Source organism: Mycolicibacterium elephantis DSM 44368 (genome assembly GCF_004014805.1).
Lineage (GTDB): Bacteria > Actinomycetota > Actinomycetes > Mycobacteriales > Mycobacteriaceae > Mycobacterium > Mycobacterium elephantis.
In genome coordinates this window covers 1-112,627 of the sequence record NZ_ATDN01000009.1, presented here as the reverse complement: position 1 = coordinate 112,627, position 112,627 = coordinate 1, and the positions used below count along the sequence as shown (strand labels likewise).

Below are 112,627 nucleotides of genomic sequence, written 5' to 3'. Positions count from 1 at the left end.
CAGATCCGGATGCGGGCCGAACGGACCGGCTGCACACACGACGAGGTCTATCTCGCCGCCGAATCGGATCTGTCCACGGCGCTGGGGCACATCGAGGAGGTGCAGCCCAGCCTCGTGGTGGTCGACTCCGTGCAGACCATGTCGACCTCCGAGGCCGACGGCGTGACCGGCGGCGTGACCCAGGTGCGCGCGGTCACCACCGCTTTGACGATGGCGGCGAAGACATCGGGCGTCGCGCTGATACTCGTCGGCCACGTCACCAAGGACGGGGCCATCGCCGGTCCGCGCTCGCTGGAGCATCTGGTCGATGTCGTCTTGCACTTCGAAGGTGACCGCGCGTCATTGCTGCGCATGGTCCGCGGCGTCAAGAACCGGTTCGGCGCGGCCGACGAGGTCGGTTGTTTCCTGTTGCACGACAACGGAATCGAAGGGGTCGCCGACCCGTCGGGATTGTTCCGCGACCTGCGGCCCAAACCGGTGGCGGGCACCGCGATCACGGTGACGCTCGACGGCAAGCGACCGCTGATCGGCGAAGTGCAGGCGCTCATCGGCCCGCCAGCAAACGGGCCGGCGCGGCGTGCGGTCAGCGGCATCGACTCCGCACGCGCGGCGATGATCACCGCCGTGCTCGACAGGCACGCGGCGCTGGGGATCAGCGGTCACGACATCTACCTGTCGACGGTCGGCGGCATGCGGCTGACCGACCCGTCCGCAGATCTGGCGGTCGCGGTCGCGATCGCGTCGTCCAAGATGAACCTGCCGGTACCCGCCGCCGTCATCGCCATCGGTGAGGTCGGGCTGGCCGGTGACCTCAGGCGCGTCGCCGGGATGGATCGGCGGCTCGCCGAGGCCGCGCGGCTGGGTTTCACCCGCGCCGTGGTGCCGCCGGGCGTCACGTCGGTGCCGAACGGATTGCGCGCGATCGGGGCCGACAACATCGGCGCGGCATTGCGGGTATTGCGGGATATCAGCAAAGATGACCGATAACGGCGACCGATCCTAGGAGGGGGCCGATGGCCGTGAAGGCGGGCGGCCGGTCTGGGCGCAAAGTGGTGCAGTTGGCGCGCCCCACGATGCGCGAGACGCTCGCACGGCTCGCCCCGGGCACCGCCCTGCGTGACGGCCTGGAGCGGGTCCTGCGCGGGCGCACCGGGGCCCTGATCGTGATCGGATACGACGACAGCGTCGAAGCCATCTGCGACGGCGGTTTCGAGCTCGACATCCGCTTCGCGCCGACCCGACTGCGCGAACTTTCGAAGATGGACGGCGCGGTGGTGCTCTCCAGCGACGGCAGCCGCATTCTGCGGGCCAACGTGCAGTTGGTGCCCGACCCGTCGATCCCGACCGAGGAATCCGGCACCCGGCACCGGTCGGCCGAACGCACAGCGATCCAGACCGGCTACCCGGTGATCTCGGTGAGCCATTCGATGAGCATCGTGACCGTCTATGTGGCCGGCGAGCGCCACGTGGTTCCCGATTCGGCGACGATCCTGTCGCGGGCCAACCAGACCATCGACACCCTCGAGCGCTACAAGACCCGCCTCGACGAGGTCAGCAGGCAGCTGTCGACGGCCGAGATCGAGGACTTCGTGACGTTGCGCGACGTGATGACGGTGGTGCAGCGACTCGAGATGGTGCGCCGGATCAGCTTGGAGATCGACGCCGACGTGGTCGAACTCGGCACCGACGGGCGTCAGCTCAAGCTTCAGGTCGAAGAGCTGGTCGGCGACAACGACACGGCCCGCGAGCTGATCGTGCGCGACTATCACGCCAACCCGGATCCGCCGACCACCGAGCAGGTGCGAACCACGCTGGAAGAGCTCGACGCGTTGTCTGACAACGAACTGCTCGACTTCACCGCGCTGGCAAGGGTTTTCGGGTATCCGTCCACGATGGAGGCGCAGGATTCGGCGATGAGTTCACGGGGCTATCGCGCGATGGCCGGCATTCCGCGGCTGCAGTTCGCCCACGTGGACCTGTTGGTGCGGTCGTTCGGCTCGCTTCAGGGCTTGCTGGCGGCCAGTGCGGGCGATCTGCAGTCGGTGGAGGGCATCGGTTCGATGTGGGCCCGCCACATTCGCGAGGGCCTTTCCCAGCTGGCCGAATCCACGATCGCCGACCGACTGGCCTGATCGCTTCTCGTCTCGGCCGCCGCCGAGATCGGCGTTTCGGCGCGATCTAGAGGCGGAAGTCAGCCCGCCGCGGGGGCCGGGCCGGGCAGCGGCGCGCCCTCGGCGTGCGGCACCTGCGCCTGCTCGGCCAGGACGAACGGCACCGTCGCCGAACGTAAATTGCCCAGCTGCACAACGAGGTTGTAGGTGCCCGGACCGATCGGCTCACGCGGCAGCGGACAGCCCGGCGCCGAACCCATCCCCGTCCAGGTCACCTCGGTGGTCACCTGCTCACCGGGCTGGAACGTCTTGACCAGCGTCTCGTTCGACGGTGCGCAGTCGAGGTTCGACCACAGCCGGTTGTTGTCCAACCCGTAGACGTACGCGGCCAGCACGGCCGCCCCGACGTCACGCTTGCACGAGACCAGACCGATGTTGGTGACCACCATGGTGAACTTCGGCTGATCGCCCACCACGTACTGCGGCTGGTTGGTGATGCCCTTGACCGCGAGCGTGGAGTCCGGGCAGTCGTCGCCCTCCTTGAGCACCGGCGGCGGGGTCACCGCCGCGGTCGGTGTGGGCGTCGCCGGCGGGGCCGCCTCGGGCGGCGGCATGACGGGCGACTTGACTTCGGGGTTTTCGCCGGGCAGCGGGGTCGGTGCGGCTTCGGGGCTCTCGGCCGCCTGCTCGGCGTTCGTGGTTTCGGCCGACCCGGTGTTGGCCACGATTGCCACCACGATCGCCGAAATCACGCCGATGACCAGGACCGCCAAGCCCAACGCCAGCGCCCTGCGCCGCCAGTAAATTTGCGGAGGTAGCGGGCCTTGCGGTTCCAGATCCAGCACACGGCCACGATAAGCCCAGGTCACGCCCAGTTGTCCGAGGCGCCTCGGCGTGTCGCGCGTCAGGCTTCGCCGATGTCACCCAGGTGGGCCCGCAACCCCACGCGGCCGTCGGCCAGGTGGTAGGTGGCGCCGACGATCGCCAGCGTGCCCGCGGCCACCCCCTCGGAGATGGTCGTTGACCGCGCCATCAACTGCGCGCCGGTCTCGATGACGTGGCGGGCTTCGAACTCGTCGACCCTGGTCAGGCCGTCGCGGCGGCCCAGCAGGATCGACGGCATGACGCGTTCGACGATGTCGCGGACGTAGCCGCCCGGTACCACGCCCTCATCGAGGGCCGAGAGCGTCGCCTTGACCGCCCCGCAGCTGTCGTGACCGAGTACCACGATCAGCGGCACGTCGAGCACCGCGACGGCATACTCGACCGAGCCGAGCACCGCGGCGTCAATGACGTGCCCGGCGGTGCGCACCACGAACATGTCGCCGAGTCCCTGATCGAAGATCAGCTCGGCGGCCACCCGGCTGTCGCCGCAGCCGAACACCACCGCGGTCGGTGTCTGCGTCTCGGCCAGGCCGGCCCGGTGCTCGACTCCCTGGCTCGGATGCACGGGTTTGCCCGCGACGAACCGCTCGTTACCTTCTTTGAGTGCTTTCCACGCGGTTACCGGGCTGGTGTGCGGCATGACTGACATTGTGCCCCAGCTGCTCGATTGGTACGACGGCGCACGCCGCGATCTGCCGTGGCGGCGGCCCGGAGTGACGCCGTGGCAGGTGCTGGTCAGCGAGTTCATGCTCCAGCAGACGCCGGTCGCGCGGGTGCAGCCGGTGTGGGAAGCCTGGGTGGCGCGGTGGCCGACGCCCTCGGCGACCGCCGCGGCCAGTGCCGCCGACGTGTTGCGCGCCTGGGGCAAGCTCGGCTACCCGCGCCGCGCCAAACGGCTGCACGAGTGCGCGACTGTGATCGCCGGCCAGTACCGCGACGTGGTGCCCTCGGATGTCGACACGCTGTTGACCCTGCCGGGAATCGGCGCCTACACCGCGCGTGCCGTCGCCTGCTTCGCCTTCCAGCAGCGGGTTCCGGTCGTCGACACCAACGTCCGCCGGGTGGTGACGCGGGTGGTGCACGGTCGCGCGGACGCCGCCCCCTCGGCACGCGACCTCACCGATGTGGCGGCGTTGCTGCCGGAAAGCGATGACGCGCCGCGGTTTTCGGTTGCGCTGATGGAGTTCGGCGCGACGGTGTGTACCGCCCGGGCGCCGCGCTGCGCCGGGTGCCCGCTCAGCGTCTGCGCATGGCGTTCGCGCGGATATCCGGCCTCTGCGACCCCTGCGCGACGGCCGCAGCGGTACGCGGGCACCGACCGCCAGGCCCGCGGCCGGTTACTGGATGTGTTGCGCGCCAAAGACTCTCCCGTCACCCGGGCAGAGCTGGACGTCGCGTGGCTGGCCGACACCGCGCAACGCGACCGCGCCCTGGACTCACTGCTGGTCGACGGGTTGGTGGAGCAGACCGACGACGGCCGCTACGCGCTCGCCGGAGAGGGCAACCCGTGACCGCCGAGTGTGGGGTGGTGTCACGCGAATCCGCGTAAAGGTGTGCGGGTAACCCACGTTCGCGGTCGGAGAGCTCAGGCGGTGGCTGGCTGCCCGTCTGATGCGCAGGCGAACCGGCGCCGGTAGTCCGACGGCGTCACGCCGATGATCCTGCGGAAGTGATGCCGCAGCAGCGTCGCGGTGCCGAAACCCGAACGCTCGGCGATCCGGTCGACGTCGAGGTCGGTCTCCTCGAGCAGCCTGCGCGCATACAGCACCCGTTGGTCGGTGACCCACTGCATGGGGGTGCGCCCGGTCTCCTCGACGAATCGGCGGGCGAACGTGCGGGCGGACATGTGCGCACGGGCGGCCAGCGTCGCAACAGTGTGCGGCTGGTCGAGGTTCGCCAAAATCCAATCAAGGTGCGGCGCAAAGCGTTCCGAACACCGCACCGGGATCGGCTGGTCGATGTACTGCCGTTGGCCGCCGTCGCGCTGAGGCGCCACCACCATGCGGCGGGCGATCTTGTTGGTCACCTCGCTGCCGAGCTCGCGACGCACCAGATGCAGGCAGGCGTCGATACCGGCCGCGGTGCCCGCGCTGGTGATCAGGTTGCCGTCGTCGACGTACAACACGTTGCGGTCGACCTTGGCCGTCGGATACCGGCGGGCGAGTTCGTCGGCGTGCATCCAGTGCGTGGTGCACGGCCTGCCGTCGAGCAGGCCGGCGGCGCCCGCGACGAACGCCCCTGAGCAGACCGTGAGGACGATCGAACCGGAGTCGGCGGCCGCCCTGACCGCTTCCAGTGCCTCGGGCGGATACTCCGAGTTGCCGATCGCCGGAATCGCCACCAGGTCCGCACCGACCAGGTCGCCGAGACCGTGATCGGGCGTCAGCGTCGCACCTACCGAGGTGGACAGCGGCCGACCAGGCTGCGGTCCGCACACTTTGAAGTCGATGTTGGGCACGCCGTCGGCGGAGCGGTCGATGCCGAACACCTCGCAGACCACGCCGAACTCGAAAATCGCTAGACCGTCCAGCACCAGCGCAGATGCGCTTTTCAAAGCCATGGCAGCATTTTATCTCGGCGTGTCATTTCTGCCACTGTTGGCGGAATTTTTACTAGCGAATGATTACTGCCATGACGACTGCCCTGACCTTTCTGATCCTGATCGCGCCTTTCGCGGTGGCCTTCGCCGTCAGCTGGGCCGCCGGTCGCTCACGGCCGGGTGTCGACCAGTTCTGGCTGGCCACGCTGATCGCCGGCCGTGCCTACGGGTCCGACCCGGTCGACGACCGCGACACGCCCCGCCTGGAGCACGACCTGTACGCGGTGCGCACCCGCTTCGAACAGCAGCCGGCCTGGCCGGCCTCAGGCGCGCTCGGCGAGCGTCGCTAGAAACGACTCCACCGCCTGCCGGTAGGCCCGCGGCGAGTCGTCGTGCACCAGGTGGCCCGCCTCCGGTACAGCCAGATATGTTGCCCGCCAACCGGTCTCGGCCATTCGGCGCATCTGGCCCGGGGGCGTGACGGAGTTTTCCGCCTCGATGAGCAACGCGGGCGCACGGACCGCGGCCCACTCTCGCCAGTAGTCCCTGGTGCCCCATTCGGCGGCGATCTCGATCCACACCTTCGGGTGCCCGTGCAGTCGCCAGCCGGTCGCCGTGCGGTCGAACGCCTCGAGGAAGTACTGGCCGGCGACGGGCCCGAATTCGTCGTAGACCTGTTGCGCGGAGTCGAATTCCACCGGCAGGGCGTGCAGCCATGGCTCCCACGGGCCGGTGGTGCGGCCGCGGAAGTCGGGTGCCATGTCCTCGATGACCAGCGCCTCGACCAGATCCGGGTGGGTGGCGGCCAGACACCACGAGTGCAGCCCGCCCATCGAGTGCCCGATCATGACCGCCGGCCTGCCGATGTCCGCCACCGCGTCGCCGAGATCGGCCACGAACCGCTCGGTGCTGATCGGGTGCGCGTCGTCGACGTCGCGTCCCCGATGCCACGGCGCGTCGTACGTGTACACCTCGCCGAGCCGGGTCAGCCAGGGCAGCTGGCGAGACCAGGTGCTACCCCGCCCCATCAGGCCGTGTACCAGCACCAGCGGGCGGCCCTTGCCGCCGCGGTGGGTCAGGGCGCCGTGGCCCCCCGAGGCGTGTTGCATGCCGACATCATCACGCCTCGGAGCGCCGCGCACCCATTCGGTAGCCTGATGCGCATGTCGAGCCAGAACCCCGTGGTGAAAATCAATGCAATCGAGGTGCCTCCGAATGCGGGCCCCGAACTGGAGAAACGGTTCGCTCACCGCGCCCACGCCGTCGACAACCAGCCCGGTTTCCTTGGCTTTCAGCTGCTGCGGCCGGTCAAGGGCGAGGATCGGTACTTCGTGGTGACCCAGTGGGAGTCCGAGGAGGCGTTCCAGGCGTGGGCGACCGGCCCGGCCATCGAGGCGCACAAGGGCCAGCAGGCCAATCCGGTGGCCACCGGCGCATCCCTACTGGAGTTCGAGGTCGTCCTTGACGTTGCGGGTGGCAGTAAATAGCGGCAGGGCTGTCCCGCGCCGGGCGACCGGCCTAGCGGTCGCGGTCGCGCTGGTGGTCGCGTCGGCCGGATGCGCGACGCGCGCCCCCGAACCGGCTGTGTCCGAACGGGCCGATGCGGCGTACGGCGTGCCGATCGAGATCAACACCCCGCCTGGTCTGCGGGCAAAGCAGACCATGGACATGCTGAACTCGGATTGGCCGATCGGTGAGGTCGGCGTGCGCACCCTCGCCGCGCCCGACGAGGTCGACGACATCGTGGCGCAACTCGACAAGATTTGGTGGGACCGGCCGTTCACCGTGACGGGCGTCAACCTCGGCGCCGGGCAGGCGACGCTGAATGTGGTGACGTCCTACGGGGTCGAGCAGGAGATCACCCTGCGCACCGACGACGCGGGCATGGTGGACCGGCTCGACGTGTCGCTGCAGCCACCGACCGTCGACAGCTGGTCGGACATCGACGCCGAGTTGACGAAATCCGGTGCGCGTTACAGCTATCAGGTGTCCAAAGTCGATCTCGACACCCGGGAGTGCAGCGTGGTCGCCGGAACCAACACCGACCTGTCACTGCCGCTGGCCTCGATCTTCAAACTGTATGTGCTGCTGGCCGTCGCGGAGGCGGTGAAGGACGGCACGCTGGACTGGAACGACTCGTTGACCGTCACCAAACGGGCCAAGGATGTCGGCTCGTCCGGTTCGGAGCAGCCGCCGGCCGGTGCTCAGATATCGGTGAGAACCGCTGCCCAAAAGATGATTTCAGCGAGTGACAACATGGCGACCGACCTGCTCATCGAACGGGTGGGCACAGGCGCCGTGGAACGGGCGCTTGTCACCGCCGGCCATCACGATCCGGCGAGCATGACCCCGTTCCCGACGATGCACGAACTGTTCTCGGTCGGCTGGGGCGAACCCGATCTGCGCGACCAGTGGAAGAGCGCATCCCCGGAGGGCCGCGCCGCCCTGCTGAAGCAGACGAATTCGCGTCCGTATCAACCGGATCCGGAGCGCACCCACTCGCCGGCGTCGGAGTTCGGCGCGGAGTGGTACGGCAGCGCCGAAGACATCTGCCGGGTGCACGCCGCGCTCCAGGCCGGGGCGGTCGGCGAGGCGGCGCCGGTCAAGGAGATCCTATCGGCCATTCCCGGCATCGAGCTCGACGAGTCGAAGTGGACCTACATCGGCGCGAAGGGCGGAAACCTGCCCGGGGACTTGACGTTCAGCTGGTACGCGGTAGATCACACCGGGCAGCCGTGGGTCGTCAGCTTCCAGCTGAACTGGCCGCGCTTCCGCAGCCCCACCGCGGCGGGCTGGCTCTTGTCGATCGCACACCAGACCTTCGATCTGGTGCCGATCGGCTGAGCCACGACACGGGCCGCAGCGCTCGGTCGGCGTCAGACGACCCGCAGGGCCTGCGCCGGACACACGGCCGCGGCCCGCACGACAGCGTCGCGCAGATTCTCCGGCGGGTCGGGGTCGAGGACGACGACCTGATCGGCGACCGTCGACATGTCGCTGTTCGACCTCACGCTGTACGAAAAGCAGGTCAGGGGATGTCTTTTCGGCTCGTCGAACCCACGGCTGGACATCCGCCGCATGCTGGAGCTGTACCAGGCCGGCCGCCTCAAGCTCGACGAGCTCATCACCCGTGAGTACACGCTCGACGAGGTGAACCAGGGTTACGCGGACATGCACAGCGGCCTGAACCTGCGTGGCCTGATCCGGTTCTGAAGGGCGACGGAGGCTGGTGCACCCGGGCAGTCACGCTCACCGGGAACCCGGAGGCGGTGAGCTACGGCGCTGACCGCAGCGTCCAGGCGTGCCCGCGGTAGTGGATCACCGTGCGGCTCACCGGCGCAACATCGATGCGCCAGAACGACTTCGGCGGTGCATCCAGCGCGACCAGGATCGCGGCGCGCACCACCGCCGGGTGGGTCACCGCGATCAGCCGACCGCGACGCTCGGGCAGCCCGTCCATCCAGTCCCGTACCCGGTCGACCAGCGCGACGACGGTCTCACCGCCGTGCGGCGCGCTCGTCGGGTCGGTCAACCAGATCGCCAGATCATCCGGAGGCAGCCGGCCCAGCACGTCGCCTCGCCAGCGGCCGCAGTCCAGATCGGCCAACCGCGGGTCGATCGTCACCGCCAGGCCGAGCAGATCCGCGGTCTGGCGGGTCCGCTTCTCGGGTGCGCAGTACGCGGCGTCGACCACACCCAGTTCGATCGACGCACCGGCCTGGCGGTGCCCGACGGAGTTGAGCGCCTCGTCGGTGGGAAACCGGCCGGCCGCCATCGCACCGGTCATGGCGTGGGACACCAGCGTCAGCCGGACCACTTCGGTCATGCCGGGATGGAGTTCTCCCGCCGCTTGGACTCCAGCAGCCGGGCCGCCATCGCACCGAACACCAACGCGAGCGTCGCGTACATCACGACCTGGGTGCCCAGCGAGTAGAGCCGGAACTCGTAGAGGTCGTCGGCGGGAAATCCGTCGTACACCATGTTGCCCGCGGCGTCGCGCAGCGGCCCCGGCGTCTCGTCGATGGTCGGCAGGATCAACATCACCACCGCGACGGCCACCACGTAGCCACCGGCGGCCACCAGCCCCGCGTTCCACGCGCCCAACCGCTCCGCGAGCCGGCGCCCGAGATACACCGCGGCCACCAACAATGCGGCGGAGAGCGCGACCATCAGCAGGTACAGCAGCGTGCGCTGGCGGATGGTCTCGTCCAGGCTCAACGCGGGCGGGCTGGGCGGATACTTCAACGCGGGGACGATGAACAGGCTCAACAACATTCCGCCCGCCACATACAACGACAGCAGCCGCGCCGACACGTCACCGACGCGTCCGTACGTCACCGCGAACACCACCGCGAACAGCGCACCGATGGCGACGCTGAAGGCCAGCACCCCGAAGCCCATGCCGATGTTGGCCTGCACGCCGCGGGTGAACCCTTCGAACGCCTCACCGCCATGGTGGTGTCCGCCATGGTGGTGTCCGCCGTGGCCGCCGTGGAGCGCCTCATGCGCGGCGCCGATGCCCTCCTCGTAGCCGATCGCCCGCTCGATCACCGGTTCGACGAAGATCCGGGCGAAGACGAACGCGGCCAGTCCGGCCAGGGCGCCGGCCAGAATGCCGCGCCCGATTATCTGCTTCTCCATGGGTCAGTGGCAGGGGAAGCCGAGCAGGTGGCGGGCGTCGTGCACGAACTCGTGGATGACGGTGTTATTGCCGAACACCGAAGTCGCGCCCTGATCCATCCCGACGAAGTACAGAACCAGGAGCGCCAAGAACGCGGTCAGCGTCAGCCAGGCGACTGCCTTGGCCGCGGAGAAGTCGATGGCAGGAGCGATCGACCTGCGGGCCTCAGAAGAGGTCATTTCGGTGTCCTTTCGGGGAGTTCGCGTCCCGGTCGGAGGTGGACGACAGGCCGTGGGTCTGACTTGACACAGTGGCGCGACCGTTCTGGATTCTCACCAGATTCCACTGCCTGCCGATTACACCGCACATCGTAAGCAATCGCCTGCCGAACGGAGACTCCGGGAACGCAAAAGCCCCCGAACCGGGGTTCGGGGGCTTTGCGTGATGGAGCTATTCGGCCGCGGTGATTACGCCTGCCGCACCGGCTTGGGCCAAGTCGGGCTCCTCCACCTTGGCCGGCTTCTTGGTGCCGGTGAAGGTGAACACGGCGCCTTCGCCGTCGCCCTCGCCGTCCCAGTTCTCGACGTCGACGGTGATGAGCTGGCCGGGTCCGATCTCCTCGAACAGGATCTTCTCCGACAGCTGGTCCTCGATCTCGCGCTGGATGGTGCGGCGCAGCGGCCGCGCGCCCAGCACCGGATCGAACCCGCGCTTGGCAAGCAGCTGCTTGGCCTTGTCCGTCAGCTCCAAGGCCATGTCCTTGCTCTTGAGCTGCTCCGCGACCCGACCGACCATCAGGTCCACCATCTGCACGATCTCGTCCTGAGTGAGCTGACGGAAGACGATGATGTCGTCGATACGGTTGAGGAACTCGGGGCGGAAGTGCTTCTTCAACTCATCGTTGACCTTCTGCTTCATCCGCTCGTAGTCGTTCTCACCGCCGCCCTTGGAGAAACCGAGCCCGACCGCCTTAGAGATGTCGGACGTGCCCAGGTTCGACGTGAAGATCAGCACGGTGTTCTTGAAGTCGACCGTGCGGCCCTGACCGTCGGTCAGACGTCCGTCCTCCAGGACCTGCAACAGGCTGTTGTAGATCTCCTGGTGGGCCTTCTCGATCTCGTCGAACAGCACCACCGAGAACGGCTTGCGACGCACCTTCTCGGTGAGCTGGCCGCCCTCCTCGTAGCCGACGTAGCCCGGAGGGGCACCGAACAGCCGCGAGGCGGTGAACCGGTCGTGGAACTCACCCATGTCGATCTGGATCAGCGCGTCCTGATCGCCGAACAGGAATTCCGCCAGCGCCTTGGACAGCTCGGTCTTGCCGACGCCGGACGGGCCGGCGAAGATGAACGAGCCCGACGGGCGCCGGGGATCCTTCAGCCCGGCGCGGGTGCGCCGGATCGCCTTGGAGACGGCCTTGACGGCGTCATCCTGGCCGATGATGCGCTTGTGCAGCTCTTCCTCCATGCGCAGCAGGCGCGTGGTCTCGGCCTCGGTCAGCTTGAACACGGGGATACCGGTCCAATTGCCGAGCACCTCGGCGATCTGCTCATCGTCGACCTCGGCGACTACGTCGAGATCGCCTGAGCGCCACTGCTTCTCGCGCTCGGCACGCTGAGCCACCAGTTGCTTCTCCTGATCGCGTAGCCGCGCGGCCTTCTCGAAGTCCTGCGCGTCGATCGCGGACTCCTTCTCGCGACGGGCGTCGGCGATCTTCTCGTCGAACTCCCGCAGGTCAGGTGGCGCGGTCATCCGGCGGATCCGCATCCGGGCGCCTGCCTCGTCGATCAGGTCGATCGCCTTGTCCGGCAGGTACCGGTCGTTGATGTAGCGGTCCGCCAGTGTGGCGGCGGCCACGATCGCCGAGTCGGTGATCGAGACGCGGTGGTGGGCCTCGTAGCGGTCGCGCAGTCCCTTGAGGATCTCGATGGTGTGTTCCACCGTGGGCTCACCGACCTGGACCGGCTGGAAGCGGCGCTCCAGGGCGGCGTCCTTCTCGATGTACTTGCGGTACTCGTCGAGCGTGGTGGCGCCGATGGTCTGCAGCTCGCCGCGGGCCAGCTTCGGCTTGAGGATGCTGGCGGCGTCGATGGCACCTTCGGCGGCACCCGCACCGACCAGCGTGTGCAGCTCGTCGATGAACAGGATGATGTCGCCGCGGGTGTTGATCTCCTTGAGCACCTTCTTCAGGCGTTCCTCGAAGTCACCGCGATAGCGGCTACCGGCCACCAGGGAACCGAGGTCCAGCGTGTAGAGCTGCTTGTCCTTCAGGGTCTCGGGCACCTCGCCGTGCACGATCGCCTGCGCGAGCCCCTCGACGACGGCGGTCTTGCCGACGCCGGGCTCACCGATCAGCACCGGGTTGTTCTTGGTGCGCCGGCTCAACACCTGCATCACCCGCTCGATTTCCTTCTCGCGGCCGATGACGGGGTCGAGCTTGCCCTCCATCGCGGCGGCGGTCAGGTTGCGACCGAACTGGTCAAGCACCAACGACGTCGACGGCGAGCCGGACTCACCTCCGCGGCCACCGGTGCCGGCCTCGGCGGCCTCCTTGCCCTGGTATCCGCTCAGCAGCTGGATGACCTGCTGACGCACCCGGGTCAGCTCGGCGCCCAGCTTCACCAACACCTGGGCCGCGACGCCTTCGCCCTCACGGATCAACCCGAGCAGGATGTGCTCGGTGCCGATGTAGTTGTGGCCGAGCTGCAGCGCCTCGCGCAGGCTCAGCTCCAGCACCTTCTTGGCGCGCGGGGTGAACGGAATGTGCCCGGACGGCGCCTGCTGGCCCTGGCCGATGATCTCCTCGACCTGGCTGCGCACGCCTTCGAGCGAGATGCCCAGCGACTCCAGCGACTTGGCCGCCACGCCCTCGCCCTCGTGAATGAGTCCCAAGAGGATGTGCTCGGTGCCGATGTAGTTGTGGTTGAGCATCCGGGCCTCTTCTTGAGCCAGGACGACGACCCTGCGGGCGCGGTCGGTGAATCTCTCAAACATCGGTGGTTACCTGCTCTCCATCAATAGGTACGGTGCCGCCCGCCCCGAAAGGCTCCGGAAACGCACTGCACCTGCCGTCCACTCTAATGGGCGGTGCTCCCCGCCGCCCCGTCCGGCGGTCTGCTGAGAGCGGACAACCACGAGACCCGGACAGCCATCGAGTGGTTACCCGGTGGCTACCGATTAGCAACGCGCCGGAAGGCGGATTCGTTTCCGGATCGAGCAGCGCGACGAGTTCGCCAGCGGCGAACGAGCACACTGACGGCTACCGACAGGGTCGGTCGGCGAACACAGGCGTGTGAGCAACGGCCTTCTACGTTGCCGCGTGGAACGCGTCGATGATGTCGGCGGGGATGCGCCCACGGGTCGACACGTTGTGGCCGTTACGGCGCGCCCATTCCCGGATCGCGGCGCTCTGTTCCCGGTCGATCGCCGCGCGGCCGCGGCCCGATCCAGCAGAGCGGCCCCGCCGGCGGCCGCCCACCCGGCGACCGGCTTCCACCCATTGCTTCAAGTCGTTACGCAGCTTCGCGGCATTCTTGGAAGAAAGATCGATCTCGTAAGTCACACCATCGAGGCCGAATTCGACGGTCTCGTCGGCTGTGCCTTCGCCGTCGAAATCGTCGACCAACGTGACGGTCACTTTCTTCGCCATTTTGCTCATGCCCTTCTACTTGAGAACTAGATCCAGCTTTTAGTTCTCGAACCTGGGGACCAATCTGCCATATGTGTGGACACCATTCAACATATTCGGAAATCGTCCAGGTTAGGAGCCGTGACGTCGAACAATCGGGAACAATACAGTCTCCCGAATCGACAAGCCCGTCAAAGCCATCATCAGCCTATCGATGCCCATTCCGGTGCCGGTCGTGGGCGGCATCGCGTACTCCAACGCGGTGAGAAAATCCTCATCGAGGGCCATTGCCTCGTCGTCACCCGCGGCCGCCGCACGGGCCTGGGCTTCAAACCTCTCCCGCTGGATTATGGGGTCGATGAGTTCAGAGTAGCCGGTGGCGAGTTCTATCCGGCGAACGTAAAGGTCCCACTTTTCGGTGACCCCCTCGATCTCGCGGTGCGGGCGGGTCAGCGGCGTCGTTTCCACTGGAAAGTCCCGGACGAAGGTCGGCGCCCACAGCGTGTTGCCGACGGTGTGCTCCCAAAGCTCCTCGACCAATTTTCCGTGCCCGTAGCCGCGGTCTCGGGGAATCTCCACACCGAGTCGGTCCGCGATCTCCCATAACTTCTCGGCCGGAGTTTCCGGCGTGATCTCTTCGCCGAGAGCTTCCGACAGCGACGGATACATTTGAATGCTCTGCCATTCACCGTCTAGGTCATAGACAGTGCCATCCGGCAATGGCACCTTTCTGGTGCCGATCGCTTCGTCGGCGACCTCCTGAATAAGCTCGCGGGTGACGGTGGCGGAATCTTCGTAGGTGCCATACGCCTGATATGTCTCGAGCATCGCGAATTCGGGAGAATGCGTGGAATCGGCGCCCTCGTTTCGGAACACCCGATTCAACTCGAAAACCTTCTCGAAACCGCCGACCACGGCACGTTTGAGGAACAGTTCCGGGGCGATGCGCAGATACAGGTCGGCATCGAGGGCGTTGGAATGGGTGACGAACGGCCGCGCGGCCGCGCCGCCTGCCAGGGTCTGCAGCATCGGCGTCTCGATTTCCAGGAAGCCGCGCCGCTCGAGCGCCGAGCGAATCGCGCGCACCACGGCGACTCGTTGCCTGGCGATCTGGCGCGCCTCCGGACGCATGATCAGATCGACGTAGCGCTGCCGCACCCGCGCCTCTTCGGTCATCTCCTTGTGCGCGACGGGCAGCGGGCGCAGTGCCTTGGAAACAATTTGCCAAGAATCGGCCAGCACAGACAATTCGCCGCGCTTCGAGCTGATCACCTCGCCGTGCACGTAAACGAAGTCGCCGAGATCGGCATCGTCCTTCCAGGCCTCCAGCGACTCCTCGCCCACCCGGTCGAGGCTGAACATCGCCTGCAGTTGAGTGCCGTCACCCTCCTGCAGCGTCGCAAAGCACAGCTTTCCCGCGTTGCGCGCGAACATCACCCGGCCGGCGACGCCGACGATGTCGCCCGTCTTGGTGTCGGCGGCCAGGTCGGGGTAAGCCTGGCGGATCTCGGCAAGGGTGTGGGTGCGGGGAACCTCGACCGGGTACGGGTCCTTGCCCTGGGCCAGCAGCCGCTCACGTTTGGCCTGACGGATCCGGTATTGCTCGGGAATGTCGGTGGCGTCGGGAGTATCAGCTGAGGTCACGGCCTGCCAGCCTATCGGGCTTGTTTGAGGCGCCCCCGTTGGCTGTCGCGGTTGCGTTCGAACACCAGGCGCAGACCGCTCAGCGTCAGGTACTCGTCGTAGTGCTCGACGGTGCGCATGTCGGGCAGCAGCAGCGGTGCGGTGTGTCCGGTCGCCACCACGGTGACGTCCGAGCCCGAAAAGCCGTCGACGTCGTCGCGGACGCGCTGCACCAGGCCGTCGACCAGCCCGGCGAACCCGAAAATGGCGCCGGCCTGCATGCATTCGACGGTGTTTTTGCCGACCACCGAGCGTGGCCGGGTCAGCTCGACCCGGCGCAGCGCCGCCGACCTGGCGGCCGAGGCGTCCGAGGACACCTCGACCCCAGGGGCGATCGCCCCGCCGAGAAACTCCCCCTTGGCGGAGACCACGTCGACGCAGATCGAGGAACCGAAGTCCACGACTATCGCGGCGGTGCCGTACTTGTGGAACGCGGCCAGGCAGTTGACGATGCGGTCGGCGCCGACCTCTTTCGGGTTGTCGACGAGAAGCGGAATGCCGGTGCGCACACCCGGCTCGATCAGCACGTGCGGCACCGAGGGCCAGTACTGGTCGAGCATCTCGCGCAGCTCGTGCAGCACCGACGGGACGGTGGACAGGGCGGAGGCGCCGGTCAGCCGCTCGGAGTCGTCGCCGATCAGCCCGTCGATGGTCAGCGCGAGCTCATCGGCGGTGACCTCCGGCTCGGTGCGGATTCGCCAGTGGTGCACCACCTTCGCGTGGTCACCGGAACCGGATATCAGGCCGACGACGGTGTGGGTGTTACGAACATCGATCGCGAGCAGCACACGATCACCGCGACGACATCAGCTCGCCGGCGTCGGCCGGCACATGGGCGGGGTCGTGCCCGAGGTCCACCTGCTTGTTGTCCGCGTCGACGAACACGATCTTCGGTTGATACCTGCGCGCTTCGGCGTCCTCCATCGTGCCGTAGGCGATCAGGATGACCAGATCACCGGGATGCACCAGATGCGCTGCGGCGCCGTTGATTCCGATCACCCCGCTGCCGCGTTCACCGGTGATGGCGTAGGTCACCAACCGAGCGCCGTTGTCTATGTCGACGATCGTGACCTGCTCACCCTCGAGCAGGTCCGCGGCGTCCATCAGGTCGGCGTCGATGGTGACCGACCCGACGTAGTGAAGATCCGCCTGCGTGACCGTGGCGCGGTGAATCTTCGATTTCAGCATGGTCCGTAACATCAATTCCTCCAAGGAAGTTCGTGTTCGTCGTACTCAACGTGCGGGCCGGGGCCGGACGGCACGCCGATGTCGATGGCGATGTTGTCCAACAGCCGGGTGCGACCGAGCCGGGCCGCGACGAGCATGCGGGCCGCGCCCGTGGTCGGCGCCGGACCCAGCATGGGATCCCGCACCTCCAGGTAGTCGACTTCGATGGCCGGCACCTCGTCGAGCACTCCTTGCGCGGCGTCCAACGCGGCCGCGGTTCCTTCCCCCGCCGCGTACATGCCCGCCAGCAGCGCCGCCGAAAGCGCCCCGGCCTGCTCGCGTTCCGTCGGGCTGAGGTAACGGTTGCGCGACGACATCGCCAGCCCGTCGGTCTCCCGCACGATGGGGACACCGACGATCCCGACAGCGAGGTTGAAGTCGGCGACCATCTGTCTGATGAGGACGAGCTGCTGGTAATCCTTCTCGCCGAAGAACGCGCGGTCCGGGCCGACGATGTTGAGCAACTTGAGGACGACGGTCAGCACACCGGCGAAATGTGTTGGCCGCACGGCGCCTTCGAGTTCCTGCCCGAGCGGGCCCGGTTGCACGCAGGTGCGGATGCCCTCGGGGTACATATCGGCGACGGTCGGGGTGAACGCGATCTCGACGCCTTCGTCGCGAAGCGCGGAGAGGTCGTCGTCCAGCGTGCGCGGATAGGCGTCGAGGTCTTCGTTCGCGCCGAACTGCAGCGGGTTGACGAAGATCGACACCACCACGACCGCGCCCTGGACGCGTTTCGCGGACCGGATCAGCGCCAGGTGCCCTTCGTGCAGGGCGCCCATCGTCGGCACCAGTGTCACGCGGCGCCCGGTGGCGCGCAGCGCCCTGGTGACGGCGGACACGTCACCCGGGTTGGCGTAGACGTTCAAATCGCCCGCGGTGAACTGAGATTGATGATCGATCATGAACGCCCGGCCTCCTGCAGCACCGTGAACACCTCGTCGGGGGCATGCGCCCGCTGGGCGGTACGCAGCGAATTGGACCGGTATGCCTGTGCCAGTTGCGGATCCACTTCCGCCAGGGCCGTCAGATGCCCTGCGACCGCGGATGCGTCGCCCCGAGCCACCGGACCGGTCAACGCGGCCTGCCCACGCTGCAGCGCGTTCTCCAGCGCGGCTCGCGCCAGCGGCCCCACGACCCGTTCCGCGAGCCCGCCCGGCGCGTTTCCGACCAGTTCCTGGCCGAGCAGTTCCTGACCCCACAACGCCGAACGCAGCGCCTCGACCGCGTCCAGAAGGACGGTGACCAGGTGGTTGCTGCCGTGCGCCAACGCCGCGTGGTAGAGCGTGCGAGCGTCTTCGCGGACCCGGAACGGCTCACCGCCGATCTCCAGCACCAGGGACTGCGCGATCGCGTACCCCACCTCGTCGGCGGCGGTGATGCCGAAGCAGGTGTCGGGCAGCCGGTCGATGTCTTCGTCGGAGCCGGTGAACGTCATGGCCGGATGGATCGCCAGCGGGATGCAGCCGTTCTCGGCCAGCGGTGCCAGCACACCCACCCCGTTGGCGCCCGAGGTGTGCGCGACGATGGTGCCCGGCCGCACCGCCCCGGTCGCGGCCAGCCCCGACACCAGCCCGGCGAGGTCGGTGTCGGGCACCGACAGCAACAACAGCTCGGCGCGGGCGGCGACCTCGTCGACCGGCAGCACCACGGTGTCGGGCAGCCGGCGCTGCGCCCGCTCGCGGGATGCCTGCGAGATGGCATTGCAGGCCACCACGACGTGCTGCGCACGCTCCAGCGCCACACCCAGGGCGGAACCCACCCGACCAGCGGAAATGATGCCCACAGAGAGCCGCGCGGGGCGGAATACGTCGGGCGTCCCCATGCAGCGACCTCGCTGAGTGTCAGAAGTGCGTACGTTCCAGTCTCGCGGTGCGGGTACCGGACGGTCAGAAAAAGACTAACTCATTCCTCGCGGCGGCGACGACGCCCGCCCCCTGTCGGGCTGGCCTGGAGCCGGGCGAGCAACTCGGCGACCGACTGGCCACCGGTCTCTTCGCCGTCGGCGGCGCGCCGCCGTCGTCGCGGCACCGGCTGCTCCGGCTCGTCGGCGGTGGTCGGCTGCGCGCCCGGTCGGCCGGGGTCGGTGACCTCGGCCGGCGCCGAGTGCCTGCCGCGGCGCGGCGGTTCGTATTCCGCCGGCGGTGTCGGCGGTGTCGGCTCGGGTGCGCGTCGCTTGCCCACGTACTCCGCGGCGGGCTCCTCGGCGGCGGGACCCTCCTCCGCCGGAGCCACCCAGTTGCTCCCCGGTGCTCCCGGCGGCAGCCACTGGCCGTCGGCCGGTGCGGGCTGCCAGTCGGTTGCCCGGTCATGCCTGGTCGGCTCGGGCTGAGGCGCGGGTTCTTCGAGTGGGGCCCAACCGAGGTGGCTGGGCGCGGGTTCGGGTTCCGGCGCCGGCGGAGGTGGGGGCGGGGGCGGCGGTGGCGGTGGTGGCGGTGGTGGCGGCGGCGCCGGTGGCGGTGGCGTCCAGGCCGGCGGCGCCTCGGCGAAGTGCCGCGGACGCTCCGGCTCCGGCTCCGGTTCGGGCTCTGGCTCTGGCTCTGCGGCCCTGTGGTGCGCGCCTGCGGCGCTTGGCTGCGGGGCGCCCCAGTCGAACTCGGGCGGATGGGGCTCAGCCGAGACGTCGATGATCGGGCTTTCGTCGGTCTGGGCGTTGAGGTCGTCACGGTAGCCGGCGTCGAGGCGGCCGGCGCCGAGCCGCCCGGAGGGGGATTCGTCACGCGCCCAATCGCTGTAAGCCCGCACGGTCGTGCGTTCGGTCTCCAGCGCGGGCCGGTCCGACAGCTCGGCGTCGAACAACACCTCCAGATGGCTGCGCAAGGCAGCAAGTTCGGCCCGCAGCGCGGCCACCTCGTCGGCAGCCTGGGCGCGCATCTCGGATACGAGCTCACGGCGCAGATGGGTTTCCACCGACAGCTCGTACTCGCGGCGGGCCGAGATCTCGCGCTCCAGCTGCAAGTCGTAGACCAACTTGAGGTCTCGCACCTTGGCCTGATCGGCGTCGCTCTGCCTGCGGTAGATCACGGACACGAACGCCGCCACCACGGCGGCCCACAACGCCAGGATGACCGCGAGTTTGAGCAATTCCACCCGGTTGGTGAACACCAAAGCGGAGCTGGCCGCGATCGCAAGGACCAGCAACGCACTCAACAGCACCCAACTCGGCCTGCGGCCGCTGCGCCGCGGCCGGGCGCTGCGGGCCAGATCGGTCATGGGCCAGACTGTACCCGGCACAGGTCACCTCGCGTGTCGACCGCAGCGGCGATTCGGCGCGCCGCCGCCGATGCGCCCTTAATCGGTTGCGGCGTCGGCGTTGTCCTCGGGCTCGTTCGGTGACTTGCAGCAATGCTGCAGCCAGAGCGCGGCGATGACCAGCGCCAGCGCGCACCCGGCCGCCACGACGGTGCCCGCGGTGTCCTCGCCCGCGACACGCAATGTCGAACGCCGTGGTAGCAGGTACAGGAGCACGCCCAACCACCAGCCGAGCACCAGCGCACCCACCCACGCCGACGCCTTGGCGATCACCACCGACCGGGCTACCGCCAGCGGATGCAGCCAACCCGGGCCGTCGCCGATCTGCCCGTCGCGGATCTTGGCGCGGATGTAGAAGGCCCAGACCGCCTCTGCGACCGCGACCGCGAGCAGCGACAGCCCCGTCCACACGGTGATCGGCGGAAACCACCGGTACAGCAGCAGCACCAGCAGATAACCGAGGACCACCATGATCGCCGTCGCGGCGGTCAGGTCGCGCATGCGAGTGGGGCCCATCAGCTCAGCGCCAGGTCGGTCGGTCGCACCCCGGCACGGTCGTCGGGGTCGAGCGTGGCGAGCAGGTCGTGCACCGGGCGGACGATGCCGTCGACGGTCAGCGTCGCGTCGGGTTCCACCGCAAGCCACGGGATGAGGACGAACGCACGCTGGTGCGCACGCGGGTGCGGCAACGTCAGATCGTCGTCGCCGCAGATCACCTCGCGGTCTCCGTCACGACAGGTGACCAGGTCCACGTCGAGCGTGCGGGGCCCCCAGCGTTCGGCGCGCACTCGATCGGCGGCGCGTTCCAGTTCCTGCGCACGCCGCAACCACCCGAGCGCGTCGCGGCCCGGATCCTCGGCGATCACCACGGCGTTGAGGAAGGGGTCCTGGGCCACCCCGCCCCACGGCTCGGTTTCGTAGACCGGCGATACCGCCCGCACCGCCTCGGCGAGCCCGTCGACGACCGACTGCAGCCGTGCCCGCCGGTCGCCGATGTTCGAGCCGATGGACAACACCACTGTCGTCATCCGCGATCCGCCTTCGGCTCCTCGCTGGAAGTCGTCATGCGCGATCCGCCTTCGGCTCCTCGCTGGAAGTCATGCGGTGCCGCCGGCCGTCGCCGCGGGACCGCCGAGCCACCACCGCGACGTCGGCGAAGTCCAACGGAATGGGTGCCCCCGGTTTGTGCACCGTGACCTCGGCCGCTTCCACGCGCGGGTCGGCCAGCACGGCGTCGGCGATCTCGCCCGCCACCGTCTCGATCAGGTTGCGCGCCGGACCCGCGACGATGTCGGCCGCCAGCTTCGCCAGCCCGCCGTAATCGATGGTGTCGGCCAGGTCGTCGCTGGCCGCGGCCGCTGTCAGGTCGGCCCATACCGTGATGTCGACGACGAACTCCTGCCCGTCGCGGCGTTCGTGCTCGTAGACACCGTGGTTGCCGCGAACGATCAAGCCGCGCAATTCGATTCGGTCAGCCACCGGAGTCCTTCCCCGTCTCCCCTGACCACGCCTCGAGCACCTTGAGCGCGTCGACCGAAGCTCGTACGTCATGCACCCGAACCCCCCACGCGCCGTGCAGACCGGCCAGCGCGGAGATCACCGCCGTCGCGGTCTCCCGCCCGGCGGGCGGCCGGGGTTCTCCGGCGACGTCGGCCAGCAGCGTCCCGAGAAAGCGTTTACGGGAGGCGCCGACGAGAACGGGGAACCCGGTGGCGACGAACTCCGGCAGTGCGCGCAGCAGCGCCCAGTTGTGTTGTCCGGTCTTGGCGAAACCCAGTCCGGGGTCGATGATCAGGCGGCCAGGGTCGACCCCGGCCGCCACCGCGGTGTCGGCGGTCGCCAGCAGTTCGGCCCGCACGTCGGCGACCACGTCGCGGTAGGCGGGCACCTCGTGCGGTCGTTCGGCGCCGACCGAGCGCCAGTGCATCAGCACCCAGGGCACCTTGGCGTCGGCCAGCAGCGGCGCCATGTTCGGGTCCGCGCGACCGCCGGAGACGTCGTTGACGATCTTGGCGCCGTTTTCCAGCGCGGCGCGGGCCACCTCGGCGTGCATGGTGTCGATGCTGACCGTGAGCCCTTGGGCGGCAAGCTCTTTGATCACCGGTAAGACGCGCGACGTCTCGATCTTGGGATCGATGCGGGTGGCGCCCGGCCGTGTCGACTCGCCGCCGACGTCGATGATCTGGGCGCCGTCGGCGGCCATCGCCAGTCCGTGTTCGACCGCGCGGTCACGGTCGAGGAACAGCCCGCCGTCGGAGAACGAGTCGTCGGTGACGTTCACGACCCCCATGACCTGTACGTGCGTCTCCCGGCGGACCATGGGGCTGGGCGGGGTCACTTCCGAAGGATGAGATCCAGCGCCTCGGCGCGCGATGCCGCATCGTGTTTGAACTGTCCGCGCACCGCCGAAGTGGTGGTGATGGCACCGGGTTTGCGCACGCCGCGCATCGCCATGCACAGATGCTCGGCTTCGATCACGACGATCACGCCGCGCGGATCGAGCTTGCGCATCAACGCATCTGCGATCTGTCCTGTCAACCGTTCCTGTACCTGCGGACGTTTGGCGTACAGGTCGACGAGGCGCGCGATCTTGGACAGGCCGGTCACCCGGCCGTCGGCGCCCGGGATATAGCCGACGTGCGCCGCGCCGTGAAACGACACGAGGTGGTGCTCACAGGTGGAGTACAGCGGGATCTGTTTGACCAGCACGAGTTCGTCGTGCTGCTCGTCAAACGTGGTGTCCAGCACGGTATCCGGGTCGGTGTACAGACCGGCGAACAACTCCCGATACGCCCGCGCCACCCGGGCCGGGGTCGCCTCGAGCCCGTGCCGGTCGGGGTCCTCGCCCACCGCGATCAGCAACTCCCGCACCGCCGCCTCGACGCGCGTCTGGTCGAATTTCGCGGGCGAGAAGGTCCCGGGTGAGGTCGTGACCGAATTGCGGTGCGACCGCGTCATTTAGCCTCCTGTCGGGCCGGGTGTCAGCCGTGCGTCGGGGGGTTGGACCGCCCGCTCGACCGTCCGGTGTCCTGGCCCTGATCGTCGTTCGGGTTCGGCGCCGGCTGCTGCGGATAGGGCTGCTGGTACGGCGGATACGGCGCAGCCGCACCGCCGGGGTGGTGCCATCCGGGATGCTGCGGCGGTGGGTACCAGTAACCCTGCGGCTGCTGCTGCGGTTGCTGCTGATGCTGCTGCGGCGGCCATCCGGGCGCATGCCAGCCCGCCGGGGCGCCGTAGTCCGGCTGGGTCGGGCCTGCAGCGGGAGCGCCGTTACCGCCGTGCCCGTTCACGCCGTTCTGGGCCTGCCGCGCGGCGGCTTCCTTGCTGGCTTGCGCGATCGCGGCCTTGAACGCCGGCTCGGGCACCGGTTTGGGCCATTCCTCGCCGCGTTCCATCGCCAGCTCGCCCGGCGTCTTGATCGGCGGCTTGTCGGACGGCACCCGGCCACCGAAGTCGTCGAACATGGTCAGCCGCGGACGCTTCTTGACCTCGCTGAAGATGGCCTCCAGCTCGCGGCGGTGCAGCGTCTCCTTCTCCAGCAGCTCGCCGGCCAGGACGTCGAGCACGTCGCGGTATTCGGTGAGGATCTCCCACGCCTCGGTGTGGGCGGCCTCGATGAGCTTGCGGACCTCGTCGTCGATGTCACGGGCCACCTCGTGGCTGTAATCGGCCTGGGTGCCCATGGTGCGGCCGAGGAACGGGTCGCCGTGCTCAGTGCCGTAGCGCACCGCGCCGAGCTTGGAGCTCATGCCGTACTCGGTGACCATCGCGCGGGCGATCTTGGTGGCCTGCTCGATGTCGGAGACCGCGCCGGTGGTCGGCTCGCGGAAGACCAACTCCTCGGCGGCGCGTCCGCCCATGGCGAACACCAGCCGGGCGATCATCTCCGAGCGGGTCATCAGGCCCTTGTCGTCCTCGGGCACCGACATCGCATGCCCGCCGGTGCGGCCGCGCGCCAGGATCGTCACCTTGTAGATCGGGTCGATGTCGGGCATCGCCCACGCGGCCAGCGTGTGCCCGCCCTCGTGATACGCGGTGATCTTCTTCTCGTGTTCGCTGATGAGGCGGCTCTTACGGCGCGGCCCGCCGACGACCCGGTCAACCGCCTCCTCCAGCGCGGGCCCGGTGATGACGGTGCCGTTCTCGCGGGCGGTGAGCAGCGCCGCCTCGTTGATGACGTTGGCCAGGTCGGCGCCGGACATGCCGACCGTCCGCTTGGCCAGCCCCTCGAGGTCGGCGTCGGGCGCCATCGGCTTGCCCTGCGAATGCACCTTGAGCACGGCCCGCCGGCCCGCCAGGTCGGGGCTGGTGACCGGGATCTGCCGGTCGAAGCGGCCCGGCCGCAGCAGCGCCGGGTCGAGGATGTCGGGCCGGTTGGTGGCGGCGATCAGGATGACGCCCTGCCGGTCGCCGAAGCCGTCCATCTCGACCAGCAGCTGGTTCAGCGTCTGCTCGCGTTCGTCGTGGCCGCCGCCGAGGCCGGCGCCGCGCTGACGGCCGACGGCGTCGATCTCGTCGACGAAGATGATGCACGGGCTGTTCTGCTTGGCCTGCTCGAACAGGTCACGAACCCGGGACGCGCCGACGCCGACGAACATCTCGACGAAATCAGAGCCCGAGATCGTGAAGAACGGCACGCCGGCCTCCCCCGCGACGGCGCGGGCCAGCAGCGTCTTGCCGGTGCCGGGCGGACCGTAGAGCAGCACGCCCTTGGGGATCTTGGCGCCCAGCGCCTGATACCTGCTGGGGTTCTGCAGGAAGTCCTTGATCTCGTAGAGCTCCTCGACCGCCTCGTCGACGCCGGCGACGTCGGCGAACGTGGTCTTGGGCATGTCCTTGGACAGCTGCTTGGCCCGCGACTTGCCGAACCCGAAGCCCATCCGGCCGCCGGTCTGCATCCGCGAGAACATCACGAACAGGCCGACCAACAACAGCAGCGGCAGCAGGTAGATCAGCAGTGAGCCGAGCATCGAGCCCTGGTTGACGACCGTGTTGACCTTGGCGCCCTTGCTCTGCAGGGCCTCGAACACCGTCACGCCGTAGCCGGTGGGGTACTTGGTGATGATCTTGTCGCTGTCGGAGGTGTCGGCGTTGCCGTTCTTGAGCTCCAGCCGCAGCTGCTGTTCACGGTCGTCGATCTGCGCGCTCTTGACGTTGTCGCCGTCGATCTGCGCGATCGCCACCGTGGTGTCGACAGGCTTGAACTCGCGGGTGTCGTCGCTGAAGTAGAAGAAGGACCAACCCAGCAGCAACAGGACCGCGATCACGGTCAGCGTGCGGATCACATTTTTGCGGTTCATCAAGCCTCGGCCTTCGTCGGCGTCATGTGTTTCGGCCGCCCGCGGCCGGTCTCCTTCCGATACGTGCAGCTAGGAACTTCCAGGCTACCGCGAGACCAACGAATCAAGGTTCCCGGCGGGTGCCGACCCCTTGCCGACGAACGTGGGTTACCCACACGCTTCGAGCGCCGGGGGCGTGCCGCAACCTCACACTCGGCCGACGGACTGTGCTTTGGTAGTGACCGTGCTCACCCCGACCGAGCGGTCAGTCGAAACCAACGGCGTGCGACTGCGGGTAGTGGAGGCCGGCGACCGTGGCGCCCCGCTGGTGGTGCTGGCCCACGGCTTCCCCGAACTGGCGTACTCATGGCGCCACCAGATCCCGGCGCTGGCCGAAGCCGGCTTCCACGTGCTGGCGCCCGACCAGCGCGGCTACGGCGGATCGTCGAAGCCCGATGCGATCGACGCCTACAACGTCGTCGAGCTCAGCGCCGACCTCGTGGGCCTGCTTGACGACGCCGGCGCGGAACGGGCGGCGATCGTCGGCCACGACTTCGGCGGGGTGGTGGCGTGGACGGCGCCGCTGCTGCATCCGGACCGGTTCGCCGGGGTGGCCGGGCTCAGCGTGCCGCCGGTGCCGCGGTCGCGGGTGCCGACCACCCAGGCGTTCCGCAGGCTCTTCGGCGACAACTTCTTCTACATCCTGTACTTCCAGGAGCCCGGGCCCGCCGACGAGGACCTCAACCGCGATCCGGCCACCACGATGCGCAAGCTGTTCGGCTCGTTGACCACCTCGGATGAGGCCGCCTCGCTGCGCATGGTCCAGCCGGGCCCAGAAGGCTTCATCGAGCGCATCCCCGAGCCGGCCGGCCTGCCCGACTGGCTGAGCCAGGACGAGTTCGACCACTACGTCGCCGAGTTCACCGAGCACGGGTTCACCGCGCCGCTGAACTGGTATCGCTGTTTCGATCTCAACTGGGAGCTGACCGCACCGTCGGGGATTCCAGCCGCCACCATCGCCGTGCCCGCCTTGTTCATCGGCGGCACCGCGGACCCGACGCTGGCCTATACGCCCCGCCACCGCGTGCGCGACCTGGTCTCCGGCGATTACCGCGAGGTGATGATCGAGGGCGCGGGCCACTGGATCCAACAGGAGCGTCCCACCGAGGTGAACGCCGAACTCATCGGGTTTCTCAAGCGATTGGAGATGTAGATGACGCGTCCGTTGAACTTCGGGGTGTTCATCACGCCGTTTCACCCCGTCGGCCAATCCCCCACCGTCGCTTTGGAATACGACCTCGAACGCACGGTGGCCCTGGATCGTCTCGGATACGACGAGGTCTGGTTCGGCGAGCATCACTCCGGCGGTTATGAGCTGATCGCCTGCCCGGAGGTGTTCATCGCCACGGCGGCCGAGCGCACCAAGCACATCCGGCTCGGCACCGGCGTGGTGTCGCTGCCCTACCACCATCCGCTGATGGTGGCCGACCGCTGGGTGTTGCTCGACCACATCACCCGCGGGCGCGTGATGTTCGGCACCGGCCCGGGTGCGCTGCCGTCGGACGCCTACATGATGGGTATCGATCCGGTGGACCAGCGCCGCATGATGCAGGAGTCGCTGGAGGCGATCCTGGCCCTGTTCCGCGCCGCACCCGACGAGCGGATCACCAGGACGTCGGACTGGTTCACGCTGCGCGACGCCGCGCTTCACATTCGGCCGTACACCTGGCCCTATCCCGAAATATCCACGGCAGCAATGATTTCACCGTCCGGCCCGCGGCTGGCCGGTGCGCTCGGCACCTCACTGCTCTCGTTGTCGATGTCGGTGCCGGGCGGATACGCCGCCTTGGAGAACACCTGGCAGGTCGTCGTCGACCAGGCCGAGAAGTCGGGCCGGCCGGAACCCGACCGCACCAACTGGCGGGTGCTGTCGATCATGCACCTGGCCGACACGCGCGAGCAGGCGATCGAGGACTGCACCTACGGGCTGCAGGATTTCGCGAACTATTTCGGCGCCGCCGGGTTCGTCCCGCTGTCCAACAGCGTCGAGGGCGAGGAGCAGTCCCCGCGCGAGTTCGTCGAAGAGTATGCGGCCAAAGGCAACTGCTGTATCGGCACCCCTGGTGACGCGGTCACCTACATCCACGACCTGCTCGAGCAGTCCGGCGGATTCGGGACCCTGCTTCTGCTCGGCCACGACTGGGCGTCACCGCAGGCGACGTACCACTCCTACGAACTGTTCGCCCGCGAGGTCATCCCGCACTTCAAAGGGCAGCTGAGTGCGCCGCGGGCGTCGCACGACTGGGCCAAGGACATGCGTGACCAGCTGCTCGGCCGGGCGGGTGAGGCGATCGTCAACGCGATCGCCGAACACACCGACGAACTCAAGAACCCGGAAAGCTGATGCGGGCCGCGGTATTGCGCGACGGGCGCATGGTGCTGCGCGACGACGTCCCCGAACCCGTGCCGGGACCCGGCCAGGTGCTCGTGGACGTCAAGGCGTGCGGCATCTGCGGATCGGATCTGCACTTCGCCAAGCACGGCGAGGAGATGGTGCGGCTCAGCGCCGAGATGTCGGGGCTGCCCGGCGGTGGCGGGATGCGGCTGGATCTGTCCCGTGACGTGTATCTCGGGCACGAGTTCAGCGCCGAGGTGATCGAGGCCGGACCCGACACCGACGCCCCCGCGCCGGGCACGACCGTCACGTCGGTTCCCGCGCTGCTGACCGCGACCGGAGTGGAGCCGATCGTGTACTCCAACACCACGATCGGCGGCTACGCCGAACGGATGCTGTTGTCGGCGCCGCTGCTGCTCACGGTGCCCGACGGGGTGGATCCGCGCCATGCCGCGCTGACCGAGCCCATGGCCGTCGGGCTGCACGCGGTGAACAAGTCGGCGATCTCGCGCGGCGAGACGGCGCTGGTGCTCGGCTGCGGGCCGGTGGGCATCGCGGTCATCGCCGCGCTGCGGCACCGAGGAGTGGAACACATTGTGGCCGCGGACTTCTCGCTGAAGCGACGGGAGTTGGCCCGCACGATGGGCGCCCACGAAACCCTCGACCCCGCGCAGGGTTCACCGTTCGACACCGCGGAGCCCGCGGTGGTGTTCGAGGCGGTCGGGGTGCCCGGCATCCTCAACGACCTACTGCGACGCGCACCCGCAGGCTGTCGGGTGGTGGTCGCAGGCGTGTGCATGGAGCCCGACACCGTGGTGCCGTTCTTCGGCACCGCCAAGGAGATCAGCGTGCAGTTCGTATTCGCCTACGACTTCAACGAGTTCGGCGAGGCGTTGCGGGCCGTCGCGGAGGGCGAGATCGACGTCGCGCCGCTGATCACCGGGGAGGTCGACCTGGCCGGGGTGGGCGCGGCGTTCGACGAGCTGGCGCAGCCCGACCAGCATTGCAAGGTCCTGGTGACACCCTGACGGTATCGTGCCAGGCATGCCGATCGCTGCACGAGTGAAGACGCCGACCAGACTGCTCGCCCTCGCCGCGGCGGGGCTCACCGTCGCTGTCGCGGGCTGCGACGCGACATCGGGGCCGGTCTCCAGCGAGCAGGGCGAGGCGCGGCACGTGACCGTGCAGGGTTCCGGCGAGGTGCAGGGCGAGCCGGACACTCTCAATGTCAACGCGTCCATCGAGTTCATCGCGCCCGATGTGACCGGCGCGATGAACCAGACCAGCGAGCGCCAGCAGGCGGTGATCGACGCGCTGGTCGACGCCGGCGTGGACCCCAAGGACATCAGCACCGCGCAGGTCAGCCTGCAGCCGCAGTTCGCGGGCGGCGGCGCGAACCCGCAGACCATCGTCGGCTACCGGGCCACCAACTCGATCGACATCAAGATCCGGCAGCTCGACGCGGCGTCGCAGGCGCTGGCGCTGATCGTCAGCAGCGGCGGCGACGCCACCCGGATCAACTCGGTGAACTACACGCTCGAAGACGACTCGCAGTTGGTCCGCGATGCCCGCGGCCGGGCGTTCGAGGACGCCAGGGACCGCGCCGAGCAGTACGCCGAGCTGTCGGGTCTGGATCTCGGCCAGGTCATCTCGATCTCGGAGGCCGGGGGCCAGCAGCAGCCGCCCACCCCGTTGCCGACTCCCCGCGGTGCCGAAATGGCCGCCGTACCACTGGAACCCGGCGAGCAGACGGTCGGATTCACCGTGACGGTGGTGTGGGAGCTCACCTGACGGGGCGAACTACCTTGGCGCGAGCAGACGCGTAGACCCCCTTGTTCCACCGCATTTGGGGGTTTTCACGTCTGCTCGGCGCTGCCAGGTGGACCCAGCTCGCGGGGGAAGGTTCAGTCCGCGGGCGCGATGTCCACCGGAATGCCGTTGAGCACAGCGGTTCCCGACAGCGGATCGAGCCGGTTACCGTCGTTGAGCTGGTTGACGTTGACGCCCGGTCGATTTGATGCGACCTCCTGCCCAGTCCCGCCGCGGTCGTGTCCCCAGCCGTGCGGCAGCGACACCACACCGCGGCGCATGCCCGGCTCCAACTCGATCGGTGCCAGGAGTTCACCACCGGGACCCTTGACGACGGCGACGTCGGTGAGGCCGAGCTCGGCGGCGTCGTCCGGGTGGATCCGCAGCGTGCATCGGTTGGATCCGCCGTTCAGCGCGGGCAGGTTGTGCATCCAGCTGTTGTTGGAGCGCAGGTGCCGCCGCCCGACGAGCAGGTAACCGTCGGCGCGCTCCCGAAGCGCCGCGCGTAGCCGCGGCACGTCGGCGGTCAACGGCTGCGGGGCGAGTTCGATTCGGCCCGTTGGGGTTCGCAACACCTGAGCCAGTCGCGGTCGCAGCGGGCCGAGGTCGATGCCGTGCGGGGCGGCCTTGAGCCGGGCCAGCGTCAGCCCGTCAGGTTTGGCGCCGAACGCGTCACCGTACGGGCCGATGCGCAGCATCATGTCGAGGCGGCGCTCGTAACCGGGGCCGTCTTCGAGCATCGCGGTCAGGTCCTCGACAGGGCGGCCGGCGACGGGCGAGTGCGGATCGCCGCTCTGGGCGGCCAGCGTCGTGGCGATCACCTGCTCGTCGACCAGCGCCGGATCACCGTCGACGCCAACCCCGTACAGGACCAACGCGATTCGCGCCAGGATCTCGCATTCGTCGGGGCGGTCGCCCAACGGCAGCGCGGGCGGTGAGTACCTGGCGTTGTTGCGCACCGCCAGATTGTTGAGCGCGAAGTCGAAGTGTGCGCTGCGCGACGGCGGCGGGGGCGGCAGGATGACGTCGGCGTGGCGGGTGGTCTCGTTGAGGTACGGGTCGATGGAAAGCATGAAGCCGAGCCCGTCGAGCGCACGGTCGAGGCGGTCGCCGTCGGGCGCGGACAACACCGGGTTGCCCGCGATGGTGATCAGCGCCTTGAGCTGGCCGTCGCCAGGGGTCTCGATCTCCTCGGCCAGCGCCGCGGCCGGAAACTCCGAGAGCACCTCGGGGTGCCCCGAGACGCGGCTGTGCCAGCGCCCGGTGCGAAATCCGCGGCCGGCCTTCGGCGGTCGCGGCGCCGGAGCGACCGGCGACAGCGGGAACATCGCCCCGCCGGGCCGGTCGAGGTTGCCGGTCAGGACGTTGACGACGTCGACGAGCCAGCTGCCGATCGTGCCGAATTCGACTGTGGACGTGCCGATTCGGCCGTAGACCGCCGCTGACGGCGCGGCCGCGATTTCCCGGGCCAGCAGCCGGATGTCCTCGGCGGGCACATCGCAGTACGGTGCGACGGCCTCCGGGGCGAAATCCGCCGCCAGGGCACGCACGTCGTCGATGCCGTTGACGGAGTCCACCAGCGCGCCGAGGGCGACGAGGTCCTCGTCGAACAGGGTGTGCACGACGGCGAACAGCAGCGCCGCGTCGGTGCCCGGCCGCGGGGCGAGGTGGCGGTCGGCCATTTCGGCGGTGCGGGTGCGGGCCGGATCGATGACGACGAGGCGGCCGCCCCGGTTGCGCAGCGCGCGCAGCTTGCCGCCGAAGTCGGCGGCGGTGGCCAGACTGCCGTTGGAGACAAGCGGATTCGCGCCGATGATGACCAGGTAGTCGGTGCGGTCAAGGTCGGGAACGGTGAACGCGACGGGGCTGCCGAACATGTGGCCCAGCGCGACGTGCTTGGGCATCTGGTCCAGGGTGCTCGCCGAGTAGACCTGGCGCGTGCCCAGCGCCCGCACGATCAACGGCGGGTAGAGGGCGCCGGCGACCGTGTGCGCGTTCGGGTTGCCCAGATACACGCCGACCGACGGCCCGCCGTACTCGGCGACGACGGCACCGAGCCGGTCGGCGACCGTCTCGAACGCGTCCTCCCAACTGGTTTCGGTCAGCTCGCCGCCGCGCCGCACCAGCGGCCTGGTGAGCCGGTCGGGGTCGTTGTCGAGTTCGGCGAAACTGGCCCCCTTCGGGCAGATGAACCCCTTGCTGAAGACGTCATCGCGGTCGCCGCGGGCGCCGGTGACCCGGCCGTCCTCGATCGTCAACGTCAGGCCGCAGGTGGCCTCGCACAGCGGGCAGATTCGGAGGGCCATGTCCTCATCTTGCGCCGAGATCGACGTTTTGCACGATTCTTCTCGCACTTTGGCGCCCGTTTGTCCCTTTGGGCAGTTCTAGCCCTGTTCGTAGACCTTGGGGTCGAGCGTGCCGATGTAGCTCAGGTCGCGGTAGCGCTCGGCGTAGTCCAGGCCGTAGCCGACGACGAACTCCTTGGGAATGTCGAACCCCACGTAGGCGATGTCGACGTCGGCGCGCACCGCGTCGGGCTTGCGCAGCAGCGCGCACACCTGCAGCGAGCGCGGCCGCCGCGACGCCAGGTTGCGCAGCAGCCACGACAGCGTCAGCCCGGAGTCCACGACGTCCTCGACGATCAACACGTCGCGGTCGTGGATGTCGCGGTCGAGATCCTTGAGGATGCGCACCACCCCCGACGACGACGTCGACGAGCCGTACGAGCTGACCGCCATGAACTCCAGCTGCGTCGGCAGCGGGATCGCGCGGGCGAGGTCGGTGACGAAGAACACCGCGCCCTTGAGGACGGTGACGAGCAGCAGATCCTGCCCGTTCGGCGCGACCGCTTCGCGATAGTCGTCGCCGATGCGGGCGCCGAGCTCGGCGACCTTGGCCTGGATCTCGTTGGACGGAAGCAGCACAGACTTGATGTCGCCGGAGTACAGCTCGGTGGATTGCTCAGCCACGCCCACAGCGTGCCATGGGAGCGATCCTGCGACCAAGGCGCGGGTGCCTCAGACCGGTTCGGTGTGCAGGCTCAGCACGCCGTCGCGGCGCGTCGCGATCAGCCGCTGGTTGCGAAGCGGCGAGCCCACCGCGACGCCGCCCTGCCCCCGCCACGCCATCACCAGCGTGTCCACCCCGCGAATGTGCTTGGCGGTCAGACCGCTGGCCCCGCCTGCGAGCAGCCAGCCGCGAATGACCCGCAGCCGGATGGCCTCCGGCAGCACGGCCAGCCGCGACGTGTCGAGGCCGGCGTCGACACGGGCCTCGGTCAGCGCTTGGCGCGCCAGCTCGTCCAGCGCGTCGGTGTCGGCGCGCAACGCGGCCGCGGTGCGGGCCAGCGCCTCGGCCACACCGCCGCCGAGGACGTCCTCGAGCAGCGGCAGCACCTCGGTGCGCAACCGCACCCGGGTGAACCGCGGGTCGGTGTTGTGCGGGTCCTCCCACGGCGTCACGCCGAGCTCTGCACACGCCTGCCGCGTCACGCTGCGACGCACCTCCAGCAGCGGACGACCCCACGGCGGGTCGTTGGGCCGCATTCCGGCGATCGAGCGCGGCCCCGAGCCGCGACCGAACCCCAGCAGCACGGTTTCGGCCTGATCGTCGAGCGTGTGGCCGAGCAACACCGGCGCGCCGTCGCGGGCGTCGTCCAGTGCCCGGTACCGCGCGGTGCGCGCCGCGCCCTCCGGTCCGCCTTCGGTGCCGACGTCGACGCGGATCACCTCGGCGCCAACGCAGCCCAGCGTCAGCGCCTGATCGCGAGCGGTCGCGGCCACCGCGGCGGAGTCCGGCTGCAGCTGGTGGTCGACGACGAGCGCGGTGGTCGGCTTCAGTTTCGCCGCCACCGCCGTCAGCGCCAGCGAGTCGGCGCCGCCCGACAGCGCCACACACCAGTGCTCGTCGGCGGGGCAGAAGTTTCGGGCGAAGGCGGCGACGGCCTTGTGCAGCGCCGCTAGAGCACCCGGTCGATCCATCGTTGCGGCTCGTCGATTTCACTTGGCAGCGGCAGGGTTTCGGGACCCGACCACACGGCGTTGAACCGGTCCATTCCCACCTTGGACACGACGTGGTCGACGAACGCCTTGCCGCGGGTGTATTGGCTGAGCTTCGCGTCGAACCCCAGCAGCGCACGCACCAGCCGCTGCAGCGGCGGTTGTTTGCGGCGGCGTCGCTCGTCGAAGCGGTGCCGGATGGTGGCCACCGACGGCACCACCGCGGGGCCCACGGCGTCCATCACGTGATCGGCGTGACCCTCCAGCAGCGTGCCCAGCACCAGCAACTGGTCCAGCGCCTTGCGCTGCGGTTCGGATTGCACGGCGCGCAGCAGGCCGAGAACACCAGACGAATTCGGTTCGGCGGCATCGCTTTCAGCGTTGGCGCGCCGGTCCCGGACGAACTCGGCCAGCCTACCGACCACCTCGGTGACATCGTTCTGGGTTTCGTCGGTGAGCACCGCGAGCGCGCGCGACATGTGGTCGGCCAGCCACGGGTTGGCCCGGAACTGCACCCGGTGGGTGACCTCGTGCAGGCACACCCAGAGCCGGAAGTCGTAGGGCTGCACCCGCAGTTGGCGTTCCACCGCGATCACGTTCGGGTACACCAACAACAGCTCGCCGCCGCCGCAGCCGAACGGGTCGTACTGGCCGAGAATGCCCGAGGACACGAACGCCAGTACGGCACCGGTCTGCGCGCCGGTGATCCGGCCGGTGAGGAACCCCGGGCGCCCGTCGTCTAGGCCGCCGGTCATCACGCGCATCGAGTGGGTGGCGGCGCGCACCCACTGCGGGCGGTCGACGATACGCGCGTCGGGGATTTCGCCGCCCTCGGTGAGCCCGGTGACGTCGCGCACCGGGATTTCCGCCGACCGCGACGCCTCGCTGAGTTGCTCGATGACCTGCTGGCGGGTGTAGTCGGTGGTGACGGGACCGGGCCTGGCCAGTCTGGCGCCGACGGTGGCGGCGAACTCCCAGTCGACGGCGCGCCCGACGGTGAGCTTGGTCTCGGTGGCCGGACTCATGCGCTGCACCCGCACGACCGCAGGGTCGCGGCGACAGTGTCGAGCGCGACCAGACCCATCGGGCCGGCGTGGTTGGAGATGAAGGCGAACGTCAACGCCCGCCCGCCCGCGTCGGTGAGGAATCCCGCCAGCGTGTTGGTTCCGGTCAACGACCCGGTCTTGGCGCGCAGGAAACCCGCTGCCTCCCGGCTGAATTCGGTGCCGAGGAAGCGGTTGGACAGCGTTCCGCTGCCGCCGGCGATCGGCAGCAGATCCACCAGCGGCCGCAGCCGGGGCTGCTCGTCGCCGACCGCGACGCTGACCACCTCGTCAAGCGTCTTGGCGGTGAGCCGGTCATCGACGGACAACCCGCTGGAGTCGAACAGCCGCGCTCTGGTGGTGTCGATTCCGGCGGCCTTCAACTCGCCCAGCACCGCACTTGCGGCGCCGTCGAAACTCTGCGGCTTGCCGACCGCGGCGGCCACCTCACGTCCGATCGCCTCGGCCATCACGTTGTCGGAGGCGTTCATCATCTCCCGCAACCGGTTGATCAGGGGAGGCGACTGCACGGCCGCGATCTCCTTGCCGCCCCGCGACGGGCCGGGCAACACGGTGACCTTCGCCGGATCGACTTCCAGCGCCACGGCCAGCGCGCGGCCCGCGTCCAGCGCGGGCGTCTTCGACCGGGTCGAGTCGACGCTGACCGGCTGGGTGCGGCCGGCGTCGAGCATCACCGACTCCATCGGCGCGATGTCGCCGCCGTCGATGTCACCCGGATCCCAGCCGTGCGCCATCGTCGGCCCGCTGTAGGCGCTGACGTCGACCTCCACGGCCGTCGCGTCGATGCCGGCGCGGCGCACCTGCTCGGCCAGGTCGCTGATGCGCGCGGCATCCCGGTACCAGGTCTCCTGGCCTTCGGGCGCGGCCGACAGCGTCGGGTCACCGCCGCCTTTGAGCACGACCACGCCCGGTTTGTCGCCGGTGAACACCCGGGTGGTCAGCCGGGCGTCGCGGTCGAGGGCCAGCAGCGCGGCGGCCGCGGTGAGCGTCTTGTTGGTGGACGCGGGCTGCATCGGGACGTCGGCGCCCTGCGCCCACAGCTGCTCGCCGGTGATCGCGTCGGCGATGCGGCCGGTGAAGTGGCCGAGGTTCGGGTCGGCCAGGGCCGGGGCCAACACGGCCGCCAGCCGGTCGGGCCGGGGTTTGGGCGCGGACTCCGACACCGGCACGACGCCCGGGGCGGCGGTGGCGGCGGGCGGCGTCGGTTTGATCGCCGCCGCGTCGGTGTGCCCCGTCGTCAGCACGGCCGCCGTGGCAACCACGACGGCGACCAGCACCAGCACCGCCACACCGACCAGCACCTGGGTCGATGGCCCCCACCTCGTGGGCCGCATAACTCTCCTGATCTGTCGACCGCCCCGTACAGCAGCGTATCGCTCCATTAGGGTGTTCCCCGACCGCAAGACAGTGTGCACAGGGCAAGGAGCCGCCGGTGGAGTTCGACGTAGTCATCGAGATCCCGAAGGGTTCGCGCAACAAGTACGAGGTGGACCACGACACCGGACGCGTGAAGCTGGACCGCTACCTCTACACCTCGATGGGCTATCCGACCGACTACGGATTCATCGACAACACCCTCGGCGAGGACGGGGATCCGCTGGACGCCCTCGTGCTGTTGGCCGAGCCGCTGTTCCCCGGTTGCCTCGTGGAGGTGCGTCCGGTGGCGATGTTCCAGATGACCGACGAGGCCGGCGGCGACGACAAGGTGCTGTGCGTGCCCGCCGGCGACAAGCGCTGGGACCACATCCAGGACCTCGCCGACGTGCCCGAGCAGGTGCTCGAAGAGGTCAAGCACTTCTTCGTGCACTACAAGGACCTCGAGCCGAACAAGTTCGTCAAGGCCGCCGACTGGGTGGGACGCGACAAGGCCGAGGCCGAGGTCAAGGCATCGATCGATCGGTTCAAGACGCAGGCGCACTGACCGGCTCAACCGACATTTTCGATGCGGCACAGCTGCATTCGGTGTCTTGGGACGCCGCATTGCGCGGCGGGCGTCAACGCGCCGCTCGCACCGACCTGGCGTAGTTCATCGCCGGTTTCTCGACGAGGTAGTAGGTCACGCTCGCGGCGAGAACCGTCACGCCGAGTAGGACGGCGATGTTGAAGAGCATGCCCGGCAACGTGTCGCCTGCCATCCAGCCGAGTTGGCCGAGCAGCAACAACAGCGGAAAATGCCACAGATACGCCGACAGCGAGATCTCGCCGACGTAGCGGATCGGTCGCACGTCGAGGGCGCGCGCCAGCTTGGACTTCTGCCCTCGCGCCAGCGGAACGACGACGACGAGGATCATCAGCGCGGCGACCACCCCCACCACCGCGGTGACGAACGACACCGCGACCACGAACATCGCGGCGCCCACCACCAGGACCGGAAGGATCGCCGTGGCACTGAGCACCCGGATGCGTCGGGCCACCCGGTCCGCCAGCGCGCCGTGCTCGATCGCGACGAACACCACCGCGGCGAACATGCCCATCGCGAAGTTGTCGGCGTTGGCCAGCAGGCTCCTGGTGAACACCGCGGCGATGTTCGGGCCCCAGTTCAGCAGGATGAAGTCGGAGGTCCCCGCGTAGCGATTGACCAGGGGGGTCAACGCGCGGCCCAGCAGCCCGATGCCCAGCAGGAGGGTGGGCGCAACCAGCGCCACCAGGTACGGGTCGCGCCTGCCGCGGCGGTGCATCCGAAAGATCACCCAGCCCAGCAGCGGAAGCGTGAGGTAGAACGCGTATTCCAGGGTCAGCGACCACGACGGGCCGATGCCGGTCTGGATGTAGGCCGGAATGTAGGTCTGCACGAGCGCCAGGTTGGCCAGCAACTCCGCCGGGTCGGTGATCATGCCGATCCCGGTGCGTGCGTCATCGGGCATCAATGCCGCGTTCTCACGATAGGAAAGCCGCAACACAAAATTGACGATCAAGAAAATTACGAGATACGCCGGCATGATTCGGGCAAGCCGGTGGATCGCGTAATCGCGCACGTTCGGCATCCGGACGCGCCGATCTTGAGCGGCGAGGTTTCGCACGTACGGCAAAAACAATAGAAAGCCGCTGAGCACGAAGAAGTACACCAGGGAGAAGCCGAACAAGTTGGTCTTCCAGGTGTCGGCGGTGTTCTTCGTGTAATAGCCGGTCACATGGGTGATGGCAATGCTCAGGCACAGCAGACCCCGGACACCGTCGAGGCCGATTATGCGTGCCCTCTTGGGTTTTCGCTCGGCGTCGGAGCTTGCCTGTGTGCCTGATGCTGCGCTGCCTTTCGTCGCCTCGGTCGTCATCGCGATCGACGGTCCGCGCCAGAGGTGACGTCACGCACGAAAGGCCCCGCTTTCTTCGAAGATGATTCCGACAGCTAACTCCGTCGACATCGTAAGACAAGGCGCCGAATTCGCGAAACCTTAATTAGCCGACAGGTTCCGACGCAGGTTCCGACGAAAATGGCATTGGCCAAGCTCCAGAAGCAGTACTTGCTGCGCCAATTTCCAGTTATATTCGACCTGAAACGGTTCGCCTAACAGCATTTTTAGCCCGGCTAGCTAGTGTCCAGCTAACCCTGGCGGGGGTGCGGCTCGGGCTCGGGTTCGTCCGCGCCCGCCTCGGCGCCGTTCTTCTTCACGTCGTGCACCCGGGTCTTGTACAGGCTGGCCACGGTGGTGATGATCAGCGTCACCACGATGACGCCGAGGCTGACCAGGGTGGGGATCTCCGGCACCGGCACATGCTCGCCGCCGTTGATGAACGGCACCTCGTTCTCATGCAGCGCGTGCAGCACCAGCTTCACGCCGATGAACGCGAGGATGAACGCCAGCCCCTGCGACAGGTAGACCAGCCGCTTGAGCAGGTCGCCCAGCAGGAAGTACAGCTGTCGCAACCCCATCAGCGCGAACACGTTCGCGGTGAACACCAGGTACGGCTCCTGGGTCAGACCGTAGATCGCGGGAATCGAGTCCAGCGCGAAAATCAGGTCGGTGGTGCCCAGCGCGACGATGACGAGGAACATCGGCGTCATCACCCGCTTGCCGTTCTCCCGCACCCACAGCCGCAGGCCGTCCCAGGTGTCGGTGAACTTCAAGTGCTTGCGGGCGAAGCGCACCACGCGGTTCTCCGCGTCGTCGTCGTGATCGGTGTCGCGCACGAGACCGAACGCGGTGTAAAGCAGGAACGCACCGAAAATGTAGAAGACCCAAGAGAACTGGTTGATCGCGACGGCGCCGAGCGCGATGAAGATACCGCGGAAGATCAGTGCCAGGATGATGCCGACGAGCAGGGCCTGCTGCTGGTAGATCCTCGGCACGTTGAAGCTGGCCATAATGATCAAGAAGATGAACAGGTTGTCCACCGACAGGCTGTATTCGGTGAGCCAGCCGGCGAAGAACTCCAGCCCGAACTGGCTGCCGTGGAAGAACCAGGTCCACAGCCCGAACGCCACCGCAAGACCGATGTAGATCGACAGGTACGTTCCGGTCTCGCGCCGGGTCGGTTCATGCGGCCGGCGGCCGATCACCACCACATCGAACAGCAAGACGGCGATCGTCACGCTCAGCGTGATCGCCCACTCGAGCCCGCTTACGTTCACAAAACCTCCGGTCGTCAAAGCGCCGGAGGTCTCTTCCACCGCCACGACCCGTCGTGTCAGCCCGCGGTACCGGTCGCCCGATGACGGCCGACGTGATGACGATACCGCGACGAAGGAATACCCCTCCAGCGGCGAGTCTGCCAGGTGGTCTCCCCGACGCGAAATTCGAACCGAGGAATACCCGCCGAACCAGCGGTTACACCCCCGGCCGATGCGCTGTCGCGACCATCGCCGCCGTCGTTGTCACAATTGTGTTCAGCCACCGTGCGGCGCCGGGGCACGGGCGGGTCGGCTTAGTACTTTGTAGGCGTGACTGGGGATTTTGTTCCGGAGGTGCCCCCTCAGTACGCACTGTCGTCGTACGCACCGCCACCGCGCACGCTCATCGACATCCTTTACGAGACCGCGCAACGTCATCCCGACGCGCCGGCGCTCGACGACGGCACCGTGCAACTGACCTACGCCGAGCTGATCGCCGACATCGAGGAAACCGTCGACTGGCTGGCCGCCCGCGGAATCGGCCGGGGCGACCGCATCGGCATCCGCATGCCCTCGGGCAGCTACGCGCTGTACGTGGCGATCCTGGCGACGCTGGCCACGGGCGCCGCCTACGTGCCGGTGGACGCCGACGATCCGGTGGAGCGCGCCGAACTGGTGTTCACCGAGGCCGACGTGGTGGCGATCATCACCGAGCAGGGCCTGGTCCGCGGTCCCGGCTCCTCGCGGGGTTGGCGTGCCGTGCGGCCGCTGGCCCGAGACGACGCGTGGATCATCTTCACCTCGGGATCCACCGGGACGCCGAAAGGTGTTGCGGTGACCCACCGCAGCGCGGCGGCCTTCGTCGACGCCGAAGCGCAACTCTTCCTGCAGGACAACCCGCTCGGCCCGGGCGACCGGGTGCTGGCCGGGCTGTCGGTGGCGTTCGACGCGTCCTGCGAGGAGATGTGGCTGGCCTGGCGGCACGGCGCCTGCCTGGTGCCCGCACCCCGCTCGCTGGTGCGCAGCGGTGTCGATCTGGGGCCGTGGCTGGTCTCGCGCGACATCACGGTCGTCTCGACGGTGCCGACACTCGCGGCGCTCTGGCCCGCCGAGGCGCTGGAGGCCGTGCGGCTGCTGATCTTCGGCGGTGAAGCCTGCCCGCCGGAGCTGGTCGAGCGGCTCGCCGTGGATGGCCGCGAAGTCTGGAACACCTACGGCCCGACGGAGGCCACCGTCGTCGCCTGCGCGGCCAAACTGGACGGACGCGGCCCGGTGAGCATCGGAATGCCGCTGGCCGGGTGGGACCTGGCCGTAGTGGACGCGCGGGGTCAGCCGGTGTCCTACGGCGAGGTGGGCGAGCTGGTGATCGGCGGCGTCGGCCTGGGCCGCTACCTGGACCCCGACAAGGACAGCGAGAAGTACGCGCCGATGCCGACGCTCGTGTGGTCGCGCGCCTACCGCAGCGGCGACCTGGTGCGGTTGGAATCCGACGGGCTGTACTTCGTGGGCAGGGCCGACGACCAGGTCAAGATCGGCGGGCGTCGCATCGAGCTCGGCGAGGTGGACGCCGCGCTGGTCAACCTGCCCGGAGTCAGCGGCAGCGCGGCCGCGGTACGCCAGACTTCAAGTGGCACAACGGTTCTAGTCGGATACGTCGTCAGCGCCGACCCGACGTTCGACCTCGGTGACGCACGCTCGAGGCTGGCCCAGATGCTGCCCGCCGCCCTGGTGCCGCGGCTGGTGCGCGTCGACGAGCTGCCGACCCGTACGTCGGGCAAGGTGGACCGCGACGCGCTGCCGTGGCCGGTGCCCGGCGGCGACGGTGAGAAGACGCCGGACCTGACCGGCACGGCGGGTTGGGTGGCCGAGTTGTGGCGGGAGGTGCTGGCGGCACCGATCACCGGTCCCGACGCCGACTTCTTCGCGCTCGGCGGCGGCTCGCTGGCCGCGGCGCAGCTGGTCTCGACGCTGCGCGAACGCTATCCACAGGTGACCGTCGGCGACCTCTACGACCATCCCCGGCTGGGGTCGTTCGCGGATTTCCTCGACGAGCTCGCGCCGCCTCCGGTGGCCGAGCCGCGCACCGTCGAACCGCTGCCGGGTCTGACCCAGGCGGCCCAGCTCGTGCTGTCGTTGCCGCTGGCGACGCTGACCGGCCTGCAGTGGGCGGTCTGGCTGGCCCTCGCGAACAACGTCGCGGCCGCGGTCCTGCCGTGGGTCCGCCCGATCGACTGGTGGTGGGTGGCAGTGGGTTTCGTGCTGTTCGTCACCCCGCTGGGCCGGATGGGCATCGCGGCGCTCGGCGCCCGGATGCTGCTCGGCGGCCTGCAACCCGGCACGTATCGCCGCGGTGGGCCGGAACATCTGCGGGTGTGGGTGGCCGAACGGTTGGCGCAGGCCAGCGGCGCCGAAAACCTCGCGGGCGCACCGTGGTTGGTGTTCTACGCACGCGCACTGGGCAACCGGGTCGGCAAGGGCGTCGATCTGCACTCCACCCCGCCGGTGACGGGAATGCTCAGGCTCGGCCACCGCAGCGCGGTCGAACCCGAAGTGGATCTGGCCGGGCACTGGATCGACGGGGACCATTTTCACGTCGGCCCGATCACGGTCGGCAACGACGCCAGCATCGGCGCGCGCAGCACACTGCTGCCAGGGGCCGTCGTCGGCAAGAACGCCGATGTGGCACCCGGTTCCGGGGTGCACGGCAAGGTCAAGAACGGCCAGTACTGGAAGGGCTCCCCAGCGGCGAAGGCGGGCAAGGTTCGCCATCCATGGCCCGAGCAGCGGCCGTCACCCGCGCCGCTGTGGGCCGCGGTCTACGGCGTGACGTCGATGCTGTTGGGTGGGCTGCCGCTGGTGGCGCTCGGTGCCGGGCTGGTCGTGATCGGCTGGGCCGTGCGCGACACCGCGTCGGTGACCGCGGCGATCGGGCCCGCGCTGCTGTGGGCGCCGGCGGCGACGCTGGTCGCGGTGCTCACTTACGCCGCGCTGACGCTGATCGGGGTGCGGATGCTCTCGGTCGGGCTGCGCGAGGGCTATCACCCGGTGCGTAGCCGGGTGGGCTGGCAGGTGTGGGCCACCCAGCGGCTCATGGACGCGGCGCGCACTTACCTTTTCCCGCTGTACGCGAGCCTGCTGACACCCTGGTGGCTGCGTGCGCTCGGCGCCGAAGTCGGGCGCGGCACCGAGATTTCGACGGTGCTGCTGACACCGAAGTTCACGGTGATCGAGGACGGCGCGTTCGTGGCCGACGACGCCATGGTGGCGTCCTACGAGTTGCGAGGCGGCTGGCTGCACGTGGCGAAGGCGCGGGTCGGTAAGCGCGGGTTTCTCGGCAATTCCGCGATCGTCCAGCCGGGACGCAAGGTGCCCGACGACGGCCTGGTGGCGGTGTTGTCGGCGGCGCCGCCCAAGGCCAAGGCGGGCTCGTCGTGGCTGGGCAGCCCGCCGGTTCGGTTGCGCCGCAGGCCCACCGCGGCCGACACGCAGCGCACGTTCGATCCGCCGTCGCGCCTGAAGGCCCAGCGCGCGCTGGTGGAGGCCTGCCGGATCGTTCCACTGATCGTGACGTTCGCGATCGGTGTCGCGGTGCTGCTCGGCCTGCAGTGGTTGGCCACCGAGTTCGGTTGGCTGTGGGCCGCCTTGGGCAGCGGCGTGGTGTTGCTGGTGGCGGGCGCGCTGGCGGGAGCGGTCGCCGTGGCCGCGAAATGGGCGGTGCTGGGCCGTATCCGCGCCGGGCAGCATCCGTTGTGGTCGTCGTTCGTGTGGCGCAACGAGGTTTCGGACAGCTTCGTGGAGACCGTCGCCGCGCCGTGGTTCGCCCGTTCCGCAAGCGGCACGCCGGTGATGAACTGGTGGCTGCGAGCGCTGGGCGCGTCGATCGGGCGCGGCGTGTGGTGCGAGACGTACTGGTTGCCCGAGGCCGACCTGGTCACGATCGAGGACGGGGCCACCGTCAACCGGGGGTGCGTGGTGCAGACCCACCTGTTTCACGACCGGATCATGGTGCTGGACACCGTCGTCCTCGAAGAAGGTTCGACGCTGGGACCGCACTGCGTCGCCCTGCCCGCATCGCGTATCGGGGCGGGCGCCACTGTCGGGCCTGCCTCGCTCGTCATGCGCGGCGACAAGGTGCCGGCCTTCACCCGGTGGCTGGGCAACCCGATCGCGCCGTGGGAGGTACTGCGCGCCAAACGCGGAGGCAAATCGCGAGCCAAGGCCAGGAAGTCAGAGAACACCGCAGCGTGACGGAGATCATCGACCCCTACCTGCCGAACAGCGGCAATTCCGGCTACCGGGTCTCCCGTTACGACCTCGACCTCGAATACAAGGTCGCGACAAACCGGCTCTCCGGGACGGCCACCATCACCGCGGTGACGTCGGCGCCGCTGCGCACGTTCACACTCGATCTGTCCGGGGCGCTGTCGGTTTCGAAAGTGGCCGTCAACGATGCGCGCCCCACCAAGTTCCGCGCGTCGGCGGGCAAGCTGCACATCACCTTGGCGCAGGAACTGCCCGCCGGCGCCGCGATGACGATCGTCGTGCGTTACGGCGGCCACCCGCGACCGATCCGATCCCATTGGGGCGACGTCGGATTCGAGGAACTCACCGACGGTGCGCTGGTGGCGGGCCAACCCAACGGCGCGCCGACGTGGTTCCCGTGCGACGACCGGCCCAGCGCCAAGGCCGGCGTCCGTGTCCGGATCCGCACCGAAAGCGCCTACTATGCCGTCGCCAACGGCAAGCTGATCTCGCGGCAAGCGCACGCCGGGATGACCACGTGGACCTACGAACCGCCCGAGCCGACCTCCACATACCTGGTGACCTTGCAGATCGGACGCTACGACCGATATCCGGTGTCCGAGAACGGTGTTCCGATCAACGCGGTGCTGCCCGAGCGGCTGCGCGAGAACTTCGCCTCCGACTTCGCCCGTCAGCCGCAGATGATGCAGTTGTTCTGCGAGCGGTTCGGGCCTTATCCGCTCGCCGATGGGTACACCGTCGTCGTCACCGACGACGAGCTCGAGATACCCCTTGAAGCACAGGGAATCTCGATCTTCGGCGCCAACCACTGCACCGGCAGGGGCCGCGCCGAGCGGCTCATCGCCCACGAGCTGGCCCATCAGTGGTTCGGCAACTCGGTCACCGTCGAACGCTGGCAACACATCTGGCTGCACGAAGGGTTCGCCTGCTACGCCGAGTGGTTGTGGTCGGAACACTCCGGAGGACGCAGCGCCGCCGAATGGGCACGGCACCATCACCAGCGGCTGGCCGATGCGCCGCAGGATCTGGTGCTGGCCGACCCGGGGGTCGCCGACCTGTTCGACGACCGGGTCTACAAGCGCGGCGCCCTGACCCTGCACGTGCTACGGCAAAGCATCGGTGACCGCAACTTCTTTGCGCTGCTTCGGGATTGGACCCAGCGTTACCGGCACGCCACGGTCGCCACCGACGATTTCACCGAGCTGGCGTCGCACTACGCCGACGAGTCGCTGCACCCCTTGTTCGAGGCCTGGCTGTACAAACAGGCACTGCCCGCGCTGGAACCGTCGTCGTGACCGACGCCGGAACACCCACCGGTCCGGTCACGCGAGGCAGCGTGGCACGGGTCGGGCTGGCCACCGCGGCGTCGGCGCTGTGCGGATACACGGTGCTGTATCTGGCCGCGCGTGATCTCGAGCCCTCCGGTTTCGCGGTGTTCGGGGTGTTCTGGGGCGCGTTTGGCCTGGTCACCGGCGCCGCGTTCGGCCTGCTGCAGGAGGCCACCAGGGAAGTGCGCTCGGCCGGCTACGTCGAGGTCGCCGAAGGGCCGCGCACCCATCCGATCAAGGTGGCGGCCATGGTCGGGGTGGTCGCGGCGGTGCTGATCGTCACCACGTCACCGCTGTGGTCGGCGCAGGTGTTCGTCGAGGCGCGCTGGCTCAGCGTCGCGCTACTGGCCGCCGGGCTGGCCGGGTTCTGTCTGCACGCCGCGCTGCTGGGCATGCTCGCCGGGCTGAACCGGTGGACCCCCTACGGCGCGCTGATGGTCACCGACGCCGGGCTGCGGGTGGTGGTGGCCGCGGCGACGTTCGTGGTCGGGTGGGAACTGGTCGGCTACCTCTGGGCCACGGTGGCCGGCGCGGTGGCCTGGCTCATCATGCTGGTCGTCTCGCCGGCCACGCGGGAAGCCGCCGGCCTGCTGACCCCCGGCGGCACCGCGACCTTTCTGCGCGGCGCGGCGCATTCGATCGCCGCCGCCGGGGCCAGCGCGATCCTGGTCATGGGCTTCCCGGTGCTGCTCAAGGCCACCACGGGCGAACTGGGCGCCGCCGGCGGCGTGGTGATCCTGGCGGTGACGCTGACCCGTGCCCCGCTGCTGGTCCCGCTGACCGCGATGCAAGGCAACCTGATCGCGCACTTCGTCGACCAGCGCACCGAACGGATGCGGGCGCTGGCGGCACCGGCGGCCGTGGTGAGCGGCCTGGGACTGGCGGGGGTGCTGGCCGCCGGGGTGTTCGGGCCGTGGCTGCTGCGCGCCGCGTTCGGGCCCGAGTACCTGGCCGGCGGGGCGCTGCTGGCCTGGTTGACCGCCGCGGCGGTGGCGATCGCGTTGCTGACGCTGACCGGAGCGGCAGCGGTCGCGGCCGCCCTGCATCGGGCGTACTCGCTGGGCTGGGTGTCGGCGACCCTCACCTCGACGCTGTTGCTGCTGCTTCCGCTGCCGCTGGAAACCCGCACGGTGATCGCGCTGCTGTGCGGTCCGCTGGTGGGCATCGCGGTGCACCTGGCCGCGCTGGCCAAGAGCACCCGGTGACGACGCGGGCCCGGGGCAGCCGCACCTATGCTGCCGGGATGCGACTTCGATCTATCGCGAGGGAGAGCAGATGACCTGGCTGGTGACCGGCGGAGCCGGCTACATCGGCTCTCACGTGGTGCGTGCGCTGCGCGACGCCGACCTGGCGGTGGTGGTGATCGACGACCTGTCCACGGGCCTGGAGTCGTTCGTCCCGGCCGATGTGCCGTTGGTGCGCGGCAGCCTGCTCGACACCGAACTCGTCACACAGACGCTGCGTGACCACCACGTCACCGGCGTCATTCACATCGCGGGGTTCAAGTACGCGGGCGTCTCGGTGCGCGAGCCGCTGCGCACCTACGAGCAGAACGTCACGACCATGGTCAACCTGCTCAACGCGATGACGGCCACCGGCACCGACATGCTGGTGTTCTCCTCCAGCGCCGCCACCTACGGCACCCCCGACGTCGACACCGTCACCGAAGAGACCCCGACCACCCCCGAATCGCCTTACGGGGTGAGCAAATTGGTCGGCGAGTGGATCGTGCGCGACGTCGCCCGGGCCACCGGCCTGCGACACACGAGCCTGCGCTACTTCAACGTGGTGGGCTCCGGTTCGCCCGAGCTGTTCGACGTCAGCCCGCACAACCTGTTCCCGGTCGTCTTCGACATGCTCTACCGCGGCGAGACTCCCAGGATCAACGGCGACGACTACCCCACCCCCGACGGCACCTGCGTGCGTGACTACGTCCACGTTTCGGATCTCGCGGCAGCTCATGTCGCCGCGGCCAAGCGTCTGGCCGCCGGCGCTCCGGTCGAGGCGGTGTACAACCTCGGCAGCGGCAGCGGCACCTCGGTGCGCGAGATCATGACTGCGATCCGCCAGGTCACCGGCATCGACTTCGAGCCGACGGTCGGGCCGCGCCGCCCCGGGGATCCGGCCCGCATCGTGGCGTCGAAAGACCTGGCCGCCCGGGACCTCGACTGGCGGATGCGGCATTCGGTCGAAGAGATGGTGCGGTCGGCGTGGGTCGCCCGTCAGCAGGCGGGAGCGGCCTATCCGGGCTAGGTCTCTGCTTCGCAACCGGGTGGCCTGCGCCGCGGTGGCCTTGATCGTCGTGCAGCTGGCCATCAGGGCGACGCTGGCGTTCGGCGGCTACTTCTACTGGGACGACCTGATCCTGATCGGCCGGGCGGGCACACACAACCTGCTGTCGCCGCAGTACCTGTTCGACGACCACGACGGCCACGTCATGCCCGCGGCGTTTCTGCTCGCCGGCGGCATCACCAGACTGGCGCCGCTGAACTGGATCGGGCCGGCGATCAGCTTGGTGGTGCTGCAGCTGCTGGCATCGCTGGCGTTGCTGCGCACGTTGCACGTCATCGTCGGCTGGCGCCCGGTGCTGTTGGCGCCGTTGACGTTCGCGTTGTTCACTCCGCTGGCCGTTCCCGGGTTCGCGTGGTGGGCCGCGGCGCTGAACTCGCTGCCGATGCTGGCGGCGCTGGCCTGGGTGTGCGGAGACGCGATCCTGTTGGTGCGCACTGGGAATCGGCGGTACGCGGTGACGGGCACCCTGGTGTTCATCGGCGGTCTGCTGTTCTTCGAGAAGGCCGCGGTCATCCCGTTCGTCGCGTTCACGATCGCCGCGCTGTTGGCCCACGTCACCGGCGCCGGATCGGTGACGACGGTGTGGCGGCGCGGGATTCGGCTGTGGGTGCCGTGCGTGGCGGTGACAGCGGCGTGGGTCGTGGTGTACCTCGTCGTGGTGGACCAGAAGCGGTGGAGCGGCGATGTGGCGATGACGTGGGATCTGCTGCGCCGCTCCGTGACCCACGGCATCGTTCCGGGTCTGGCTGGAGGCCCGTGGAATTGGCAGCGGTGGGCGCCGGCGTCGCCGTGGGGGACCCCGCCGGTGACGGTGATGGTGTTGGGCTGGGCGGCGTTGGCCGCGGTGGTGGCGGTCAGCTTCGCCCGCAAGCAGCGCATCGGTCCGGTGTGGCTGGTGGCCCTCGGCTATGCGGCGGCCTGCCAGATCCCGATCTATCTGATGCGCTCATCGCAGTTCACCGCGCTGGAGTTGGCGCAGACGCTGCGGTATCTGCCCGACCTCGTGGTGGTGCTGGCGCTGCTGGCCGCCGTCGGCCTGTGCGCACCCAACCGGGCGAGCTCGGGCTGGCTGGACGCCTCACGCCCCCGCACCGTCGTGGTGTGTGTGCTGGCCGTGGCGTTCGTGGCCAGCAGCCTGTACTCGACCTCGACGTTTCTGACCAGCTGGCGCGACAACCCGGCGCGCCCATACCTGCGCAACGCGGCGGCGGGACTGGCCGAAGCCGCCAGGACGTCGAGCGCGCCCATGCTCGACCAGGAGGTCGACCCACTCGTGCTGCAGCGCGTCGTCGGCCCGGAGAACCGCGCCAGCCGCATGTTCGCGCTGCTGCCCGAGCGCCCCGAGTTCGCCTCGGCAACAACAGAACTGCGGATGCTGGACAGCAGCGGACATGTCGTCGACGCCAAGGTCACCTGGGTGCGCAGCATCATGGAGGGACCGGAGCCCAACTGCGGGTACCTGGTGCAGCCGGATGCGCCGGTTCGGATGCCGCTCGACGGGCCGCTGCTGCCCGCGGACTGGACGGCGGAGATCAACTACCTGGCCAACAGCGACGGGTCGATGACGATGGCGCTGTCGGAGGGCGGTGAGGTCAAGGTGCCGGTGCGACCCGGGTTGAACACGGTGTACGTGCGGCTGGCGGGGGCAGGCGATGCGATCGACGTGCGCGCCAACACGGCCGCGCTGTCGGTGTGCATCGCGTCGGGGCCGGTCGGGTTCGTCGCACCCCGATAACCGGCAGCCCGGCTCTGCCACGCTGTCGGTATGACAGATGTGCGCGAACAAGGTCTTCGAGTCTTCCGCGAGCTGCTTCCCGGCGTGCTGCCCGACGGCGACGTCGAGCTGCCCCAGGGTTCGTTTGGCGGTGAGATGCTCGGTCTTGCCATGGACAACGTGTTCGGTCGGCTGTGGACCCGCGACGGGCTGAGCCGCCGGGACCGCAGCCTCGTCACGCTCGGCGCGCTGATCGCGCTGCGCGCCGGCGACGAGCTGTCGATCCACTTCCAGATCGCCCGCAACAACGGCCTCACCGACGCCGAGATCGCCGAGGTCATCTATCACTGCAGCGGCTACGCCGGGTTTCCGGCGGCCAACTCCGCGATGACGATCGCCAAGGAGGTGCTGACGGCGACGGATGGTCGCGATGGTCGCGATGGAGCCACCTAGGAGAATCGAACTCCTGACCTGCTCATTACGAGTGAGCCGCTCTGCCGACTGAGCTAAGGTGGCGTGCCTTTGCGGCGGCACGAGTCTACGGCAGGCCCGGCCGTGGTCCCAACTCAGTCGCGCAGGGCTTGGCCGACGGTGGCGACCATCGCATCGACCGCGAATTTGGGCTTGACGTTGACGGCCAACGCCTCGCGGCAGTCCAGCACCGCTTCGATGCAGCGCAGCAGCTTCTCCGGTGAGGCGTGGGCGGCCATCGCGGCGACGCGGTCGGCCATGTCCGGGTGGTTGGGCTGGACGTCACGGGCCTCGGTGGCCACCAGCAGCGCGTCGCGGAAGTAGGTGGCCAGATCGATCAGCGCACGGTCCAGTGCGTCGCGCGAGGCGCGGGTCTGGCGTGACTTCTGGCGTCGCTCAAGGTCTTTGAGCGCTCCGGCGGTACCGCGCAGCGTGCCCGCGGTGCCCCCGCCCCCCCCCCCCCGCCCCCCGTACGCAACTCCTCGGTCTCGGACTCGTTGCGGTCGACCGTCAACGCCAAGGCCTCGGCCTCCGCCGCCCCCACCAACTCCTCGGCCGCCGCGTACGCCCGCGCCGGCGTCGCGGCGTCGCGCGCCAACCCCAGCGCTCGCTGCCTGCGCGTCCGGGCATCCTCGTCGGTGGCCAGCCGCCGGGCCCTGCCGACGTGGCCGCCGCTGACCGACGCCGCCCAGCGGGCCTGCTCCTCGGGCAACCCGTCGGTCTCGATCAGCACGCTCGCGATGGCCTCCACCGGCGGCGTCACCAGCGCCACATGCCTGCACCGCGACCGCAGTGTGATCGCGATGTCCTCAGGGTCCACCGACGGCGCGCACAGCAGGAACACCGTCGACGGCGGCGGCTCCTCGACGACCTTGAGCAGCGCGTTCGCCGCACCTTCGGTGAGCCGGTCGGCGTCCTCGATCAGCACGATCTGCCACCGCCCGGTCGACGGCCGCCGCGCGGCGATCTGCACGATCGCGCGCATGTCGTCGACCCCGATCGACAGCCCCTCGGGGATGATCCGGCGCACGTCGGCGTGGGTGCCCGCCATCGTCGTCGAGCAGGCGCGACAGGTCCCGCAGCCGGGCACGCCGTCCGAGGTGCACTGCAACGCCGCGGCGAAGCACAACGCCGCCACCGAACGGCCCGACCCGGGCGGGCCGGTGATCAGCCACGCGTGGGTCATGGTGTGTGGCGTGGATGTCTCGGAGCCGCCGCTGTGAGGTGCGTCACCGCGTGCAGCCTGCGCAGCGGCCACAAGCTCGGCTTCCACCGCGTGCTGGCCGACCAGACGCGAAAACACACCCGTCATCGCCGATAACAGTAGTGCTGCGAACCGACACGTGTGTCTCACAGCCCACGTCTGCGTCCCCGACGCCCGATACGGTTGACGCGTGGCCTCAGAAGCGATACCGATCGGGCGGATCAGCGCGTTCGTCCGGTGGGTGGCGCGTACCCCGTGGCCGGTGTTCACGCTGGGCATGCTGCAGGCCGACATCATCGGCGCGCTGCTGGTGGTCAGCTTTCTGCGCTTCGGCCTGCCGCCCGAGGACCGCCTGCAGCTGCAGGATCTGCCGGTCTTCAACCTCGCGGTGTTCTTGGGCTTTCTGTTCGTCTCGTTCACCGTCGCGTCGTATCTGAGCTTGCGGCTGCTGATCCCGGTCATGCGCTGGCAGCGCCGCGACATGCTGCTCGGGGACCGGGATCCGGCCGAGACCGAGCTGGCCCGCACCAGGGCGCTGAGAATGCCGTACTACCGGTCGCTGATCAACGTGATGAACTGGTTCCTCGGTTCGATCGTGTTCATCGTCGCCAGCTGGCCGGTGGCCAGCCGCTCGGCGCCGGTGATCGCGGTGGCCAGCGGGCTGGGCGCCACCGCGACGGCGATCATCGGATACCTGCAGTCCGAGCGGATACTGCGCCCGGTGGCCGTGGCAGCGCTGCGCGGCGGGGTTCCGGAGAATTTCCGCGCGCCGGGCGTGATCCTGCGCCAGGTGATGACGTGGGTGCTGTCCACCGCCGTGCCGATCCTGGCGATCGTGCTGGCGGTGGTGGCCAGCAAGTTCGAGATCCTCACCGCGCCCGCCAGCAGCCTCACCACGCCGATCCTGATCCTGGCCATCACCGCGCTGGTGGTCGGGTTGGCGGGCACGGTGCTGGTGGCGATGTCGATCGCCGACCCGCTGCGGCAGTTGCGGTGGGCGCTGGGCGAGGTGCAGCGCGGCAACTACAACGCCCACATGCAGATCTACGACGCCAGCGAATTGGGGTTGCTGCAGGCCGGATTCAACGACATGGTCCGCGATCTGGCCGAGCGGCAGCGGCTGCGCGACCTGTTCGGTCGCTACGTCGGCGAAGACGTGGCCCGTCGTGCCCTCGAGCGCGGCACCGAGCTGGGCGGCCAGGAGCGTGATGTGGCAGTACTTTTCGTCGACCTCGTCGGTTCCACACAGCTGGCCGCGACCATTCCGGCCGCCGACGTCGTCAACCTGCTCAACGACTTCTTCCGGGTCGTCGTCGACACGGTGAACCGCCACGGCGGGTTCGTCAACAAGTTCCAGGGCGACGCCGCGCTGGCGATCTTCGGCGCGCCGATCGAGCATCCCGACGCGTGCGGCGCGGCGCTGGCGGCGTCGCGGGAACTACACGACGAACTGATCGAAGTGTTGGGGCAGACCGAGTTCGGTATCGGGGTGTCCGCGGGGCGCGCGATCGCCGGCCATATCGGCGCCAAGGCCCGCTTCGAGTACACGGTGATCGGGGACCCCGTCAACGAGGCCGCCCGGTTGACCGAGCTGGCCAAGCTCGAGGAGGGTCACGTGTTGGCGTCGGCGGTCGCGGTCAGCGGTGCGCTCGACGCCGAGGCGTTGTGCTGGGACGTCGGCGAGGTCGTGGAGCTGCGGGGCCGCACCGCCCCGACGCAGTTGGCCCGCCCGGTGAACCGGTCGCCGGAGAGGATCGACGCCGACGCCGACGTGCGTACCTGATCACCCGCTTGGCGCCCCCGCCGCGCGCCGAGATCGACGTTTTGGTGGCTTTTACTCGCACTTTTCCGCCCAAACGTCCCTCTGGGCGCATACAAGAAGGCGTCAGCGTTTCTTCGTGGGGGCCTTCTTCTTGGCGGCCTTCTTCCGCTTCACGGGGCCCCGCGCCCGGCGGTCGGCGAGCAGTTCGGCAGCGCGCTCGTCGGTGATCGACAGGACGTCATCGCCCTTGCGCAGGCTCGCGTTGGTCTCCCCGTCGGTGACGTAGGGGCCGAACCGGCCGTCCTTGATCACCATCGGTTTACCCGTCGCCGGGTCGTTGCCCAGCTCACGCAGCGGTGGCGCCGAGGCCCGTTGTCCGCCACGGCGTTTCGGCTCGGCGTAGATCTTCAGCGCTTCCTCGAGCGTGATGTCGAACAGCTGCTCTTCGGTGGCCAGCGAACGAGAGTCCGTGCCGCGCTTGAGATACGGGCCGTAACGCCCGTTCTGCGCGGTGATCTCCTCACCGGTGTTGGGGTCGACGCCCACGACGCGCGGCAACGACAACAGCTTCAACGCGTCTTCCAGCGTCACCGTCTCGATGTCCATCGACCGCAACAGCGAACCGGTCCGCGGCTTGGGGCCTGTCGGCTTCTTGCCCTTCTTGGCCGGTGTGCCCGCCGAACCGTCTTCTCCGCCTTCGGATTCGGGCGGCGCCGGCAGAACCTCGGTGACGTACGGACCGTACCGGCCGTCCTTGACGACGATCTCGTGGCCGGTCTCCGGGTCGATACCCAGCAGCCGGCCCTCTTGCGGTGTCGCGAAAAGCTTCTCGGCGAGTTCCAGCGTCAGCTCGTCGGGGGTGAGCTCGTCCTTGAGGTTGGCCCGCTGCGGGGTGGGCTGCCCGTCCTCACCGGTGACCATCCGCTCCAGGTACGCCCCGTTCTTGCCCACCCGCACATAGATCGGCCGGCCCTGGTCGTCGTCGAACAGCTTGATGGAGTTGACTTCTCGAGCATCGATCTCCTCGAGGTTCACCCCGACGAGCTTCTTGAGCCCGCCCGAGCGCGCGATCGAGTCCTCGACCCCGTGCTCGCCGCCGAAGTAGAAGTTCTTCAGCCAATTGGTCCGCTGCTCGTTGCCGGCGGCGATCTCGTCGAGCTCGTCTTCCATCGCCGCGGTGAAACCGTAGTCAACCAGGCGGCTGAAGTGCTGTTCGAGCAGCCCGATGACGGCGAACGCCACCCACGAGGGCACCAGCGCGCTGCCCTTCTTGTGCACGTAACCGCGGTCCTGGATGGTCTTGATGATCGAGCTGTACGTCGACGGCCGCCCGATACCGAGCTCCTCGAGCGCCTTGATCAGCGAAGCCTCGGTGTAGCGCGCCGGCGGGCTGGTGGTGTGGCCGTCGGCCGTCAGCTCCTTGGCGTCAACGCGCTGGCCCTGCTCGAGCCGCGGCAGCCGGCTCTCGGCGTCGTCGGCCTCGCCGCCGGCCTGCTCGTCGATGCTCTCGACGTAGGCCTTCAAGAAGCCCGGGAACGTGATGGTGCGGCCGCTGGCGTTGAACACCACCTCGTGAACGGAGGACTGGCCCCCGTCCAATGTCGCCGCCGGGGCGGCTCCGGCGATGCGCAGCGAGAGCGTGGTGCCGCGCGCGTCGGCCATCTGCGAGGCCACCGTGCGCTGCCAGATCAGCTCGTAGAGCCGGAACTCGTCGGTGTCGAGCTGGCTGTGCAGCTGGCCGGGCGTGGCGAACACGTCACCGGCCGGACGGATGGCCTCGTGGGCTTCCTGGGCGTTCTTCACCTTGCGGGTGTACTGCCGCGGCGACGGGTGCAGGTACTCCTCGCCGTAGAGCTGGCGGGCCTGGTTGCGCGCGGCGGTGATGGCCGACTGCGACAGCGTGGTCGAGTCGGTGCGCATATAGGTGATGTAGCCGTTCTCGTAGAGCCGCTGGGCGATGCTCATCGTGCGCTCGGAGGAGAAGCGCAGCTTGCGGCCCGCCTCCTGCTGCAGCGTCGAGGTCATGAACGGCGCGTACGGCCGCCGGGTGTAGGGCTTCTGTTCGACGGAGGACACCGTGAGCTGGGCGCCGCGCAGGCCGCCGGCCAGGGCGGTGGCCGCGGCCTCGTCGAGCACCACCACCTCGTCGGGCTTGCGGACCTGGCCCAGCGAGTCGAAGTCGCGCCCGGTGGCCACCCGGCGCCCGTCGACGGAGTTGAGCTTGGCGGTGAACGTGGGCGGGGACGCCTGCGGGTCGGACACGCTGGCGTCCAGCTCGGCGGTGACGTCCCAGTAGCCGGCGCTGCGGAACGCCATCCGCTCGCGTTCGCGCTGCACGATGATCCGGGTCGCCACCGACTGCACCCGGCCGGCCGACAGCTTCGGCGCGACCTTCTTCCACAGCACCGGGCTGACCTCGTAGCCGTAGAGCCGGTCCAGGATGCGCCGGGTCTCCTGCGCGTCGACCAGGTCGTTGTCCAGGTCGCGGGGGTCCTCGGCGGCGGCGCGGATGGCGGGTTCGGTGATCTCGTGGAACACCATCCGTTTGACCGGGATCTGCGGTTTGAGGGTCTCCAGCAGGTGCCAGGCGATGGCCTCGCCCTCGCGGTCGCCGTCCGTGGCCAGGTAGAGCTCGTCGACGTCCTTGAGCAGGTCCTTGAGCTCCTTGACCGTGCTCTTCTTCTCCGGGCTGATGATGTAGAGCGGCTCGAAGTTCTGTTCGACGTTCACCCCGAGGCGCGCCCACGGTTCGGATTTGTACTTCGCGGGCACGTCGGCGGCGTTTCTGGGCAGGTCGCGGATGTGGCCGCGGGAGGACTCGACGATGTAGTCGGAGCCGAGGTAACTGGCAATTTTGCGTGCTTTGGTAGGCGACTCGACTATGACGAGTCGCCGCACGCTTCCATTGCGGCCGCTGCCGCGGCCCTCGTCAACCACCTGTGTCTACGCTCCACTTCTCGGTTGCCCACCGGCGGCGCTATCCATGCATCTCATGGATCCTCGCCGGGAAAGGCAACTGACAATTTGGCACCCCACGCGAGCCGACGCAAACTGGCCCCCTGTCTACCACCGTCAGACGCGTGGCCACTGATGGAACGCCTCGACGTGGCCGGGCGGTTCCCCCACGTTCTCTACCAGGCGCGATAGCCGCCGGCGCCCGCTGATCCGCAACGCGGGACGGGATCCGCGGGTGCCGATCAGGGTCGGGGCGATGCCGACCCGCATCATCGCCGACGCCAGCGGCGCGTACGTGTCCGGGGCGTGCGGATCCAGCCCGAGCAGGTACCGGTCGGCTTCGGGGGTGCCCGCGGCCAGCGTCCAGGCGCGCAGTTCCCTGGGGCCGGGCAGCCACTGCGGCGGCACCGTCTTGACCGCGCCGCGGGTCCAGGCCACGGCCATCGGGACCAACCGGCGGTCCAACGCGGTGCGCACCAGCGGCGTGTTCTCGTCGGTGCGGGTGATCTCGGGCTGCAGGCCCGCCTCGATCACCATCTCGGCGAGCCCCTCCGCCCGCCACATCGCGTCGACGACCACCGAAAGGCGCGCGGCCTGGTCGTCTCCGGACCCGACCAGCACCACCTGGCCGGGAGCAGCCAGCAGCCCCGTCAGGTCGGCGACCGCAGGTGGCACCGACTCCGCTGAGAAGAACGACAGCTGGCTCACATGCCGACAGTAAGCCAGTTTCGCGCCTCAGCCGTGTCCGCCGGGCCGCAGCGGCACGCAAAAGCAAACACCCCGCGCCGTCCGACTCTGGATTCGCGCGGGGTGCTGCCTGGTTTGAGTTGGTCTTTCTAGATGGCCCGAACACCCGTGGCCTGCGGCCCCTTGGGGCTTTGGCCGACCTCGAACTCGACCTTCTGGTTCTCCTCCAGGGTGCGGAAGCCGCTGCCCTGAATTTCCGTGTAGTGGACGAAGACGTCAGCCGATCCGTCCTCCGGCGCAATGAAGCCGAAGCCCTTCTCCGCGTTGAACCACTTCACAGTTCCCTGTGGCATTTCCTGTTGTTTCCTTCTCTTATTCACCGGGTGCGGTCCACCGTGGTTCGGTACACCGGGCCGGTTCCGACCGCCATCCTTCGTGGAGTGCTCGGAACTCGACCCGACCTACAACCCTCGCAGGAACCGCGATCGCAACATCGATCCTGCGAGTGCAAATACACGAACACAGAAGCTGCGACCGCCGTTAGTCAACCACGTTCCGCGCTGCTGCGACAGTTCTCGGCACAAAGCAAGTGGGCACAATTGCGCTAGAGGACTCTCAGGAGGGGCGCAAAATGGCGGATTTCGGCCGCGAGCTACTCGCCGGCGTGGTCGAGGACATCGCCGCTGACGGGCCCAATCCGTTGCGTCACGTCGCGGATCTTCCCGCCCGTCAGGGTCGGCCCCGGACCTGGCCGCCGTGGGCCGACCCAGATGTGGTGCGCGCGTTCCATGATCGCGGTATCGAAGCCCCGTGGTCGCACCAGCGCGTCGCCGCCGACCTCGCCCATGACGGCCGCCACGTCGTGCTGAGCACCGGAACGGCGTCGGGCAAGTCGCTGGCCTACCAGTTGCCGATACTGACGGCTCTGCGGGCTGATTCGCGGGCGCGGGCGCTGTACCTCTCACCGACGAAGGCGCTGGGTCACGACCAACTGCGCGCGGCGGTGGCGCTCACCGAGGCGGTGCCGATACCGGACGTCGCACCCAGTTCCTACGACGGTGACAGCCCCTCCTATGTCCGGCGCTTCGCCAGGGAGCGATCACGGTGGATCTTCTCCAACCCCGACATGATCCATTTGTCGTTGCTGCGCAACCACGCCCGCTGGGCGGTGTTCCTGCGCAACCTGCGCTACATCGTCGTCGACGAATGCCATTATTACCGCGGCCTTTTCGGCTCCAATGTGGCGATGGTGCTGCGCCGGCTGCTGCGGCTGTGTGCGCGTTACTCGCCGACGAGTTCGATGCCCACGGTTATCTTCGCCAGCGCCACCACATCCGAGCCCGCGGTCACCGCGTCAGAGCTGATCGGGCAGACCGTCGCCGAGATCGTCGAGGACGGGTCGCCGCAGGGGGCGCGCACCGTCGCGCTGTGGGAGCCGCCGTTGCTGCTGGATCTGGTCGGCGAAAACGGCGCGCCGGTACGACGTTCCGCGGGCGCGGAGGCCGCGCAGGTGATGGCCCGCCTGGTCGCCGAGGGCGCCCGCATGCTGACGTTCGTGCGGTCGCGCCGGGGTGCCGAACTCACCGCGCTGGGCGCCAGGTCCCGACTGGAGGAACTGGCGCCGGACCTGACCGACCGGGTGGCGTCGTACCGGGCCGGCTATCTGGCCGAGGACCGGCGCGCCCTGGAACAGGCACTGGCCGACGGTGAACTGCGCGGCCTGGCGACGACCAACGCGTTGGAGCTGGGCGTCGACATCGCCGGCCTGGACGCGGTGGTGCTGGCCGGGTTTCCCGGTACCGTGACATCGTTCTGGCAGCAGGCCGGCCGCTCCGGGCGCCGAGGGCAGGGGGCGCTGATCGTGCTCATCGCCCGCGACGACCCGCTGGACACCTACCTTGTGCACCACCCGGCGGCGCTGTTGGACAAGCCCATCGAACGGGTCGTCATCGACCCGACCAACCCGTACGTGCTCGGCCCACAACTGCTCTGCGCGGCAACTGAACTCCCGCTGACCGATGCGGAGGTGCGGATGTGGGACGCGGAGTCGGTGGCCGAGGCGCTCGTCGACGACGGGCTGCTGCGCCGGCGTGCGAACGGCTACTTCCCGGCTCCCGGCGTCGATCCTCATCCGGCGGTGGACATTCGGGGCTCCACCGGCGGCCAGATCGCCATCTTGGAGGCCGGAACGGGCCGGATGCTGGGCAGCACGGGGGTGGGCCAGGCGTACGCGTCGGTTCATCCCGGCGCGGTCTATCTGCATCAGGGGGAGAGCTACATCGTGGACTCCTTGGACCTCGAGGACGGGGTGGCGTTCGTCCACGCCGACGATCCCGGGTACACGACGTTCGCCCGGGAGCTGACCGACATCGCGGTCACCGGCGATGGCGAGCGAGAAGCACACGGAGAAGTCACCACTGGGCTGGTACCGGTCGCGGTCACCAATACGGTGATCGGCTACCTGCGCCGAAGGATGAGCGGCGAGGTGATCGACTTCGTCGAACTGGACCTGCCGACACGCACCTTGGACACCACCGCGGTCATGTGCACGATCACGCCCGAGGCCCTGCAGCGCAACGGATTAGATCCGCTGCGGATTCCTGGGGCGCTGCACGCCGCCGAGCATGCCGCCATCGGCCTGTTGCCGCTGATCGCCAGCTGTGACCGCGGCGACATCGGCGGGGTGTCGACGGCGGTCGGCCCCGTCCACGGGTTGCCAACGATTTTCGTCTACGACGGCCACCCCGGCGGCGCCGGGTTCGCCGACCGCGGTTTCCGGCGTATCGACACCTGGTGGTCGGCGACGGCCGCGGCCATCGAGGCGTGCGAGTGCCCGTCCGGCTGCCCGTCGTGCGTGCAATCCCCGAAGTGCGGCAACGGAAATGATCCGTTGGACAAAGACGGCGCGGTGCGGGTGTTGCGGTTGGTGCTGAACGAACTTCGCGGTGCGCGTTGATGAGTCAGCGGAAAGGTCGGGCTGGCGGTTCGGGGCAGCGGAGCGCCGGTAAGGTGGCCCACATGACCCACGACTGGCTGCTCGTGGAGACCCTTGGCACCGAGCCCGTGGTGGTCGCCCAGGGGCGTCGCACCCATAACCTGGTTCCCATCAGCACCTTCCTGCGGCGCAATCCCCACCTCATGGCCATCCAGACGGCGATCGGCGAGACGGTCCGCGCCGGCCAGGGGCTGTCCAGCATCACCCCGAAGAATGACCGCGTGATCCGCACCGAGGTCGTGCAGCTGACCGACGGGCGGATCCACGGCGTCCAGGTGTGGGTGGGGCCACCCGATATGGAGCCGCCGGAACGGCCGGTGGTCGGCCCGCTGGTGTGGGATCTGGACAGCGGGGTCGCGACCGCCACGCCCGAATCGTTGGCCAACAGCGGGTGGGACCCCGATCGGGAGCCGACGCACGGCCGCACGTTCGCCGACGACCTGCCCAAGCGGGACCTGAACCCGAGCGAGGCCAAGGTGCTGTCGATGGTGATCCGGCGTGAGCCCGGGGCGACGTTCTGCAGCACCTGGGATGTGACCGATTACCGCGGCGAGCGGATCACCGTCGGGTTCGTGGTCCGGGCGGTGCTCGAACCCGACGACGGCGACGGCGAACGGCTGCTGTCGCGGGCGATGAACTGGCGTGCCGAGCGCGACGAGGAGGCCGGCAGGCAGGACGATCTGGCCCAGCGGATCCTTGCCGGGCTGGCCCAGCCCGGCGTGCATCGCGCGTTGGTCGATCTGACGGATTGGACTCTGCTCAAGTGGCTCGACGATCCGGCGCCGTTCTTCAACTGGCGCGCCAGCCTGGCCGGTGAGCACTCCGTGCATCCCGACGACCGCTCCCGAATGGAAGAGATGGCAAAGCAATTCGCCTCGGGCACCGCCTCCGGTGTGCTGCGGATGGCCGCTCCCGACGGCGGATGGACACCGGTGCACGTCACAGTCAACCGGATCGGACTCGACGACGACACCTACGCCGGGCTGACGATGCTGCGTCAACCCAGTGCCGACGAGATTCCCGCGGATTAGCCCGCGCGTCCGGCCAAGGGTTTCGATCACGCCGATCGGGACGGTTCCCCCACCGCGCGGCGTCGGCAACGCTGACCCGAATGTCATTCGTTCGTCTGGCCGGCGTCACCTATCTCGACCCGGACCGTGTCTACCACAGCTATGTCCTGTTCACCGGGGCTGATTCGGTCACCCGGCTGATCGACCTCACCGGCACCGTCGTCCACGAATGGCCGTATGCCGGGGTGCCGCCGCGAATCCTCGACCCGGCGCTCAACGGCGGACGCCTCGGCGACGTCGGGGTGCAGCTGTCAGACAGCGGAGACGCCCTCGGCGGGATCTACGCGAACGGCACCATCGGCCAGCTCAGTTGGGACGGCGAACGCGTGTGGGAGTGGGGTGGGCAGGCGCCCGGCGGGGCGGCCCGGCAGAACCACGACTGGGAGCTGCTCCCCAACGGCAACTGGCTGATCCTGGTGACGGCACCGCGGGTGGTGCCCGGCCTTGGCGACCACGTCGTCGGCGATCAAGGTCTGTACGAGGTGGCCCCCGACGGCGAGATCGTGTGGAGCTGGCTGGCCGGTGACCATCTCGACGAGTTCGGTTTCTCCGCGGACGGCTGGGCCGCGCTACGTGCGACGGTGGACCGCGACCCCGAGGACCCCTGGGGTTATCTGGAGATGAACAGCGCCAAATCCCTTGGCCCCAACCGCTGGCACGTCGAGCAAGCCGACAGCGTCTTTCATCCCGACAACATCCTGGTCAGCCTCCGCAAGGCCAACATCGTCGCCCTGATCGACAAGTCGTCGGGGGCGGTGAACTGGAAACTGGGGCCCTACTTCGACGACCCGGCAGGCGCACAGCACCAGCGCATCAACGCGCACAAGGTGCCGCGTCCGCTCGACCAGATCTGTGGCCAGCACAACCCGCACCTGATCGCGCCCGGCCTACCCGGCGCGGGCAACATCCTGGTGTTCGACAACCAGGGTGGTGCGGGCTACCCGCCCGCCGGCATCGGAATCTACGCCGGATCAAGGGTTCTCGAAATAGACCCCAGCACGCAAGAGATCGTCTGGCAGTACACGGCCGAGGACTCCGGGCTGCCGTCGTGGACTTTCTTCAGCTCGTTCGTGAGCAACGCCCAGCGGCTGCCCAACGGCAACACGCTGATCACCGAGGGCATGGCGGGCCGAATCTTCCAGGTGACTGCCGGCGGGGACGTGGTGTGGGAGTACCACAGCCCGTATGCGGGGTACGGCGTGGCCGGTGAACCCGAAGTCAAACAACCCAGGGTCGCGGGAGTCGACCGGCTCACGTTGACGTCGCTGGTGTATCGGTCGCAGGCGGTTCCTTTCGAATGGACTCCCGCCGGGACGCCGCGCACGTCGCTGCGGTCGGTCGACCTGCGCCCCAGCCCGCCCGAGTGAAGGTGTGCCGTGAAAACTCTTCTGCGACAAACCGTGGTCGTGGTGTTGTCGGTGCTCGTGTTGGCCGGCTGCGGTGCAACGTCATCCGTTGAGAATCCGCGGCTGAGCCTGGGCGTGGTGGTCGACCCCGCGTGGGCGCAGGTGCCCGTCGCCGAGGCATTCGACCTCTTTCAGCGGGCCGGCGTTCAGGTCGACGTGGTGAACTTCGCCTCGGGGGCGGCCGCGATGGAAAGCCTCGCCGGAGGCGCAGTGGACGTCGTGACGGCCGCGGATGCGCCGACGTCGGCGGGGATCATCGCCTCCGATGACGTGCGGGTGCTGGCGCAGAGTGCCTACCACAACAACATGCGGATCATCGCCGACGGCCGACGGGGCATCACCAGCCTGTCAGATCTCAACGGGCGCAGGGTCGGTACGACGTTCGGAACAAGCGCGCACTACATGGCTGCCACCACACTCGCCGAACACGGTGTGTCAGCCGAGCTGGTCCAAGTGGCCCCGCCCGAGCTGCGCACCGCGCTGACACGCGGGGACATCGACGCGGCCGCCATCTTCGAGCCCTACGCCACGCAGATCAGTGAAGCCTGGGCCGACGACGCGGTGGTGTTCCGCAGCGACCCGCCCTACACCAGCCGGGTCTACATCAACACCCGCACTGACGTGCTCGACAGCAGACGAGACCAGATCACCCGGCTGCTCGCAGCGCTGCAGTGCGCCTCGACATTGCTGGAGGAGTCAAATCCACGCGCGGTCAACGCCGTTGGTGAGGCGACCGGCCTTCAGGGAAGCACGCTGGGTGATGTGGTGTCCGGCTATCACTACGAGCTGGTGTTGGATCAGCCCGCCGCCGACGGCCTGCACACCCTGGCTACGTGGGCGGTCGCCGAGGGCAACATTCCGGAGGGAGACGGGGTACCCGACTTCGCCGCGGCATTCGACGAACAAGCCCTCGCCGAGTCGTCGAGCGTCGGGCCGGCCTGCGATCACTCGACCGAGTGAACGTCGCTGCGCGGCCGTACGACTGGCCATACGACGACCGGATCGCGCCGTCCCGGACAGCGCTGCTGATGATCGATTGGCAATGCGACTTCTGTGCGCCGGGCGGCTATGTGGACCGGATGGGCTACGACATCGCTCGGCTGCGCCAGGCCGTAGGCCCCGCCGTCACCGTGCTGGCCGCGGCACGGCAGGCCGGTCTCACGGTGATCCACACCCGCGAGGGGCACCGGGCCGACCTGTCCGATTTGCCCGCGACCAAGCGGTGGCGGTCCCGGCGCGTGGGCGCGGAGATCGGGTCGTCGGGTCCGCGTGGCAGGATTCTGGTGCGTGGCGAACCCGGCTGGGAGATCATCCCCGAACTGCAGCCACTGGACGGTGAACCCGTCGTCGACAAACCCGGTAAGGGCGCCTTTTTTGCGACCGATCTGCATGTGCTGCTTCTGCGTCGGGGGATCACCCACCTCGTGTTGACCGGTCTGACGACCGATGTGTGCGTGCACACGACGATGCGGGAGGCCAACGATCGCGGTTTCGAGTGCCTGCTCCTTGCCGACTGCACCGCCGCCGTCGACGACGAGAACTACCGCGCCGCGCTGAAGATGGTCACCATGTCGGGTGGGGTCTTCGGTGCGGTGGCCACCTCCGCGAACTTCCTGGCGGCCCTGCGTCACCCCGTATGAGCGTCGAGACTGCCGTTATTGTGTGTGCTACTCGCACTTTTCCGCAGTAGCTGCAGTTTCGAGGAAGCTGCGTGGTTTGTCTCGACCGGACCTGCCCGGGCGACGGCGCGCGCCGGGCCCACCGCCAGCCGTCCCACCGAAACGTCGACATCCACGGCCACCACGACGTCCAGGTTCTCCACTGCGCAGTGGGCGACCGTCGCGTCCATTGCGTGCGCGATCTCGGTTGCCCGGCTGCACGCCGCCGCCGAGCCGTCGACCATGGAACTCGCCGCCGCCAACGCCGCCAGGTCGGCGGCCGCCTGTGCACGGTGCCGACCGATCACCGCCGCGCCGACGTACACCGCGCCGACGGTGACCGCCAACAGCACCGCCATCGCCGCGACACCCACCAACGTCGCCGAGCCGTCCTCACCGCGCGCCGGGTTCCGCCGCCGCCACCGCCCGCGCCGCGACGGTGATGCCCGGTAACAGCGCCGATCGCGCGCTGACCGTCGCGACCACCCATCCGCCTTCACGCCGCACACCCACCATTGCGCCGTCGGGTGCGACGCTGCGCGCCGCCGCGGCCCCGTCGTCGCCGCGCGCCGCGAGCCGGGCGGCCTCTCGTGCCGCATCGACACAGCGGATGTGCATCGACACCGCAGTGAGCCCGGCCACGCACAGGATCAGGACCGCGACGAGCGCCGCGAGCGCGAACGCCGCCTCCACCGTCGCACCCCCGCGCTCCTCCCCTAGACGTTGGTGCTCAGCGCGCGGTTGATGATGTTCGTCAGCGCGCTGACGATCGAGTCGCCGGTGACCACGGTGTACAGGATGGCGCCGAACGCCGCGGCAGCCACGGTGCCGATCGCGTACTCCACGGTGGACATGCCGTCCTCGTCGACCAGCAGCATCGCAAGCTGCGCCTGGGCTGCCCGAATCTTTCTCGCCAGCATCGGATTTCCTTTCTCCCTGTTGAATCACAAGACCCCGGAGCGCAATACGTCGTCGGCCAATCCGGCGACCACCGGCACAATGCCCAGGCACACAAACGCCGGCAGGTAACACAACCCCAAGGGTCCGGCAATCAACACCGAGGCCCGCTCGGCCGCCGCGCGGGCGTCGGCGGCGGCGTCGTCGCGCGTGCGGCCGGCCAGATCCGTGACGCCGTCGGCCAGTGCGGCACCCGACGACGCCGATCGCCGCGTCAGCCGCAGCAGCGCGTCGGTGTGTCGATCCCGGTGTCCCGCGGGGTCCGACCAGGCCAACGCCGGATCGGCACCCAATGCCAACAGCTGCGCAGCCCGGGTCAGCAACCGCCCGAGGTGGGTCGGGGCGAGCGTCGCCGACGCCTCGGCCGCCGCCGACACCGCCATCCCGGACTGCAGGCAGGCGGCGAACACGTCGAGCGCGGATGCGGCGGCGAGCGGGTCCGGTCGACCACGATGCGGTTGGATCGCCGCCGGGTTCGGTGCCTCCACCGCCGGAAGTGTGCGGGCGGCGCCCGGCCCGACCAGCAGGACCGCCGCGAGAAGCAGTGCCGCTGTAGTCATTTCAGCACTCGATCGGTGATCCGGTCCGACCACGCCAGGCCGGCACAGACCAGCGCCGCCCCGATCGCCGTCAGCCACTGACCCGCGCCGCCGGAGCACAGAAGGCCCAACGGATCGGCGCCGATCATCTGCCCGAGGCCGACCCCGGCCACCGGCAGCCCGGCCAGCACCGCGGCCGTAGTGCGCGCACCCGCCATGGCGGCGCTGACCTGAGTCGAGAACCGTTCGCGCTCAACGATGTCGCGCTGCGCAGTCTGCATCAGCGTCGCGATCGCCAGGCCGTGGGTCTGGGCCAGCTGCCAACACACCGCCAGACGGTTCCAGTGCGCGGAAAGCGCCGACCGATGCGCGACACTACGCAACCCCGCGGCGACGTCGGCGCCCATCCGGGCCCGCGCGGCGACGGTGCGCAAGGACGCGGCGATGCCACCGTCGACTTCCCGGGCGGCCGTCTCGAAGGCGGTCGCCGGATGCGCACCCACCCGCAGTTCACCGACGAGCACGTCCAACGCACCCTGCAGCGCGGCGGCTTCCGATGCGCTGCGCCGGTTGCGGACCCGACGGCGACGACGGGCTTCCGCGGTGACGGCCACCGTGCCGGCGGCCACCACGAGACCGGGCGGCGCGACGATCATGACCAGCACGGTGGCCACCGCCAGGCATCCCAGCGCCATGAGCCGGGTCCGTGCCGACGATGTCGACGACCGGCCGGGTGCTCGGTGCTGCATCGTGACGCGCCGGGAGGGTTCGGGTGCGACCACCAGGGCGAGCGCGAGGGCCAGTGCCGCGCCGCTCATGATGATCGCCGTTCTTCGATCAGTCTCCGCAGTCGTTCCGCGCCGCAACCGGATCCGCCGTCGACGTGCCATGCGCGCACGGCACGCACCGTGCCGTCGGGCCCGCGCTCGAGCACCGAGATCTCCGTGAGCCTTCGGCGGCCGGAACGGCCGCGGCTGACGTGCACAACCACTTGGACCGCCGCGGCGAGTTGGCTGTGCAGGGCCGCGCGGTCGAGCCCACCGACGGCCGCCAGCGCCTCGAGCCGGGCCGGCACCTCGGCGGGACTGTTGGCGTGCACGGTGCCCGCGCCGCCGTCATGACCGGTGTTGAGCGCCGCGAGCAGGTCGACCACTTCGGCGCCGCGGACCTCACCCACGACGATCCGGTCCGGACGCATCCGTAACGCCTGCCTCACCAGCTCTCGCACCCCCACCTCGCCGGCGCCTTCGACGTTGGGGCACCGCGCCACCAACTTGACCAGATGCGGATGGGCGGGGGCGAGTTCGGCGGCGTCCTCCACACAGACGATGCGTTCGTGGGCGGGCACCGACCCCAGCAGCGCCGCCAACAGGGTTGTCTTTCCCGCGCCCGTGCCGCCCGAGATCAACACGGCCAGCCGCGCGCGGATGATGCCGTCGAGCAGCGCCGCTGCCGAGGGGTCGATGGCGCCGGCGCGGCCGAGCGCCGCGAGGTCCTGGGTGGCGGGCCGCAACACCCGCAGCGAAATGCACGTGCCGCCGACGGCGACCGGAGGCAGCACCGCGTGCAGCCGCACGGTGAACTCCCCGGTGCCCAGCCCGCTCAACTGACCGTCCACCCATGGTTGGGCCTCGTCGAGGCGCCGGCCCGCCGCCAAGGCCAGACGCTGCGCCAGCCGGCGCACCGCCGCCTCGTCGGAAAATCGAACCTCGCTGGGGCGCAAGCCGTCGCCGGCGTCCACCCACACCGCATCGGGCGCGGTCACCAGGACATCGGTGGTGCCTTCGGCGCGCAGCAGCGGCTCCAGCACACCAGCGCCGGCGAGCTCGGTCTGCACCAGCTGCAGGCCGCGCAGCACCTCGCTGTCGCCGAGCAGGCCACCGGACTCGGCCCGAATCGCTTCGGCGACGACGTTCGGGCGCAGTGCCGCGGCGCTCAGCGCTTCGGCGGCGAGCCGCTCCCGGACCCGGTCGATCAGCGAGGCGCTCATGCCGCCTCCACCACGGAATGCTCGCGCACCACGGCGAGCACCCGGCCGGCGGCGACGGCCAGCGGAGACTGTCGTCGCAGGCGCAGACCGTCGCGCTCGAGGATGCGCGCCACCGCGGGCTGCGGACGCATCGCGGCCAACAACGGCAGCTCGACGATCTCGGCGACCTGACGTGGCCTCAGGCCGCCGGGCGCGGGTCCGCGCACCACCGCGCCCGCGTTCGGGTTGACCGTCGTGACCCACCGCGCCACCGCCGCCGCCGCAGCGCACGAACGCACGTCGGCCGGCACGACGACAACGACAAGATCGGCGGAGGCCAGCGTCGTCTCGGCGGCCGCGGTCGATCGTCTCGGTACGTCGCAGACCACGGTCACACCGCCGCGGCTGCCGGCCTCGAGCACCGCCGCCAGCGGTGCGGGATCGATGTCACCGCCGGTGCGGGCACACGACAACACGGTCACCCCGGCACGGTGCGGCAGCGCGTCGCGCAGCGCGGCGTAGGTTAGCCGACCGCCTTGCAACAGCAGGTCCGGCCAGCGCAGCCCGGGATCGGCTTCGCTGCCCAGCACAAGGTCGATGCCTCCGCTCCACGGGTCGACGTCGACGAGCAAGGCCTCGGCGGCTTTCGTGGACTGCGACGCTGTGCGGGCCAGTGCGGTAGCGAACACCGAGGCGCCCGCGCCGCCGCGCCCGGCGATCACCGCGAGCACCGCTCCGCGCGGCGCATCATCACGGACCGCCTCGGCGGCGTCGGCCAGCTCGGCCATCAGCTCGGCGTCCTGCTCGGGCAGCGTGATCACCCGTTGCGCCCCGACCGCGATCGCGGCTTCCCAGTCGGCGGCGATCGGTTCGCGTCGCCCCACCAACACGACGCGGTTGCGACGGGGCAGGGCCCGTTGCGCGCACCGGTGAGCGGCCAGCACATCGAGCAGCACGGCCGCCGCGCCGGCCCACACCTTGCGGCTCGACGGCTCGGCGGCATGGACGGCCTGCAGGCCGACGGCGGCGCACACCCGGTCGACGTCACCGCGCAGGGCGGGGTCGTCGATCAGCGCGAGGATGCCTTGGGTGCTGGCCATGAATCCACCCTGTCGGGCAAACCCCAGACCGCGCCATGAGCACACCCGAATCTGTGGATGAGTTTGCAGATGTGGATAGCCCGCGGGCTCACCGGCGAGGCGAAAATCGCGTTCCGCAACGTCGAGTGGCGGCGCAACATATCCGCGTTGCGAAAGGACGTGGAAAAAGAGACGACCCCCGCCAGGGGGGGAGGAGGCGGAGGTCGTCGTGTATCAGCCCCGGGGGGTCGGGCTGATGCACACCCGACGTAGGCCGGGTAACGCTCACTATACACACGCCAGTGCGGATCGACGCAAGGATTACTTGCTGAAGAAAGCACAGAAAAGCAGGGCAGGCGACCGTGGCGGCTACCTTCGTGAACTGCCACTTTGTCCGGAGGCTCGGCGTGTGTCACGCGACCCGACCTATGCTGGCGCCGTGACCGAACCGCAGCCGTCAACCGAACGGTTGACAGTTCCGCAGTCGGCGGCACCTGCCGGCGAGCCCGTCAAGACCGCGGCGTTCTTCGACCTCGACAAGACGGTGATCGCGAAATCGAGCACGTTAGCGTTCAGCAAACCCTTCTTCAACCAAGGGCTAATCAATCGGCGGGCCGTTTTGAAGTCGGCCTATGCGCAGTTTCTTTTTCTGATGTCCGGGGCCGACCACGACCAGATGGACCGGATGCGTAGCTACCTGACGAACATGTGCGCGGGCTGGGACGTCGAGCAGGTGAAGTCGATCGTCGGCGAGACGCTGCACGACATCGTCAACCCGTTGGTGTTCGCCGAAGCCGCCGATCTGATCGCCGATCACAAGTTGTTCGGCCGCGACGTCGTCATTGTCTCGGCGTCAGGGGAAGAGATCGCCGCGCCGATCGCCCGCGCGCTCGGTGCGACCCACGCCATGGCGACGCGGATGGTCGTCGAAGACGGCCGCTACACCGGCGGGATCGCGTTCTATTGCTTTGGCGAAGGCAAAGCCGAGGCGATTCGCCAGCTCGCCACCCGCGAGGGCTACGCACTGGAACACTGCTACGCCTATTCCGACTCGATCACCGATCTGCCGATGCTGGAAATCGTCGGCCACCCGACCGTGGTAAACCCGGATCGCGCCCTGCGCAAAGAAGCCGCCACGCGCGGCTGGCCGGTGCTGATTTTCTCCAGGCCGGTGTCGTTGCGCGACCGCATTCCCGCGCCGTCGGGCGCCGCGATGGCCACCACCGCAGCGGTCGGCGTCAGCGCACTGGCGGCCGGCGCGCTGACCTATTCGCTGCTGCGCCGTTTCGCGTTCTGAACACCGATTCCGCCCCGCGGCGGGCACCCGATTCGGGGCGCATAACGATCCGGAACCGCTGCGTCATTTGGCCCTTGCTGTGACCGCGGTCACGGGGTACAAAGGAAGCACGGAAGCTTGGCGAGGCCAAGGCCGAGCCGGAAGAGAAGGCTCGGACTCCCGAACCAAGCTCCTAGCACGGGTTCCGAGTACCCACGCGGAGCACATGCCGCGAAATAGGCAGAAGTGTTGCGGGCCTGCGTATTTGCGAAAAGCGGACGGCCTCGACAACCCTTTGGGTGGGGTTGCAGCCGTAGCGCATCGACAAGACGCCGAGGCCACCCACGCAGCCCACCTTGCACGCTTGGTAACCGGGGTCCGTGCTAGCGGGCGGCGAGCCGAAATCACTTCGGAGCGCCGCCCGCATCGCGTCGTCTGCGGCCTGTGTCGTGGGCGCTAAGACGGCTGCGAACCCGTGGCTTGCGCGATCGACAATGCTTCGCGCGCACCGGCGTGCAGCGCCCGGCAACTCAGCAACAACCACGCGGTCAACCCGTCGGGCGTCCCCGACGCGAAGCCACGCGCCGCGGCCTTGTAGTCACCGGACTGACGCATCAGGTAGACCTCGGGCACACCGAGGCCGTGCGGGTCCAGCCCGCTGGACATCGTCACCAACCGCGACACCGCCCTGGCCACCACCCCGTCGGCGCTGCCGAACGGCGCCAGCGTGAGCAGCTCACCGTGCACGACGGCCGCGAGCACCGCCGCGGGCACCGCCTGCCCGGCGCTGCCCGTGACGATGTCGGCCAGCAACGTGAGCCGTTGCCCGACTTCGGGGTCGGTGCGGGGACGGCCCAGCCGGTCGTCGTCGACGAGGTCGGCGGCCGCCAACGCATGCAGCCGGGCGATGGCCTGCAACGGAGCGCGCCGCCACACCCGCACCAGCGTCGTCTCGCCGCCCTCGAGCGCCTCCGACACCCGCAGTGCCCCCGCGAGCACCGGGTCGAGCTCGCTGCCCTCGGCCAACTGCAGCGAGCCACCGTCAAGCACCGATGACGCGCGCGCACCCCGCAGCGCGGACTCCGCTGCGGTCGCGGGCCAGCCGCGCAGATTGGTGCGGTGCCGGTGCGCACGCCCCAGCGCCTCACGCGCCTCCTCACAGGCCTGCGCCACCCCGGGCAGCTCGACCAGCGGGGTCAACGGGCTTGCGGAAGCGGTCACGGCAGCCACGCTAGCCCAGCCCGCGCGCCCGGCAGCCACCACGTTTCGCGCGCGGCCCGACAGCTTGTGACATGCCGGCGTGCGCGACGCCTCAGGTGACTACCCTCACAGACATGACCGACACAACGGCGAAGCCCGCCCAAGCACCGTCCGTCTATCCGCCTTCCCCTGAATTCGCCGCGCAAGCCAACGCGACAGCGGAGCTGTACCGCGAGGCCGAGCAGGATCGGCTGGCGTTCTGGGCCAAGCAAGCCGAGCGACTGTCCTGGGACACCCCGTTCACCGAGGTACTGGACTGGTCGGACGCGCCGTTCGCGAAATGGTTTGTCGGCGGCAAGCTCAACGTGGCCTACAACTGCGTCGACCGGCATGTGGAGGCCGGCCACGGGGACCGGGTGGCCCTGTACTGGGAGGGCGAACCTGTCGGTGATTCGCACGCCTTGACCTACGCGCAGCTCAAGGAGGAGGTCTGCAAGGCCGCCAACGCGTTCACCGCGCTCGGCCTGACCACCGGGGACCGGGTCGCGATCTACATGCCGATGATCCCGGAGGCCATCATCGCGATGCTGGCCTGCGCGCGGCTGGGCGTGCTGCACTCGGTCGTGTTCGCCGGCTTCTCGGCCTCGGCGCTGGCGGCCCGCATCCAGGACGCCGAGGCCAAGTTGGTGATCACCTCGGACGGGCAGTACCGACGCGGGAAGGCGGTGTCGCTGAAGGAGGGCGCCGATCAGGCGGTGCAGGGCCAGCCGTCGGTCCAGCACATCGTCGTGGTCGAGCGCACGGGCATCGACATCCCGTGGACCGAGGGTCGCGACGTGTGGTGGCACGACGTCGTCGACAGCGCTTCCCCCGAACACACCCCCGAGGCCTTCGATTCCGAGCATCCGCTGTTTCTGCTCTACACGTCGGGCACCACCGGCAAGCCCAAGGGCATCATCCACACCACCGGCGGCTTCTTGACCCAGGCGGCCTACACCCACTACTACGTGTTCGACTCCAAACCCGAGACCGACGTGTACTGGTGCACCGCCGACATCGGCTGGGTCACCGGGCACAGCTACATCGTGTTCGGGCCGCTGGCCAACGGCGCGACCCAGGTGGTCTACGAGGGCACCCCGAACTCCCCCAGCGAGCATCGACACTTCGAGATCATCGAAAAGTACGGTGTCACGGTCTATTACACTGCTCCGACGTTGATCCGAACCTTCATGAAGTGGGGCCGGGAGATCCCCGACGCCCACGACCTGTCCAGCCTGCGGTTGCTGGGTTCGGTCGGCGAGCCGATCAACCCCGAGGCGTGGCGCTGGTATCGCCAGGTGATCGGCGCGGACCGGACCCCGGTGGTGGACACCTGGTGGCAGACCGAGACCGGGGCCATCATGATCTCCCCGCTGCCCGGGGTGACGGCGACCAAGCCGGGCGCGGCGATGGCGCCGCTGCCGGGGATCTGCGCCCAGATCGTCGACGAGGACGGCAACCGCATTCCGCCCAGCCCACCCGACAGTGAACCGGTGACCGGATATCTGGTGCTCGACCAGCCGTGGCCGTCGATGCTGCGCGGCATCTGGAAGGACCCGGAGCGCTTCAAGGACACCTATTGGAAGCGGTTCGAAGAGCAGGGCTGGTACTTCGCCGGTGACGGCGCCCGCTACGACGCCGACGGTGACATCTGGGTGCTGGGCCGCATCGACGACGTGATGAACGTTTCGGGACACCGGATTTCGACCGCGGAGGTGGAGTCGGCGCTCGTCGGGCACCAACATGTCGCCGAGGCGGCCGTGGTCGGGGCCAGCGATGCGCAGACCGGACAGGCGATCTGCGCGTTCGTCATCCTGGAGACGCACGCCAAGTCCAGCGGCGAGGAGATGGTCGAGATTCTGCGCGAACAGGTCGCCAAGGAGATCGGCAAGATCGCCCGGCCGCGCGAGATCCACGTCGTGCCCGAACTGCCCAAGACCCGCAGCGGCAAGATCATGCGCCGGCTGTTGCGTGACGTCGCCGAGGGCCGCGAACTCGGTGACACCTCAACCCTGGTGGACCCCAGCGTCTTCGAGAACATCCGCACGGGCAAGTAACGCCCAGGCGCTGCGGATCAGGAAGCACCGATCGGGACGAAACCCGTTCCCGGCCGGTTCTTCGCGGTGATGTCGGCCAGCTGGGTGTTGAACGACATCGTCACCGCGGGCGTGTGCAGCGGGATGTACTTGATGACGCAGGTCGGCAGTTTCTCGGAGAATGCGCCGTGAATCATGCCGACGAGGCGGTTGTGGACGGTGACCGGGGCGCCGGAGTCACCCGGCTGCCCGCACACCTGGTTGACGAAGGTGCCGGGCTCGGGGCCCGGGCCCCATGTCACCCCGCAGGAGTAACCGGTGGTGCGTCCCAGCTTGCAGGCGATGTCGCCGACGACGGGATCGGGGCCCAGCCCGTCGATCTGAAACCCGTTGACGTTGTTGACCGGTTGCACCTTGGCCGGGTCGAACTGGATCACCGCATAGTCCAGCGCGTCGTTGCCCGCGACCATCGTGCCCACCACGCCGGCGTCCGGGGCTTCTTCGGCGGCGACCTGCGCCCCCGGTCCACCGCAGTGTGCGGAGGTGAAGCCGACCAGGTTGCCGCGGTTGTCGTGGCCGATCGCGGTCAGCGTGCACATGGTCTCGCCGTTGACCACCAGACCGGACCCGCCGCCCAGCACCACCGGCTCGGCGGCGTCGGCGGCCACGGGGGCCAACCCGGCCAGGGCCACCAGCCCGGCAAGGGCGGCGAGGGTGGTGACCAGACGACTCAGGCAGCGGCCGCTCATCCTCAAAGATGTCTCCTCAATCGCTGCCCGACCTGCCTTGCTGGAACGCAGCCAGTCTAACTTCGGTCGGCCCGTGGTCAGCCGCACGCCACATGGCAACTCCCGACATGGCAACATGAACGCGACCGATAGCCGAGGCGGGAGGAACTGTTCGTGAGCGATCGCAGGAATGGCGCGCCGACCACCGTGACGTCGATACCACTGGTCGATCCACACGCCCCCAAAGCCGACCCGTCCATCGGTGACCTGGTCAAGGACGTCACCACGCAGGTGTCGACGCTGGTCCGCGCGGAAGTGGAACTGGCCAAGGCCGAGATCACCCGTGACGTCAGGAAAGGGCTCACCGGCAGCGTCTACTTCGTTCTGGCGCTGGTGGTGCTGTTCTATTCCACGTTCTTCTTCTTCTTTTTCGTCGCCGAACTGCTTGACACCTGGATCTGGCGCTGGGCGGCGTTCCTGATCGTGTTCGGCATCATGGTCGTCGTCACGGCGATATTCGGCTTGCTCGGCTACCTGAAGGTGCGTCGCATCCGCGGTCCGCAGCAGACCATCGAATCGGTCAAGGAGATCCCAGAGGCGCTGACCCCCGGCCACGACAAGGCCAAGACGCTCGCGGCCGGCGACGGCAAGCCGGCATCGACCACCGACCCATCGGGCTGGTAATGCCCCGCGGGCAACCGCCCGATCCGTCGGTGGTCCGCATCGACGGCCCATGGCGTCATCTTGGCGTGCACGCCAACGGAATTCGGTTCCACGTGGTCGAAGCCGACGCCGCCGAACCGGCCTGGTCCGACGCCGATGCGGCGCCGGCCACGGACCGGCCGCTGGTCATCCTGCTGCACGGTTTCGGGTCGTTCTGGTGGTCGTGGCGTCACCAGTTGCGCGGGCTAACGGGCGCCCGGGTGGTGGCTGTCGACCTGCGCGGATACGGGGACAGCGACAAACCGCCCCGCGGCTACGACGGCTGGACCCTGGCCGGAGACACCGCCGGGCTGGTACGCGCGCTCGGCCACAACGAGGCCACGTTGGTCGGCCACGCCGACGGTGGCCTGGTCTGCTGGGCGACCGCCGTGCTGCACCCGCGGGCGGTGCGGGCGATCGCGGTGGTCAGCTCGCCGCATCCGGTGGCCCTTCGCGCCTCCGCGCTCAGGCAGGGCGACCAACGCTCGGCGTTGCTGCCGTGGCTGCTGCGCTACCAGGTGCCGATCTGGCCCGAGCGCGCGCTGACCCGCCGCGACGCCGAGGAGCTGGAACGCGTGGTGCGCAGTCGAGCCAGCGCGAAATGGCTTGCTTCCGATGATTTCTCTGAAACCATCGGGCACATGCGTCGGGCATTTCAGATCCCGTCGGCGGCGCACTCGGCGCTGGAATACCAGCGCTGGGCGGTGCGCAGCCAGCTGCGCGGTGAGGGACGACGGTTCATGCAGTCGATGCGACGGCCGATCAACGTTCCAATTCTGCATCTGCGCGGCGACGCCGACCCCTACGTGCTGGCCGACCCGGTGTATCGGACCCAGCGCTACGCACCGCACGGCCGGTACGTATCCATCGACGGCGCAGGGCATTTCGCGCATGAGGAGGCGCCGGAAGCGGTCAACGAGCAACTGTCGCGCTTCTTGGCGCAGGTGTACGGCTGACGGCTAGGAGATACAGGTGCCGGTGGGGACGCGCTCGGAGTTGCCGACCTTGGCCATTTGACGCGACACCTCGTCGGCGGTCAGCACGAACCCCGTGTCGGCGTCGTCCACGGCGGCACCGAACACCACCCCGAGCACATTGCCGTCGCGGTCGATCATCGGGCCACCCGAGTTGCCTTGGCGCACAGTGCCTCTGATGGTGTACACCTCACGCTCCACCGTGCTGGTGCGGTAGATGTCGGGTCCGCTGAGCTCGATGATCTCCCGGACCCTGGCCGGTGTGGCGACGAAGTCCCCACCGCCGGGATACCCCATCACGACGGCGTCGGTTCCCGTCGACGCGGCGGTCCCGGCGAATTCCAGCGGCTGCGACGCGAGGTCCGGCACGTCGAGGATCGAGATGTCGGCCTCGGGGTCGTAGGACACCACGTAGGCCTCATAGGTCTGGCCGTCGGCTTCGATGGTGACGCTGTCGGAGCCTGCCACCACGTGTGCGTTCGACATCACCCGGTTGGGGCCCACCACAAACCCGCTGCCCTCTAACACCTTCTGGCAGCCCGGGGCGACGCCGCGGATCTTCACGACGCTGGGCCGGGTGGCGGCCACCACCGGGTCGACGGCCAGGGAGGCGTCGGGTGCGTCGACGGCGACAATCGGGGTGCGCCCGAACGGCTGCAGCACATCCGGTAGACCGGAGGTGTCCAGCAGCGCCGACAGCCGGTTCGGCACGGAGCGCAACCAGGTCGGCGCGAGGTCGTTGACCTCCTTGAGCACCTGGCTACCGCGCACCGCGGCGGCCAGGTTGGGCTGATCCGACGACTGCAGCGGATAGGTCAGCATCCACGCGGCCACCAGCACCGCGACGATCTGCAGCGCCACCCCGACCAGGGAGTCGATGGCCCGCAGCCCCCTGTTGCGGATGGCGCCGCGCACCGCGCGGCCCAGCACCACGCCGGCGATCTCACCGACGACCACCAGGGCGAGGATCAGGAACAAGGTGACGAACAGCTTGGTGCGGGGACCGTCGATGCTGGCGACCACGTGCGGGGCCAGCAGCACGCCGGCCACAGCGCCGAGCACCACGCCGAGAAACGACAGCAGCGAACCCAGCGCGCCGGAGCGCCATCCCGAAAGCCCGGCGATGAAGGCGACGGCGAGAACAACGAGGTCGAGCCACTGCGACGAAGTCATGGTTGTGCTTCACCGTAACCGGCGTCGTGCCCGACGAGCGCCATTGCCTCGTCGAGTTCGCGGACGTCCTCGGTGTTCCACGGCTGCGCCCACCCCGCGACATCAAGCATCGCCGAGATCACCTGGCCGGTGAATCCCCATACCAGCATCTCGTGCAGCAGGAACGCCGGACCGGCGAATCGACGGGTGTTCTCCTTGCGGTACACCATGATTCGGTTCTTCGGGTTGATGAACGCCCGGAGCGGAACCCGCGCGACGATCGCGGTTTCGGCTTCGTCGACGACGGCGACCGGGCCGGGGTCCGGAGAGTAGGCCAGCACGGGCACGACGTGAAAACCCGACGGCGGAATGAACAACCGTTCCAGCGTGGCCACCGGGTGCAGTCGTCCGGTGTCGATACCGGTCTCCTCGTTGGCCTCGCGCAACGCGGTGTGGACCGGGGTGAAGTCGCCGGGGTCGGCGGCCCCGCCGGGAAACGCGGCCTGACCGGCGTGATGCCGCAGCGTCGTAGCGCGCACGGTGACCAGCAGGTCGACGTCCTCGGGCGCGCCGTCGGCGCCCGCCTGCGGGGACCCCGAGAACAGCACCAACACCGCGGCGTCCCGGCCGGCGCCGGGAATCGCGCCGGCCGTCATCGCCATGGCCAGCATTTCGGGGGGCACCCGGCGGCGATATGCCCGCTTGACCTGGTCGGTGTTGTCCAGCAGGGGCTTCAGCCACGGCGGCGCCGCGTGCGGGGTCAGCGGGCTTTCTTCGCTGACCCAACTCACCCCGGAACTCCTATCGACGGGTTGACCGCCGCGGCGATCTCGTCGGCGTTGTCAAACGAGCGCGGCAGGACGTCGGCAACGCTACCGTCCGCGCGAAGGACCACGGTTGCGGGCATGACGTTCGGTACCCGCAACGCGGCGGCGATCAACCGGCGCCCGTCCTGCAGGGTGGGCAGGCGCACGCCCAGTTCGGCCAGCCGCAACAGGGCCGCCGTCTCGTTCTCGTCCTGGTGCACGGTCAGCACGGTGACCTGCGGCCCGACCCGGCGCTGGTACTCGGCCATCGCGGGCAGTTCGGCCGCGCACGGTGCGCACCAGTAGGCCCACAGGTTGAGCACCACCGTCCGGTCGGCCAGCGCCTCGGCGACGTCGACCATCGCGCCGTTCCCGGCGCACTCCAGGGTGATGCCGCGCAGGGCTTCGGGCCCCTCGCCGACCCCCGGCGTCGGGCACGGCGGCAGGTCGGCCTGCGCTCGGGGTCCGGCCAGGGCTTCCGGAGTGTCGGCGTCGCGGCGGTCGCGGGCGGTCCCCGGCTCTCCCGAGCCGGTGCCGGCGTCGCCGTCGTCGCCCAGTTCAGCCCACAGCGCAATCCCCAGCGCGACGAGGACGACCAGTACCGCGACGGTCCAGCGGGTCGAGCTGCGCATGTCTTCTCACCCGGGCGGGCTACAGCCCGGCCAGCGCCAGCAGGTGCTCGGTTTCAGGCCCCTTGACCAGGAGCGCAGCGACCAGGGGGTCGGTCGGCCCGAGGCCGTATGAGGGGCAGTCGTCGGCCAGCACACAGACCCCGCAGGCCGGTTTACGCGCATGGCAGACGCGACGGCCATGGAAGATGACGCGGTGGCTCAGATCGGTCCACTCCTTGCGCGGGATCAGTTCGCCGACCGCGTGCTCGATCTTGACCGGGTCTTCCTCGTCGGTCCACCGCCACCGCCGCACCAACCTGCTGAAATGGGTGTCGACGGTGATGCCGGGGATCCCGAACGCGTTGCCGAGGATGACGTTGGCGGTCTTGCGGCCGATCCCGGGCAGCGTGACGAGTTCCTCCATGGTGGACGGCACCTGACCGTCGAACCGCTCCTCGAGTTCCTGGCCCAACCGGATCAGCGCGCTGGCCTTGTTGCGGAAGAAGCCGGTGGGCCGGATGAGTTCCTCGAGTTCGGCGCGGTCGGCCTGCGCGTAGTCGCGGGCGGTGCGGTAGCGCTTGAACAACGCGGGGGTAGTGAGGTTGACACGCTTGTCGGTGCTCTGCGCGGAGAGGATCGTCGCGACCGTGAGCTCGAGCGGGTTGGTGAAGTCCAGTTCGCAGTAGACATGTGGAAATGCTTGCGCAAGTTTCCGATTCATTCGCCGTGCCCGACGGACGAGGCCGATGCGGGTTTCGCGGTCCCAGTTCTTTCGAGCGCGTTTGGCCGCGGCCGGCTTGTCCGTTGATGTCTCGCCCACCGTCACGGAAGCCAGCCTACTGACGACGTCAGACATCGCCGACCAACGCTACGGCGGACCGGTGACAATTCGTGATCCCGCTGAGACCTTGGCCGTGTTTACTTCAGCCTTGTGTCGTGGTTGCTGGTCGGATTGATTCCGGGGTTGCTGATGTTGGCGACGTTGGGCCTCGATCGGCTGGAGGCCGGCCTCGGTCGCGGCACGGTGTCGGCCAGCGACGTGGCCGCTTTCCTGGCGCACGCCGAGGCGGCCGACGTCGACACGCTGGCCCGCGACGGGATGGGCACCGCGCTGGACCGAGCGCGGCAACACCGGCACTCCCACGATTCGACGAGCAACGGGCTGACCAGCAACGGAGCCACATCGGATTTGCCAACGCGGTATTACGGTCACCGGGGCGCCAATCCGGGTTTTCAGCCGACTCGACATGCCAATCGTGTGTAGCGTGGGCTGGTCGCGAATTGGGATACCTCTAGACTGATTTTGCTAGCCGGGCTAGAGGTCGGCTTGCGCATGTCATATCACCCAACAGGCTAAGAGGGGCAACGTGGACGAGATCCTGGCGAGGGCCGGAATCTTCCAGGGGGTCGAACCCAGCGCCGTGGCGGCGCTGACCAAGCAACTGCAGCCCGTCGACTTCCCCCGCGGGCACACCGTGTTCGCCGAAGGGGAGCCAGGCGACCGGTTGTACATCATCGTGTCCGGAAAGATCAAGATCGGGCGACGATCGCCGGACGGCCGCGAGAATCTGCTCACCATCATGGGCCCGTCGGACATGTTCGGCGAGCTGTCGATCTTCGACCCCGGCCCGCGGACGTCGAGCGCCACCACGATCACCGAGGTGCGCGCGGTCACGATGGACCGCGACGCGCTGCGGTCGTGGATCGCCGATCGCCCCGAGATCGCCGAGCAGCTGCTGCGGGTGCTGGCCCGCCGGCTGCGCCGCACCAACAACGCCCTGGCCGATCTGATCTTCACCGACGTGCCCGGCCGCGTGGCCAAGCAGCTGCTTCAGCTGGCGCAGCGGTTCGGCACCCAGGAGGGCGGGGCGCTGCGCGTGACGCACGACCTGACGCAGGAGGAGATCGCGCAGCTCGTCGGGGCTTCGCGGGAGACCGTCAACAAGGCGCTCGCCGACTTCGCGCACCGCGGCTGGATCCGGTTGGAGGGCAAGAGCGTGCTGATCTCGGACTCCGAGCGTCTGGCCCGCCGCGCCCGCTAGTCTTTCCGCCTTTTCCTTCGCCGAGATCGACGAAATGGCGGGATTCACTCGCACTTTCCCGCCCGTTCGTCCCTTTGGGCGAGAATTTGTGTGCCCCCTTACGCCCGTAGGTAGTCCAGCTGGGCCTGGACGGACCATTCGGCGACGTCCCAGAGCTCTTTGTCGACGTCGGTGTACACGTGCTCGACGATCTGGCGCGTGCTGGCGTCGTCGCCGAGGTCCCGTAACGCGGCGCGCACCTGCTCCAGCCGTTCCTCGCGGTGCGCCAAGTACATGTCGCTGACGGCTTCCAGATCCGCGAGTTCGGGACCGTGCCCGGGCAGCACCGCGCGCCGGCCCAGCCCGCGCAGCCGCCGCAACGACTCCAGGTAGTCCTGCAAGCTGCCGTTTTCCTTGTCGATCACCGTCGTGCCGCGGCCCAGTACCGTGTCGGCGGTCAGCACCGCATCGTCGAGGACGAACGACACCGAGTCCGCGGTGTGGCCCGGGGTGGCCATCACGGTGATCCGCAGGCCCGCGGCCTCGATGACCTCCCCGTCGGCGAGCGGTCCGCCCAGCCCTCGCAGGAACCCGCTGCCCATCGAGCGCACCACCGCGCCGGTGTGCTCGACGATCCTGTCGATGGCGCCGGTGTGGTCCTCGTGGCGGTGGCTGATCAGAATCAACGGGATCTTGCCGAGCTCGGCGAGCCGGGCGACGTGCTCGTCGTCGTCATCGGGCCCCGGGTCGACGAGCACCAACTCGTCGCTGCCCGAACCGCGCAGCACCCAGGTGTTGGTGCCTTCGAGCGTCATCTTCCCCGGGTTGTCGCACAGCAGCACCGACGCGGTATCGGTCACCGGCCGCAGACGCCCGTAGGCGGGATGCTCGAGGGTCACCGCTCGCTCACACCACCTCGGCGATGATCTCGACTTCCACCGGCGCGTCCAGCGGCAACGCCGACACCCCGACCGCCGACCGGGCGTGCGCGCCCGCGTCGCCGAAGACCTCACCGAACAGCTCCGAGGCGCCGTTGACCACCCCGGGCTGGCCGTAGAACCCCGGCGCCGACGCGACGAACCCGACCACCTTGACCACCCGGGCGACCGAGTCGATGCCGGTCAGAGAGTGCACCGCGGCCAGCGCGTTGAGCGCGCACACCCGCGCCAGCGCCTTGCCCTCGTCGGGGCTGACCTCGGCGCCCACCTTGCCGGTCTGCAGCAGCGCGCCGTCCTTCATCGGCAGCTGACCGGCGGTGTAGACCAGGTTGCCGGTGCGCACCGCGGGCACATAGGCCGCGAGCGGCGGCACCAGCTCGGGCAGTTCGATGCCCAGCTCGGCCAACCTGGCAGCCGGGGTCTGATGTCGCCGGCCCTCCGGCGCCGGCGTCATTTCGGTCGTTTCAGATAGGCGACGTGCTGCTCGCCGGTGGGCCCCGGCAGCACCGACACCAGTTCCCAGCCGTCCTCGCCCCATTGGTCGAGGATCTGCTTGGTCGCGTGCGTGAGCAACGGGACGGTGGAGTACTCCCAGCGGGTCGGTTCGGTCATGTCCCGAGCTTATCCGGCGGTCAAATGAGGCTGCGGCCGTCATGAGCCCGCAAACCACTTCGTTAGCATGCACAGGTGGCTTCCACTATCAATGGCGGACATTCCATCGGCTGGCCGTCTCGCCTCACCAAGGCGCGCCTGCACTTCGTCACCGGCAAGGGCGGCACCGGCAAGTCGACGATCGCCGCCGCCCTGGCACTGGCACTGGCGGCGGGTGGCCGCAAGGTGCTGCTGGTGGAAGTTGAAGGGCGACAAGGGATTGCACAGCTTTTCGACGTTCCGCCGCTGCCCTATCAAGAGGTGAAGATCGCGACAGCCGAGGGCGGCGGTCAGGTCAACGCGCTGGCGATCGACACCGAGGCGGCGTTCCTCGAATACCTCGACATGTTCTACAACCTCGGCCTGGCCGGGCGCGCGATGCGCAGGATCGGTGCGGTCGAGTTCGCGACGACGATCGCACCCGGATTGCGCGACGTGCTGCTCACCGGGAAGATCCGCGAGATCGTGACGCGCGCCGAAAAGGGCAAGCAACCGGTGTACGACGCCGTGGTCGTTGACTCGCCCCCGACCGGGCGCATAGCCCGGTTCCTCGACGTCACCAAGGCCGTCTCCGATCTGGCGAAGGGCGGGCCGGTGCACGGTCAGGCCGAAAGCGTCGTCAAGGTGCTGCATTCCGATCTCACCGCGATTCATCTCGTGACGTTGCTGGAGGCGCTGCCGATCCAGGAGACGCTGGAAGCCATCGAAGAGCTCAGAGCCCTCGATCTGCCGATCGGCAGCGTCATCGTCAACCGCAACATCCCGGCCTACCTGTCGCCGGAGGATTTGGCCAAGGCCGCCGAGGGCGACATCGACGCCGACGAGGTGCGGTCCACTCTGGACGAGGTGGGAATCACGTTGTCCGACAAAGATTTCGCCGGCCTGCTCACCGAAACGATCCAGCACGCCACCAGGATCAAGGCGCGCGCCGAGAGTGCCGAGCAACTCGACGCGCTCGACGTGGCACGCCTCGCACTGCCGCAGATCCCCGACGGCGTGGACCTGGGCAGCCTCTACGAGCTCGCCGAAGCGCTTGCGCAGCAGGGCGTCCGGTAAGCCCATCAGACCATTGAGGAGACGTAGATGAGCACCACCCCGCCCGCCCTCGACATGCGCTCGATCCTCGAGGACACGTCCAACCGGGTCGTGGTGTGCTGCGGCGCAGGCGGTGTCGGCAAGACGACGACGGCGGCCGCGATGGCGCTGCGGGCGGCCGAATACGGCCGCACGGTGGTGGTGTTGACCATCGACCCCGCCCGGCGTCTCGCCCAGGCGCTCGGCATCGCCGATCTCGGCAACTCACCCCAGCGCGTTCCGCTGGCTCCCGAGGTGTCCGGCGAGTTGCACGCGATGATGCTCGACATGCGCCGCACCTTCGACGAGATGGTGATCCAGTACTCCGGCCCCGATCGGGCCGACGCGATTCTGGACAACCAGTTCTATCAGACCGTCGCGACCTCGCTGGCCGGCACACAGGAGTACATGGCGATGGAGAAGCTGGGGCAGCTTCTCGCGCAAGACAAATGGGATCTCGTCGTGGTGGACACTCCGCCGTCGCGCAACGCCTTGGACTTTCTCGACGCACCGAAACGGTTGGGCAGCTTCATGGACAGCCGACTGTGGCGGCTGCTGCTGGCGCCGGGCCGAGGCTTCGGACGCCTTGTGACCGGCGCCGTCGGACTGGCGATGAAGGCCCTGTCGACTGTGTTGGGCTCTCAAATGCTCGCCGACGCAGCCGATTTCGTTCAATCGCTGGACGCAACCTTCGGCGGGTTCCGGGAGAAGGCCGACCGCACCTACGAGCTGCTCAAGCGTCGCGGCACCCAGTTCGTCGTGGTGTCGGCGCCCGAGCCCGACGCGCTGCGCGAGGCCTCGTTCTTCGTCGACCGGCTCACCGAGGAGCACATGCCGCTGGCCGGGCTGATCCTCAACCGCACCCACCCGACCTTGTGCGACCTGCACGCGGAGAAGGCGGAGGAGGCCGCCGAGGAACTCGAGAAGAAGGACCCGAATTCGTTGACCGCGGCTGTGCTCAGGATCCACGCCGACCGCGCGATGACGGCGAAACGTGAGGTCCGGCTCCTGTCGCGGTTCACCGGAGCGAACCCGCACGTGCCGATCGTCGGCGTGCCGTCGCTGCCGTTCGACGTGTCGGATCTGGAGGCGCTGCGCGCGATCGCCGATCAGATCACCGGCGAGGCGTCGTCAGCCGCGTAGCAGGCCTAGCCGGCGCTGCGGTGCTTGCGCTGGGCGGCGAAGAAATCGGCCCAGGAAACGACCTCGGGGTGCTGCTTGAGCAGGGCGCGCCGCTGGCGTTCGGTCATGCCGCCCCACACGCCGAACTCGACGCGGTTGTCGAGGGCGTCGGCGCCACATTCCAAGATCACCGGGCAGTGCCGACAGATCACCGCGGCTTTACGCTGCGCGGCCCCGCGTACGAACAGTTCGTCGGGATCGGTTTGACGGCATCGAGCCTGAGACACCCAAGCGATACGAGCTTCGGCTTCGGCGCCGTGGACAACAGTGTGGGCGGACGAAGTCGTGCTTGTCCTGCGAGCCGCGGGCCTAGTTGCTGACACCCGAGAAATCCCTTCTTTCCCTGCCGCCCTGCCATCGCCGTGGCGGCCATGTCGTCCGGTGTAGAGCGCGATTGCGATCTACGCCACAGTGGGGGGGTCTTATGTGACCTGCATCGCACTGTTAGCTCAACTTAGGTGGTCAGAGGGTTTCGCGCAATGGGTAGTTCCCCACCTTTTTTGGGACGACCGTGCAGTCACCGCGCAAAATTGACGGAGACGAGGATATGTGTGCTGCTCGGACGTTTTTTTTGCCGGCCGATCGCCGCTGCCCGTTTTGCGGCCCGAGCCGCGTAGTTACTCTGTAGCCATGCCAGAGAGCCAGCCACCGCGGCCGCCGACGTCGGTCACGGTCATCAAGCTCGCCTGGTGTTGCCTGCTGGCCAGCGTGCTGGCGGCCGCGTTGATGTTTCCCGTGGTCGGCGGCTTCGGGCTGATCTCGAACCGGGCCTCCGACGTGGTCGCCAACGGGTCCGCGCAACTGGTCGAGGGCGAGGTCCCGCAGGTCTCGACGATGGTCGACGCGCAGGGCAACGTGATCGCGTGGCTGTACTCGCAGCGCCGGTTCGAGGTGCCCAGCGAAGACATCGCCAACACCATGAAGCTGGCGATCGTGTCCATCGAGGACAAGCGGTTTGCTGAGCACAACGGCGTGGACTGGCAGGGCACGCTGACGGGTCTCTCCGGCTATCTCTCCGGAAACCTCGACACCCGCGGCGGCTCCACCATCGAGCAGCAGTACGTCAAGAACTACCAGTTGCTGGTGATCGCGCAGACCGAGGCCGAACGGCGCGCCGCCGTCGAGACCACCCCGGCGCGCAAGCTGCGCGAGATCCGGATGGCGCTGACCCTCGACAAGACGTTCACCAAGCCCGAGATCCTGACCCGCTACCTGAACCTGGTGTCGTTCGGCAACGGCGCGTTCGGTGTCCAGGACGCGGCGCAGACCTACTTCGGCGTCGACGCCTCCGAACTCAACTGGGAGCAGGCGGCGCTGCTGGCCGGGCTGGTGCAGTCCACCAGCACGCTGAACCCATACACCAACCCCGACGGCGCGCTGGCCCGCCGCAACGTCGTGCTCGACACGATGATCGAGAACCTGCCCGATGAGGCCGCGGCGTTGCGCGCCGCCAAGGAGAAGCCCCTCGGCATCCTCCCCCAGCCCAAGGAACTGCCGCGCGGCTGCATCGCCGCCGGTGATCGCGCGTTTTTCTGCGACTACGCGCTCGAGTACCTGGCGCGCGCCGGCATCAGCAAGGAGCAGGTCGCCAAGGGCGGGTACCTGATCAAGACCACCCTGGATCCCGACGTGCAGGCGTCGGTGAAGTCGGCGGTCAACCAGTTCGCCGACGCCGAGCGCGACGGTGTCGCCAGCGTGATGAGCGTGATCCGGCCGGGCAAGGAGTCCCATCCGGTGCTGGCGATGGCCAGCAGCCGCACGTACGGTCTGAACTCCGATGCCGAAGAGACCATGCAGCCGCAGCCGTTCGCACTGGTGGGCGACGGTGCCGGGTCGATCTTCAAGGTCTTCACGGTCGCGGCCGCGATGGAGATGGGCATGGGGATCAACGCGCAACTGGACGCGCCGGCCCGGTTCCAGGCCAAAGGGCTCGGCAGCGGCGGCGCCAGGGGCTGCCCGCCTGCGACATGGTGTGTGGAGAACGCGGGCAACTACCGCGGCAGCATGAACGTGACGGACGCGCTGGCGACCTCCCCGAACACCGCGTTCGCCAAGCTGATCTCGCAGATCGGGGTGCCCCGCGCGGTCGACATGGCGGTCAAGCTGGGGCTGCGGTCCTACGCGTTGCCCGGCACCGCCCGTGACTACGACCCCGAAAGCAACGAGAGCCTGGCCGACTTCGTCAAACGCCAGAACATCGGCTCGTTCACGCTGGGGCCCATCGAGGTCAATCCGCTCGAGTTGGCCAACGTCGCCGCGACCCTGGCCTCGGGCGGGATGTGGTGCCCGCCCAACCCGATCGCCGAGGTCATCGACCGCCACGGCGAGCAGGTGTCGGTGACGACGGAGACGTGTGAACAGGTCGTGCCCGACGGGCTGGCCAACACGCTGGCGAACGCGTTGAGCAAGGACGACAAGGGAGCCGGCACCGCCGCGGGTGCCGCGGGCTCGGTGGGCTGGGATCTGCCGATGTCGGGTAAGACCGGCACCACCGAGGCGCACCGCTCGTCGGGCTTCCTCGGGTTCACCAACCAGCTGGCCGGTGCCAGTTACATCTACGACGACTCGGCGTCGCCGGGATCGCTGTGTTCGTTCCCGCTGCGCAAGTGCGGCGGTAACGGCAACCTGTACGGCGGCAACGAGCCCGCCCGCACCTGGTTCGCGGCGATGAAGCCGATCGCGACCGCCTTCGGGGAGGTCAATCTGCCGCCGACCGATCCGCGTTTCGTCGACGGCGCGCCCGGTTCGAGGGTGCCCAGCGTGGCCGGCCTGAGCCAGGACACCGCTCGGCAGCGGCTGCGCGACGCGGGTTTCCAGGTCGCCAACGACGCGACGCCGGTGAACAGTTCGTCGTCGTACGGCACGGTGGTCGGTACGTCGCCGTCCGGGCAGACGGTCCCAGGCTCGATCATCACGCTACAGATCTCCAACGGCATCCCTCCGGCCCCGCCACCGGCGCCGGAGGCTCCGCCGGGCGTTCCGGGGCTGCCGGTGCCCGTCGGTGAGACCGTCGTGCAGATTCCTGGCCTGCCGCCGATCACCGTTCCCGTGCTCGGGCCGCCGCCGCCCCCGGCGCCGGCGCCGCCGCCGGGCTGATTCGCACTATGGGTTTCCCACGCCGACCTTTGGAAAGCGGTAACCGTTGGCGAATGGCAGTAGGCTCACTGACATGCCTGCTCGTTCACCCCGTTCGACGACTCGGTCGTCGCCGTCGACCCTGAAAAGCGCCGCCGCGGTCAGCGCGGGTGCGCTGGCAGCCGGCATCGCATACGGCTCGATCATCGAGCGCAACGCCTTCGTGCTGCGCGAGGTCACCATGCCGGTGTTGTCGCCGGGGACGTCGCCGCTGAGGGTGCTGCACATCAGCGATATCCATATGCGGCCGGGCCAGCGGCGCAAGCAGGCGTGGCTGCGCGAACTGGTGGCGCTGGAACCCGACCTGGTGGTGAACACCGGCGACAACCTCGCCCACCCGAAGGCCGTGCCCGCCGTGGTGCAGTCGTTGACCGAATTGCTGGCAGTGCCCGGGGTGTTCATCTTCGGCAGCAACGACTACTTCGGCCCACGCCCGAAGAACCCGCTGAACTACCTGGCCAACCCCGGCCACCGCGTGCACGGCGAACCGCTGCCGTGGCAGGACCTGCGGGCGGCGTTCACCGAGCGCGGCTGGCTGGACCTGACACACAACCGCCGCGAGTTCACCGTGAACGGGCTGCGGATCGCGGCCGCCGGCGTCGACGACCCGCACCTGTCCCGGGACCGCTACGACACCATCGCGGGCCCGGCGCCTGCCGCGGCTGATCTGAAGCTGGGGCTGACGCATTCGCCCGAGCCCCGCGTGCTCGACCGCTTCGCCGCCGACGGTTACCAGCTGGTGATGGCCGGCCACACCCACGGCGGACAGCTGTGCCTGCCGTTCTACGGAGCGCTGGTCACCAACTGCGGCCTGGACCGCTCGCGGGCCAAGGGACCGTCGCGGTGGGGCGCGCACATGCAGCTGCACGTGTCGGCGGGCATCGGCACGTCACCGTATTCGCCGCTGCGGTTCTGCTGCCGCCCGGAGGCCACGTTGTTGACGCTGGTGCCCGCGCCGACGGGTGGGCGCGACGTCGGCAGCCGGGTGGGCCAGTCCCATCCGAGCGTGTCCGTGCGGTAAGCCTTGCGGAGCGCCGTCGCCACCCGGGACCATTCGCGCGAGTGGGTCAACAATGCCGTCCGCCTCATCGAGGCCGATGCCCGGCGCAGCGCCGACACCCACCTGCTGCGCTACCCGTTGCCGTCGTCCTGGGCGGATCGCTGCGACCTGCAGTTGTACCTCAAGGACGAATCCACCCACATCACCGGAAGCCTCAAGCACCGGCTGGCGCGGTCGTTGTTCCTGTACGGGCTGTGCAACGGCTGGATCCACGAGAACACCACGGTCATCGAGGCGTCCTCGGGGTCGACGGCGGTCTCGGAGGCCTACTTCGCCGCGCTGCTGGGCCTGCCGTTCATCGCGGTGATGCCGAAGTCCACCTCCGCCAGCAAGATCGCACTCATCGAATCACAAGGCGGCCGTTGCCATTTCGTCGCCGAGTCATCCCAGATGTACGAGGAGGCCGAGCGGCTCGCCGCGGAGACCGGCGGTCATTATCTCGACCAGTTCACCAACGCCGAGCGGGCCACCGACTGGCGCGGCAACAACAACATCGCCGAGTCGATCTTCGAGCAGATGCGAGACGAGGCCCATCCGATACCGGACTGGATCGTCGTCGGCGCGGGCACCGGCGGCACCAGCGCGACGATCGGCAGGTTCATCCGTTACCGCCGTCACGCCACCAAGCTGTGCGTGGTGGACCCGGAGTACTCGGCGTTCTACCCGTCGTACGTGGAGGGCCGCGACGTGGTGACCGGGATGTCGTCACGCATCGAAGGGATCGGCAGGCCACGGGTGGAACCCTCGTTTCTGCCCGACGTGGTCGATCGGATGGTCATGGTTCCCGACGCCGCATCGGTGGCCGCGGCGCGCCATGCCAGCGCCGTGCTGGGCCGGCGGGTCGGCCCGTCGACGGGCACGAATCTGTGGGGTGCGTTCGGGCTGCTGGCGGAGATGCTGGCCGAAGGTCGTAGTGGCTCAGTGGTCACGCTGCTGGCCGACAGCGGCGACCGCTACGACGACACCTACTTCTGCGACGAGTGGCTGACCAGCCAGGGGCTGGACTCCTCCGGTGCCGCCGCGGTGCTGTCCGAGTTCGAACGCTCGGGTCGCTTGCGGTGATCGTCGGACCCGTCGAGCAGGGGGCCGTCAGAGGTCAGGAAGAGCCACAGCGCGGCCAGGATGAAGAAACCCACGTAGATGGATGCGCCTAGCACGGTCATCGCACGCCTCGCTTCGTCGTCTTGTGCGTCAGTGTGCATAACGCCACCGACATCGCCATCCATCCCTCGGCGTGTCGCAGCCCACAATCGCCGGTCGCAGGATCCGCCCCGCTCGCGATTTCTGCACCAGGGTCGTGCGCGGGACCATTTCCACAGCCCTGCGGTAGAAATCGCGAGGCGAACGCGGCGCCGGAGCGTTTGGCTTTGCCCCCCGCCGGTGCGATAGGCTGTCGTGGCTTCACGCGGGGTGTGGCGCAGCTTGGTAGCGCGCTTCGTTCGGGACGAAGAGGTCGTGGGTTCAAATCCCGCCACCCCGACTCAGTGAATGCAGGACTTCCTGCGAACTCGATTCGTTTCGCCTTCTGGATAACCACCCACCGCTACTGTCTGCGGCATCTGACTTCGGGACGCTGAAACGGGGAGTAGCCATGGGCAAGGTCGAGGGCAAGGTCGCTTTCATCACGGGGGCCGCGCGTGGCCAGGGCCGCGCGCACGCGGTCCGCCTCGCCGAGGAGGGCGCCGACATCATCGCGGTCGACGTGTGCGCGCAATACGCCACCGTGGCCTACCCGATGTCCACGCCGGAGGACTTGACCGAGACCGTGCAGCAGGTCGAGTCCCTCGGCCGGCGCATCGTGGCCCGCGAGGCCGACGTCAGCGACGTCGCGGCACTCCAGAAGGCCTTCGACGACGGCGTGGCCGAGCTCGGCGGGGTGGACATCGTGGTCGCCAACGCCGGCATCGGCCCGGGCAGCATGGCCTCCGACGACGAGCAGTGGGACGACGTCGTCAACGTCAATCTCAAAGGGGTGTGGAACACGCTGCGGGTCGCCGTGCCGACGCTGCTCGCGCAGGACCGCGGCGGATCGATCATCCTGACCAGCTCGACCGGCGGCCTCATCGGCGCCCCGGTGGTCTCCGGCGGGATGCTCGGGTACACCGCCGCCAAGCACGGCGTCGTCGGCCTGATGCGTGCATACGCCAATTACCTTGCCCCGCACTACATCCGGGTCAACAGCGTGGCGCCGACCACGGTCGCGACGCCGATGTCGAACAACGGCGATCTCAGCCTGCTCAAGCAGTACGAACCCGCCTTCGCCCGCGTGCTGGAGAACGCGATGCCGGTCGACTGCGTCGAGGCGCGCGACGTCGCCAACGCGGTGGCGTGGCTGGCCTCCGACGACGCTCGCTACGTGACCGGCAGCGTCGTGCCCGTCGACGCGGGCATGCTCAACAAACGCTGACGTCCTCGGCCGGCTTCGGCTGCAGTTTGGTCAGCACCACGATGGAGCTCGCCTCGACCACGCCGACAAGCAGCAGCGGCCACACCGCCCCGCCGAGGACGCTGACCCCGAACGTGTGCGGCGCGGCGTCGTCCGCGAACCGCCTACCCGCGACATACAGACCTATCGAGACGACGACCCAGCCACAGAAGTAAAGCGCCAGAAGCACGTCCAGCTCCAACATTGCGATCCCCTCGACCCATGTTGCCTGCCGGCTACCCGCGAGAGCGGACGTCTAAACGGTTTGACCGGCACCGATGCGGGGAATAAGCAAGGCCGTGACCCTGTCTTCTACGTCTTCTACGCCCTCGGCTCTCGTCGAACCCGCTTTGCCCCAGGCCGTCGGGCCGCTGTCCGCCACCATCATCGACCTGCTGCGCCGGGATCGCCCCGCGCTGCACGCCCACCCGATCGATGTTCCGGTGGCCGAGGCCGACCCCTACGGGCTGGACATGCAGCTGGCGCTCTACATCTGCTACGAGCTGCACTATCGCGGGTTCGCGGGGGTCAGCCCCCGCTGGGAGTGGAATCCGTCGTTGCTGCATCTGCGGGGCCGCCTCGAGGAGATCTTCCTCAGCGCGGTGCGCCACGATGTCGGTCCCATCTCCGCCGAGGACACCGCCGCGGCCGAGATGGACAAACTCTCGGTCGAACCCGTCGACGGTGACGGTCCGTCCTACTATCTGCGCGACAAGGGCACCTGGGAGCAGATGCAGGAGTACTTCGTGCATCGCTCGGTGTATCACCTCAAGGAAGCCGATCCGCACGCCTGGGCGATCCCCCGGCTGGCCGGACACGCCAAGGCCGCCTTCGTCGCGGTCGAGTTCGACGAATTCGGCGGCGGCCGTGGCGAACACGTCCACCAGCAGTTGTACGCCGACCTCATGGATGCCGCGGGGCTGGATTCGTCCTACCTCGGCTACCTCGACTCGGTGTCGGCCGATGCGCTGGCCTCGGTCAACCTGATGTCGCTGTTCGGGTTGCACCGGGAGCTTCGCGGGGCCACCATCGGGCACTTCGCGTCGACGGAGATCACCTCCTCGCCCGGTTCGCGCCGGCTGGTGCAGGCCCTTGAACGGATGGGCGCCCCCGAACCGTGCGTGGCGTTCTATCAGGAGCACGTCGTCGCCGATGCCGTTCACGAACAGGTCGTGCGTACCGACGTCGTCGGGGATCTGGTCGCGCGTGAACCGCAGCTGGAACGCGATGTGGTGTTCGGGATCCGGGCCCGCGACGTGGTGGAAGAGCGGCTGGCCAAGCACCTGATGGACTGCTGGACCGACAACCGCTCGTCGCTACGCCGACCGCTTGTCTGACGACTTCTTGGTCGCCTCGGCGCGACGTTTGCACCGATGGCTGGTGTCGCAGAACGGATAATCCTTGCTGCGCTTGCACGCACAGATCGCGACCATGAACCGGTCGGACTCCACGACGCTGCCGTCGGGCAACTCGATTCGCACCGGGCCCTGCACCATCATCGGTCCCGACTGAACGATCCGCACTGTGCGCGGCTGACTGTCGCTCATGGCTTGTCGGCTCGGATCACGACGAGTTCCTCCTCGCGGCGCCCCGGCTCGAGGCGGCCGGTGCGCTCCAGCCATTCGGCCCGTGAGGTCAGCACCGGCCCGAATGGGATCCATTGGTAAGCAACGATTTCCGCGTCCAGCCCGGCGGCGGCCAAGGCGCCCAGCGTCTGTCGCGGGCTCGCGAACTCGGACTGCACCACCAGCAACGAACCACCGTGGGCCAGAAGCGCGGGCACCGCCGCGCACAACGGGTCCAGAACCAGGCGGCCGTCGAACCCCGCATCCCACGCGCGGGCGGGCCCGATGTGCGACGGCAGCGCGTCGTCGAGGCTGGGATCGTGCGGCAGGTACGGGGGGTTGCAGATCACCAGGTCATAGGGCCCGAACTCCACGGCACGCGCCCACGAGCCCAGGTGCACCGCGACGTCGGCGCCTGCGGTCGCAGCGTTGTTGCGTGCGCAGTGCACCGCCTTGGCGCAGATGTCGAACGCGGTGACCTGTGCGGCGTCCTGCTCGTAGGCCGCGATGGCGGCCACGCCGGAACCCGTGCACAGGTCGGCGACCCGGTGGTCCTGCGCCAGACCGGTTTTCTCCATGACATCAATGAGAAGCTGGGAGTCCTCTTGCGGGGCATAGACACCCTCGACTGCGACCGGGCTACTCAGGTCGGTGTAGGCAGTAGTCACATCGGCCTTTCGACAAAGTTCACTGCGGCGTCGCAGCACTAGCCGTGAATTAATGCCCTATATCCCGGCGATTGAAACCCGGTTTTGTTCCAGCGGTACGCGGGCACACCACCACCGTGGGTACTTCTGACATCGCTGCGCTGCCGGTCCGGCTCGGCGCGGCCCTGCGCGGTCGCCGGTTGTTTCACCCCAATGGCGTGCTCGCCGAAGGGCTGCTCGAGCGGATCGCACCCGACGGCGAAGGCCTGCCGATGAGGTCGTGCGACGTGGTCGCCAGGGTGTCGAAGGGTGGCGGGCTGCCGGGACCGTTGCCGGACGTCGCCGGGGTGGCGTGGCGCATGCCGCCTCCGCAGGACCTGCACGGTTGCACGCCGTGGGACGTGCTGCTGGCGTCGACGCTCGGCGGCAGCCGGATGGTGCTCTCGCCGATCGTTCGGTGGCAGGGCGCGACGTTCTCCAGCCTGATGCCGTTGCAATACCGCGGTACCGCATGGTGGGTGCGGGCCAAGCTGGTCACCCCGCTGGAGTCCAGTGGGCTGTCATTGCAAGCGGTGCGTGACCAAATCGATTCAGATGGACTGGTTTTCGACATCGATCAGGCGCCGGGGGCCGGGCAGTTCCAGCCGCTGGCGCGGCTGACGCTTCGCCATCTCGACCCAAGCAGCGACGACGTCGCGTTCGATCCGACGTTGCACAGCGACCCCGACGTCACGCTGCTTCCGCGATGGCTCGGGGAGTTTCGGCGCGCGGCCTATCGGCGCAGTCGTGAGGGTCGCGACACGCAGTGACACCCCGGGTCTTTCAAGGGGTCTTTCAGGCTGTCGGCTCGCCGCCGGATTCCGCGACATCGGGAGCGACCTCGCGGGTTGCCATTCCGCCTTCGTTGCCTTCGTCTTTGGGTCCCGGCCGACCGCCCTTGGGCCCGTCGGCGTTTTCGTCGTCGTAGATTCCTTTTCCGCGCGTCATGGAATCCAACTACCCGCCGCGGGTCTGTTTCAACCGCCTGGCCTCGGGTATGCGCAGCGGACTATGACTCTCGGAAGGTAAGAGGCAAGGAAATGGACGCACTGAAGTTTCTGCGTGAAGACCACAAGAGCGTGCTCGGCATGCTGGAGGTGCTCGACGGGGCGCCGACCGGTGACGGCGCCCAGCGCAGCGGGTTGGCAACCATGGTCACCAACCTGGTGATCGCCGAGTCCCAACACGAGGCGATCGAGGAGCAGTTCTTCTGGCCGGCGGTGCGCGACGCGCTCGAGGACGGCGACGAGCTGGCCGACGAGGCCATCAGCCAGGAGCAGGCCGGCAAGAAACTTCTGCAGCGTCTCGAAGACGGAAACCCCGGTGAGACCGACTATCACGACGCGCTGCAAGAGTTCGTCAAGGTCGGACGGGAGCACATCCGCTACGAGCAGGAGGTGGTGTGGCCGAAGTTCGAGGCCGCGGTGAGCCGGGAGGACCGCGAAAAGATCGGTGACAAATTGGAAGCCGCCAAGAAGGTGGCGCCGACGCGGCCACACCCGGACACACCCGGTAACTCGTTGGTGCAGAAGACGACGGGGATGGGCGCCGCGCTGGTCGACCACGTCCGCGACGCCGCCAGCGGCCGCGAAGCCGACAATCCACCCGACCCCCAGATGAAGTGAGCGCGCGAAAAGGCCGGTGCCGCTGAGCACCGGCCTTTTTCGGACTCGATCAGCTGGTGGCGGTGTGCTGCTCGTGGGTGAACGGCTTTTCGCTCTGCACCGCGGGCTGGCCCTCGGGGCACCGCTGGTCGCCCTTGTTCTCCCGTTTCTTGGTTCCAAGCCACTGCTGCTCCGGCTTTTCGACGTAGTCCCACTTCATGCCCTCGGGCCACGGCCCCTGGCCCTCGTTCCACGGTCCCCGCACGGAGCCCGCGCCGTTGGACATGTTGAACGCCACGTTCTGGAACCGGTCGTCACCGGGCAGCTGCCCGGGCGGGAAGTTCACCGGCAGCTCGTTGAGGGCCGCGGTGAACTGCTGGAAGTGGGCGACCTCCCTGGTCATCAGGAACGTCAGGGTGTCCTGCACGCCCGGATCGTCGGTGAACTGCTTGAGGTACTCGTAGACGATCTTCGCGCGCGACTCGGCCGCCAGGTTGCTGCGCAGATCGACGGTCGGATCGCCGTTGGCGTTGACGAAGGTGCCCTGCCACGGCACGCCCGCGGAGTCCTTGACGTCCGGACCACCCCCGGACAGCGTGAAGAACAACGGATTGACGGCCACGCTGTGGATGATCTCGTCGCGGCCGTCGCGGCTGGCCACCGCGGGCATCCAGTCGCATCGCTCGTTGGCCATCTTGAGGTCGTCGTTGAGGCCGTCGAGCAACATCGTGATCATCGACCCGACCATCTCCAGGTGGCTGAACTCTTCGGTCGCGATGTCCATGAACAGGTCGTACATCTTCGGGTTCTTCTGGCGCAGCACGAATGCCTGCGTGAAGTACTGCATCGCGGCCTTGAGTTCGCCGTTGGCGCCGCCGAACTGTTCCTGAAGCAGGGTGGCGAATCGAGGGTCCGGCTCGCTGACCCGAACCTCGAACTGGAGATCTTTGTTGTGGACGAACATGGGCGCCTCCCGGCTGTTGGACTGTTCAGATCCGGGCCGGATACCCGGGGTGAACTGCCCCAAACTGTTCACGCCGCGGCGGATCGCAGCTTTTCCAGGAGTGGGCCGGCCGCCTCCTTGAGGAACAGATCCTGGTCCTCATCACCGATCTGCACCATCGCGATGTCGGTGAACCCGGCCTCCCAGTACTTGCTCACCGCGTCGACGATCGCGTCGAGATCCGGTCCGCACGGGATCGAGTCGGCGACGTCCTCCGGGCGCACGAACTGCGTCGCACCGTCGAACCCAGCCGTCGTCGGCAGATCGGAGTTGACCGCCCAGCCTCCGGCGAACCACCGGAACTGGTCGTGGGCGCGCCGCACAGCGGCGTCGCGGTCGGGATCCCAGCAGATCGGGATCTGCCCGACGACGCGCACGTCGCCCGGCAGGCCGGTGGCGCGGCGCGCGTCGTGCCAGGCGTCGACGAGGTCCTTGTTCGGCTCGACCGCGATCAGATGGTCGGCCAGCGGCGCGAACGTGTTCACGGACCGTTCGCCGGAGACGGCGGCGGCGATGGCCACCGGGGTGTCGGGCAGGTCCCACAGCCGCGCGGAGTCGACCTCGAAGTGCTCGCCCTTCCAGTCGACGAGTTCCCCGGTGAACAGCTCGCGGATGATCTGAATGGCTTCGCGCAGCATCTCCTGGCGTCGGGTCACCGTCGGCCAGCGTTTGCCGACCACGTGCTCGTTGAGGTTCTCGCCGGTGCCGAGGCCGAGGGTGAACCGCCCGTCGGCGAGGATCTGCAGCGTGGCGGCCTTCTGCGCGACGATGGCCGGGTGGTAGCGCAGGGTGGGGCAGGTGACGTAGGTGAAGAGTTCGATCCGCTCCGTGGCGTGGGCGACGGCACCGAGCACCGACCACGCGTAGGGCGCGTGGCCTTGGGACGACAGCCACGGAAAGTAGTGGTCGGAGCTCACTTCGAAGTCGAAACCGGCGCGTTCTGCCGAAACGGCGTAGTGGACAAGCTCTTTGGGCCCGCTTTGTTCTGTCAACAGGGTGTATCCGAAGCGCGTCATGGCTTCTGGGTACCCGGGCGCCTTCCCGGAAAACCGGCTACAGCCGGGCTTTGACCGCCGCGGCGAGGCGGGCGCCGTCGGCCTTACCTGCGGCGATGGCCGTCGCCGCCTTCATCACCTGGCCCATCTGCTTCATGCTCGGCCGTTCCCCGATCTCCTCGGCGACTTGCGCGATCGCCGTGTCGACGACGTCGGCCAGTTCGGCGTCGGTGAGCGGCGTCGGCAGATACTCGTCGATGACGCGCGCCTCGGCGTGCTCGTTGGCGGCCAGCTCGCCGCGGCCGTGCTGGGTGTAGATCTCGGCCGCCTCGCCACGCTTCTTGGACTCCCTGGCCAGCACCTTGAGCACCTCGTCGTCGGTCAACTCCCGCGCGGTCTTGCCCGCCACCTCCTCGTTTCCGATCGCGGTGAGCAGCATCCGCAGCGTCGCGGTGCGCAGTTTGTCCTGTGCCTTCATCGCTGCCGTCAGGTCCGCGCGCAACCGCTTCTTGAGTGTCGGGGTTTCGGACATGAGGCCAAACCTACGCCGACGACGGCGCGTCGCTGCCGACGACGTTGTCAATTCGCGCCGCGGCCGACAGGATGGTGACCATGAGTAACCCCGCCGGTGGACCCGCCATGCCCGGCCCACCGACGTCGGGTTATCCACCCGGATACGGGACGCCCGGATATCCGCCGGGCTATCCGCCGCCGGGTTACGGCGCGCCGCCTTATGCCGGACCCGGTTACGGTGCGCCGCCTGGTTACGGGCCGCCGCCCGGTTACGGCGTGCCACCTGGGTACGGTGCGCCCGGGTACGGTGTCCCACCCGGTTACGGCGCCCCACCGCCGCTTCGGCCCGGCGTCATCCCGCTGCGGCCGCTGACACTGGCAGACATCTTCAACGGCGCCATCACCTACATCCGCGCCAACCCCAAGGCGACCCTGGGGCTGACCACCGTCGTGGTCGTGATCACCCAACTGCTCGCGCTCGTGTTGTCGGTGGGGCCGCTGGCCGTCGCGGGACAGCTCGACCCGGCACTCAGCGGTGAAGAGGTTTCGACCGACTTACTGCTCGGCTCCTCGCTGTCGAGTATCGCCGGCGGCGTCGCCAGCGGGCTGGCTGCCATCTTGCTGAGCGGCCTGCTCACCGTCGTCGTGGGCCGTGCGGTGTTCGGCGCCGGCATCACCATCGGACAAGCGTGGCAACGCCTTCGGGGCCGGTTGTGGGCGTTGATCGGCTTCTCCGTGCTCGAGGTGCTCGGCGCCGTCCTGTTGATCGCCGCAGTGGTGGGGCTCATCGCGTGGATCGGATTCGCCGCGGGCGGCGCGGCGGCGGTTGTGTTGGCCGTTCCGCTCGTGTTCGGGCTCATCGCGGCGTTGTTCTACCTCGGCACCATGCTGACTTTCGTGCCGGCGATCATCGTGCTGGAGCGCCACGGCATCGTCGCGGCCGTGCTGCGGTCGTTCCGGTTGGTCAAGCCGAACTTCTGGCGGGTGCTGGGCATCCGACTGCTGGCCGCCATCGTCGCGCAGATGATCGCTGTCGCGGTCGCGATCCCGTTCAGCTTCGGTGGTCAGATGCTCATGATGGCCGCGTCATCCACGGTGATGGCGTTGGTCGCGCTGGTCCTGCTGTCCGTCGGCAGTGCGATCGGACAGATCATCACCTCACCGTTCAATGCCGGTGTGGTGGTGCTGCAGTACACCGACGCCAGGATCCGCACCGAGGCGTTCGACCTGGTGTTGCAGACCGGCGCCGGCTACGGGCCCGGCGCCCCGGCCGAATCGACCGACCATTTGTGGCTGACCGGCCAGAGCTGACGTGCTGACGATAGATATCGACCGCGATGCCGCCCACGAAATCGCGCAGCGCGAACTCGCAAAGCCCATCTACCCCAAGGCGTCACTGTCCGACCGCATCGAGGACTGGTTCAACGACCTGCTTTATCGGCTGCTCAGCGAGGCGTCCTCGATGCCGGGCGGCTGGCTGACCATCACAGTCCTCGGGATCCTGGTGGCGGTGGCGCTGATCGTCGCGGTCCGCGTGATTCGCCACACCATGCGCACCGCACGATCCGGCGAGCACGCGGTGCTCTCCGGGTACGACCTGAGCGCGGCCCAGCACCGCCGGACGGCGGAACAGTTTGCCGCCGCCGGTGATTGGGCGCCGGCGATCCGCCACCGGCTGCGCGCCGTCGCCCGCCAACTCGAAGAGTCGGCGGTGCTCGAACCCGTCCCCGGGCGAACAGCCACCGAACTCGCCCGCGACGCCGGACGGGTGCTGCCGGAACTCGCCGACCAACTGCACGTGGCCGCAACCGCTTTCAACGACGTCACCTACGGCGAGCGACCTGGTACCGAGGCCGCCTACCGACTCATCGTCGACCTCGACGACCGGCTCAGACGCACCCATCCGGCATCAGGCGCGGGCGGGGCGGTGACACCGGTATCCACCGACGGCTGGGCGGAGGTGCGATGACCGCAGCCACCGACCAGGCGGTGCCCGACTCCGTCGTGGCGCCCCCACTGCGGCAACGGTTACGCGGTGCCCGGTGGGTGGTGCTCGCGCTCCTCGTCATCGTCGGCCTCGCGCTGCTGACCACGTATCTGATGACGCCGACACCTGGCGGGCGGATGGAAGCCACCTCCACATCGGCGGACGGCGCGCGGGCGTTGGTCACCGTGGTGCGCGAACAGGGTGTCGACGTGGTCGAGGCGCCGGATATCGCCGCGGTCGAAGCGGCGGCCGGACCCGACACGCTGATCGTGGTGGTGCAAACCTATTTCCTGGTCGACGAGGACATCCTGCGGCGGCTGGCCGCACTTCCTGGGGATCGTCTTGTCGTGCAACCGATATCGCGTACCCGCGAGGCGCTGGCGCCGGAGGTCGAGCGCAGCGGTTCGACAACCTACGGTGACGACGCGCCGAACTGCGACCTGCGGGAGGCCACCCGCGCCGGCACAGTGCAGTTCGGCATCAGCGACGCCTACGAGGCGGCCGGTGACGCCGCCGTGACCCGGTGCTATGGCGGGGCGCTGGTGCGTTACACCGACGACGGACGGGTCATCACCGTCGTGGGCAGCGCCGACTTCATGACCAACGGCGGGCTGCTCAAGCAGGGCAACGCGGCGTTGGCGATGAACCTCGTCGGCACCAATCCGCGTGTGATCTGGTACGCGCCGCAGCGTCTAGAAGGTGAATCCGACGGCGCAGCAAGTATTTTCGACATGATCCCGGACCGCGTCAATTGGATCGTGTGGCAGCTCGGCCTCGTCGTGGTCCTGCTGGCCTTCTGGAAGGGCCGTCGCGTCGGGCCCCTGGTCGCGGAGAAGATTCCCGTGGTGGTGCGCGCGTCGGAGACCGTCGAAGGCCTCGGCAGGCTGTATCGGTCCACCCGCTCACGGGACCGCGCCGCCGACGCGTTGCGGACGGCCACCCTGCAGCGGATGGTGCCTCGGCTCGGCCTCGGCCGCGGCGCCGACTCGACCGCGATCGTGCAGTCGGTCGCCGAACGCTGCGGGCTACCCCCGCAGCAGGTGGCGCACACACTGTTCGGTCCGCCGCCGGCCGACGACAGCCATCTGGTAAACCTCGCCCGTGAACTCGACAACCTCGAAAGGCAGGTCGCACAGTCGTGACTCAGCCAGCTAGCCCGACAGCCGAATCGGAACAAGCGCGAAACGCCCTGCTGGCGCTGCGCACGGAGATCGCCAAGGCCGTCGTCGGGCAGGACGCCGTCGTCAGCGGACTGGTGATCGCGCTGCTGTGCCGGGGGCACGTGCTACTCGAAGGCGTACCCGGCGTGGCCAAGACCCTGTTGGTCCGCGCGCTGGCCGCGGCATTGCAACTCGACTTCAAACGCGTCCAGTTCACCCCGGACCTGATGCCCGGCGACATCACCGGGTCGCTGGTGTATGACGCCCGCACAGCCGAATTCGAGTTCCATGCAGGGCCGGTGTTCACCAACCTGTTGTTGGCCGACGAGATCAACCGCACTCCACCGAAGACCCAGGCGGCCCTGCTGGAGGCGATGGAGGAACGTCAGGTCAGTGTCGAGGGCGAGGCCCGGCCGCTGCCCGATCCGTTCATCGTCGCGGCCACGCAGAACCCGATCGAGTACGAGGGCACCTATCAGCTGCCCGAGGCCCAGCTGGACCGGTTCCTGCTCAAGCTCAACGTTCCGCTGCCCAGCCGCGAGCAGGAGATCGCGATCCTGGACCGGCACGCCCGCGGCTTCGATCCCCGGGATCTGTCGGCCGTTCGGCCCGTCGCCGGCGCCGCTGATCTGCGCGCCGGGCGCGAAGCCGTGCGGCAGGTGTTGGTTGCCGATGAGGTGCTCGGCTACATCGTCGACATCGCCGCGGCGACAAGGAATTCGCCGGCGCTTCAGCTGGGTGTGTCACCGCGCGGGGCGACGGCGTTGTTGGCCACCGCCCGGTCGTGGGCCTGGCTGTCCGGCCGCAACTACGTGACCCCCGACGACGTCAAGGCGATGTCGCGGTCCACGCTGCGACACCGGATCCAACTGCGGCCGGAGGCCGAGCTCGAGGGCGCGCATCCCGACACTGTGCTGGACGCCATCCTCGCGGCCGTACCGGTGCCGCGCTAGTGGTTCTCACCCGCCGTACCGGCCTGGTCGCGCTTCTTCTGGTTCTGCCGATCGCGGTTTCACCTTGGCCGGCAGAAACTTTCGCTGTGCTACTGGCGGTGCTGGTCGGGGCGATGGCGATCGATGGCGCGTTGGCGGCGAGCCCGCGTCGGCTGCGTTTCGAACGGTCCGGTGATACCGCTGCGAGGTTGGGCCAGCCGGTGGCGGCCGTGTTGGTCGTCGAGAACCTCGGCCGACGGCGGCTGCGCGGTGTCATCCGCGACGCGTGGCCCCCGAGCGGCCGGGCGCGCCCCCGCACACACACGGTCGATGTGACGGCGGGGCAACAGGTTCGGCTCGTGACAATACTGTCGCCGGTGCGCCGTGGCGATCAGACTTCGGACCTGGTCACCGCGCGCTCGGTGGGGCCGCTGGGGCTGGCGGGCAGGCAGACCTCGCACCGGGTGCCCTGGCGGATCCGGATACTGCCGCCGTTTCTCTCCCGCAAGCACCTTCCGTCGCGGCTGGCCAGGCTACGCGAACTGGAGGGTAATACACCAGTGCTGATCCGCGGTCAGGGCACCGAGTTCGATTCGCTGCGCGAGTATGTCGTCGGCGACGATGTCCGCTCGATCGACTGGCGCGCCACGGCTCGTGGCGGCGACGTCGTGGTGCGCACCTGGCGCCCGGAGCGAGACCAGCGGGTGGTCATCGTGCTCGACACCGGACGCACGTCGGCCGGTCGCGTCGGCGTGGACCCGACCGCCCACGACCCTGCGGGCTGGCCCCGGCTGGACTGGTTCATGGATGCTGCACTCCTGCTGGCGGCGCTGGCGTCCAGGGCGGGCGATCATGTCGACTTTCTGGCCCACGACCGGGTGACCCGCGCGGCGGTGTTCAACGCGTCACGCACCGAACTGCTCGCCCAGTTGGTCGAGGCGATGGCGCCGCTGGAGCCCGCTCTGGTCGAATCCGATGCCCGGGCGATGGTTTCGGCGGTGCAGCGGCGAGTGCGCCGACGCGCGTTCGTGGTGTTGCTCACCGACCTCAACGCGTCGGCGCTCGACGAGGGGCTGATGGGCGTCCTGCCCCAGTTGTCGGCCAAGCACGAGGTGCTCATCGCGGCGGTGGCCGATCCGCGGGTGGAGAAGCTGGCGGCCGGGCGTGCCGACGCCGCGCAGGTGTACGACGCGGCCGCGGCCGAACGCGCCCGCAACGACCGGCGATCGATCGCGGCCCGGCTGCTGCGCGCGGGCGTCGACGTCGTCGACGCACCCCCCGAAGACCTCGCACCGGCGCTGGCAGACCACTATCTGGCGATGAAAGCCGCCGGCCGCCTGTGACGCCTTTTTTCGGCGAGCAGACGCGAAAACCCCCAAAAATCGCTGCTTTCGGGGGTTTTCACGTCTGCTCGCGCTGCATGACGCGCGCGGGTTAGCGGGTGGGGACGACGTCGGGGGCGTCCTCGAGATCACCGGTCTCTCCGGCCCGCGCGGCCTTCCGGCCGAAGTACACGATGTAGGCCAGGAACGCGACTTCGACGGCCACACCGATGGCGACGCGGACAACCGTCGGCAACGGCGAGGGCGTCACCAGCGCCTCGACCAGCCCCGCGACCAGCAGCACCGCCACCAGTCCGATGGCGACCGCGCCGACCGCGCGGCCCTGTTCGGCTAACACCTGCGTTCGCGGCCGGTCACCCGGTGCCACCACCGACCAGCCCAGCCGCATCCCGACGGCAGCGGCCAGGAACACCGCGGTGAGTTCGATCAGCCCGTGCGGGGTGATCAGTCCGAGGAAGATGTCGCCCTTACCGGCTCCGAACATCAGACCCGCGGCCACCCCGAGGTTGGCGGCGTTCTGAAACACGATGTACGGAATCGGGATTCCGAGCAGGATGGCAAACGCTATGCACTGCACCGCGATCCACGCATTGTTGACCCACACCTGCAAAGCGAACGACCCCGCGGGATTCTCGCTGTAGTACGACGCGAAATCGTTGTTGACCATCTGCTCGATCTCGCTGGGGGTCCCGATGGTGGCCCGCACCTCGGGGCTGCCTGCCACCCAGACGGCGATCAACGCGGCGACGATGAAGAAGGCCACCCCGGTGGCCAGCCACCAGCGCCACGACCGGTAGGCCACAACGGGAAACGACACCGTCCAGAACCGGGCGAACTCCCGCCAGATCGGCGCGTGTGCACCGGTGACCACCGACCGAGCCCGGGCTACCAGGCTCGACAGCCGCCCGATCAGCACCGCGTCGGTGGAGGCGGTGCGCACCATCGACAGATGTGTCGACACCCGCTGGTAAAGGTCGACCAGTTCGTCGACCTCGGCGCCCGTCAGCCTGCGACGCCGCTTGACCAGCTGCTCGAGCCTGGCCCACGTCGGCCGGTGCGTCTGGACGAACGCGTCGACATCCACACCGCGAATCCTAGTAGCGTGCAAATCATGGTCGGCCAGCAACAACCGGTCGTCGTCACCGGCGACGCCGTGGTCCTCGATGTTCAGATCGCCCAGCTACCGGTTCGGGTGGCCTCGGCGCTCATCGACCTGACGGTGGTGTTGATCTTCTACATCACCGGTGTGGTGCTGTGGGCCTCGACACTGGACCGGTTCGATCCGGCGTTGTCGGGCGCGGTGCTGATCATCTTCACGGTCGTCACGCTGGTCGGCTATCCCCTGGCCTGGGAGACGGCGACGCGCGGTCGCTCGCTGGGCAAGCTGGTGATGGGGCTGCGGGTGGTGTCCGACGATGGAGGCCCGGAGCGTTTCCGGCAGGCGCTGTTTCGCGCGCTGTCCGGGGTGATCGAGATCTGGATGTTCACCGGTGGGCCCGCGGTGATCTGCAGCCTGCTGTCGGCGAAGGGCAAGCGGATCGGCGACATCTTCGCCGGCACCGTGGTGATCAGCGAGCGCGCACCGCGGCTGGCCCCACCGCCGATGATGCCGCCACACCTGGCGTGGTGGGCGGCGTCGCTGCAGTTGTCCGGCCTGCGCCCCGACCAGGCGGAGCTGGCGCGGCAGTTTCTCAGCCGGGCAACGCAATTGAATCCGACGGTACGCGACCAGATGGCCTACCGGATCGCCGCCGACGTCGTCGCACAGATTTCACCCCCGCCACCGCCCGGCACTCCCCCGCAGCAGGTGCTGGCCGCGGTGCTGGCCGAGCGGCACCGTCGGGAGCTGGCGCGACTGAAGGCGTCTCCCGCGACCCCACAACCGCAGTGGCCGACACACCAACCACCTCCACCGCCTCCGCCGAGTTCGCCGCCGTCGCCAGACCCCGGCGGCTTCACACCCCCGAGCTAGCGGCCGCGAACGTTCCGTACCAGTCGAAAATTCGGCGATTTGTCGAGCGGTAAGGAACGTTCGCGGCCGAGGAACGGAACGTCAGCCGGCGCTGATCCAGTTTCCGTGGAAGCCGAACGGAACCCGCTGGGGCAGCTTGATTCTGGCGACGGGCGGGCCGGCGAAGTCCGATGCGTCGATGACGACGAGGTCGCTGCCGTCGCGCGACGGGTCATAGACGTAGCAGAGGTACCAGCCGCTGCTCTCATCGGCGGGCCCTGACGTCGATGGCACGAACACCGCCTCACCGGGGGCGCCGGGTGATTCGGCGGTGCCGAAGGCGTGCTCGACGGCGGCGCCGGTGCCCAGGTCGTAGCGCACCAGTTTCTTGTCGCCCACCGAGACCGAATAGCGGGCCGGCAGCGTGGCCAGTCGATCGTCGATCCGGGGGAACTCCACGGGCCGGTCGTCGAGTTGACGCTCGGTGACCGCGCCGGTCCGCAGGTTGATACTCCAGCTCCACAACACCGCGTCGACGTCCAAACCGCCGCTGTCACGCCACAATTCGGGGTACCGCATCGCGTGCAGCTCGATGCGGTCACCACCGGTGTCGTAGGCGTTGGCGACGTGGAAGACGTAGCACGGGTCGACGTCGAACCACCGCACCTCACCGAAGGGATCGTCGCGGCGCAGCACCCCGAACCGCGCGCCGTAGTTGTCGTCCCAGCGATACGGCATGTCGGCTTCGCCCTTCATCGCGATGTCGAGGTCGAACACGATCGGCAGGTCCAGGAACACGACGTAGTTGGCGGTCAACGCGAAGTCGTGCATCATCGTCAACGCAGGAACGTCCAGCCCTCGGTTGATGCTCAGCTCACCGTTGGCCTCGACGCGGTGATAGGTGACGTGCGGCGCGAAGATGCTTCCGTAGCCGAAGAAGTGCATCTCCCCGGTCGTCGGGCAGATCTTCGGGTGCGCGGTCATCGAGTTGGCCAACTTGCCGCCGAAGTCGTAGGCGCCCAACGTCTCCAGGTCGTTGGTGATCTCGTAGGGCAGCGAGGACTCGACGAGCGCCAGCGTCTTGCCTGCGTGGTTGACCACATGGGTGTTGGCGACGCTGGAACGCAGGTTGCGGGTGCCGTCGGCGTTGTAGAGCGGGAAGTCGTTTTCGAAGCTGTCGGTACGCACCCAGCGGTTGCGGTACCACGCGGCGCGGCCGGCTTCGATCCGCACACCGTGGATCATGCCGTCGCCGACGAACCAGTGCGCGGTGGCCTGGCGCGGGTTGGGCCCGTTGCGCAGGTACCAGCCATCGAGTTCGGGCGGGATCGTTCCTTCGACGGGCAGGCCGAACTCGGTGAGTTCGTCGGTGACCGGGGCGTAGTTGCCCCGCAGGAAGAACTGGTCGGAGCCGAACAGGGTCGAGGAATCTGAGGTGTCGGTCATCTGCATCTCCTAACGCGCGACGGGACCACACTGACATGTCACTTATGACATGTCAATACTGGAGGTAATATTGCGGCGTGAGCCTTCGCATCGCGGCGCTTGGACTGCTCGCTCAGCAGCCGGGCAGTGGATATGACCTGCTTCGACGTTTCGAGGAGTCGATGGCCAACGTGTGGCCGGCCACCCAGAGCCAGCTCTATGGCGAGCTCAACAAGCTCGCGGCCGGCGGGCTGATCGAGGTGTCGAACATCGGCGCGCGTGGGCGCAAGGAGTACCGCATCACCGATGCCGGCCGCGAGGAGTTGCGCCGGTGGGTGGCCAATCCGCAGGAGGATCCGCCGTTTCGCAGCGCAGCCCTGTTGCGGGTGTTTCTGCTCGGCGAGATCCCGCCTGACCAGGCCCGTGAGCAGTTGGCCGCGATGGCCGAGCACGGCGCCGCCGAGCGCAAGCGGCTTGAAGAGTTGCGCGACTCCGTCGAGTGGACCGACGACGAGGGGTCGTTTTTCGCGCACGCGGCCCTGGACTTCGGTTTGCGCTCCAACGAGATGCACACCCAATGGGCGCAATCGGTCATCGAAGCCATGGATCGCCGCGGACGCCGCAACTAAGCGTTGCATCACCGATAGTTCTCGATATATCGTCAACGTATCGAGAACGTCTCGGTGCGTCCGCACACCACAGACCAAGGAGCGCCCAATGTCCACTCCATTTGCCTCCCCGCCCGGGGGTTTCGGGTTCGGCGCCGGCGACTGGCGAGCCCTTCATCAGTTGCGCCGTCAGGGCCGCCGCGATTTCCGCGACCATCTGCGAGAGCATGTCCGCCAGCACGACGGCCCCGGCTTCCAGGGCCCTCCCGGCTTCGGTCCCGGGTGGCGCGGCCCGGCGTTCGGGTTCGGTTTCGGTCCGGGCCCGCGTGGCGGTCGCCGCGGCGGACGCGGCCGTGGCCGCCGCGGCGACGTCCGCGCCGCCATCCTCAAGTTGCTCGTCGAGCGGCCGATGCACGGCTACGAAATGATCCAGGAGATCGCCGAGCGCAGTCAGAACCTGTGGCGGCCGAGCCCCGGGTCGGTGTATCCCACGCTGCAGCTGCTCGTCGACGAAGGCCTGATCACCGCATCCGAATCAGACGGCAGCAGAAAGCTTTTCGAGCTGACCGAAGAGGGGCGCGCCGCCGCCGAGAAGGTGGAGACTCCCCCGTGGGAGGCGATCGCCGACGGCATCGAACCCGGCCACGTCGACTTGCACAACGCGGTGACGCAGTTGATGGGCGCCGTCGCGCAGTCGGCCTTCGCCGCCGACGAGGAACAGCGGCAACGCATTCTCGACATCGTCAACAATGCCCGCCGCCAGATCTACGGGATCCTCGGCGAGTCGGAATAGTGGAATAAGCCCGGCGGGAGCGGTGTACGTATGAACCATGCAGACCTTTCCGCTGGGCTCATTTCATGTCGGACGCGTCGGCTTCGGCGCCATGCAGCTGCCGGGGCCGGGGGTGCTGGGCCCGCCCCGCGACCACGACACGGCGATCGCGGTGCTGCGCCGGGCCATCGAGCTGGGCATCAACCACATCGACACCGCGCAGTTCTATGGACCCAACGTCGCCAACGAGTTGATTCGTGAGGCGCTGCACCTGTATCCGGACGGCCTCGCGCTGGTCAGCAAGGTCGGGGCCCGACGCGACGAGGCCGGCGCCTGGCTGCCCGCGCAGGAACCCGACGACCTGCGGGCGAGCATCGAGGAGAACCTGCGCACGCTCGACACCGACCGGCTGGCGGCGGTCAATCTGCGCCTGCACTCCGGCGACCCCGCCGCGGCGCCGCCTGTGGACCGCGACCTGTTCGACCGTCAGCTCACCGCGATGATCGCCGCCCGCGACGAGGGCCTCATCGGCGGCATCGGGTTGTCGAGCGTCAGCGCCGAGCACCTGCGAATCGCGTTGGACCGCACCGAGATCGTCTGTGTGCAGAACGCCTACCACCTCGTCGACCGGTCATCGCAGCCGGTGCTCGACGCCTGCATCGAGCACGGCATCGCGTTCGTCCCGTTCTTTCCGCTCGGCTCGGCGTTCGTGCCCGACAACCCGGTGCTCGGGCATCCGGCCGTCAGGCGCGAGGCCGAGCGGCTTGGTCGCACGCCCGCGCAGGTCGCGTTGGCGTGGACGCTGTCGCTCGCCCCGAACGTGCTGCTGATCCCGGGCACGTCGTCGGTGAGTCACCTCGAGGAGAACACCGCCGTCGCCGACATCGAACTCGACGACGAAACCAAACGCGAACTCGACGCCGCCGCCTGAACGCACACAAATCGCTACTCGACGTCGACCCAGTCCAGCGTGCGCTGCACCGCCTTCTGCCAACCGGCGTAGCCCTCGGCGCGCTGTTCCTCGCTCCACTGGGGCGTCCAGCGCTTGCCCTCCTGCCAGTTGGCCCGCAGGTCGTCGGCGTTCTCCCAGAACCCGACGGCCAACCCGGCCGCGTAGGCCGCGCCCAGCGCCGTGGTCTCGGCGACGACGGGCTTGACGACGTCGACCCCGAGCACGTCGGCCTGGATCTGCATGCACAGATCGTTGGCGGTGATGCCGCCGTCGACCTTGAGCACCTCCATGTGCACCCCGGAGTCGGCTTCCATCGCGTCGACGACGTCACGACTCTGATAGCAGATCGCCTCCAGCGTCGCGCGGGCCAGGTGCGCGTTGGTGTTGTACCGCGACAGCCCGACGATCGCGCCGCGGGCATCCGAGCGCCAGTACGGTGCGAACAGCCCGGAGAAAGCCGGCACGAAATACACGCCGCCGTTGTCGGCGACCTCCCGCGCCAGCGCCTCGCTGTGCGCGGCGTCGGGGATGATGCCGAGCTGGTCACGCAGCCACTGCACCGCCGATCCGGTGACCGCGATCGAACCCTCTAGGGCATACACGGGTTTGGTGTCACCGAACTGGTAGCAGAGCGTGGTCAGCAGCCCGTTCTCGGAGCGCACGATCTTCTCGCCAGTGTTGAGCAGCAGGAAATTACCTGTGCCGTAGGTGTTCTTGGCCTCGCCGGCGGACAGACACACCTGGCCGACCATCGCGGCCTGTTGATCGCCGAGAATCCCGGTCAACGGCACCTCACCCGCGACCGGCCCGTCGTCGCGGGTGGTTCCGAAGGCCGCCGGGTACGACGACGGCCGGATCTCCGGCAGCATCTGGCGCGGAATCCCGAAGAACGACAACAGTTCGTCGTCCCAGTCGAGCGTCTCCAGGTTCATCAACATCGTGCGGCTGGCGTTCGTCACATCGGTGACGTGCACCCCGCCGCGGGTTCCGCCCGTGAAGTTCCACAGCACCCAGGTGTCCGCGGTGCCGAAGATCGCGTCGCCGTTCTCGGCGTCGCGGCGCACCCCGTCGACGTTGTCGAGGATCCACTGCAGCTTGCCGCCGGAGAAATACGTGGCGGGCGGCAGACCCGCCTTGCGGCGGATCACGTCACCGCGGCCGTCGCGCTCCAAGGCCGAGGCGATGCGGTCGGTGCGGGTGTCCTGCCACACGATCGCGTTGTAATACGGTCGTCCGGTTCGCCGATTCCACACCAGTGTCGTCTCGCGCTGGTTGGTGATGCCCAGCGCGGCCAGGTCGCCTGCCGACAGATCGGTGTTGTTCAGCGCCGACTGGATCGCCGCCGCCGTGCGCTCCCAGATTTCGACCGGGTTGTGCTCGACCCAGCCGGCCTTCGGCAGGATCTGCTCGTGCTCGAGCTGATGGCGGCCGATCTCGGCGCCACCGTGGTCGAAGATCATGCAGCGGGTGCTGGTGGTGCCCTGGTCGATCGCGGCGACGAACTCGGCCAATGTCATGCTCCTGTCACTTCACCTGGTTGAGGGCGGTCGCAATCGTCCATCATGGTCTACATGACCCGTTCAGTCGCCGACATCGCGCGCATGCCCCGCGGCGGCCCGGACGCGTCCTGCGTGGACCGGTTGCTGCAGACCGACCGGCTCGAGTACCTCGACCGCGACACCGACGCCGACGCCGCCGGTCAGGAACGCAAGCGCGCTGTCATCCAGGCCCTGGAGTGGACGGGGCAATTCTTCGGCGAGACAGAGCGTTTCGCGCATCTGGTCCTCGACGAGCTGGCCGAGGTGGCCGATCCGAAGATCCTGGAACTCGGCGCCGGGCACGGCGGGTTGTCGCGCAAGCTGCTCGAGTGGCATCCCACGGCCGAACTGACCGTGACCGACGTGGACCCGGCGTCGGTGGCCGCGATCGCCGCTGGTGACCTCGGCGCGCATCCGCGGGTGACCGTACGGCGGATGGACGCCACCGACATCGACGCACCCGACCGCCACTTCGATCTGGCGGTGTTCGCGTTGTCGTTTCACCATCTGACGCCGCCCCAGGCGTCACGGGCGTTCGCCGAAGGCACCCGGGTCGCGGACACGCTGTTGATCATCGATCTGCCCCGGCCGCCGTCACCGCTGCATCTGGCCCGCCTGGCGGTGATGTTGCCGTTCGCGCCGCTGGTCCCGTTCGTGCACGACGGGGTGATCAGCTCGTTGCGCTCCTACAGCCCCTCGGCGCTACGAGCACTTGCGGCGCACGCCGACCCGGCCATCGAGGTTCAGCTGCGCGGCGGGCTGGTGAGTCCACAGGTGGTGCTCGCGCGTCGCTGACGTGCGCGACGCTCGGTGTAGATGCCCACCACCGCGTGCAGGATGTCGTACACCTGCGGGTGGCCCGCAAGGAACGTCAGCACTGCCCGTCGCACGGTGGTCACAGGTCGTGAGTTCCCAGCGGCTGCACCTTCAAACGGTCACCGGCGAACCCTGGGCCTGGTCAACCGGTGCAACAGCCACGCGACCGGAATGCTGAAAGCCAGCGTCGTGGCGAACAATCCGATCACCGAACCGGTGTAGACCGGCCAACGCAACACCGACACCATCACGATCTCCATCACGATGACATGCACCAGGAAGATCTCGTAGGAGATTTCACCGAGCCACACCATGGGCCTGCTGCCCAGCAGCCGCGCATACCAACCGCGGTTGCCGAGCGCCAACGGTGCGACCACCAAGGTGGCGATCGCCCCATAGAACATCACCTTCGCGATGTCTTCGCTCAAATCCAATGCGGGAGCATCGGTTCGGCCCGCGATCGGGGTGGACACCACCAGATAGGCGACCACGGCCACCGGCAGCGCCGCCATCGCGTAGCAACGAACTCCGTTGACCGCCAACACCGCAAGGATCATGCCGCCGACGAACCAGATCAGGTAGTGCGGCAGCCACAGGCCCGCTCCGTTGGGCAGCCAGTCGGTGGTGTGGATCACCAGCAGCCACAGCGGGCTCAGCGCGCCCAGTGCGGCCAGGGCTGCCAACAGCAGTCCGGGTCGCCACCGGCGCCGGCACAGCACCACCAGCATCAAGTATGCGAGCGCGGGCAGCACCGCGTAGAACGCCACCTCGACGGCCAGGCTCCACATCTGGGTCAGCCCCTGATGCATGTATGCAATCACGTAGTTGCCGCTGTAGATCTGCGTCAGGGTGAGGTTGCGGGCCAGGCCGTGCCAGGTGTGGCCGGGATTGGGTGCGATCTCGCGGAATTCGTAGACGACGTAGGCGATCAGCACCGTGACCACATAGGCCGGCATGATGCGTCGCACCCGGTTGCGGGCATAACGCTTCACCGAAGGCGGCTGGGTGCCCGCGGCGGCCGCGCGCACCCACCCGCCGAACAGCAGAAAGCCCGACAGCACAAAGAAGATCGCGACACCGATCTCCATCCGCGCGAAAACCAGCCCGACATATCCGCGGTTGTATGTGCCCGTGCCGTACGCGGCGTGGGTGCCCATGACGAGCAGCGCTGCGACGGCCCTTATGCCGGTGAGCGAGGCGACCCGGTCGACGGTGGCGACCTGCTCCAGGCCGCCCTGGTCGAGGTCGTCGGTTGCCGGCCTGCTCACCCGCCCAGTATGCGGTCTCGGCCGCAGGGCCGGGTGGCGGTCACGTCCTGTTCGCGCTGATTATGGGCGATTTACTTGCGCAAGCGTCACCGACACTGAACCATCGGCGGTGTGGGCGAAGATGTGAAGCAGACCGACTTCAGCCACGCGCACCGGCGTGAGTATCGGCGCAAGGTGCAGCAGTGCCTCGACGTCTTCGAAACCATGCTCAACCAATCCAGTTTCGAGTTCGAGCGGCCGCTGACCGGCATGGAGATCGAGTGCAACCTCGTCGACTCCGCGTATCAGCCCGCCATGACCAACCAGGAGGTTCTCGAGGCGATCGCCGACCCCGCCTACCAAACCGAATTGGGCGCGTACAACATCGAATTCAACGTTCCCCCGCGGCCACTGCCTGGCCGGGCGGCGCTCGAGCTGGAGAACGACGTGCGGGCCAGCCTCAACGCGGCCGAGAGTAAGGCCAACGACCACGACGCGCACATCGTGATGATCGGCATTTTGCCGACGCTGATGCCCGAACACCTGTCCGGCCGGTGGATGAGCGAATCGACCCGCTACCAGGCGCTCAACGACTCCATCTTCACCGCCCGCGGCGAGGACATCCTCATCGACATCGCAGGCCCCGAACGGCTGAGCCTGCAGACCGAGTCGATCGCACCGGAGTCCGCGTGCACCAGCATGCAGCTGCATCTTCAGGTCTCACCGGCCGAGTTCGCGCAGAACTGGAACGCCGCGCAGGTGTTGGCCGGCCCGCAACTCGCGCTCGGCGCCAACTCCCCGTACTTCTTCGGCCATCACCTGTGGGCCGAAACCCGCATCGAGCTGTTCGCGCAGGCCACCGACACCCGCCCCGACGAACTCAAGGCGCAGGGGGTGCGGCCGCGGGTGTGGTTCGGCGAGCGCTGGATCACCTCGATCTTCGACCTGTTCGAGGAGAACGTGCGCTACTTTCCGTCGCTGCTTCCCGAGCTGACCGACGAGGACCCGGCCTTTGAACTCGCGCAGGGCCGCACCCCGCGGCTGGCCGAGCTGCGGCTGCACAACGGCACCATCTACCGCTGGAACCGTCCGGTGTACGACGTGGTTGATGGCCGTCCCCACCTGCGCGTGGAGAACCGGGTGCTGCCCGCCGGGCCGACCGTCGTCGACATGATGGCCAACGCCGCGTTCTACTACGGCACGCTGCGGACGCTGTCCGAAGAGGACCGCCCGCTGTGGACGAAGATGAGTTTTGCTGCGGCACAACATAACTTCATCGAATCCGCGCGCGAGGGCATGGACGCGCGGCTGTACTGGCCCGGGCTTGGCGAGGTGACCCCCGACGAACTGGTGCTGCGGCAGCTGTTGCCGATGGCCGATGAGGGGCTGCGCCGCTGGGAGGTTGCCGGCGAGGTGCGGGACCGCTACCTCGGCGTGATCGAAGGCCGCGCCAAGACCGGCCGCAACGGGTCGGCATGGCAGGTGGCCACCGTGGCGGCGCTGCAGCAGGGCGGGATGTCGCGGCCCGACGCGTTGGCCGAGATGTTGCGGTTGTACTGCGAACGGATGCACAGCAACGAGCCCGTGCACACCTGGGACCAGCCCTAGACCTCGGCGGTGTGCGGCCCGAACTCCGCGATCACGACGGCCAAGGTGGTGGCTTTGAAGCCGCACCGCCGCGCGTGTTCGCGCACCACCGTCTCGTCGTCGGCTTCGTGGATGCAGTAGATCTTGTCGCCGGTGACGTAGCTGGTGACCCACCGGTACGGAACACCCATCGACGCCGCGGCGATGTTGCATTTCCTTGACATCTCGGCGAGTTCGGCCGTCGTGAGCTCACTGGCTTCCGGGACCTCGCGCTCGATGATGAACTTCTTCATCGGTTGACTCCTTCTGTCGTGCGGGGTGCCCCGGGCCGACGGCGGGGGCGACCGTCGACCCGGGGCTGGCGTCATCCGTTGTTTCCGTTGTTGCCGTTGTTGGTGCTGCCGGTGCCTCCGGTACCGCCCGCGCCGCCGGGGCTGCCGCCGTCGCCGCCCGTGCCGCCGAACCCGAGCCCACCGCCCTCGCTGGTTCCGGCGCCGCCGTTGCCGCCCGGCCCTCCGGCGCCGCCGAATCCGCCGTTGCCGCC

110 protein-coding genes, 2 tRNA genes and 2 pseudogenes (1 of these 114 cut by a window edge) are annotated in these 112,627 nt (G+C 68.6%); 51 read left to right on the top strand and 63 right to left on the bottom strand.

What is annotated here, in order from left to right:
- A protein-coding gene (gene radA, locus MELE44368_RS08190; RefSeq protein ID WP_128108047.1) for a DNA repair protein RadA crosses the window boundary here: on the top strand, nt 1–987 show its 3' portion. It extends 393 nt beyond the left edge of the window; 987 of the gene's 1,380 nt are visible here — the last part of the coding sequence; its start codon lies off the left edge, out of view; the stop codon is at nt 985–987.
- Nucleotides 988–1,013: 26 nt separating this feature from the next.
- Nucleotides 1,014–2,132 carry a DNA integrity scanning diadenylate cyclase DisA gene (gene disA / locus MELE44368_RS08185; RefSeq protein WP_128108046.1) on the top strand — a complete coding sequence of 373 codons (1,119 nt, stop codon included), beginning with the start codon at nt 1,014–1,016 and terminating at the stop codon, nt 2,130–2,132.
- A 59-nt stretch (nt 2,133–2,191) separates the two neighbouring features.
- On the opposite strand, the gene MELE44368_RS08180 is transcribed toward disA, so the two are convergent.
- Both MELE44368_RS08180 and MELE44368_RS08175 read right to left on the bottom strand, forming a co-directional pair.
- On the bottom strand, nt 2,192–2,956 hold the full coding sequence (locus tag MELE44368_RS08180) for a hypothetical protein (RefSeq protein WP_164890058.1): 765 nt from the start codon (nt 2,954–2,956) through the stop codon (nt 2,192–2,194).
- Between the two features lie 59 nt (nt 2,957–3,015).
- Nucleotides 3,016–3,636 (bottom strand): carbonic anhydrase, encoded by a 621-nt coding sequence (locus MELE44368_RS08175; RefSeq protein ID WP_128108045.1) that lies wholly within the window; start codon nt 3,634–3,636, stop codon nt 3,016–3,018.
- On the opposite strand from MELE44368_RS08175, the gene MELE44368_RS08170 reads away from it, so the two are divergent.
- Nucleotides 3,635–4,507 (top strand): HhH-GPD family protein, encoded by an 873-nt coding sequence (locus MELE44368_RS08170; RefSeq protein WP_128108044.1) that lies wholly within the window; start codon nt 3,635–3,637, stop codon nt 4,505–4,507. The genes MELE44368_RS08175 and MELE44368_RS08170 overlap by 2 nt on opposite strands.
- 74 nt (nt 4,508–4,581) lie before the next feature.
- On the opposite strand, the gene MELE44368_RS08165 is transcribed toward MELE44368_RS08170, so the two are convergent.
- Nucleotides 4,582–5,556 carry a GlxA family transcriptional regulator gene (locus MELE44368_RS08165; protein ID WP_128108043.1) on the bottom strand — a complete coding sequence of 325 codons (975 nt, stop codon included), beginning with the start codon at nt 5,554–5,556 and terminating at the stop codon, nt 4,582–4,584.
- A gap of 71 nt (nt 5,557–5,627) precedes the next feature.
- Here MELE44368_RS08165 and MELE44368_RS08160 point away from each other — a divergent pair, with 71 nt between their 5' ends.
- Nucleotides 5,628–5,885, top strand: a complete 258-nt coding sequence (locus tag MELE44368_RS08160; protein ID WP_128108042.1) for a hypothetical protein — start codon at nt 5,628–5,630, stop codon at nt 5,883–5,885.
- On the opposite strand, the gene MELE44368_RS08155 is transcribed toward MELE44368_RS08160, so the two are convergent.
- A complete protein-coding gene (locus tag MELE44368_RS08155; RefSeq protein WP_128108041.1) occupies nt 5,859–6,644 on the bottom strand; it encodes an alpha/beta fold hydrolase in 786 nt (261 codons plus the stop codon). The two genes, MELE44368_RS08160 and MELE44368_RS08155, sit on opposite strands and share 27 nt — an antisense overlap.
- A gap of 54 nt (nt 6,645–6,698) precedes the next feature.
- On the opposite strand from MELE44368_RS08155, the gene mhuD reads away from it, so the two are divergent.
- From mhuD to MELE44368_RS08135, 3 genes and pseudogenes are all read left to right on the top strand, one after another.
- The gene (gene mhuD / locus MELE44368_RS08150; protein ID WP_046752949.1) at nt 6,699–7,022 is read left to right on the top strand and encodes a mycobilin-forming heme oxygenase MhuD; all 324 of its coding nucleotides are present in this window, start codon (nt 6,699–6,701) and stop codon (nt 7,020–7,022) included.
- The gene (locus MELE44368_RS08145) at nt 7,003–8,379 is read left to right on the top strand and encodes a serine hydrolase (protein WP_409366110.1); all 1,377 of its coding nucleotides are present in this window, start codon (nt 7,003–7,005) and stop codon (nt 8,377–8,379) included. Before mhuD ends, MELE44368_RS08145 begins: the two co-directional genes overlap by 20 nt.
- A 150-nt stretch (nt 8,380–8,529) precedes the next feature.
- Nucleotides 8,530–8,748: pseudogene (locus MELE44368_RS08135) on the top strand (alcohol dehydrogenase); the annotation flags it as partial.
- 61 nt (nt 8,749–8,809) lie between these two features.
- On the opposite strand, the gene MELE44368_RS08130 reads toward MELE44368_RS08135, so the two are convergent.
- From MELE44368_RS08130 to ftsH, 17 genes are all read right to left on the bottom strand, one after another.
- On the bottom strand, nt 8,810–9,361 hold the full coding sequence (locus MELE44368_RS08130; RefSeq protein WP_128108038.1) for a histidine phosphatase family protein: 552 nt from the start codon (nt 9,359–9,361) through the stop codon (nt 8,810–8,812).
- The gene (locus MELE44368_RS08125; RefSeq protein ID WP_128108037.1) at nt 9,358–10,176 is read right to left on the bottom strand and encodes a CbtA family protein; all 819 of its coding nucleotides are present in this window, start codon (nt 10,174–10,176) and stop codon (nt 9,358–9,360) included. The genes MELE44368_RS08130 and MELE44368_RS08125 overlap by 4 nt, the downstream gene beginning before the upstream one ends.
- A 3-nt stretch (nt 10,177–10,179) precedes the next feature.
- On the bottom strand, nt 10,180–10,395 hold the full coding sequence (locus MELE44368_RS08120; RefSeq protein ID WP_128108036.1) for a CbtB domain-containing protein: 216 nt from the start codon (nt 10,393–10,395) through the stop codon (nt 10,180–10,182).
- A 211-nt stretch (nt 10,396–10,606) separates the two neighbouring features.
- Nucleotides 10,607–13,150: an ATP-dependent protease ATP-binding subunit ClpC gene (clpC1, locus tag MELE44368_RS08115; protein WP_128108035.1), complete on the bottom strand. Its 2,544-nt coding sequence runs from the start codon at nt 13,148–13,150 to the stop codon at nt 10,607–10,609.
- Between the two features lie 313 nt (nt 13,151–13,463).
- Nucleotides 13,464–13,805, bottom strand: a complete 342-nt coding sequence (gene lsr2 / locus MELE44368_RS08110) for a histone-like nucleoid-structuring protein Lsr2 (RefSeq protein WP_046752921.1) — start codon at nt 13,803–13,805, stop codon at nt 13,464–13,466.
- A gap of 111 nt (nt 13,806–13,916) precedes the next feature.
- Complete coding sequence (gene lysS / locus MELE44368_RS08105; RefSeq protein WP_128108034.1) at nt 13,917–15,428, bottom strand: lysine--tRNA ligase; 1,512 nt, start codon at nt 15,426–15,428, stop codon at nt 13,917–13,919.
- An 11-nt stretch (nt 15,429–15,439) separates the two neighbouring features.
- On the bottom strand, nt 15,440–16,255 hold the full coding sequence (locus tag MELE44368_RS08100) for a type III pantothenate kinase (protein ID WP_064892215.1): 816 nt from the start codon (nt 16,253–16,255) through the stop codon (nt 15,440–15,442).
- 4 nt (nt 16,256–16,259) lie between these two features.
- Nucleotides 16,260–16,667, bottom strand: coding sequence for an aspartate 1-decarboxylase (panD, locus tag MELE44368_RS08095; protein ID WP_128108033.1), 408 nt, complete (start codon nt 16,665–16,667; stop codon nt 16,260–16,262).
- Nucleotides 16,667–17,599 carry a pantoate--beta-alanine ligase gene (gene panC, locus MELE44368_RS08090; RefSeq protein WP_128108032.1) on the bottom strand — a complete coding sequence of 311 codons (933 nt, stop codon included), beginning with the start codon at nt 17,597–17,599 and terminating at the stop codon, nt 16,667–16,669. Before panC ends, panD begins: the two co-directional genes overlap by 1 nt.
- Nucleotides 17,596–18,519, bottom strand: coding sequence for a Rossmann-like and DUF2520 domain-containing protein (locus tag MELE44368_RS08085; RefSeq protein WP_128108031.1), 924 nt, complete (start codon nt 18,517–18,519; stop codon nt 17,596–17,598). Before MELE44368_RS08085 ends, panC begins: the two co-directional genes overlap by 4 nt.
- Nucleotides 18,520–18,599: 80 nt before the next feature.
- Nucleotides 18,600–19,907, bottom strand: coding sequence for a DUF6779 domain-containing protein (locus MELE44368_RS08080; RefSeq protein ID WP_128108030.1), 1,308 nt, complete (start codon nt 19,905–19,907; stop codon nt 18,600–18,602).
- Between the two features lie 78 nt (nt 19,908–19,985).
- On the bottom strand, nt 19,986–20,462 hold the full coding sequence (locus MELE44368_RS08075) for a DUF3180 domain-containing protein (RefSeq protein WP_128108029.1): 477 nt from the start codon (nt 20,460–20,462) through the stop codon (nt 19,986–19,988).
- The gene (folK, locus tag MELE44368_RS08070; protein WP_128108028.1) at nt 20,462–20,974 is read right to left on the bottom strand and encodes a 2-amino-4-hydroxy-6-hydroxymethyldihydropteridine diphosphokinase; all 513 of its coding nucleotides are present in this window, start codon (nt 20,972–20,974) and stop codon (nt 20,462–20,464) included. Before folK ends, MELE44368_RS08075 begins: the two co-directional genes overlap by 1 nt.
- A 34-nt stretch (nt 20,975–21,008) precedes the next feature.
- Entirely contained in the window at nt 21,009–21,425 is a 417-nt protein-coding gene (gene folB, locus MELE44368_RS08065; RefSeq protein WP_206613716.1) for a dihydroneopterin aldolase, read from the bottom strand.
- Nucleotides 21,418–22,266 carry a dihydropteroate synthase gene (gene folP, locus MELE44368_RS08060; protein WP_206613722.1) on the bottom strand — a complete coding sequence of 283 codons (849 nt, stop codon included), beginning with the start codon at nt 22,264–22,266 and terminating at the stop codon, nt 21,418–21,420. The genes folB and folP overlap by 8 nt, the downstream gene beginning before the upstream one ends.
- 14 nt (nt 22,267–22,280) lie before the next feature.
- Entirely contained in the window at nt 22,281–22,904 is a 624-nt protein-coding gene (folE, locus tag MELE44368_RS08055; protein ID WP_128108026.1) for a GTP cyclohydrolase I FolE, read from the bottom strand.
- A gap of 23 nt (nt 22,905–22,927) precedes the next feature.
- Entirely contained in the window at nt 22,928–25,246 is a 2,319-nt protein-coding gene (ftsH, locus tag MELE44368_RS08050; RefSeq protein WP_128108025.1) for an ATP-dependent zinc metalloprotease FtsH, read from the bottom strand.
- A gap of 223 nt (nt 25,247–25,469) precedes the next feature.
- On the opposite strand from ftsH, the gene MELE44368_RS08045 reads away from it, so the two are divergent.
- From MELE44368_RS08045 to MELE44368_RS08030, 4 genes are read left to right on the top strand one after another with little or no spacing between them, the layout of a single operon-like run.
- The gene (locus tag MELE44368_RS08045; protein WP_128108079.1) at nt 25,470–26,438 is read left to right on the top strand and encodes an alpha/beta fold hydrolase; all 969 of its coding nucleotides are present in this window, start codon (nt 25,470–25,472) and stop codon (nt 26,436–26,438) included.
- Nucleotides 26,439–27,629, top strand: a complete 1,191-nt coding sequence (locus tag MELE44368_RS08040; RefSeq protein ID WP_128108024.1) for an LLM class flavin-dependent oxidoreductase — start codon at nt 26,439–26,441, stop codon at nt 27,627–27,629.
- Nucleotides 27,629–28,648 (top strand): zinc-binding dehydrogenase, encoded by a 1,020-nt coding sequence (locus MELE44368_RS08035; protein ID WP_128108023.1) that lies wholly within the window; start codon nt 27,629–27,631, stop codon nt 28,646–28,648. The genes MELE44368_RS08040 and MELE44368_RS08035 overlap by 1 nt, the downstream gene beginning before the upstream one ends.
- A 16-nt stretch (nt 28,649–28,664) precedes the next feature.
- A complete protein-coding gene (locus MELE44368_RS08030) occupies nt 28,665–29,411 on the top strand; it encodes an SIMPL domain-containing protein (protein WP_128108022.1) in 747 nt (248 codons plus the stop codon).
- A gap of 113 nt (nt 29,412–29,524) precedes the next feature.
- Here the strand turns inward: MELE44368_RS08030 and MELE44368_RS08025 are convergent, their stop codons facing one another.
- From MELE44368_RS08025 to dacB, 5 genes are all read right to left on the bottom strand, one after another.
- Complete coding sequence (locus tag MELE44368_RS08025; protein ID WP_128108021.1) at nt 29,525–31,735, bottom strand: molybdopterin-dependent oxidoreductase; 2,211 nt, start codon at nt 31,733–31,735, stop codon at nt 29,525–29,527.
- Between the two features lie 78 nt (nt 31,736–31,813).
- Nucleotides 31,814–32,434, bottom strand: coding sequence for a hypoxanthine phosphoribosyltransferase (gene hpt, locus MELE44368_RS08020; RefSeq protein WP_128108020.1), 621 nt, complete (start codon nt 32,432–32,434; stop codon nt 31,814–31,816).
- Between the two features lie 12 nt (nt 32,435–32,446).
- Nucleotides 32,447–33,409 carry a tRNA lysidine(34) synthetase TilS gene (gene tilS / locus MELE44368_RS08015; protein WP_128108019.1) on the bottom strand — a complete coding sequence of 321 codons (963 nt, stop codon included), beginning with the start codon at nt 33,407–33,409 and terminating at the stop codon, nt 32,447–32,449.
- The gene (locus tag MELE44368_RS08010; protein WP_128108018.1) at nt 33,388–34,452 is read right to left on the bottom strand and encodes an Rv3626c family coenzyme F420 biosynthesis-associated protein; all 1,065 of its coding nucleotides are present in this window, start codon (nt 34,450–34,452) and stop codon (nt 33,388–33,390) included. Before MELE44368_RS08010 ends, tilS begins: the two co-directional genes overlap by 22 nt.
- Nucleotides 34,449–35,825 (bottom strand): D-alanyl-D-alanine carboxypeptidase/D-alanyl-D-alanine endopeptidase, encoded by a 1,377-nt coding sequence (gene dacB / locus MELE44368_RS08005; protein WP_128108017.1) that lies wholly within the window; start codon nt 35,823–35,825, stop codon nt 34,449–34,451. The genes MELE44368_RS08010 and dacB overlap by 4 nt, the downstream gene beginning before the upstream one ends.
- Before the next feature lie 38 nt (nt 35,826–35,863).
- Between dacB and ppa the strand changes: the two genes are divergently transcribed.
- A complete protein-coding gene (gene ppa / locus MELE44368_RS08000) occupies nt 35,864–36,412 on the top strand; it encodes an inorganic diphosphatase (RefSeq protein WP_128108016.1) in 549 nt (182 codons plus the stop codon).
- 73 nt (nt 36,413–36,485) lie between these two features.
- Here ppa and MELE44368_RS07995 read toward each other — a convergent pair whose 3' ends face one another.
- Nucleotides 36,486–37,763 (bottom strand): acyltransferase family protein, encoded by a 1,278-nt coding sequence (locus MELE44368_RS07995; protein ID WP_128108015.1) that lies wholly within the window; start codon nt 37,761–37,763, stop codon nt 36,486–36,488.
- A gap of 269 nt (nt 37,764–38,032) precedes the next feature.
- On the bottom strand, nt 38,033–39,061 hold the full coding sequence (locus MELE44368_RS07990; protein ID WP_128108014.1) for a TerC family protein: 1,029 nt from the start codon (nt 39,059–39,061) through the stop codon (nt 38,033–38,035).
- Between the two features lie 309 nt (nt 39,062–39,370).
- Between MELE44368_RS07990 and MELE44368_RS07985 the strand changes: the two genes are divergently transcribed.
- The 6 genes from MELE44368_RS07985 to MELE44368_RS07960 all read left to right on the top strand — a co-directional run bounded on the left by MELE44368_RS07985 (nt 39,371) and on the right by MELE44368_RS07960 (nt 49,090).
- A complete protein-coding gene (locus MELE44368_RS07985; RefSeq protein WP_128108013.1) occupies nt 39,371–43,288 on the top strand; it encodes a Pls/PosA family non-ribosomal peptide synthetase in 3,918 nt (1,305 codons plus the stop codon).
- Entirely contained in the window at nt 43,285–44,598 is a 1,314-nt protein-coding gene (locus MELE44368_RS07980) for a M1 family metallopeptidase (protein WP_241566518.1), read from the top strand. The genes MELE44368_RS07985 and MELE44368_RS07980 overlap by 4 nt, the downstream gene beginning before the upstream one ends.
- The gene (locus MELE44368_RS07975; protein WP_128108012.1) at nt 44,595–45,836 is read left to right on the top strand and encodes a hypothetical protein; all 1,242 of its coding nucleotides are present in this window, start codon (nt 44,595–44,597) and stop codon (nt 45,834–45,836) included. Before MELE44368_RS07980 ends, MELE44368_RS07975 begins: the two co-directional genes overlap by 4 nt.
- Before the next feature lie 70 nt (nt 45,837–45,906).
- A complete protein-coding gene (gene galE / locus MELE44368_RS07970; protein WP_128108011.1) occupies nt 45,907–46,884 on the top strand; it encodes a UDP-glucose 4-epimerase GalE in 978 nt (325 codons plus the stop codon).
- Nucleotides 46,874–48,658 carry a hypothetical protein gene (locus tag MELE44368_RS07965; protein WP_206613721.1) on the top strand — a complete coding sequence of 595 codons (1,785 nt, stop codon included), beginning with the start codon at nt 46,874–46,876 and terminating at the stop codon, nt 48,656–48,658. Before galE ends, MELE44368_RS07965 begins: the two co-directional genes overlap by 11 nt.
- A gap of 30 nt (nt 48,659–48,688) precedes the next feature.
- Entirely contained in the window at nt 48,689–49,090 is a 402-nt protein-coding gene (locus MELE44368_RS07960; RefSeq protein WP_128108010.1) for a carboxymuconolactone decarboxylase family protein, read from the top strand.
- Here MELE44368_RS07960 and MELE44368_RS07955 read toward each other — a convergent pair.
- Together MELE44368_RS07955 and MELE44368_RS07950 are read right to left on the bottom strand one after the other, a co-directional pair.
- Nucleotides 49,078–49,153, bottom strand: a tRNA-Thr gene (locus tag MELE44368_RS07955). The two genes, MELE44368_RS07960 and MELE44368_RS07955, sit on opposite strands and share 13 nt — an antisense overlap.
- Nucleotides 49,154–49,203: 50 nt before the next feature.
- Nucleotides 49,204–50,420 (bottom strand): annotated as a pseudogene (locus MELE44368_RS07950) (DNA polymerase III subunit delta').
- An 82-nt stretch (nt 50,421–50,502) separates the two neighbouring features.
- On the opposite strand from MELE44368_RS07950, the gene MELE44368_RS07945 reads away from it, so the two are divergent.
- On the top strand, nt 50,503–52,095 hold the full coding sequence (locus MELE44368_RS07945; protein ID WP_128108009.1) for an adenylate/guanylate cyclase domain-containing protein: 1,593 nt from the start codon (nt 50,503–50,505) through the stop codon (nt 52,093–52,095).
- Nucleotides 52,096–52,197: 102 nt separating this feature from the next.
- Here the strand turns inward: MELE44368_RS07945 and topA are convergent, their stop codons facing one another.
- The 3 genes from topA to MELE44368_RS07930 form a co-directional block, all read right to left on the bottom strand.
- Entirely contained in the window at nt 52,198–55,011 is a 2,814-nt protein-coding gene (gene topA / locus MELE44368_RS07940) for a type I DNA topoisomerase (RefSeq protein ID WP_128108008.1), read from the bottom strand.
- 135 nt (nt 55,012–55,146) lie between these two features.
- Nucleotides 55,147–55,737, bottom strand: a complete 591-nt coding sequence (locus tag MELE44368_RS07935) for a hypothetical protein (protein WP_128108007.1) — start codon at nt 55,735–55,737, stop codon at nt 55,147–55,149.
- Nucleotides 55,738–55,865: 128 nt separating this feature from the next.
- Nucleotides 55,866–56,069, bottom strand: a complete 204-nt coding sequence (locus MELE44368_RS07930; protein WP_003882601.1) for a cold-shock protein — start codon at nt 56,067–56,069, stop codon at nt 55,866–55,868.
- A 278-nt stretch (nt 56,070–56,347) separates the two neighbouring features.
- Here MELE44368_RS07930 and MELE44368_RS07925 point away from each other — a divergent pair, with 278 nt between their 5' ends.
- From MELE44368_RS07925 to biuH, 5 genes are all read left to right on the top strand, one after another.
- A complete protein-coding gene (locus MELE44368_RS07925) occupies nt 56,348–58,672 on the top strand; it encodes a DNA 3'-5' helicase SftH (RefSeq protein ID WP_128108006.1) in 2,325 nt (774 codons plus the stop codon).
- A gap of 62 nt (nt 58,673–58,734) precedes the next feature.
- Nucleotides 58,735–59,742 (top strand): PAS domain-containing protein, encoded by a 1,008-nt coding sequence (locus MELE44368_RS07920; RefSeq protein WP_128108005.1) that lies wholly within the window; start codon nt 58,735–58,737, stop codon nt 59,740–59,742.
- Between the two features lie 80 nt (nt 59,743–59,822).
- Nucleotides 59,823–61,148, top strand: a complete 1,326-nt coding sequence (locus MELE44368_RS07915; RefSeq protein WP_128108004.1) for an aryl-sulfate sulfotransferase — start codon at nt 59,823–59,825, stop codon at nt 61,146–61,148.
- Between the two features lie 9 nt (nt 61,149–61,157).
- On the top strand, nt 61,158–62,147 hold the full coding sequence (locus MELE44368_RS07910; protein ID WP_128108003.1) for an ABC transporter substrate-binding protein: 990 nt from the start codon (nt 61,158–61,160) through the stop codon (nt 62,145–62,147).
- Nucleotides 62,144–62,827: a biuret amidohydrolase gene (gene biuH / locus MELE44368_RS07905; RefSeq protein WP_441338873.1), complete on the top strand. Its 684-nt coding sequence runs from the start codon at nt 62,144–62,146 to the stop codon at nt 62,825–62,827. The genes MELE44368_RS07910 and biuH overlap by 4 nt, the downstream gene beginning before the upstream one ends.
- On the opposite strand, the gene MELE44368_RS27015 is transcribed toward biuH, so the two are convergent.
- Genes MELE44368_RS27015 through ssd form a run of 7 tightly spaced genes read right to left on the bottom strand, consistent with a single transcriptional unit; the run spans nt 62,815 to nt 67,410 of the window.
- On the bottom strand, nt 62,815–63,345 hold the full coding sequence (locus MELE44368_RS27015; RefSeq protein ID WP_306439138.1) for an Rv3654c family TadE-like protein: 531 nt from the start codon (nt 63,343–63,345) through the stop codon (nt 62,815–62,817). The two genes, biuH and MELE44368_RS27015, sit on opposite strands and share 13 nt — an antisense overlap.
- Nucleotides 63,239–63,538 (bottom strand): TadE family type IV pilus minor pilin, encoded by a 300-nt coding sequence (locus MELE44368_RS27010; protein ID WP_241566516.1) that lies wholly within the window; start codon nt 63,536–63,538, stop codon nt 63,239–63,241. Before MELE44368_RS27010 ends, MELE44368_RS27015 begins: the two co-directional genes overlap by 107 nt.
- Before the next feature lie 23 nt (nt 63,539–63,561).
- The gene (locus tag MELE44368_RS07895; protein WP_128108001.1) at nt 63,562–63,765 is read right to left on the bottom strand and encodes a DUF4244 domain-containing protein; all 204 of its coding nucleotides are present in this window, start codon (nt 63,763–63,765) and stop codon (nt 63,562–63,564) included.
- 24 nt (nt 63,766–63,789) lie between these two features.
- On the bottom strand, nt 63,790–64,362 hold the full coding sequence (locus MELE44368_RS07890) for a type II secretion system F family protein (RefSeq protein ID WP_206613715.1): 573 nt from the start codon (nt 64,360–64,362) through the stop codon (nt 63,790–63,792).
- Complete coding sequence (locus tag MELE44368_RS07885; RefSeq protein WP_128108000.1) at nt 64,359–65,159, bottom strand: type II secretion system F family protein; 801 nt, start codon at nt 65,157–65,159, stop codon at nt 64,359–64,361. Before MELE44368_RS07885 ends, MELE44368_RS07890 begins: the two co-directional genes overlap by 4 nt.
- On the bottom strand, nt 65,156–66,331 hold the full coding sequence (locus MELE44368_RS07880; RefSeq protein ID WP_128107999.1) for a TadA family conjugal transfer-associated ATPase: 1,176 nt from the start codon (nt 66,329–66,331) through the stop codon (nt 65,156–65,158). Before MELE44368_RS07880 ends, MELE44368_RS07885 begins: the two co-directional genes overlap by 4 nt.
- A complete protein-coding gene (gene ssd / locus MELE44368_RS07875) occupies nt 66,328–67,410 on the bottom strand; it encodes a septum site-determining protein Ssd (protein WP_128107998.1) in 1,083 nt (360 codons plus the stop codon). The genes MELE44368_RS07880 and ssd overlap by 4 nt, the downstream gene beginning before the upstream one ends.
- Nucleotides 67,411–67,828: 418 nt before the next feature.
- On the opposite strand from ssd, the gene MELE44368_RS07870 reads away from it, so the two are divergent.
- Nucleotides 67,829–68,686, top strand: coding sequence for an HAD-IB family hydrolase (locus tag MELE44368_RS07870; protein WP_128107997.1), 858 nt, complete (start codon nt 67,829–67,831; stop codon nt 68,684–68,686).
- 435 nt (nt 68,687–69,121) lie between these two features.
- On the opposite strand, the gene MELE44368_RS07860 is transcribed toward MELE44368_RS07870, so the two are convergent.
- On the bottom strand, nt 69,122–69,886 hold the full coding sequence (locus MELE44368_RS07860; RefSeq protein WP_128107996.1) for a Fic family protein: 765 nt from the start codon (nt 69,884–69,886) through the stop codon (nt 69,122–69,124).
- A 113-nt stretch (nt 69,887–69,999) separates the two neighbouring features.
- Between MELE44368_RS07860 and acs the strand changes: the two genes are divergently transcribed.
- A complete protein-coding gene (gene acs / locus MELE44368_RS07855) occupies nt 70,000–71,961 on the top strand; it encodes an acetate--CoA ligase (protein ID WP_128107995.1) in 1,962 nt (653 codons plus the stop codon).
- A gap of 17 nt (nt 71,962–71,978) precedes the next feature.
- On the opposite strand, the gene MELE44368_RS07850 is transcribed toward acs, so the two are convergent.
- Nucleotides 71,979–72,689 (bottom strand): S1 family peptidase, encoded by a 711-nt coding sequence (locus MELE44368_RS07850; RefSeq protein ID WP_128107994.1) that lies wholly within the window; start codon nt 72,687–72,689, stop codon nt 71,979–71,981.
- Nucleotides 72,690–72,842: 153 nt separating this feature from the next.
- On the opposite strand from MELE44368_RS07850, the gene MELE44368_RS07845 reads away from it, so the two are divergent.
- Nucleotides 72,843–73,352 carry a phage holin family protein gene (locus MELE44368_RS07845; protein ID WP_409366109.1) on the top strand — a complete coding sequence of 170 codons (510 nt, stop codon included), beginning with the start codon at nt 72,843–72,845 and terminating at the stop codon, nt 73,350–73,352.
- Entirely contained in the window at nt 73,352–74,326 is a 975-nt protein-coding gene (locus tag MELE44368_RS07840) for an alpha/beta fold hydrolase (RefSeq protein ID WP_128107992.1), read from the top strand. The genes MELE44368_RS07845 and MELE44368_RS07840 overlap by 1 nt, the downstream gene beginning before the upstream one ends.
- Before the next feature lie 3 nt (nt 74,327–74,329).
- On the opposite strand, the gene marP is transcribed toward MELE44368_RS07840, so the two are convergent.
- Genes marP through nth form a run of 4 tightly spaced genes read right to left on the bottom strand, consistent with a single transcriptional unit; the run spans nt 74,330 to nt 77,739 of the window.
- On the bottom strand, nt 74,330–75,517 hold the full coding sequence (gene marP, locus MELE44368_RS07835; protein WP_128107991.1) for an acid resistance serine protease MarP: 1,188 nt from the start codon (nt 75,515–75,517) through the stop codon (nt 74,330–74,332).
- Entirely contained in the window at nt 75,514–76,287 is a 774-nt protein-coding gene (locus MELE44368_RS07830) for an NUDIX hydrolase (protein WP_128107990.1), read from the bottom strand. Before MELE44368_RS07830 ends, marP begins: the two co-directional genes overlap by 4 nt.
- On the bottom strand, nt 76,284–76,934 hold the full coding sequence (locus MELE44368_RS07825) for a TlpA family protein disulfide reductase (protein ID WP_128107989.1): 651 nt from the start codon (nt 76,932–76,934) through the stop codon (nt 76,284–76,286). Before MELE44368_RS07825 ends, MELE44368_RS07830 begins: the two co-directional genes overlap by 4 nt.
- 19 nt (nt 76,935–76,953) lie before the next feature.
- The gene (nth, locus tag MELE44368_RS07820) at nt 76,954–77,739 is read right to left on the bottom strand and encodes an endonuclease III (RefSeq protein ID WP_164890057.1); all 786 of its coding nucleotides are present in this window, start codon (nt 77,737–77,739) and stop codon (nt 76,954–76,956) included.
- A 144-nt stretch (nt 77,740–77,883) separates the two neighbouring features.
- Here nth and MELE44368_RS07815 point away from each other — a divergent pair, with 144 nt between their 5' ends.
- Nucleotides 77,884–78,177 (top strand): hypothetical protein, encoded by a 294-nt coding sequence (locus MELE44368_RS07815; protein WP_241566524.1) that lies wholly within the window; start codon nt 77,884–77,886, stop codon nt 78,175–78,177.
- Nucleotides 78,178–78,280: 103 nt separating this feature from the next.
- A complete protein-coding gene (gene crp / locus MELE44368_RS07810; protein WP_128107986.1) occupies nt 78,281–78,955 on the top strand; it encodes a cAMP-activated global transcriptional regulator CRP in 675 nt (224 codons plus the stop codon).
- Between the two features lie 98 nt (nt 78,956–79,053).
- On the opposite strand, the gene MELE44368_RS07805 is transcribed toward crp, so the two are convergent.
- Genes MELE44368_RS07805 through MELE44368_RS07795 form a run of 3 tightly spaced genes read right to left on the bottom strand, consistent with a single transcriptional unit; the run spans nt 79,054 to nt 80,484 of the window.
- Nucleotides 79,054–79,833 carry an MBL fold metallo-hydrolase gene (locus MELE44368_RS07805; protein WP_128107985.1) on the bottom strand — a complete coding sequence of 260 codons (780 nt, stop codon included), beginning with the start codon at nt 79,831–79,833 and terminating at the stop codon, nt 79,054–79,056.
- A gap of 7 nt (nt 79,834–79,840) precedes the next feature.
- A complete protein-coding gene (locus MELE44368_RS07800) occupies nt 79,841–80,326 on the bottom strand; it encodes a RidA family protein (protein ID WP_128107984.1) in 486 nt (161 codons plus the stop codon).
- Entirely contained in the window at nt 80,323–80,484 is a 162-nt protein-coding gene (locus tag MELE44368_RS07795) for a Sp36 family protein (protein ID WP_109747120.1), read from the bottom strand. Before MELE44368_RS07795 ends, MELE44368_RS07800 begins: the two co-directional genes overlap by 4 nt.
- A gap of 75 nt (nt 80,485–80,559) precedes the next feature.
- Between MELE44368_RS07795 and MELE44368_RS07790 the strand changes: the two genes are divergently transcribed.
- Both MELE44368_RS07790 and MELE44368_RS07785 read left to right on the top strand, forming a co-directional pair.
- Nucleotides 80,560–81,579, top strand: a complete 1,020-nt coding sequence (locus MELE44368_RS07790) for an ATPase BagA (protein ID WP_128107983.1) — start codon at nt 80,560–80,562, stop codon at nt 81,577–81,579.
- A gap of 27 nt (nt 81,580–81,606) precedes the next feature.
- Nucleotides 81,607–82,740 carry an ATPase BagB gene (locus MELE44368_RS07785; RefSeq protein ID WP_128107982.1) on the top strand — a complete coding sequence of 378 codons (1,134 nt, stop codon included), beginning with the start codon at nt 81,607–81,609 and terminating at the stop codon, nt 82,738–82,740.
- Nucleotides 82,741–82,745: 5 nt separating this feature from the next.
- Here the strand turns inward: MELE44368_RS07785 and MELE44368_RS07780 are convergent, their stop codons facing one another.
- On the bottom strand, nt 82,746–83,102 hold the full coding sequence (locus MELE44368_RS07780) for a WhiB family transcriptional regulator (RefSeq protein WP_046754438.1): 357 nt from the start codon (nt 83,100–83,102) through the stop codon (nt 82,746–82,748).
- Between the two features lie 307 nt (nt 83,103–83,409).
- Here MELE44368_RS07780 and ponA2 point away from each other — a divergent pair, with 307 nt between their 5' ends.
- From ponA2 to MELE44368_RS07750, 5 genes are all read left to right on the top strand, one after another.
- Nucleotides 83,410–85,875, top strand: coding sequence for a transglycosylase/D,D-transpeptidase PonA2 (gene ponA2 / locus MELE44368_RS07775; RefSeq protein WP_128107981.1), 2,466 nt, complete (start codon nt 83,410–83,412; stop codon nt 85,873–85,875).
- Between the two features lie 73 nt (nt 85,876–85,948).
- The gene (locus tag MELE44368_RS07770) at nt 85,949–86,935 is read left to right on the top strand and encodes a metallophosphoesterase (RefSeq protein ID WP_128107980.1); all 987 of its coding nucleotides are present in this window, start codon (nt 85,949–85,951) and stop codon (nt 86,933–86,935) included.
- 3 nt (nt 86,936–86,938) lie between these two features.
- Nucleotides 86,939–88,036 carry an L-cysteine desulfhydrase Cds1 gene (gene cds1, locus MELE44368_RS07765; protein WP_128107979.1) on the top strand — a complete coding sequence of 366 codons (1,098 nt, stop codon included), beginning with the start codon at nt 86,939–86,941 and terminating at the stop codon, nt 88,034–88,036.
- Nucleotides 88,037–88,380: 344 nt separating this feature from the next.
- A tRNA-Pro gene (locus MELE44368_RS07755) sits at nt 88,381–88,454 on the top strand.
- Between the two features lie 111 nt (nt 88,455–88,565).
- Nucleotides 88,566–89,381, top strand: a complete 816-nt coding sequence (locus MELE44368_RS07750; protein WP_128107977.1) for a mycofactocin-coupled SDR family oxidoreductase — start codon at nt 88,566–88,568, stop codon at nt 89,379–89,381.
- Here the strand turns inward: MELE44368_RS07750 and MELE44368_RS07745 are convergent.
- Nucleotides 89,368–89,604, bottom strand: coding sequence for a hypothetical protein (locus tag MELE44368_RS07745; protein WP_128107976.1), 237 nt, complete (start codon nt 89,602–89,604; stop codon nt 89,368–89,370). The genes MELE44368_RS07750 and MELE44368_RS07745 overlap by 14 nt on opposite strands.
- Before the next feature lie 73 nt (nt 89,605–89,677).
- On the opposite strand from MELE44368_RS07745, the gene MELE44368_RS07740 reads away from it, so the two are divergent.
- Nucleotides 89,678–90,736: an iron-containing redox enzyme family protein gene (locus MELE44368_RS07740; protein ID WP_128107975.1), complete on the top strand. Its 1,059-nt coding sequence runs from the start codon at nt 89,678–89,680 to the stop codon at nt 90,734–90,736.
- On the opposite strand, the gene MELE44368_RS07735 is transcribed toward MELE44368_RS07740, so the two are convergent.
- Both MELE44368_RS07735 and MELE44368_RS07730 read right to left on the bottom strand, forming a co-directional pair.
- Nucleotides 90,716–90,946, bottom strand: coding sequence for a CDGSH iron-sulfur domain-containing protein (locus MELE44368_RS07735; protein WP_128107974.1), 231 nt, complete (start codon nt 90,944–90,946; stop codon nt 90,716–90,718). The two genes, MELE44368_RS07740 and MELE44368_RS07735, sit on opposite strands and share 21 nt — an antisense overlap.
- Nucleotides 90,943–91,632: a HemK2/MTQ2 family protein methyltransferase gene (locus MELE44368_RS07730; protein ID WP_128107973.1), complete on the bottom strand. Its 690-nt coding sequence runs from the start codon at nt 91,630–91,632 to the stop codon at nt 90,943–90,945. The genes MELE44368_RS07735 and MELE44368_RS07730 overlap by 4 nt, the downstream gene beginning before the upstream one ends.
- 116 nt (nt 91,633–91,748) lie before the next feature.
- Between MELE44368_RS07730 and MELE44368_RS07725 the strand changes: the two genes are divergently transcribed.
- The gene (locus tag MELE44368_RS07725) at nt 91,749–92,420 is read left to right on the top strand and encodes a phosphodiesterase (protein WP_128107972.1); all 672 of its coding nucleotides are present in this window, start codon (nt 91,749–91,751) and stop codon (nt 92,418–92,420) included.
- Between the two features lie 25 nt (nt 92,421–92,445).
- Here the strand turns inward: MELE44368_RS07725 and MELE44368_RS26575 are convergent, their stop codons facing one another.
- The gene (locus MELE44368_RS26575) at nt 92,446–92,598 is read right to left on the bottom strand and encodes a hypothetical protein (RefSeq protein ID WP_164890055.1); all 153 of its coding nucleotides are present in this window, start codon (nt 92,596–92,598) and stop codon (nt 92,446–92,448) included.
- A gap of 92 nt (nt 92,599–92,690) precedes the next feature.
- Here MELE44368_RS26575 and MELE44368_RS07720 point away from each other — a divergent pair, with 92 nt between their 5' ends.
- On the top strand, nt 92,691–93,275 hold the full coding sequence (locus MELE44368_RS07720; protein ID WP_128107971.1) for a hemerythrin domain-containing protein: 585 nt from the start codon (nt 92,691–92,693) through the stop codon (nt 93,273–93,275).
- A gap of 49 nt (nt 93,276–93,324) precedes the next feature.
- Here MELE44368_RS07720 and MELE44368_RS07715 read toward each other — a convergent pair whose 3' ends face one another.
- From MELE44368_RS07715 to MELE44368_RS07705, 3 genes are all read right to left on the bottom strand, one after another.
- A complete protein-coding gene (locus MELE44368_RS07715) occupies nt 93,325–94,218 on the bottom strand; it encodes a manganese catalase family protein (protein ID WP_128108074.1) in 894 nt (297 codons plus the stop codon).
- 68 nt (nt 94,219–94,286) lie between these two features.
- Nucleotides 94,287–95,273, bottom strand: coding sequence for an LLM class F420-dependent oxidoreductase (locus MELE44368_RS07710; protein ID WP_128107970.1), 987 nt, complete (start codon nt 95,271–95,273; stop codon nt 94,287–94,289).
- A gap of 37 nt (nt 95,274–95,310) precedes the next feature.
- Nucleotides 95,311–95,784 (bottom strand): GatB/YqeY domain-containing protein, encoded by a 474-nt coding sequence (locus tag MELE44368_RS07705; protein ID WP_128107969.1) that lies wholly within the window; start codon nt 95,782–95,784, stop codon nt 95,311–95,313.
- 80 nt (nt 95,785–95,864) lie between these two features.
- Between MELE44368_RS07705 and MELE44368_RS07700 the strand changes: the two genes are divergently transcribed.
- Genes MELE44368_RS07700 through MELE44368_RS07680 form a run of 5 tightly spaced genes read left to right on the top strand, consistent with a single transcriptional unit; the run spans nt 95,865 to nt 101,187 of the window.
- A complete protein-coding gene (locus MELE44368_RS07700; RefSeq protein ID WP_206613714.1) occupies nt 95,865–97,076 on the top strand; it encodes a glycerophosphodiester phosphodiesterase family protein in 1,212 nt (403 codons plus the stop codon).
- Between the two features lies 1 nt (nt 97,077).
- A complete protein-coding gene (locus MELE44368_RS07695) occupies nt 97,078–97,734 on the top strand; it encodes a DUF4129 domain-containing protein (RefSeq protein ID WP_128107967.1) in 657 nt (218 codons plus the stop codon).
- A complete protein-coding gene (locus MELE44368_RS07690) occupies nt 97,731–98,894 on the top strand; it encodes a DUF4350 domain-containing protein (RefSeq protein ID WP_128107966.1) in 1,164 nt (387 codons plus the stop codon). The genes MELE44368_RS07695 and MELE44368_RS07690 overlap by 4 nt, the downstream gene beginning before the upstream one ends.
- Nucleotides 98,891–99,865: an AAA family ATPase gene (locus tag MELE44368_RS07685; RefSeq protein ID WP_128107965.1), complete on the top strand. Its 975-nt coding sequence runs from the start codon at nt 98,891–98,893 to the stop codon at nt 99,863–99,865. The genes MELE44368_RS07690 and MELE44368_RS07685 overlap by 4 nt, the downstream gene beginning before the upstream one ends.
- Entirely contained in the window at nt 99,865–101,187 is a 1,323-nt protein-coding gene (locus tag MELE44368_RS07680; RefSeq protein WP_128107964.1) for a DUF58 domain-containing protein, read from the top strand. Before MELE44368_RS07685 ends, MELE44368_RS07680 begins: the two co-directional genes overlap by 1 nt.
- 91 nt (nt 101,188–101,278) lie before the next feature.
- Here the strand turns inward: MELE44368_RS07680 and MELE44368_RS07675 are convergent, their stop codons facing one another.
- A complete protein-coding gene (locus tag MELE44368_RS07675) occupies nt 101,279–102,271 on the bottom strand; it encodes a stage II sporulation protein M (protein ID WP_128107963.1) in 993 nt (330 codons plus the stop codon).
- Between the two features lie 27 nt (nt 102,272–102,298).
- On the opposite strand from MELE44368_RS07675, the gene MELE44368_RS07670 reads away from it, so the two are divergent.
- Nucleotides 102,299–103,159: an RDD family protein gene (locus tag MELE44368_RS07670; RefSeq protein WP_128107962.1), complete on the top strand. Its 861-nt coding sequence runs from the start codon at nt 102,299–102,301 to the stop codon at nt 103,157–103,159.
- Between the two features lie 81 nt (nt 103,160–103,240).
- Here the strand turns inward: MELE44368_RS07670 and MELE44368_RS07665 are convergent, their stop codons facing one another.
- Nucleotides 103,241–104,584, bottom strand: coding sequence for a carotenoid oxygenase family protein (locus tag MELE44368_RS07665; RefSeq protein WP_128107961.1), 1,344 nt, complete (start codon nt 104,582–104,584; stop codon nt 103,241–103,243).
- A gap of 77 nt (nt 104,585–104,661) precedes the next feature.
- Here MELE44368_RS07665 and MELE44368_RS07660 point away from each other — a divergent pair, with 77 nt between their 5' ends.
- The 3 genes from MELE44368_RS07660 (at nt 104,662) to MELE44368_RS07650 (ending at nt 106,874) form a co-directional block, all read left to right on the top strand.
- Nucleotides 104,662–105,192, top strand: a complete 531-nt coding sequence (locus tag MELE44368_RS07660) for a PadR family transcriptional regulator (RefSeq protein WP_128107960.1) — start codon at nt 104,662–104,664, stop codon at nt 105,190–105,192.
- Between the two features lie 88 nt (nt 105,193–105,280).
- Nucleotides 105,281–105,964, top strand: a complete 684-nt coding sequence (locus MELE44368_RS07655; RefSeq protein WP_128107959.1) for a PadR family transcriptional regulator — start codon at nt 105,281–105,283, stop codon at nt 105,962–105,964.
- A 37-nt stretch (nt 105,965–106,001) separates the two neighbouring features.
- Nucleotides 106,002–106,874 carry an oxidoreductase gene (locus MELE44368_RS07650; RefSeq protein ID WP_128107958.1) on the top strand — a complete coding sequence of 291 codons (873 nt, stop codon included), beginning with the start codon at nt 106,002–106,004 and terminating at the stop codon, nt 106,872–106,874.
- 14 nt (nt 106,875–106,888) lie between these two features.
- Here the strand turns inward: MELE44368_RS07650 and glpK are convergent, their stop codons facing one another.
- The gene (gene glpK / locus MELE44368_RS07645; protein ID WP_128108073.1) at nt 106,889–108,406 is read right to left on the bottom strand and encodes a glycerol kinase GlpK; all 1,518 of its coding nucleotides are present in this window, start codon (nt 108,404–108,406) and stop codon (nt 106,889–106,891) included.
- A gap of 51 nt (nt 108,407–108,457) precedes the next feature.
- On the opposite strand from glpK, the gene MELE44368_RS07640 reads away from it, so the two are divergent.
- Nucleotides 108,458–109,228 carry a class I SAM-dependent methyltransferase gene (locus tag MELE44368_RS07640; protein WP_241566515.1) on the top strand — a complete coding sequence of 257 codons (771 nt, stop codon included), beginning with the start codon at nt 108,458–108,460 and terminating at the stop codon, nt 109,226–109,228.
- A gap of 140 nt (nt 109,229–109,368) precedes the next feature.
- On the opposite strand, the gene MELE44368_RS07635 is transcribed toward MELE44368_RS07640, so the two are convergent.
- The gene (locus tag MELE44368_RS07635) at nt 109,369–110,517 is read right to left on the bottom strand and encodes an acyltransferase family protein (protein ID WP_128107957.1); all 1,149 of its coding nucleotides are present in this window, start codon (nt 110,515–110,517) and stop codon (nt 109,369–109,371) included.
- Between the two features lie 111 nt (nt 110,518–110,628).
- Here MELE44368_RS07635 and MELE44368_RS07630 point away from each other — a divergent pair, with 111 nt between their 5' ends.
- Nucleotides 110,629–112,104, top strand: coding sequence for a glutamate-cysteine ligase family protein (locus tag MELE44368_RS07630; RefSeq protein WP_128107956.1), 1,476 nt, complete (start codon nt 110,629–110,631; stop codon nt 112,102–112,104).
- On the opposite strand, the gene MELE44368_RS07625 is transcribed toward MELE44368_RS07630, so the two are convergent.
- Together MELE44368_RS07625 and MELE44368_RS07620 are read right to left on the bottom strand one after the other, a co-directional pair.
- Complete coding sequence (locus tag MELE44368_RS07625) at nt 112,101–112,376, bottom strand: DUF4242 domain-containing protein (RefSeq protein ID WP_128107955.1); 276 nt, start codon at nt 112,374–112,376, stop codon at nt 112,101–112,103. The two genes, MELE44368_RS07630 and MELE44368_RS07625, sit on opposite strands and share 4 nt — an antisense overlap.
- 71 nt (nt 112,377–112,447) lie before the next feature.
- A partial coding sequence (locus tag MELE44368_RS07620; RefSeq protein WP_206613713.1) for a hypothetical protein occupies nt 112,448–112,627 on the bottom strand: 180 nt, incomplete at its 5' end.

Bases quoted from the DNA above. Each gene is read 5' to 3' on its own strand.
- tilS (WP_128108019.1), bottom strand. From the start codon at position 33,409: ATGGATCGACCGGGTGCTCTAGCGGCGCTGCACAAGGCCGTCGCCGCC.
- MELE44368_RS08025 (WP_128108021.1), bottom strand. From the start codon at position 31,735: ATGGCCCTCCGAATCTGCCCGCTGTGCGAGGCCACCTGCGGCCTGACG.
- MELE44368_RS08125 (WP_128108037.1), bottom strand. From the start codon at position 10,176: ATGGAGAAGCAGATAATCGGGCGCGGCATTCTGGCCGGCGCCCTGGCC.
- MELE44368_RS07895 (WP_128108001.1), bottom strand. From the start codon at position 63,765: ATGCTGGCGAGAAAGATTCGGGCAGCCCAGGCGCAGCTTGCGATGCTG.
- MELE44368_RS07735 (WP_128107974.1), bottom strand. From the start codon at position 90,946: ATGAGCGACAGTCAGCCGCGCACAGTGCGGATCGTTCAGTCGGGACCG.
- MELE44368_RS07930 (WP_003882601.1), bottom strand. From the start codon at position 56,069: ATGCCACAGGGAACTGTGAAGTGGTTCAACGCGGAGAAGGGCTTCGGC.
- lsr2 (WP_046752921.1), bottom strand. From the start codon at position 13,805: ATGGCGAAGAAAGTGACCGTCACGTTGGTCGACGATTTCGACGGCGAA.
- MELE44368_RS07690 (WP_128107966.1), top strand. From the start codon at position 97,731: ATGACCGCAGCCACCGACCAGGCGGTGCCCGACTCCGTCGTGGCGCCC.
- ssd (WP_128107998.1), bottom strand. From the start codon at position 67,410: ATGGCCAGCACCCAAGGCATCCTCGCGCTGATCGACGACCCCGCCCTG.
- ftsH (WP_128108025.1), bottom strand. From the start codon at position 25,246: ATGAACCGCAAAAATGTGATCCGCACGCTGACCGTGATCGCGGTCCTG.
- MELE44368_RS08010 (WP_128108018.1), bottom strand. From the start codon at position 34,452: ATGAGTCCGGCCACCGAGACCAAGCTCACCGTCGGGCGCGCCGTCGAC.
- MELE44368_RS07800 (WP_128107984.1), bottom strand. From the start codon at position 80,326: ATGACGCCGGCGCCGGAGGGCCGGCGACATCAGACCCCGGCTGCCAGG.
- MELE44368_RS07880 (WP_128107999.1), bottom strand. From the start codon at position 66,331: ATGAGCGCCTCGCTGATCGACCGGGTCCGGGAGCGGCTCGCCGCCGAA.
- MELE44368_RS26575 (WP_164890055.1), bottom strand. From the start codon at position 92,598: ATGACGCGCGGAAAAGGAATCTACGACGACGAAAACGCCGACGGGCCC.
- clpC1 (WP_128108035.1), bottom strand. From the start codon at position 13,150: ATGTTTGAGAGATTCACCGACCGCGCCCGCAGGGTCGTCGTCCTGGCT.
- MELE44368_RS08165 (WP_128108043.1), bottom strand. From the start codon at position 5,556: ATGGCTTTGAAAAGCGCATCTGCGCTGGTGCTGGACGGTCTAGCGATT.
- MELE44368_RS08170 (WP_128108044.1), top strand. From the start codon at position 3,635: ATGACTGACATTGTGCCCCAGCTGCTCGATTGGTACGACGGCGCACGC.
- MELE44368_RS07885 (WP_128108000.1), bottom strand. From the start codon at position 65,159: ATGAGCGGCGCGGCACTGGCCCTCGCGCTCGCCCTGGTGGTCGCACCC.
- MELE44368_RS07815 (WP_241566524.1), top strand. From the start codon at position 77,884: ATGTTGGCGACGTTGGGCCTCGATCGGCTGGAGGCCGGCCTCGGTCGC.
- MELE44368_RS08160 (WP_128108042.1), top strand. From the start codon at position 5,628: ATGACGACTGCCCTGACCTTTCTGATCCTGATCGCGCCTTTCGCGGTG.
- folP (WP_206613722.1), bottom strand. From the start codon at position 22,266: ATGGTCCGCCGGGAGACGCACGTACAGGTCATGGGGGTCGTGAACGTC.
- MELE44368_RS07785 (WP_128107982.1), top strand. From the start codon at position 81,607: ATGAGCACCACCCCGCCCGCCCTCGACATGCGCTCGATCCTCGAGGAC.
- folK (WP_128108028.1), bottom strand. From the start codon at position 20,974: ATGACGACAGTGGTGTTGTCCATCGGCTCGAACATCGGCGACCGGCGG.
- MELE44368_RS08030 (WP_128108022.1), top strand. From the start codon at position 28,665: ATGCCGATCGCTGCACGAGTGAAGACGCCGACCAGACTGCTCGCCCTC.
- MELE44368_RS08175 (WP_128108045.1), bottom strand. From the start codon at position 3,636: ATGCCGCACACCAGCCCGGTAACCGCGTGGAAAGCACTCAAAGAAGGT.
- ponA2 (WP_128107981.1), top strand. From the start codon at position 83,410: ATGCCAGAGAGCCAGCCACCGCGGCCGCCGACGTCGGTCACGGTCATC.
- MELE44368_RS08085 (WP_128108031.1), bottom strand. From the start codon at position 18,519: ATGGGGACGCCCGACGTATTCCGCCCCGCGCGGCTCTCTGTGGGCATC.
- MELE44368_RS08075 (WP_128108029.1), bottom strand. From the start codon at position 20,462: ATGGGCCCCACTCGCATGCGCGACCTGACCGCCGCGACGGCGATCATG.
- MELE44368_RS07995 (WP_128108015.1), bottom strand. From the start codon at position 37,763: ATGACGACCGAGGCGACGAAAGGCAGCGCAGCATCAGGCACACAGGCA.
- MELE44368_RS07795 (WP_109747120.1), bottom strand. From the start codon at position 80,484: ATGACCGAACCGACCCGCTGGGAGTACTCCACCGTCCCGTTGCTCACG.
- MELE44368_RS07670 (WP_128107962.1), top strand. From the start codon at position 102,299: ATGGTCGGCCAGCAACAACCGGTCGTCGTCACCGGCGACGCCGTGGTC.
- marP (WP_128107991.1), bottom strand. From the start codon at position 75,517: ATGACTTCGTCGCAGTGGCTCGACCTCGTTGTTCTCGCCGTCGCCTTC.
- MELE44368_RS07915 (WP_128108004.1), top strand. From the start codon at position 59,823: ATGTCATTCGTTCGTCTGGCCGGCGTCACCTATCTCGACCCGGACCGT.
- galE (WP_128108011.1), top strand. From the start codon at position 45,907: ATGACCTGGCTGGTGACCGGCGGAGCCGGCTACATCGGCTCTCACGTG.
- MELE44368_RS07890 (WP_206613715.1), bottom strand. From the start codon at position 64,362: ATGACTACAGCGGCACTGCTTCTCGCGGCGGTCCTGCTGGTCGGGCCG.
- MELE44368_RS07825 (WP_128107989.1), bottom strand. From the start codon at position 76,934: ATGCGCAGCTCGACCCGCTGGACCGTCGCGGTACTGGTCGTCCTCGTC.
- MELE44368_RS07650 (WP_128107958.1), top strand. From the start codon at position 106,002: ATGCAGACCTTTCCGCTGGGCTCATTTCATGTCGGACGCGTCGGCTTC.
- MELE44368_RS08035 (WP_128108023.1), top strand. From the start codon at position 27,629: ATGCGGGCCGCGGTATTGCGCGACGGGCGCATGGTGCTGCGCGACGAC.
- MELE44368_RS07700 (WP_206613714.1), top strand. From the start codon at position 95,865: ATGAGTAACCCCGCCGGTGGACCCGCCATGCCCGGCCCACCGACGTCG.
- MELE44368_RS07710 (WP_128107970.1), bottom strand. From the start codon at position 95,273: ATGACGCGCTTCGGATACACCCTGTTGACAGAACAAAGCGGGCCCAAA.
- MELE44368_RS08120 (WP_128108036.1), bottom strand. From the start codon at position 10,395: ATGACCTCTTCTGAGGCCCGCAGGTCGATCGCTCCTGCCATCGACTTC.
- mhuD (WP_046752949.1), top strand. From the start codon at position 6,699: ATGTCGAGCCAGAACCCCGTGGTGAAAATCAATGCAATCGAGGTGCCT.
- panC (WP_128108032.1), bottom strand. From the start codon at position 17,599: ATGATCGATCATCAATCTCAGTTCACCGCGGGCGATTTGAACGTCTAC.
- MELE44368_RS07665 (WP_128107961.1), bottom strand. From the start codon at position 104,584: ATGACCGACACCTCAGATTCCTCGACCCTGTTCGGCTCCGACCAGTTC.
- MELE44368_RS07840 (WP_128107992.1), top strand. From the start codon at position 73,352: ATGCCCCGCGGGCAACCGCCCGATCCGTCGGTGGTCCGCATCGACGGC.
- MELE44368_RS07715 (WP_128108074.1), bottom strand. From the start codon at position 94,218: ATGTTCGTCCACAACAAAGATCTCCAGTTCGAGGTTCGGGTCAGCGAG.
- disA (WP_128108046.1), top strand. From the start codon at position 1,014: ATGGCCGTGAAGGCGGGCGGCCGGTCTGGGCGCAAAGTGGTGCAGTTG.
- MELE44368_RS08080 (WP_128108030.1), bottom strand. From the start codon at position 19,907: ATGACCGATCTGGCCCGCAGCGCCCGGCCGCGGCGCAGCGGCCGCAGG.
- MELE44368_RS08040 (WP_128108024.1), top strand. From the start codon at position 26,439: ATGACGCGTCCGTTGAACTTCGGGGTGTTCATCACGCCGTTTCACCCC.
- dacB (WP_128108017.1), bottom strand. From the start codon at position 35,825: ATGCGGCCCACGAGGTGGGGGCCATCGACCCAGGTGCTGGTCGGTGTG.
- MELE44368_RS07640 (WP_241566515.1), top strand. From the start codon at position 108,458: ATGGTCTACATGACCCGTTCAGTCGCCGACATCGCGCGCATGCCCCGC.
- MELE44368_RS07920 (WP_128108005.1), top strand. From the start codon at position 58,735: ATGACCCACGACTGGCTGCTCGTGGAGACCCTTGGCACCGAGCCCGTG.
- panD (WP_128108033.1), bottom strand. From the start codon at position 16,667: ATGTTACGGACCATGCTGAAATCGAAGATTCACCGCGCCACGGTCACG.
- MELE44368_RS07745 (WP_128107976.1), bottom strand. From the start codon at position 89,604: ATGTTGGAGCTGGACGTGCTTCTGGCGCTTTACTTCTGTGGCTGGGTC.
- folE (WP_128108026.1), bottom strand. From the start codon at position 22,904: ATGACGCGGTCGCACCGCAATTCGGTCACGACCTCACCCGGGACCTTC.
- MELE44368_RS07655 (WP_128107959.1), top strand. From the start codon at position 105,281: ATGTCCACTCCATTTGCCTCCCCGCCCGGGGGTTTCGGGTTCGGCGCC.
- MELE44368_RS07740 (WP_128107975.1), top strand. From the start codon at position 89,678: ATGCGGGGAATAAGCAAGGCCGTGACCCTGTCTTCTACGTCTTCTACG.
- MELE44368_RS07960 (WP_128108010.1), top strand. From the start codon at position 48,689: ATGACAGATGTGCGCGAACAAGGTCTTCGAGTCTTCCGCGAGCTGCTT.
- MELE44368_RS07705 (WP_128107969.1), bottom strand. From the start codon at position 95,784: ATGTCCGAAACCCCGACACTCAAGAAGCGGTTGCGCGCGGACCTGACG.
- MELE44368_RS07625 (WP_128107955.1), bottom strand. From the start codon at position 112,376: ATGAAGAAGTTCATCATCGAGCGCGAGGTCCCGGAAGCCAGTGAGCTC.
- MELE44368_RS08155 (WP_128108041.1), bottom strand. From the start codon at position 6,644: ATGCAACACGCCTCGGGGGGCCACGGCGCCCTGACCCACCGCGGCGGC.
- MELE44368_RS07720 (WP_128107971.1), top strand. From the start codon at position 92,691: ATGGACGCACTGAAGTTTCTGCGTGAAGACCACAAGAGCGTGCTCGGC.
- MELE44368_RS07750 (WP_128107977.1), top strand. From the start codon at position 88,566: ATGGGCAAGGTCGAGGGCAAGGTCGCTTTCATCACGGGGGCCGCGCGT.
- acs (WP_128107995.1), top strand. From the start codon at position 70,000: ATGACCGACACAACGGCGAAGCCCGCCCAAGCACCGTCCGTCTATCCG.
- MELE44368_RS07850 (WP_128107994.1), bottom strand. From the start codon at position 72,689: ATGAGCGGCCGCTGCCTGAGTCGTCTGGTCACCACCCTCGCCGCCCTT.
- MELE44368_RS07770 (WP_128107980.1), top strand. From the start codon at position 85,949: ATGCCTGCTCGTTCACCCCGTTCGACGACTCGGTCGTCGCCGTCGACC.
- MELE44368_RS08130 (WP_128108038.1), bottom strand. From the start codon at position 9,361: ATGACCGAAGTGGTCCGGCTGACGCTGGTGTCCCACGCCATGACCGGT.
- MELE44368_RS07925 (WP_128108006.1), top strand. From the start codon at position 56,348: ATGGCGGATTTCGGCCGCGAGCTACTCGCCGGCGTGGTCGAGGACATC.